This window comes from Planktothrix tepida PCC 9214, assembly GCF_900009145.1.
GTDB lineage: Bacteria > Cyanobacteriota > Cyanobacteriia > Cyanobacteriales > Microcoleaceae > Planktothrix > Planktothrix tepida.
On sequence record NZ_LN889782.1, the window covers coordinates 822,167 to 937,509 of the forward strand.

Consider the following 115,343-nt stretch of genomic DNA (forward strand, 5'->3'; position numbering starts at 1 on the left):
GGAGGCTATATTGCTGGATCTCAAGCATTAATTGAATATCTGAAATATACTGCGCCAGGATTTGTTTTTAGTGTGGGGATTTCTCCTCCAAATGCCGCTTCTGTAATTGCTGCTATTCGCTTGTTAAAAACCGAACCCCAACGAGTTGAACGATTACATCAACAAGCGCAATTGTTTTTAACGTTAGCCAAAGATAAAGGGTTAAATACAGGATTAAGTCAAGATTCTCCCGTAATTCCGATTATTGTCGGAGATTCTTGGAAATCCGTGCAACTGTCTCAAAATCTGTTTAAGCGGGGAATTAATGTTCCCTTTATGTTTTATCCCTCTGTGCCTAAAAATGCAGCCCGTTTGCGATTTTTTATTACTTGCAACCACACAGAAGAACAAATTCGTTATACTGTAGACACTCTTGCCGAAGAAGTGGCAAAATTACCAGAAAATCATTGATTTTTCCAGAATTTAGCCACCTTGGGCATTATCCTGTAAAGGGTTCATAATAATGCGTGTTCTTCTAATTTATCCCATTTTCCCCCAAAGTTTCTGGTCATTTGAAAAAGCCCTCGCCTTAGTAAACCGTAAAGCTTTACTTCCGCCGTTAGGTTTAATTACGGTAGCGGCAATTTTACCCCAATCTTGGGAGTTTAAATTAGTAGACCGAAACGTTCGAGAAATCACAGAAACAGAATGGAATTGGGCAGAATTGGTGATGATTTCCGCCATGATTGTCCAAAAAGATGATTTTTTAGCTCAAATTCGAGAAGCTAAACGACGGGGTAAAAAAGTTGCTGTGGGTGGCCCATACCCCACATCAACTCCCCAAGAAGCTGAACTTGCAGGGGCAGATTATTTAGTCTTAGATGAAGGGGAAATTACCTTACCCTTATTGGTGCAAGCCTTAGAACGTGGAGATTCTAAGGGCGTTTTTCGCATAGAAGGAGATAAACCCGATGTAACAGAATCCCCGACTCCTCGCTTTGATTTATTGGATAAGAATGCCTATGATATGATCTCACTACAATTTTCGCGAGGTTGCCCGTTTCAGTGTGAATTTTGCGATATTATTGTGTTATATGGGCGTAAACCTCGAACTAAAACCCCGGCTCAATTTATAGCAGAATTGGATCGATTACAGGAATTAGGATTTAAGCAGGGAATTTTCCTGGTTGATGATAACTTTATTGGCAATAAACGCAATGTCAAGTTATTACTGAGGGAATTAAAAGTATGGATGAAAGAAAATAACTATCCTTTCCGAATATCAACGGAAGCATCCATTGATTTAGCCCAAGATCAAGAATTAATGGATTTGATGGTTGAATGTAACTTTAGGGCGGTATTTTTAGGGATTGAAACCCCCGATGAAGATAGCCTGAATTTAACTAAAAAATATCAAAATACTCGTGATTCCTTAAGTGAATCCGTTGAAAAAATTATCCGGTCTGGATTACGGGTGATGGCAGGATTTATTATTGGGTTTGATGGAGAAAAACCTGGGGCGGGCGATCGCATTGTTCGGTTTGTAGAAAAAACTACAATTCCCATTGCTATGTTTAGTATGTTACAAGCTTTACCGAATACCGCCCTTTGGCATCGTTTAGAAAAAGAAGGACGATTAATTACCCAAACGGGAAATGTCAATCAAACCACCTTAATGAATTTTATTCCCACTCGACCCCTTGAAGAAATTGCCCATGAATATGTTAATGGATTTTGGGAATTATACGATCCACAACGCTATTTAGATCGAACCTATCGACATTTTATGATGATCGGTGAGCCTAAAACCAATTCCATTGGCAGTAAATTAGTGGATTTGACAACGCTGCGAGCGCTCTTTATTTTATGTTGGTATCAAGGAGTTGTACGCAAGACTCGTTGGACGTTTTGGCGCTATTTATGGAATATTTTAAAACACAAACCTCGCGTTTTAGATCATTATTTAGTCGTTTGTGCACAGGTCGAACATTTCTATGAATATCGCGCCATTGTCAAAGAAAAAATTGAGCGTCAACTAAAAGAGCTACCCGTAGAAACCCAACGTCAGCTAACGACTATTGCTCAATAGTTGACCGACACCGGGTTTTTGAACAGCAGAAACCCGGTTTCTTAAGTTGTGTGGGTTACTCCTGCTGTTTTCTGTATGTTGACCCTATCTTGTGGGAAAATTAATTCAATTATTTTGTTAATCAAACTTCCACTCAGAAAAAAACAGTGCCTCCGACTTATCTACACCAACATCGGAATATGAGGGTTGCTCAAACACGACGTCAGTTTTTGCAGACTTCCGTTGCAGCGATGGTGGCATCGTCCCTCTCAAGCTGTGGTTGGACATTAGCTGAGGTCAAAACAACCCCCAATACCCAGGTGTCCTCAGATACCTTGTATATCTATACTTGGGCAGGTTACACCGATCAAGATTTGTTAGATCGATTTCGAGAGGAAACCGGGTTAAAGGTTGTGGCGGATGTCTTCGACTCTAACGAAGCCATGTTAGCACGACTACAAGCGGGAGGAGCCGGAGCTTATAGTGTCATCTATCCTTCGGAATATATGGTTCAGAAAATGGCAACATTAGGGCTATTAACTGAATTGGATCGTTCCTTATTGGTGGGATTAGAAGATTTATTTCCGCAATTTCAAGACCCGGGTTATGACCCTGGGGGTCGTTATAGTGTACCGATTAGTTGGGGAACAACGGGGTTAATTTTTAATCCTAAAAATCTCCAAACTCCTCCGCAAGATTGGGATTACCTTTGGAAATATAAAGATCAATTATCAAAGCGGTTCACGTTACTCAATGATGTGCGAGAAGTAATGGGAGCTACCTTAAGAATGTTAGGCTATTCTTATAATTCCACTGATCCAAATCAAATTCGTCAAGCTTATGAAAAATTAGTGACATTACGTCCAGCGATCGCTTCTTTTTCAACGGATTCTTGGCGACCTCAAATGATTGTTGGGGATTTATTTGTTGCCATGTGTTATTCCTCCGATGCTGCCGAAATTATGGAGGAAAATGAGGATTTAAGATATATTACTCCTGATAGTGGATCATCGTTATGGACGGATACAATGGTGATTCCTAAAAGTGCTCCTAACCCCGATGCAGCCTATAAATGGATTAATTTTATGTTGCAACCGGATGTCGCAGCAACCTTAGTTAAACGATTAAAATTTGCCACGCCTTCAAGATTAGCCTATGAAAGATTACCAGAAATTTTAAGAAATGATCCGACCTTATTTCCGCCTGAATCTGTTATTGCTAGGAGTGAAGCAATTTCCCCCGTCGGTAAAGCCACTGAAATTTATGAACGCTATTGGACACAATTAACCAGTTAGGTGTTGACTGTTAACCGTTAACCAACAACCGACAACCGACAACAAAACTATGGCTATTTCCACAAAAACTCCGATGACTTCTCCTCCACAACCTGTTAAAAAGGGATGGCGACAACGAGCGTCTCAATGGCTTGGGCCTTTAGTGTTATTAGGGCCTTCTGGGTTGTGGTTATTACTCTTATTAGTATTCCCGACGTTATTAATTTTTGAACTCAGTTTAGTTAAGGATATTCGTCCGGGGGATTTGGTGATTCCCAATGGAATTGCTAATTATTTACGGGTATTTGAACCGATTAATTTATTAGTCATTTGGCGATCGCTATTTTTTGCCTTTGGAACAACAGTTCTGTGTTTACTCTTAGGATTTCCGGTTGCTTATTGGATTGCTCAATTAGCCCCTAAACGCTGGCGAAATGTAATCTTATTAGCCTTTGTTTTACCGTTATGGACATCTTCTTTATTAAGAACCTATGCCTGGATTACCATATTAAGACCAACGGGGGTTTTAAATTCAGTTTTAGCATTGATTGGATTACCTGCCTTAGAATTATTGAATCGAACTCCGGCGGTTTTAATTGGTATGGCTTATAGTTATTTACCTTATATGGTCACGGTTTTATATGCCTCTTTAGAAAAATTAGATCAGCGTTTATTAGAAGCGTCTGCGGATTTAGGCGCGAAACCCGTTGAAACCTTTTGGAAAGTCACAGTTCCCCAAACCTTACCCGGTATTGCCGCCGGATCATTACTGGTTTTTATTAGTTCCCTGGGGGATTTTGTAGACCCAGAATTATTGGGGGGAGCATCAAGTATGACCGTTTCCCGGTTAATTTATAATCAATTTTTAGGCTTAACTCAAAATTGGGGCTTTGGTTCAGCCTTGAGTATGGTGTTAATATTTGGGGTGAGTATTGCGATCGCACTTTTAATTAAATACGGGGATGCTAAACCTTCTCGCTAATAGGAATTAGGAAGAATTTATGCAAGACATTAAACAACAACCAGAGGAGATGCTTGATATGGCTTCTAAACCAAAGTTTAGAATTTCTTGGCAGGTGATTTTCGTCGGTTTAATGTTTTTTTATATGTACCTGCCGATTTTGGTTTTAACGTTTTATAGCTTTAATAAATCTCGATATAGTGCAGGCTGGGAGGGATTTACTTTAGAATGGTATATTAAATTATTTCAAGATAGCCGGATTTTAACCGCTTTAAAAAATAGTTTAACGGTGGGAATTTCTGCCGTCGCAATTGCGGCGGTTATTGGTACATTAATGGCCGTAGGATTAGCCCGTTATCGTTTTCCCGGAAAAGGACTTTATCAAGGAGTTTCCTATTTACCGTTAATTATTCCTGATATTGCCATGGCGGTGGCAACTTTGGTGTTTTTAGCCGCCGTTGCCATTCCCCTGAGTTTATGGACAATTGTAGCCGCCCATGTGGTGTTTTGTTTAGCTTATGTTGCCTTAGTGGTTTCAACGAGATTAGCAGATTTAGATCCCCATTTAGAAGAAGCTGCTTTAGATTTAGGAGCGACTCCCCTCGAAGCATTTATTCAAGTTTTATTACCTCAATTAATGCCGGGGATTATATCAGGTTGTTTACTGGCTTTTGTGTTAAGTATGGATGATTTTTTAATTGCTAGTTTTACGGCAGGAAGTGGGGCAAATACATTACCAATGGAAATTTTTAGTCGAATTAGAACAGGGGTAAAACCTGATATTAATGCCTTAAGTGTAATCTTAATTATCGCCTCTGGATTTTTAGCTATATTTGGGGAATACTTACGCAGTCAAGGGGAAGGAAAACGGATGAGAAATTAGTCCAGGGTTGTTTCATAATTTAATGTAGGGTGCGTAAGGCGAAACCGCACGCACTATCTGTGATAAAAATTGATTAGAAAAATTGATTAGATTGTAGCTATCTCTGAGACATTTTTGGTGCGTGCGTTGTGCTTACACACCCTACAGAAGAAAAAATCAAGCTGGAATTGTTAAAAAAAAATAAAATTATGTCAAAAAAACGTTGATTTATGTTATAATTTAATTTAATTTTTTATTTATTGATTTAATAATTGATTTAATTATTTTAATTAGAATTAAATTTAAAAAAAAATTTTTACGAACTAAACTCATTAACAACAATGGCTCGGACGGTTTTTAGGTAAACGGCTGAAACCTTTATTTTATGGTTTGCCAGCTTGCTATTCTGGAGTCCGAAACCCCCGCTACCCATCACAAAGTGCCCGAAATATTGTTACCAACAAAACTAAACTTGAAAACCTTGACCGATTGTTTTTAATCAGTCTACTGGTTTTTTCTCCATAAAAATTTTACGGAATCAGGATTGTAGGATTATGACACAACATCCTCAAGACCCTAGCGTTGAGCCATTTTTTGTGGTGGGAATCGGAGCATCAGCCGGAGGATTACACCCCTTAGAACTATTTTTTACTAACTTACCCAATAATCCGGGTGCGGCTTTTGTGGTGGTGCAACATCTTTCTCCCGATTTTCCGAGTTTCATGCCCGAATTAATCCAAAGACGCACTTCACTGGAAGTTAAACTCATCGAAGATAGAATGGAGTTACAGCCCAATTGCATCTATATATTACCGCCTCGTTATGATGTAAAAGTTGAACAAAATTGTTTACGACTGCAAGAATATACGGGTGATCAAATTCATTATCCCATCAATGTTTTTTTCCATTCCTTAGCAGAAGAATGGGGGGAAAAAGTCATCGGTATTTTGCTATCGGGAATTGGAAACGATGGTACAGAGGGATTACAAGTTATTAGTCAAAAAAGAGGTATTGCTCTGATTCAATCCCCAGAAACCGCCCAATTTACCAGTATGCCCAGTAGCGCCATTCCGAGTGACAGTTTGGATGAGATTTTATCGCCTCAAGATTTAGCCCAAACGGTTTATAATTTAGTTCACTATTCCCAAAACTATCCAATTGCTCAAGCTCAGCCTGGAGCGTTAATTCCCGTTGAACAATTGGAACAAATTCTCGCGCTTTTATCGCAATACGAACAAATCGACTTTTCTCACTATAAAATTAGTACCCTTAGCCGTCGAATTCTCAATCGTTGTGCGCTCACCGAATGTGCCGATTTAAGCCAGTATATTATCTTATTAACCGAGTCAGAAATTGAAAGAAAACTACTTCGTCAAGATTTATTAATTAGTGTTACTCAATTCTTTCGAGATCCTCCAGCTTGGACTTTTATAGAAAACCAAGTTTTACCTCAGTTAATCGAATCTTTAGCACCTAAACAACACCTGAGAGTCTGGATTCCCGGTTGTGCTACGGGAGAAGAAGCTTATTCTTTAGCCATTTTAATTGATGAAGCACTTGAGGCAGCAAACAAAGAGATTATTGTTAAAATATTTGCCACCGATCTTGATAGTAAAGCCTTGGAGGTTGCTTCGCGAGGAATTTATAGTGAAAGCATTAAAAATGATATTACTCCTGAGCGTTTAGAGAAATACTTTATCGATCAATCCGGTTCATACAAAGTTAAACGAGATTTACGCCAGATGTTAATCATTGCCCCCCATGATTTAACTAAAAATGCGGGTTTTTCTAAGATGAATTTCGTGAGTTGCCGGAATGTACTGATTTATATGCAGCCCCAACTTCAGCAACAAGTGTTAAGTTTACTGCATTTTGCCTTAGTATCCCAAGGGATTTTATTTTTGGGGAATGCGGAAACTTTAGGGGAATTGGAAACCGAATTTATCGAGATTGAGCAACGATGGAAAATCTTCCGCAAACGTCGAGAAATTCAATTGACGTTGATGCCATTATCGCAGCAACCCTTATTAGCATCCATCATCTCAGCAACTCCATCATCTAACCGCCCTATTTTTCAGTTTGAACGGATTTTAGATTCGGTTTTTGACCTTTGTTTTACAGAACAACGTTTAACTTGCGTATTAGTGAATCAAAACAGCAAATTAGTTCATATTTTTCATGATGGTGCTCATCTCCTTTCCCTTCCTACCGGACAGCCTAAATTAGAGATTACTGAACTGGTTCCTACTCCTTTACAATTACCCCTGAGAACGGCTCTACATCGAGCTAAACGAGATCAACAAAATGTTCTGTATACGGGCATTCATTTAACTCGAAATGGGATCAATGAGGTCGTTAATTTAAAAATAGCATTTCCGGGTAAAGACCTCGTTCTGAATGAATTAATGTTGATTTTATTAGAGGTAGAAACCGATTTAAAAGATGAATCTCACAAAATTGAGTTTGAGGTAGATATTGAACCCAGCAAACAAATTGCTGAGTTAGAATATGAACTCCAACAAACGCAAGAAAATTTACAAGCCACCATTGAAGAATTAAAAGCGACGAATGAAGAACAACAGGCAACCAATGAAGAATTACTGGCTTCTAATGAGGAATTGCAAAGTACCAATGAAGAATTACAGTCTGTGAATGAAGAACTGTATACCGTCAATGCCGAATATCAAATTAAAATTCAACAACTCACGGAACTGACCGCCGATGTTGATAATTTATTACGGAGTACCAATATCGGGGTAATCTTCCTTGATAATCATCTCAATATTAGAAAATTTACGCCAACAGCTAGTAATATTATTAATATCATTCCTTCAGACGTTAATCGCCCCTTAACCCATTTAACCCACAATTTAAACTGTCCTAATTTAGTCGAAATTTTATCAAATTTTGTGGTGCATCAAATTCCGATTGAACTAGAAGTGATCAATCAAATCACCGGGGAAAACCTGTTAATGCGAGTGAATAGTTATCGAGGGGAAAACCACAATAATAATGGATTAGTTGTTACTTTTGTCAATATTAATGAATTAAAAAGTATCCAAAATGAACTGCAAGCCAGTAAGAATTGGTTAGAAAATATTTATATTAGTAGTCCTGTGGGGTTATGTTTAGTCGATCAAGACCTCAAATTTGTAAAAATTAATGAAAACTTAGCCAAGATTAATGGCTTGTCTGTCGCAGAATCTTTGGGGAAAACCGGACAGGAATTATTTCCAGACTTAGCAAATATTTATGAACCTTTGGTGCGTCAAGTCTTAGAAACAGGTCAAGCCATTAGAAATATGGAACTTCAAGCTGTGACACCTGGATCTAAACAAAAAAGATATTGGATAGTAAACTATTATCCTGTTTTGTTAGAAAATCAACAACCCGGAGTCGGTGCGGTGATTACAGAAATCACGGAACAAAAACAAATTCAACAGGAACTCGAAAGATCACAAAATTGCCTAGAAGAAGCTCAAAGTATTGCCCATCTGGGGAATTGGCAATTAAATCTTCAGACCCGAAAAATTCGCTTGTCAAAGGAATTGTTTAACATTATTGGTTTTGATTTTAATCTGGAAGAACCCAGTTTAAATCAGTTAATTACCAAAATCCATATTGACGATCAAGCTGAATTTATACAAGCTTTAGAGCAACTCAAAACCCAAGGAATTAGCTATAATCTCGATTGTAGAATTATTCGTCATCAGGATAGGGTGATTCGTTATATTAATACCCTTGGTAAACCCATTTATAACGAACAGAATCAGATGACTGATATCTATGGAACAATTCTTGATATTAGCGATCGCAAACAAGCCGAAATCGCCCTATCCCAAGCCAAAGAAGCCGCCGAAGCCGGGACAAAAGCCAAAAGTGACTTTCTTGCTAATATGAGTCACGAAATCCGCACCCCCATGAATGCTTTGATTGGAATTACCGAACTTCTTTCGCGCACCAACCTTTCTGATGAACAAAAAAAATTAGTCAATATGATTCGAGAAAGCGGTGATCACCTCTTAAGAATTATTAATGATATTTTAGATTTTTCCAAAATTGAGTCGGGTCATATAGAGCTTGAAGAGCAACGTTTCATTTTAACAGATGTGATTCAATCGGTTTGTGATCTGCTCCAGGGAGAGGCGTTAAACAAAAAAATTGACCTGACCTATGAAATTGATTCTGATATTCCCACTGAGTTTTTAGGAGATAGTTTCCGGTTGAGCCAAATTCTCTTAAATCTAGTCGGAAATGCGGTTAAATTTACCGATCAAGGTATTGTTAAGATTACGGTCAATGGTCAACTGATTTCTGGAAATAAACAGCAACAACTAGCCTTAAATCAAGGAGAATACTATGAGTTAATGATTGCTATTCACGATCAAGGAATTGGCATTCAGGATAATCAATTAAATCAATTATTTCACCCCTTTACCCAAGCAGATACTTCTATGAGCCGCAAATATGGAGGTACAGGTTTAGGGTTAGTGATTAGTCAGAATTTAATTAATTTAATGGGTGGAACAATTTGGGTTGAAAGTCTTGGTAATATTGGGGGAAATCCGCCTCAAAATTGGGTTTATAATTCAGACAATTCTCAAACTCAAGGTGCAACTTTTTATTTTACCTTGGTACTCAAGATGATTTCCGAGACTAATATGAATCCACCAACGACTTCAGATTCAGAATTAGACGAACCGGAAATAATATTTGAGGACTTTCCCCTCAAAATTTTGATTGTTGATGATGATCTGATTAATCAACAATTTCTCCTATTGCTCCTCGACGAATTTTGTGGCTATACTGCCGATATTGTTAATAATGGATTAGAAGTATTAGAAAAGTTAAAAACGCAATCTTATGATGTGATTTTTATGGATATGCAGATGCCACAAATGGATGGTATAACCGCCACAAAAATGATTCGCCAATCTGCCCAAGCTCAACCCTGGATTATTGCTGTTACAGCTAATATTTTGGGTGAAAAGATCGAACAATGTTTACAAGCTGGGATGAATGATTATCTGAGTAAACCCATTCTGGTTGAAAATTTTCTCCGTGCTCTTTCTAAATATTTCAGGGAACAGGGAAGAGGGAATTATGAATTATGAATTATGAATTATGAATGGGGAATAGGAAAATAGATGCTTCCGTAAACTTCTGTAGAGACGTTGCATGCAACGTCTCTACAGGGGAACTAATTCATTAACTCAATTCTCGCCCTTAATCCATTGCTGGTTAACTGTTGTAACAGCCAATTTGCCCGATATTGATCTCGAAAAGCCCCCGCTTGAACAACTTGTCGCCCTGCAACCACCGTTGGAAAGGCTTCTGGCACAATTGAGCGAATCCGACGAAGCTCACTATCATTACTACTTTCGACCACCACTCGATACCTTAAGCCCAAAGCCATCGGACTTAAAGGAATTTCTTGACCGCCCCCACTAGCGGCCTCATTGGGAAGTAAACCACCACCCGACCCAATGGGAATATCTGGCCCCGGAACGGATAAAATCCCAATGGCTGCAATAGAGGTGGGTTGAGTCAGTTGAGGCGGTTGGGTAATCGGTTGTGTTTGTTGAGGTTGGGAACGGCTAGAGGGGGACTGGGGGGTGGGACGATTTAAGATTAAGCGGGAAAAGGTTGAGATTAATGACCCAGGTATAGAGTCCGCCGATGGCGTTGGTCTTGGGGGGGGAAGGGGAGGACGACGAGTATTCGGTAAGGGGGGTAAGTTTGGAGATTCAGGAGGAGGAACCGGAATGGGAATAGCGGTGGCGGTTTGAGTGGAAGTTGGGGCGGGAACGGGAATCGGAATCGGGTTTTGAGAAGTTGAATTCGATTCGGGAAGATAGACCGGAAGGGAAGAAGCGGTGTTAATCGGAGTCTGGGTAGCGGGATCGTTGGCAACAATGGCCACAGGCTGTTGAGAAGAGGCGGGAGAGTTTAAGATCTGGCTGACTAGGGGAGAGGGAGCGGCGGCGGGGGTATAGGTTCCTGACACTTCAATGGCCCCAAACACCTTAGCGGTGGATAATTGGTTTCCGTAGGCTTGAATTTGTTGGCCTTGGGTTCCGTTATTGAGATCATAACGGCCGTTATTGCGAATTACGTTGCGTCCGGGTTCCTGAGTATTACCCAAATCAGGTAAGGATTGAGCGATCGCAACGATACCATCCCGTTGATTTCGTTCAATGTGATTATCGCGTAAAATCGGTCGAGCGTTGGCTTGAATCACCACCCCATCTTTATTATCAAAAACACGATTTCCGATGACAAAAGGGGCTGCATTTTGAGCAATATTAATTCCAAATCCAGTATTTTGAAAATCGTTATTGCGGATTTCCGGGCGAGAATTCCCATAAATCGTCATTCCATTGGCACCATTTTGAGCAAAATAATTTTCTTGAATAATCGGCGCGCTCATTCCCACCACAGAAATGCCATCGTGGGTATTTCCAATAAAGGTATTTTGAGAAACAATTAAAGAACTTGATTCAATCCATAACCCATAGCCTCGGTCACTGGAATTAGTAATAGTTACTCCACTAATTTTTGAGCCATTTGCCCCTAATACAGCAATATTTTGGCGGGCAAATGTTCGGCTAGTGTAGAACCCGCCCCCGTTAATCACAACATCTTTGCCCTTTGTATTCGGATTGCCTTGCAGCGTAATATTATCATGTAAAATAATCGGAAATTGTTCTCCGGTTTCGCCACTATAGGTTCCGGGTGCTAAAATAATTGCAGTATTTCGTTGTGCTAAACTCAACGCTTTTGTAATCGTTCTTAAAGGGGATTGTTGTGTGCCTTGCCCTTGATCATTTCCCGTTGTTGAACTAACATAAATCACCGCCGTTGAACGATTGCTGGCTTGTGTAATGGGTTGATTTTGCACCGGAACCGCTAACCCAGAAACAGGTTGAAACAATCCTAACCCCAAAGTCACTAATAGTAATGGGGAAAAAGATTGCAATACCCTCAATAAAAATGGAGAAGAAAAGAGCATTGCAGTTTGGACAAACCATAAACGGGATTGAGGAATACCGAGTTGTCGAGTCATTGTAGGGGGGTAGGACTGAAGGTTCGGATTAGCAATTGATCATCTCCGTTGTTGCACTCAGAACCTGAATTTGTTGTTAGGCTTGGGCACCTCGATTGACAGTTACGGCTTAGGGATGCCCAAGCATAACAACAGGGGGTCAAAGTACAACAACGGATAGCCAAAATTCAGCGACTCTGACGGACTGAAATTAGTTTAAAATTTCAATGGCGTCAAACCAGCCTTAATTTTGCCTTAAATTTAACCTTTTGGCTATTAAGAATTTTGAACTTTGTTTCGACGCACCGAGGGTCAATTTGAAATTGACGAATATTATATCTTGGATTTGCACATTACGCACTCATTGAGGAAGATTGGATGGAGGAACAATTTAGTCCCTTGGCGCAACCGATTTTATATCGAATTTTAGATGCCAACTTAGATCGCACCCGTGAAGGGTTGAGAATTATTGAAGAATGGTGTCGGTTTGGACTCAATAGCGGAGAACTTGCAGAAGAATGTAAACATCTGCGCCAAGAAGTTGCCCGTTGGCATACGATGAACCTACGTTCCTATCGGAATACAATCGACGATCCGGGTACAGAATTAACCCATCCCCAAGAAGAACAACGTTCAGGAATTGAACAATTATTACAAGCCAATTTCTGTCGCGTTCAAGAAGCGTTACGAGTTCTGGAAGAATACGGGAAATTATATCATCCAGAAATGGGAAAAACCTTTAAACAAATGCGCTATCAAGTGTATACCTTAGAAACTCGTTTGCTGGCCCATGATCGCCATAAACTTTTACTAAATTCCTATCTTTATTTAGTCACTTCCCCAGGAGAACGGTTATTATCGATTGTGGAAGCGGCGTTACAAGGAGGATTAACTTTAGTTCAATATCGAGATAAAACCTCCGATGATGAAACACGACTTAAAACGGCTCAAAAATTATGTCAATTGTGTCATCGTTATAATGCCTTATTTTTAGTTAATGATCGGGTTGATATTGCCGTCGCTGTTGATGCTGATGGCGTTCATTTAGGACAAAATGATATTCCCATCGAATTAGCTCGACAAATCCTTGGCCCCCAACGATTAATCGGTCGGTCTACCCATAGTCCTGAAGATCTAAAACGGGCAATTCAAGAAGGAGCAGATTATATTGGAGTCGGGCCTGTTTATGAAACGCCAACGAAGGCAGGAAGAGCAGCAGCAGGCTTAGAATATGTTCGTCATGCGGTTAAAAATTCAATGATTCCTTGGTTTGCCATTGGAGGAATTGATATGAATAATTTGGATGATGTTATGGCGACGGGTTGCGATCGCATTGCAGTTGTTCGTTCAATTATGAATGCAGAACAACCGACTTTAGTAACTCAATATTTCCTCTCACAACTCAATCGTTTTAGAAACCTAAAGTCCTATAAAGTCTTACCCAAACAACCCTAAATCGACATCATGGCTGAAACCATTACCCTCAAAGTTAATGGAGAATTAAAAACCTGTTCTGCGGGTCTGACACTTCCCCAATTTTTAGAACAGCAAGGCTTAAATCCCCGGTTAATTGCTGTAGAATATAACGGTGAAATTCTCCATCGTCAATTTTGGGAGACAACTGAAATAAAATCAGGAGATGTCTTAGAAATTGTCACCATTGTTGGAGGCGGCGTTTAATTTGTTATCCTGAGTAGGGGCGGGATTATCCCACCCTTACCAAGGATGATTTATTATTATTATTTTGATTCAGTAACCCAACATAATTATTTACAGATTCCCCATTCCCTGTTCCCTATGCCAATAATAAGATAACCTCAAGCATGGATACAGCAATGGTGAAAGACAAGCGAGATTCCAAACCTAGGCATATTGTTCTAACCTCTCACCCCACCCCCTACGGAGCCAAACCGATCCCCATTCATTGGGGAAACGCCGATCCCCTCAAACGTGGCCCCCTGATTGGAACCTTAACCGATCCAACTCATCGTAACGTGATTGGCACCCATTCCGGTTCTTATGCCATTTATCGCGCCTTAGCGGTGGTTCAGGGAAGCCTGAAAACCGACCATCGCGCCGACTTAACCAATACTTCCCCCATTGTCAATATTGGCCCCTATCCCAGTTGGGCTGATCCTGATAAAATTGTCGCCCTCGATCCCTTTGGGGCTGTGGTTGGGGATGTATTTACCGACTATTTTGAAAAAGGCTATGATATTCGCCCCACCATTGCCATTACAAAAGCCCATATTAATATGCCGGAATTATACGAGGCAGCCGCTAAAGGACGGTTAAAATTAGATGGGGAAATCATGAAAGAAAATGGCGATTTAGTGGTTACAAAAGCCGCTATTGAACCTGTATGGTATTTACCCGGTGTTGCCCATCGTTTAAAGGTAACAGAAAGCGATTTACGTCATGCTTTATTTGAACAAACTGGGGGGATGTTTCCTGAGTTAATTACCCGTCCTGATTTACAAGTATTTTTACCGCCTATTGGTGGGGTTACGGTTTATATTTTGGGGGATATTGCAGCTATTACTGACCCTGATCGCCCAGTGGCGGTTCGAGTTCATGATGAATGTAATGGATCGGATGTTTTTGGGTCAGATATTTGTACCTGTCGCCCCTATTTAGTGCATGGGATTGAAGAATGTATTAGAACAGCCCAAGAAGGCGGTGCAGGGGTGATTGTCTATTATCGGAAAGAAGGTCGAGCGTTAGGAGAAGTAACGAAGTTTTTAGTTTATAATGCCCGTAAACGTCAAACCGGTGGCGATCGCGCAGACGCTTATTTTGAACGGACAGAATGTGTTGCTGGGGTTCAAGATATGCGCTTTCAAGAGTTAATGCCGGATGTGTTACATTGGTTAGGGATTACTCGGATTGATCGCTTAGTTTCGATGAGTAATATGAAATATAATGCCATTGTTAATTCAGGAATTGAAGTGGTGAAACGGGTTCCTATTCCAGATGATTTAATTCCGGCGGATGCCAAGGTAGAAATAGAAGCAAAAAAAGCCGCAGGCTATTATACGGAAGGGGAGATTTTAGATGTAGAAGGGTTAGTGAGTGTGAAGGGTCGAGAGTATTAAGGGTATAGAAATCGGGTTTTTTAGGGAAGTTTGAGAGAATAAAAACCTTTGAGAAAAACCCGGTTTCTACCCCACTCGTAGTCAGCCCTTCAGGGCTGCAAATCCTAAAAAACTTACTACAAGGGTTTGATTTTTTATAACAAAGAATAATTTTTATTAAATCTAATATTTTTTTGAATTTAAGATGAGATAATTCTCAAAGAAAGTCTGAGGGTTGTTTTTTATGACAATGCTAAACTTGAAACCCACCCATAAACCTGTTAAAGCTTATTATGATGCTTTACAACAGTTTGCGAAATTGGGGGTTTCCCATGAATTAGCGGTGAAAGATGCCTTTGCAGATCTCTTAAAAGCTTGTTGTCAACAATTTGATTTAACCTTAATTCCTGAAAAAGAAATTAAATTAACTACAGGGAAGCGCATTCGCGTAGATGGTGCTTTAGTTCGGGATGGAAGCATTCGATATGGCATTTGGGAAGCCAAAGATAGTCATGATAAATTAGACCGAGAAGTTAAACAAAAATTTGCCGTTGGATATCCTCAAGATAACATTATTTTTCAAGCTCCTGAACGCGCTATTTTATGGCAAGGAGGAAAACAAATCTGTGATGAGGATATTACAAAACCTCAAATTTTAGTCGATACCTTAAAGTTATTTTTTGAATATCGCACTCCTGAAATTGCCCAATGGGAAACAGCAGCATCAGAATTTCGTAGCCGAGTTAAAGATTTATCGGGTAAACTGATTAATTTAATTGAAACTCAACGCAAAACCAACCCGAAATTTATTCAAGCGTTTCGTGAATTTACGGAAATTTGCCGTCAAGCTATTAACCCGAATCTTTCCGAGGCTGCGGTGGAGGAAATGTTAATTCAACATTTGCTAACGGAACGAATTTTTAGACAAATTTTTAATAATCCTGATTTCACCCGTCGCAATATTATTGCGGTGGAAATTGAAAAGGTAATTCAAGCGTTAACGTCTAAATCCTTTAGTCGAGAGCATTTTTTAGGGGAAGTGGATTATTTTTATCGTGCGTTAGAAGATGCAGCCAAAACCATTAATGATTATAGCGATAAACAGCATTTTTTGAATACAGTTTATGAGAAGTTCTTTCAAGGGTTTGCGGTGAAAGTTGCCGATATTCATGGAATTGTTTACACACCTCAACCTATTGTTAATTTTATGGTGAAAAGTGTTGAGGATATTTTAAAAAAAGAGTTTGGCAAGTCGTTAAATGATAAAGGCGTGCATATTCTTGATCCATTTTTAGGGACGGGTAATTTTATTTTACGGGTGATGCAGGAAATTAGAAAAACAGCCCTTCCTTATAAATATGAACAGGAATTACACTGCAATGAGGTGATGTTATTACCTTATTATATTGCTTCGATGAATATTGAGCATCAATATTTTGAAGCAACGGGAGGTTATAAAGCTTTTGAAGGGATTTGTTTAGTTGATACGTTTTCCGATCAACAGGTTCAACAGTTATCGTTATTTACGCCAGAAAATACCGCCAGGGTTCAACGTCAAAGAAGTTCACCGATTTTCGTGATTATTGGAAATCCGCCTTATAATGCTTGGCAGGTTAATGAAAATGATAATAATAAAAATCTAAAATATGAAGAAGTTGATCGACAAATTCGAGAAACCTATGCTAAAGATTCAAAAGCAACCAATAAAAGTTCTCTTTCTGATCCTTATGTTAAAGCAATTCGCTGGGCATCTAATAGGATAGGAGATGAGGGAATTATTGCCTTAGTGACCAATAATAGTTTTATTGATGCTCTTGCTTTTGATGGTATGAGGAAACATTTAGAGAAAGATTTTAATTTAATTTATCTTGTTGATTTAGGAGGTAATATCAGAAAAACTACAGATCCTTCAAAAAGTATTCATAACGTTTTCGATATTAAAGTCGGAGTCAGTATTAATATCTTTATTAGAAAAAATAGATCCAATCAGTCTAAGGATACAAAAATTTATTATGCTAGTGTTGATGAGTTTTGGAGAAAGGAAGAAAAATTAGGATATTTAGAGCAGTCAAAAAGCTATAGTAATATTGAATGGTCACTGATTGAACCCGATCAAAAATCTACTTGGTTAACAGAAGGATTAAAAGATGATTTTGAAAATTTTCTACCAATAGGAAATAAAGAAACTAAAGATAAATCAACTCATGAATCAGCAATTTTTAGAAGTTATAGTATGGGTGTGCAGACAAATCGAGATGTGTGGGTTTATAACTTTGATAAAAATTTATTAATTGAAAACATAAAGTTAACGCTACAAAATTATAATCATCAGGTTGATCAATGGAAAACTAAAAGAACACCTAAAGATACAGTAGATTCATTTGTGATTTACGATGACACTAAAATTAAATGGAGTAGTCATTTAAAAGAGTGTTTAAATTCTGAGATTACAGCAGACTTTAACGATGATAAGATTAGATTGTCTATGTATCGTCCATTTTGTGTACAACTTTTATATTTTGACGAAATTTTTAATCATCGTAGAGGTCAATTTCCTTTAATATTCCCAACACCTGATACTGAAAAAGAAAATCGAGTTATTGCTGTAACTAATCATTCACAAATCCCTTTTTTAGTACAAATAACAAATTGTATTCCATCTCTTGATGTCGGTGGTCGTCCTGGTCAATGTTTCCCCTTCTACACCTACGACGAAGACGGAACAAACCGAAAAGACAATATCACCGACTGGTCACTTGAACAATTTAGAAATTATTACCAAGATCAGACTATTACAAAATGGGATATCTTCTATTATACCTATGGATTATTGCATCATCCCATCTACCGAGAACGCTACGCCGCTAACCTCAAACGAGAACTTCCTCGCATTCCCTACGCACCCGATTTTCGAGGGTTTGTCAATGCGGGACAACAATTAGCAGATTTGCATCTCAACTATGAAAAACAACCCGAATATCCGCTTAAATTTATTGAAAATGATGAATTTCCGTTAGATTTGCTGGTGGACAAAATGAAACTCAGTAAAAATAAAACCCAAATTATCTATAATGAATTTCTGACGTTAAGCGGGATACCACCAGAAGTGTTTGAATATCGCTTAGGAAATCGTTCGGCGTTAGATTGGATTATTAATCAATATCAAGTTAAAATTGATAAACGTAGTGGAATTGTTAATGATCCGAACCGTTTAGGCGATGAACAATATATTATGCGGTTAATAAGTCAAGTGATAACCGTTAGTTTAGAAACGGTTAAAATTGTTAATCATTTGCCCGATTTGGGATTATACTAAGAGAAGAAGCCCTGAAGGGCTTACTACGAGTAGGGATGATATGAAAAATTTAGAAGCTTATCAAGATGCGATCGCTTATTTTCGTTCTCCTCAAGCTATTCGAGAACGGTGTAATTTTATCTTTAATTTAGCGTTATCTGATCAGTTACAACATTTCTGTTATCACCCCGAAATGTTAGAAGGTGTCGCTGGTTTTGTTTTAGATAATATTAGACAAAATTATCCTAATCTTCAGGTTCCTTTCCATTCTCGATGGCGACATTTTGAAGTTGGGAATATTCCTCGCCTTGAAAAGTTACAAAAACAGCTAAATGATTTATCTTTAGTAGAACAAACTCAAGCGAAACTAGATTTAGCGATTATTAGTGTTTTATTAGATGCAGGTGCTGGGGAAAAATGGTACTATCAAGAATCTGAAACAGGGTTAGTTTGGCGACGTTCTGAAGGGTTAGCTATTGCAAGTTATGAAATGTTTGGTCAAGGGTTATTTTCAAGTGATCCTGAATTTCCTTTTCAAGTCGATGCTAAAGGATTAATGAATTTAACAGAATCTCAATTCATAAGCGGATTTCAAGTTAATAATAATAATCCTTTAATCGGAATTAAAGGGAGATTAGAACTGTTAAAAAAATTAGGGAAAACTTTATATGATTATCCTCATTTATTTGGAGAATATAACCCTAGACCCGGAAAATTAGTGGATTATTTTTTAACCCAAACCCAAGATAATCAACTGAGTGCGGTTACGGTTTTAACCGCTATTTTAGAAGGATTAGGAGAAATTTGGCCAGGACGATTAACTCTAAATCAGGTTAATTTGGGAGATGTTTGGTATTATCCAGGGTTAGAAGCCTTGGATTCCAAATATCCCTTTGTTCCCTTCCATAAATTATCCCAATGGTTAACTTATTCTTTACTTGAACCTTTGCAGGATTTAGGATTAGAAATTATTGATTTAGATCAATTAACCGGATTAGCAGAATATCGAAATGGAGGATTATGCTTAGATTTAGGATTATTAGAATTAAAAGATCCCAATTTATCTGAAATCTTCCATAAACCCGATTCTAGTGTTATTATAGAATGGCGATCGCTCACCATCATAATACTCGATAAAATTGCTGATATTATCTGCCACAAATTAAACTTCACTCCCCAAGAATTTCCCCTCGTTAAAGTCTTACAAGGGGGAACTTGGAACGCTGGACGTGAGATCGCTCAACAACACCGTTCTGATAGTTCTCCCCCTCTCAAATTAGAGAGTGATGGAACGGTATTTTAAGTTACTTTTGTTAATACAAATACACTACCTACATTTCCCCGTCCGATTCTTAAATCTTCATCTAAATAGGTAATATCTAACCAGCCTTGTTGATCCCGTGCTTGTAAATTAAAATCAATGGCTATAAATTTTTTACCTGTTTCAATATCCGTAATAAAAGGATTAGGGGATTGATAGCCGATAAATCGTTGAGAACCGATAATAAACCGATTAAATTTAACATTGACTCGTTTTTCTGAAACGGGCTCAAATTGGGCGGCGACACTGACTAATCCTTCTAATAACGGTAAACTTTGAACCTCGGCAATATTATAAACTTTTTGATCTGCTACCCGAATACATTGATAAATTTGTCCTAATCTCAACAATGGAAAACGACCGATTCCTAATAATTCATCGCTACTGGTATATAATAATCGCCAATTGCCGTCTAACAGTTGAGGAACGTCCAGGGGTCGAGGGTTGGGGTTGAAGTCCTCTAGTTGAGTAATGGCGGATAAAATAGCAACTTTATCGGTTTCAGTGGCGAGTAACCCTCGATTTTTACCCGCAATCAGTTCTAAGAGGGTGGCTTTTTTTTGATTAATCATAATAAAAAATTATATTATCAAAATAATGAGTTAGCTTTTTAAATCGATAAGACTCGATATAGATTTAACAATATGATACTGTCCATAATCAACTATTGTGTAAAATTACATTAAGTCTAACGTACTTCTATTTGACACCTGAAACTAAAAATGCTCAATCCATCATTGCGCGAAATCCCTGTCCATGAACCGGCGGATGTCATTCCTTCTAAGCAAGAAATTTCACTTCTGACTTGGTTGGAATCAACAGGACGTCTGATCGCGCGCGATACTCCCATTAGTGAAGTCACGGACTATTTGGATGATGAAGAGGAAATCTCGGAACTCATGTCCGTTGATGACTCTGTTTATGATGATGATGATGATGATGATATCGATGAGGACTTATTAGAAGGCTAGGAGTGCGATTCGTTTAGCTAAAAAATAGGCTGAAAAGCTTATGGGACAGCTAACTCAGTTGATGAAACTGGTGATAACTGATTACATTTGTAGGTGAGACGCTGTACGTCAAGTCCTACCCCTTAAGTGCTGAGGTGAAAGCATAACCCCTAATTTGCTTGGGTAGCAACCAACAGATTAAAGCGGGGTTAAAAGGTAGAACTACTGGTAGCCAAATCTGGTAACTATCGAGCAAGAAGTCCATGTGTAGCGAAAGCAAAGATGTGTCCAAACCATCGTAATTCTAAATGGTGCAATGGCTAAATCAGAGTAAAAACCTGATTAACACCAAGCCAAAAGGCAAGGATAGGGCATAAGCGGTTTTCTAGCCGACTCATTAGCACCGCCCAATAAACCCGGTGGATAGCATCACGCTAAAGACTTCAAACAAATGTGTAATCGGAACGAAGTAACCCCTAATTATCTCTGGTAAAAGATAGATAACCAGTAAGTAGCTAACGAATGATAGCTAGGGGAGGGATGGTATCAAAAGCGAATGCCTTGTTGTAATGACAAGGATATGCAGACAGATACTCGGTAATTCCAAAGAAATAGAACAAGTAGCAATGTAAATGTCTAAAACGCTGAATAAAAATCAGACGGTGGAATGGAAAGACATCAACTGGCGCAAGCTAGAACGGGTGACTTTTAAGTTGCAAAAGAGAATATTTCGAGCGAGTGAACGAGGCGATGTTAAAGCAGTTCGTAAACTTCAGAAGACCCTGATTAGGTCTTGGTCAGCAAAATGTATTGCGGTTCGTCGGGTAACACAAGATAATCAAGGTAAAAATACCGCAGGGGTGGATGGAATTAAATCTCTAACCCCAAAACAACGGAGGAGACTTGTAGGACGATTAAAGTTAACAGGTAAGGTAAAACCTACTCGTAGAGTAATGATTCCCAAACCCGGAACAACTGAAACCCGTCCATTAGGAATACCCACAATAGACGACCGTGCATTACAAGCGTTAGTCAAACTAGCGTTAGAACCAGAATGGGAGGCACTCTTCGAGCCAAACAGTTACGGTTTTAGACCAGGACGTTCCTGTCATGATGCAATCGGAGCAATATTCCTCAGCATTAGAAGCAAACCCAAATTCGTATTCGATGCTGATATCTCAAAATGCTTCGACCGCATCAACCATAAAGCGTTACTCTCCAAAATACACACATACCCCACTCTAAGCCGTTTAATTAAAGCATGGCTCAAAGCAGGGTATATGGACGGAAAAGAACTCTTTCCTACCCATGATGGTACACCACAAGGGGGAGTAATTTCACCCTTACTTGCGAACATTGCCCTACATGGTATGGAAGAAAGAGTTAAGCAATATGCAGAAACTCTGAAAGGGAGTAAACGGGATAACCGTTGCGCCCTTAGCCTAATCCGTTACGCGGATGACTTTGTGATAATCCATGAGGACTTGAACATTGTCAAAAATTGTCAAGAGATAATTGCTAACTGGTTAAGTGATTTGGGATTGGAATTAAAACCAAGCAAAACAAAAATAACTCATACCCTCAATGAAATTGATGGAAATGTTGGATTTGAGTTTTTAGGATTCCATATACAACAACACAAAGTAGGAAACTATCGAAGTGCAAGCAGTAGAAATGGAATACCGCTAGGTTTTACAACACTAATCACACCCTCAAAAGCCAAAATCAAAACTCATCTTGTCAAAATAACTGAAGTAATAGACAATCATAAAACCGCCCTACAAGCTGCTCTAATTAGTAAGCTAAATCCGATCATTAAAGGCTGGTCAAACTATTACTCAACAGTTGTTAGTAAAGAAATCTTTAAGAAGGTTGACTCTCTAACATACAACAAGTTGAGAGCATGGGCAAAAACGAGGGGAAAAGGGAACATCAATAAAGACAAATACTGGAGAACAGTAGGAGACAGAAACTGGTGTTTCAGTACAGAAGATGGATTAGAATTACTCACCCATAGCAGTACGCCAATCGTAAGGCATACAAAGGTTAAAGGCGAGGCTAGTCCATTTAATGGAGACTGGACTTATTGGAGCAAACGCCGAGGCGAATATCCTGAAACCCCTAACAGAGTTTCCAAACTAATCAAGAAACAAAAGGGTATTTGTCCTCACTGTGGTCTGTATTTCACAAGTACAGACATGGTAGAAGTTGATCATATTCAACCAATATCATTAGGTGGAAAAGATACCTATGATAACCTTCAACTTTTACACAAACATTGTCACGACACAAAAACGGCTAGTGATGGTTCTTTAACTAAAACAACAGTTGAGAATTATGACCACCAACCGTTTTGAATCGTACCTATAACAAAGGTGAAATTATCAAGGAGCCGTGTGAGGTGAAAATCTCACGCACGGTTCTGAAGGAGAGGTAGGAGTGGTAACGCTCCTATCGACTCTAACAGACCGACGAGGGCACTGTCACCGCTTGAGTGAAACCCTTTGTCCTATTTCCAGTCTTTTGACTTTGTGGTGTTGAGGATTAAATTTTTTTGTGGATACCAAATTTTCTTCGGTTAAATCATTCAACTTGTCTGGACAAACCTTACTATTGTTCCTGAGTTTGGGGTTGAGTGTATTCGCCTTGAGTTTAGATGGGGTGAACGGCCAATTATTCCAGATTCAAGGGTCGTTATTTCTGCCTTGGTTAGTGTGTACGGTTGCGGTTTCTGTTTTGGGATCTTGGGTGATTCCAATTTTAGTCCGAATTAAAGCCGGACAATTTATTCGAGAAGATGGCCCCCAAGCGCATTTACAAAAAGCTGGAACTCCAACGATGGGAGGGGTCTTTTTGATTCCTGCGGGTGTAGCGATCGCTGTTATTTTAACTCAATTTCACCCCCATGTAATAGCGGTTTCTGCCTTAACTTTAGCCTACGGATTGATTGGTTGGTTGGATGACTGGCAAATTTTAAGACGTAAATCGAATAAAGGCATTTCTCCTAAAATGAAATTGGCGTTGCAAGTCGGTTTTGCAACGCTATTTTGTTTGTGGTTATTAGCAACTCAATCTCCAACCTTAACCACCGTTGCGTTACCCTTGGGATTCGCAATTCCCTTGGGATTATTATTCTGGCCGTTGGCAATTTTTGTTCAAGTTGCTGAGAGTAATGCCACCAATTTAACCGATGGGGTTGATGGATTAATGGGGGGGTTAGGTGCGATCGCATTTTTGGGGTTAGGTGCGTATTTAGCCCCCACAGCACCGGAATTAACCACCTTTTGTGCTTGTATGAGTGGGAGTTGTTTAGGATTTGTTACCCATAACCGGAACCCAGCAAAAGTATTTATGGGGGATACGGGAGCCTTAGCATTAGGAGGAGCTTTTGCTACCGTTGCCTTATTAACCAATAGTTTGTGGGTGCTATTGATTATTAGTGGAATTTTCTTCGTTGAAACCCTGTCGGTGATTGCTCAAGTTAGCTATTATAAAGCGACCAAAAACTCCGATGGAGTCGGAAAGCGTCTGTTAAAAATGGCTCCTTTGCACCATCATTTAGAATTATCAGGATGGCAAGAAACCCAAGTTGTCGGAACTTTTTATTTGATTAATGCTATCTTAGTTTTAATCACCCTGATCCTAGGTTATTTATCAACCTAAATCTTGCTCTTCCCTCACATCTGGTTTTATTTCCATGACTAACCTTTCTGTTGTTATCCCCGTTTATAATGGTGAAACGGATTTGCCGGATTTAATTGATTGTTTGCGATCGCAAACCTATCCGGCAGATCAAGTAGAATACTTATTGGTTGATAATAATAGTCAGGATAATTCTGTTGCGATTGTCAAGGAATTAGCAGCGCATTCTTCAATTCAGATTCGGTCGTTGTCAGAAAATCAGATTCAAAGTTCATATGCTGCTCGTAATGCCGGAATTCGAGCCGCGACCGGGGAAATTATTGCCTTTACGGATATGGATTGCCGTCCAGAACCTCAATGGTTAGAGGAATTAATTAAACCCTTTTATAATCAAAATATCGGGTTAGTTGCAGGTGAAATCATTGCTTTACCCAGTGAAAATTTATTAGAAAAGTATGCCGATAAACAAGATACTTTATCTCAAAAACACACCTTAAATCATGGGTTTTTACCCTACGGTCAAACGGCTAATTTAGCCATTCGGCGTGTGATTTTTGAACAGGTGGGTTTGTTTCGTCCCTACCTGACTACTGGGGGGGATGCCGATATCTGTTGGCGGATTCAACAACAAACGAATTATCAATTAGAATTTGCACCTCTAGCAACGGTTAAACATCGTCATCGGTCTACGTTCAAAGCCTTACAAAGTCAGTGGCGACGCTACGGACAATCCAATCGTTATTTACACGAACTTCATGGTATTAATTTAATGGAAGGGTTAACCTTTTCTGATTATGTTTATCGCTTAGGACGTTGGGTTTTAAAAGAATTACCTCTCGGTAGCGTAAAACTTTTGATGGGAAAAGCGGAAATCGTGGATTTAGTCAGTACCCCCATCTCGTTATTAAATGGAACTGCTCGCTTTCAAGGACAACAACAATCGAAATTATCTGAACAAGCTGAATGGATTGAACATTTGTAATAAAAATAGAAACGTTATTCTCGGAATATCCTCAACTGAGCTTCATAAATCTACCCCTTTTGTAAAACTTATGATTTTAGGGAAAACTCTGATTATATAAAATTAAATTATATAACGAATGAATCAGCCCGGTTGACTAAAAGCCGAAGCAATACTAAAAACCTAAATTTCCGTTAGAATTCGGTTACTGTTCTGACTAGGTTTATATTTTGAATCAAAAATCTGTATTGAAAATTACAATTATTTAAAATAAAAACCATAAAACCATAAAAATATTTTATCTTAAAAAACAGTTGCTTTTAATGAATTTTTCTTAAGCTTTTGGCTAATTAGAAATAAACTTGGTATGTTTTTAACATCAAGTTAACATTGCTCATTTTCTCAGACTAAGCTCAACTTACAGATTGCACCGCACCAAGCTAAGGACGTCTTTCTCGTTTTAACTTAGAAACCCTAATTTCTCAAAAACCAGTTTTACTGAAATCACTAGCCTATCCTCATCCGATACGCTATTTGATTTGAGTAGTTTACTATTTTCAAGTAGTCCTAGATTAGCTTGGCTATTCTGTCATCACTTCCCCTCTGATTATGCCTCAGCAACCCCCAAAAGTTTATCATCCAGAACTGGGTTATTTTCCCATTCCGGTTTCAAAATCAAAACCTCCACCTAGAATTTGTTTTTTAGGTGGAGGTTTTGCTGGACTCTATTTAATTCCCCCCGAATTTAAACACAGGAAAATTTCCCCTTCATTCTAACTTAACTCCCAACAAGCTTTATAAACTCTTCAGTATTGCACTCAGTCATGTCTAAACTTAATTCAGATCAAGCTTTATTGTCAAATCAACAATTGGAGCGAATTCTCTTATGGAAATTATCAAGAAGAAAAACCATAAATTGCTGTCTAAAATCCCGGGTTCGTTAATAATTTTGTTGGTAATTTTCTTACACTTATTGACCGAAAATATGAGATTTTGCTCCCATCGAAATTCCAACTTTTTTCTGTTAAAAATTATTTGTTTTAGCATTCCCAACGATCCAGATTTATATCCATTTTTAGATTATCCTATATATCCTGGAGCTAGATATGAAGGCGTTAATATTAACCAATATTTTCTCATCGGAATTTTAGAAGATGGAACAGAAGTAACGATTACAAGCAACGATTTGAATAGTTCTCATGATAATTTTTTAAGAAATATATTACCTCAAATTGAAAAGCAGAATCTTAAACTGATCGAAAATTATGTTAAAATTTATGAACAAAAATCCAGTTTTAATCTAGTGAGGCTGCGTTTAGAAAACCATCCCTTAGTAATTACCCGTGAAGGAGTTAATTCCACAGAAAAAGAAGTCGTTGTCGATCTGAAGTTGTAAAGCCTATTGAATCAACATTATTAATTGTAGGGGGAATGAACACGACCGTTTTCACCCTTTTTAGGGGATAATTCAAAGTAGACCTGTTTGTTGACGAAATCGCCATGACTCGATTTAGACTGTCTCAACAACACTTAAATTTGTTGTCTCTGTGTCCCCGAAAGTTTCAATATACCTATTTAGATCAATTGGTTTCCCCCATCTCTCCAGAGGATGAGGAACGCATCACTTGGGGAAATCGATTTCACCTGTTGATGCAGCAACATGAGTTAGGATTACCGGTGGAAGCATTACTCACGGAAGACCTTGAATTAAAACGCTGTTATACTGAATTTTTAAGTGTTGCATCGGATATTTTTACGTTAAATTCTGATCAGCAAAATTTAAGATTTCGAGAAGCAGAACATTACCGAAGTTTAAATTTCAAGGATGATTTATTAGTTGCTATTTATGATTTAATTAAAGCCGAGGAACAACAAGCGCAAATATTTGATTGGAAAACCTATCCTCGTCCCCAAAATCGCCATCTTTTAGAACAAAATTGGCAAACTCGATTATATCTTTATCTTTTAGTCGAAACCAGTCAATATTTACCCGAACAAGTTTCGATGACCTATTGGTTTGTTAAGTCTCCTCAAAAACAACCTCCTCAATCTTTACACTTTCCCTATACTGAACAACAGCATCAAAAAAATCAACAAGATTTAACCCAACTGATTGATCAATTTCATCACTATTTAGAGGGTTATGAACAAGGTAAACCCTTTCCCCAGGTTGATATAACTCAAGGATATTGTAAATCTTGTCAATTCGGGATTCGTTGTCAACGAGTTCCTGAAGAATTAGCACTTGATCAACCTTTAAATTCTCTGAATCTTTATAATATTGATCAAATTCAAGAAGTTACAATCTAAAGGATTAATCTTTTTACCTATCACTGTTCCCTGTTCCCTACTATATGTGGCAAATTCAACCAACTTTAGATGTTCCTGAATGGGTAATTCCTATTATTCAAGAGTATGCACCTCAAAGTTCAGGAAAATATATTGCTCAATTATTGCTTCGCCGAAGAATACAAACCCCTCAACAATTAGTTGGATTTTTAAATCCTCAATGTTATCAATCTGCAAGTCCCTTTGAGTTTGGAATTGAGATGGAAAGGGCCGTTGAACGATTAGTTTTAGCGCGAAATAACCAAGAAATTGTAACCATTTGGGGAGATTTTGATGCTGATGGGATTACTGCAACTTCTGTGTTATGGGATGGATTAGGACAATTTTTTAATCGTGAAAACCAGCAACTATCTTATTATATCCCTAATCGATTAATAGAATCTCATGGATTAAATTATACCGGAATTGATCAATTATATCAACAAGGATGCCAGTTAATTGTTACCTGTGATACGGGAAGTACAAATTTAAAAGAAATTGAATATGCTCATCAATTAGGGATTGATATTATTGTTACGGATCATCATACTTTGCTCGAAGAAAGACCGCCTGTTATTGCGATTATTAATCCCCGTTATTTATCTCCAGATCATCCTTTATATCATTTATCAGGCGTTGCCGTTGCTTATAAATTAGTCGAGGCATTATATGAAATTTTACCCAATATTCCTCAACGTCCCTTAGAAGATTTATTAGATTTAGTTGCGATTGGTTTAATTGCTGACTTAGTTCAACTCAAAGGAGATTGTCGTTATTTAGCTCAATTAGGAATTGAAAAATTACAACAACAATTAAAAAATCCAACCCGTCCAGGGGTCGCTAAACTGTTAGAACTCTGTAAACGAACAGGCGATCGCCCGACGGATATTTCCTTCGGTCTTGGCCCTAGAATTAATGCCGTGAGTCGCATTTATGGCGATGCTAAATTCTGTGTTGAACTCCTCACCAGCCGAGATAAAAAACGCTGTCAACAACTCGCTTTAGAAACCGAATTAGCCAATACTCGCCGTAAAGCATTACAACAAGATGTGACCCGTGATGTTATGGCAAAATTAAGAAAAATAGATTTATCAACTACTCAAGTTATTGTGTTATCCGATGCTCAATGGCCGGGAGGAGTTTTAGGTTTAGTGGCGGGTCAAGTCGCTCAAAATTATGGACGACCGACGATTTTATTAACCACCGAAGGAACAATTAATTTATCCGGTTATGGAGATCAATTAAGTCAGAATTCAGAGTTTAAATTAGCTAGAGGTTCTGCTCGTTCAGTAAATCAAATTGATCTCTATGAATTAGTTAAAAGTCAATCCCATCTTTTACATCGATTTGGGGGTCATCCCTTAGCCGCTGGGTTAAGTTTACCCGTAGAAAATATACCTATTTTTACCGATGCTATTAATCGCCAAATGCGAGAACAAGTTGAATCGGATTTAGAAGAAATTGGACAACGGAATATTCAAGTTGATTTAGTTTGCACCGTTGCCGAATTAGGGGTTGATTTATTTCAAGAATTAAAACTATTAGAACCTTGTGGAATGGGAAACCCAGTTCCGAAACTTTTAATTCAAAATTGTTGGTTTACAAATGCTTGGCATTCTTTAGAACAAGATGTTAGAGGACGAAAAGTTCAATATATTAAAACCACTTTTGAACTGTGGGATGAGTCCACCACAACGGGATTTCCGGGGGTTTGGTGGGGACATTATAAAGATGAATTGCCAGAGGGACGTTCAGATGTTTTAGTTGAACTGGATTTTAATACCTTTAAAAAACAATATGAAATTCGCGTATTAGAATTATATTCTGCTGAAAATCAAGCTCTGATCTCATCGATTAATTTTGCTGATCACCCGATTTTAGATTATCGAAATCAACCCCTAGATGAACGTTTATCTAATTCGGAAGGAAGTCAAAATCCATTAATTCTCAAAGATTGTCCAACGTGTTGGGAAGACTTACAAGCTTGGTTTCGACGCGCCTATACTCAAAAAAAACCCTTAGCGATCGCTTATACCTTACCTGAATTATTACCTCCTGTCAAAATTTGGGAACAACTCATTGGAATTGCAAAATATCTTAGTCGTACCCATCAAGCCGTCACCCATCAACAACTGCGCCATCAATTAAACCTCGGAGGAATCCCCTTAAAAATAGGTTTTGAAGCCTTAAAACTCCTAGGATTTAAAATTGAATATCGGGATCATTCCTGTTATATAACTCGACAGGATTTATCACCCTTGAATGCTTCCCCAACTCTTCCCCAATTAATCCAAACCTTTTTAATTGCTGTTCAAGAAGAACAGTTTCGGCGCGAATATTTTTGTAATGTTCCTGTTTCAACCCTAGAATATTTTGCTATTCAAACCATGAAAAATATAGGAGTTTAAGCATAAAAAAACTCAAGTTTTACTGAACTTAGGGAGAATATTGAATCCGATAAATTCGACCATTACTTTCTTCCGTAAAAATCAAACTTCCATCGGGTAAGACTAATAATCCTACCGGACGACCCCAGGTTTCAGGGATAGAAGGATTAACTAAAAATCCAGTTAAAAACTCTTCATAATAATCTTGGGGACGACCTTGATTAAAGGGAATAAAAACTAATTTATATCCCGTTCCTGCATTCCGGTTCCAACTGCCTCGAAAGGCAACAAATGCCCCATTTTTATATTGATCAGGGAAGGTATTTCCATCATAAAATTGTAACCCTAAAGCAGCAGAATGGGCTTGAAACAGAACATCAGGTTTTAATGTTTTTTGAACTAAATCCGGCTGAATACTTTGACCATTTTCAACATGACGCGGATCAAGGTTATTGGGTGTAAAATAACTATAGGGCCATCCATAGAATTCTCCTGGTCGAATACGAGTAAAATAATCAGGAACTAAATCATCTCCTAAGCCATCTCGTTCATTAACAGTTGTATAGAGTTCTGTGGTTTGGGGATGGAAATCTAACCCAACAGGATTTCTAAGTCCAGACGCAAAAGTTTGTTGATTAGAGCCATCTAAATTCATGATTTGAACCGATGCTCTAGGAAGATTTTCTTCACTCACATTTGTTTCTGAACCTATAGAAACATAGAGTTTTTTATTATCGGGAGAAACAACAACATTTCGAGTCCAATGCTGGTTATATCCGCCTCCGGGTAACGTTGCTATTTTCTCACCAGTTCCGGTCAGTTGATCTTGATTATTATAAGCATAACGTCTGACTTCGTTTGTATTTCCTAAGAAAAAATAATTGGGAGAAAATGCCATTCCAAAGGGAATATTTAACCCATTTTTTCCGTCAGCAAAGGTTGTAATCTCATCCGTTACTCCATCTTTATTAGTATCTTTTAATAACCGAATTCGGTTTTGTTTGGTTTCAGTAACTAATACATTACCATTGGGGGTTAAGGCTAACCAACGGGGATTATCTAGGTTTTCAGCAAATATATTAACTTTAAATCCGGGGGGAACATTTAAAACGGGGTTATCTGGAATTGCAATAACTTGAGGCGGCTTAGAAGCACTATTACTATGAAAGGGTTGAGGTAAACTTTCTAAAGTAATCCGAATCGGTTGGGGGGATAAAGGCTTTATTGGAATCGGTTTTGGGGGTTCGGGAGTAGCAGAAATAGCTGTTGATTCAGAATTGGAAATGGGGGGAGTAATTAAGGAGCGATCGCTATTTTGTTGACAAGCGATTAACAGCCCTAAAAATAAGATTGGAAAATAACGCCAATTCAACATAAAAACTTTCCCCCTATTGATGAGTTATTTAATGTCTATCATCAATTATACAAAAAATCAAAAAAATGGGGGTTAGAAACTCGGTTTCTGTATTCACCTAAGTAACTGAAAGGAAAGTTAAGTTATAAACTAAGTTTCTGAGTCCTGGTGTCAATTTTGAGATAAACTATGATTTGTCGAGATTAAAATTTGAGTTACGCCATGAAAGTGATTGCTTTCGTGATTAAAACAGGGTTAATTCTGAGTTTCATATTAGGTTGGACAGTTCCCACTGAGGCGACCAACTTCAAAACGATAGAACAATTAGTTGAAACGAAAGCTTGTCCTTCATTCCTTTGGCAAAGTTGCAACTTAGAAGGCGCAAATTTAGAAGGATTTGATTTATCGAATGCTCAGTTGTCAGGAGCCAATTTAAAACAAGCAAATTTAAAAAATGCCAATTTAAGATATGCTAATTTATCAGGAGGTAATTTGCGAGCCGCTCATTTAGAAAATGCCAATTTATTAGGAGCAAATCTCAGCCATGCTTACCTATCAAAAGCCAATTTAACCCATGCCAGTTTATTAGAAGCGAATTTTACTTTAGCTAATTTAACTCATGCTAATTTAGAAAAATCAACCTTATTGGGAGCCAGATTATGGGGAACAAACTTAACGCAAGCGAATTTAACTTATGCCAGTTTACGAGGCACTAATTTACAATATGCCAACTTAGAAAAAAGTAATTTAAGCTTTGCCGAATTAAACAGCTTATTGTTTCGAGATTCCCCTCAATTTACGAATCTCAGTAATGCTAATTTAGAAGGAGCAAACCTAGAAGGCGTTAATTTAGAAACCGTGATTTTAGAAGGTGCTGTCATGCCGGATGGTTCAATTCATGAGTAATCATTGAAGGTTAAAATCCGTTATAATAGTCCAGGAAATGACTCGCTTAATTCATGTCATGCTAGAAACCCTACAAACAAAATTGTATGAACTGGCACAACTGGCAAATGATCTGGTTCAAACCCAACTAACTCATCTAACTGGGGTGAGTATTGCTGTTATTTTTATGGCGGGTTTGTTAACCAGTTTAACGCCTTGTATGCTGTCCATGTTACCGATTACCATTGGCTATATTGGTGGTTATGAAACCGAAAATCGACAACAAGCCGCCATTCAATCCATTTGGTTTGCATTAGGACTGGCTACCACCTTAGCTGGGTTAGGAATTCTGGCATCTTTTGTCGGACAAGTCTATGGTCAAATTGGCTTTGGTTTACCCATTATTGTAAGTGTGATTGCGATTTTAATGGGGTTAAATTTATTAGAAGCTTTGCCCCTACAAATGCCTGCTTTTGATACAATGGGATGGATACCTAAACAGTTTCCCCAAAGCTTGAAATCCTATTTATTAGGGTTAACCTTTGGGTTAGTCGCGTCTCCCTGTAGTACCCCTGTATTGGCAACATTATTAGCCTGGGTTTCTACAACAGGAGATATTATTTTAGGAGGAATTTTATTATTAGCTTATGCAGTTGGTTATGTTGCACCTTTGGTATTAGCAGGAACCTTTACAGCCACGATTAAAAAAATGCTAGAACTGCGAAAATGGTCTAACTGGATTACGCCGACAAGTGGCGTTTTATTAGTTGGGTTTGGTGTATTTTCGCTGGTGTTTAGATTGTTACCCGTTACTTAATCACAGAGGAACATAAAATGGAGACAGAACCGTCAGTATTTCAAAAACTAATAGCGGGAGAAACCTTAATCAAAAAAGTGTTTAGGAAAGAAATTTTACCGATTTTAGCCGATTTAAGACTCGCTATTTTACTGTTATTAATAATTGCTGTTTTTAGTATTTCAGGAACACTTCTCGAACAAGGTCAATCCCTAGAATATTATCAATCCAATTATCCTGAACATCCTGCTTTATTTGGCTTTTTAACCTGGAAAATTATTATTTTTATTGGGTTGGATCATGTTTATCGAACTTGGTGGTTTTTATCGCTTTTAGTGTTATTTGGGAGTAGCTTAACGGCTTGTACCTTTACCCGACAATTACCGACTTTAAAATCAGCCCGTCGCTGGACTTATTACGATAAACCCCAACAATTTCAAAGTATTGCTTTAAGTGCTGAATTAACCACAGGTTCTTTAACCGCTTTAGAACCTTTACTGAAAAAACGTCATTATTTAGTTTTTCAAGACGGGAATAAACTTTATGCTAGACGGGGAATTATCGGAAGAATAGGGCCGATTGTCGTTCATGGGAGTATGTTGATTATTTTAGCAGGTTCTATTATTGGTTCAATTACAGGATTTACAGCCCAAGAAATGGTTCCAGGGGGGAATATTTTTCAAGTTAAAAATATCCTAGATGCGGGACAATTTTCCCAAGCTCAAATTCCTAAAGATTGGGCGGTTAAGGTTAATCGTTTTTGGATTGATTATGATCCTGATGGCAGAATTGATCAATTTTATTCAGATTTATCAGTTATTAATAAACAAGGGGAGGAAGTTGAGCGTAAAACGATTCATGTTAACGAACCTTTTCGATATCAAGGCGTGACTTTTTATCAAGCAGATTGGGGTATTGGAGCCTTACGAGTGCGGGTGAATAAAAGCCCTGTATTTCGCTTACCAATGGCTCCCTTAGACACCGGAGGTCAAGGACGAATTTGGGGAACCTGGATTCCCATTAAACCGGATTTTAGTGCCGGGGTTTCTGTCTTAGCCAAAGATTTAAAAGGAACCGTATTAGTCTATAACGGAAAGGGTGAATTAGTGTCAACCGTCCGCGAGGGAATGTCAACCGAAGTGGATGGAGTAACGTTATTTATTGATGAAGTTGTCGGGAGTACGGGATTACAAATTAAAGCCGATCCGGGGATTCCCATTGTTTATTTAGGGTTTGGGTTGTTAATGATTAGCGTGATGATGAGTTATGTTTCCCATTCTCAAATTTGGGCATTAAAAGAAGGAGAACGTTTATATATTGCGGGTAAAACTAATCGAGCAAAAGTCACCTTTGAACGGGAAATTGTTGCTATTTTAGATGACTTAAATGATTTAGATCAAAATAATTTACTTTCGGTCGGTAATTTGTCAGAAAATTTACAAAATTGATCTGAATTCCCGTTCTGTTGTATTTAGTAAAACTCTCGTAAATGCGGGGGTTCTCCTAACATCACAACGGAACAGTTTAAACGATCTAACAATTGGTTTGTGATATCACTAACGGCTAATCCAGCAGCAGTACGATATCGAGTTGCGCGGAGAACAACTAAATCAGCCGACTCAGAAGCGGTCAGAATTTGTCGAACAATATCCTGTCCTCGTCTGACCTCAATTTCTATTCGGGCTGCGTTTTTTGCCGTTTTTTCTTCTGTTAATTTAGCCAGTTGAGATTGAATCCAAATCATCCCTTTTTCAGAAGTCGAGCGATCGCATAAATGCAAAATTTTAATGGATAATCCCGAATTCCCTAATGCTTCTGCAAATTTTAATAATCTAACCGTTTCTTCTCCTAAATTTTCCACAGGAACTAAAACTCGTTGAATTTGTTGGGGTTCAATTAATAAACGAGAAACGGCAACGGGACAATGAGTATCCCATAAGACACCATCAATCAAATTTCCGAATAAACGAGCTTGAAATCCTCTTCTGCGTCCCCATCCCATCACAATTAAATTTGCTTTTTGTTCTCGTGCTGCTCGTACAATACCTTGAGAAATACTATCATCAATTCTTAATAAAGATTGGCAAGATACTTGTAAAGTCGTTGCTAATTCTTTTGCCTTCTCTAGGAGCAATTCGCCTTTTTTTAAAGCCGTTTCTAATTCGGGAATATCCATATTACTCCCATGGGGAACTGTAATGACCAGAGGAATAATTTGACCGGAATGACCCTTAGCAAATAAAGCTGCCATTTCTATTAAATGACGTTCTGTGCTTGGATTATAAACCGGAACAACAACCGTAAAAGTTTGATCGAGTGAAAGGGTTTCCCCAACCTCAAAATCCGGTTCTGTATGGGGTTCTGCTGAGGAAGTTGGAAGTCCAACCGCAACTCGACTGGTAATAATAGGGCCTAAAGTTGCCGTAACTAATAATAAAACAATGACACTATTTAAAACTTCTTCATTAATTAATTGTGCTTTATAACCGACTAAAGCAGCCGCTAATGTGGCTCCCACTTGGGGAATGGATAATGACCACATGGTTAACATTTCTTGGTTAGTATACTTATAAATTAATTTAGTAAGAAAAGCAGCTAAAAATTTACTTCCCAGTAAAGCAAAAACAATGGTTGCGGGAAAGGCAAAGGACAATATACTTTTGAGGAATCCTTGTAAATCAATTAATAATCCTAAATCTACAAAAAATATAGGAATAAATAACACACTTCCTACAAAAACAACTTTTTCTTTAACAGCACCTTCTCCGACCACTTCATTAACCGCTAATCCTGCTAAAAATGCCCCAATAATTTTTTCAACTCCAATTAACTGAGCGCCTAGAGAAGCGAGAAAAACCACTAACAAGACAAATAAAAATTGATTTCCTTCTTCCTTACCAATTTTATTAAAGAATAGTCTTCCTAACCAATCAAAGCCAAACAAAACGACAGCCGTATAAATTGCTAAGGCTAAAATTAAAGCAATTAAATTAGTAATTGAAAAGTCTCCTGCATGAACGGCAATACAGACCGCTAAGACTAATAATGAGCCAATATCTGTAAAAATTGTCGCTCCAATGGTAACAACAACTGCTTCATTATTAACAACTCCTAATCTGCTAATAATGGGATAAGCTAATAAAGTATGGGACGCTAATAAAGAGCCAATTAAAATTGAGGCATTCCAATCCCAACCAAATAAACGACCAACTAAAATTCCAGCAGAAAGAGGAAAGGCAAAGGTTAAAAAACCAAACCCCATTGAGCGATTTTTCCGGCGTTTAAATTGCTTAATATCAACTTCCAAACCTGCCACAAACATGAGGTAAAGTAACCCGATGTCAGATAAAAGTTTCATCATCGGCAGTTCAGTTGATAAGATTTTCAACCCATAAGGCCCTAGGAGAACTCCCGCCACTAATAATCCTATTAATCCAGGGAGTTTAAAGCGTTCAAATAGAATAGGTACGGTCAAGATAACCAGAAGCAAAACTGCAAATGGAACAATGGGTTCTGCTAAAACTTCCGCCAAATTACCCATAATCAAAATAAAAATAGTTTAAATAAAACTGACTCTTTAGACTGTAAAGGATGAGTCAACTTTATGGCTATATTCCTCTGGAGATATTTTTTAAATATATTGAATTTGTGGGTATTATTGACTCTTGATTTAAACAATAAGTATACAAAAAAACATGGAAATGATGGGTGCAGATAGAAAATATTAGATCGCTCTTGTCAATCCTAATTGTGATTAGCGTTTTGAACAAGCTGAATTCATAGCTTTATTATGCCTAAAATCCAGAGATTAAAATTAACTGCTGAGATAACCGATTTTCCAAAATAGTAGTAAAATAGGACAGAGAAAAACTCCGAATTGAGGAGGATATCAACATTGGACGAACTAAGATCCGCATTGGAACTGGCAACAGAAGAGGAGTTACAGCAGCTAACAGAACTCTTGTTTAGTCGGGGTTTGAATCCTTTAGACTATGTGCAAACCCCCACCCCCATTGATGTTCAAAGTCGAAACCGGGAAGCGTGGTTAGATGCCTTAGAACAGCGTTTTCGCTATCTTGCCGCCGATGGGGTAACAGTGCTGCGAGGAAAAACGAAACAGGTCACTTACCGCCAAGCCTTAATTCAAGTTTGCCACTATTTGAAAATTTCTTATTCAAAAAACCTGTCAACTTCAGATTTAGAGGCGGAAGTTTTTTTACATCTTTTAGGTCAAGCTTGGAAACGTTTACCCCAGTCAGAACAAGCTGCATTAACTCAACGAGTTCAGAAAGCTTTAGCAGAAACTAGACCGTTAAAACCGTTACCAATTTCTGCTCAAAAAGACCCGTTAGGGTGGTTATTTAAAGCCGGAAGTGTGGTAGCCGTTAGTTCGGTGATTAGACCCATGATTTTAGGACAAATTGCCCGTCAATTTGCCTTACATTTTGCTAAATATCAAGTAGCAAAAGAAGCCTTAGTGGTGGGAAGTGCAACCGCAGCTACTCAATTTCAAAATTATGTTGCGATTCAAACTGCAAATCGAGGAATGGCTCTTACCGCAACACGATATGGGTTAACTCGCAGTGTATTTTCTTTTCTGGGGCCATTGTTATGGACGTGGTTAATTGCAGATTTAGGATGGCGGGCAATTTCTACTAATTATGCCCGAATTATTCCGACTATCTTTACGTTAGCACAAATTCGTTTAACCCGTTCAGATTGGGCTTATACTTAATGATGATTTGAGGTTTTATAACTGGCTTTAACCCATGAAATTTATCCTTTTTCCCCACCCAGAACAACGATTACAGTTACCTTGGAATTGTTTACAATGGGGGGTATTTTTATTTCCCCTTTTACCAACCTTTGGCGGAATTGCTATTATTTTGGGTAGTCTCCTTTGTTGGAAACGTCAGTTTAAATCCATTCAAAGAAATCCTATTAATCAAGGATTGGCTATTTTAAGTATTTTATTAATAATTATTTCTATTTTAGCAAATAATCTCCTTGAATCTTTTCTCGGTTTAAGTAATTTTATTCCTTATTTTATCGTATTTGCAGGGTTAAGTGAAATGATTCAAACTGCCAATCAACTGCGGTGGTTATCTGGGTTAATGATCATTTCTGCGGTTCCCGTTGGAATTTTAGGTTTAGGACAACAGTATTTAGGATGGTCAGGAATTGACCTTTTACAGGGGATTTTAGGCTGGAGTTTACATCTGAATGGAAATCCTCCGGGTCGAATGTCATCCGTCTTTATGTATGCTAATATTTTTGCAGCCTATTTAGTCATTATTTTTACATTAGCTTTAGGTTTAATCATTGAAGAATGGCAAAATAAAAATAAAAAATCAGATTTTAATTCTCATATTCTTCATTTTATCCCTAATAATAACGTTAGAATAATTATATTAAGCTTAACCCTATTATTAACCGGAATCGACTTAATTTTAACAAACTCTCGCAATGCTTGGGGATTAGCTGTTTTATCCAGTTTAGCTTATGCACTTTATTTAGGATGGTGGTGGTTAATTTTATTGGTTAGTACAGGAGTAACAGCCGTTTTAGGGTCAGCCTTTGCACCCTCTCCCCTGCGAGCAGGCTTGAGAATAATTATTCCTGCTTATTTTTGGCAAAGAATTACCGATCAAAATTTCGTCCGTCCCGTAGAAACCTTGAGAATTACCCAATGGAAATTTACCTTAAATTTAACTCAAACTCGACCATTTAGCGGATGGGGACTCAGAAATTTTACGCCTCTTTATGAAGCCAAAATGAACGTTTGGTTAGGTCATCCCCATAATTTATTTTTAATGATGTTTGCTGAAATGGGAATTCCTACAACCTTATTTTTTATGCTCATCGTCGGCGTGATCTTAACTCAAGGATTTTTAGTGTTAAAAAACACCTTAATTAATCCTTCAGATCGATTAATTTATTATAGCTATTTAATCACCTTTTTAGCGTTAATTTTATTTAACTGTTTTGATGTTTCCTTATTTGATTTTCGAGTCAATACCTACGGTTGGCTAATTTTATCAGGAATTTGGGGAGTAGCTTGTACAATTCCAAAAACCAACCCTTATAAAATTTTATCATAACACCGAATATCCGGCGGACTTGCAACTAAACCTTCAATTTGAGTTAACGCTGTTTGAATATGAACACTGGCTAAATGGTTTTGTAAATGTTGTAAACTTTCCCATTCTTCTACAAAGGTAAAATCGGTTAAATCCTCTTGATTTTGTAATAAATCATATTGTAAACAACCTGATTCTTGGCGAGTCGGTTCAACTAACGCCAGTAATACGGCTTTTAACGGTTCTATTTTATCCGGTAACGCCACAACACGGGCTATGACTTTCAAGGGTTGAGTCATTTTAAGTTCTCCTTAAATTCAGTTTATATTTTATCATTGATGTTAAATGATTTCAAAAAGAAAGACACAGAAATAATTACCGTTTTTCCGATTTCTTTTACCTCATCAAAGTCCTTATCTCCAGTTATCAAAAAATCCGCTTGACTCGCTATGGCTAAAGCCAAAAACTAAAACAGCAGAGATTAAAACGTTGGTATCAACAATGATTTTCATTCTCCTCCTCTATAGGCTTCTATTTCTGCGGCTATTTCCTCCTCGGTTATATCTCCAATCCCAGGGATAGATTGAGTTTTATCGAATAGCTCTTTTACTTCTTGACTCAATTTTTCTTGTTCAATGTTTAGGGGTTGGTTTTGATTGTTTTCTAGGTTATCCCTAAACTCTTTAATCTTTTCTTTCAGGAGCTTTTTAGCTGATGGGCTGCCTGGAATATTGGCAATAAATTCGGTTTCATCCTCTTTTTCTAGCAGCTTAAAAGCTTTAGAAATTACCTCTTGGGGGTTATTGTATTTTCCAGTTTTGAGTTGGGCTTGTAAAAATTGTTCCTGTTCGGGGGTTAAGGTAATTTGGAGCATAATTTATTCTCCTTATTAATCATTTTTTTTCATTGGTCAAATTTTCTAATAACCCAATTGTTACATTGATTTTTTACTCAGCCCTAAAATAATTAATTTTTAACTCCAATGTTTAGTCAAGGTAATATCAAAAATAAAGGATGAATCCCCAATTTTAAACATTTTGTTTCAAGAAGCGATCACCAATTAATATTTCCCCTACAAACTCCTCAATAATTCCACTGCAACCCGTCGATAATCCGAAGCTGCTTCTCTGGCATTATGACTTTTGGCTTGAATAATCGGAACCCCTTCTAACGGACACCGTTCATGGGCTTTATAGGCGCGAATAATATTTTTAAATACGGGAATACCCGCTTCTTGTAACGATTTTTGCGCCTCAAACGCATCTCCTAAACTGCGAGGATCAACCTTTGTCATTAACACCCGATGGGGAACCTTGGAGGGAATAATAGTCGATTTCACCGTTTCAATTAACGCCACTAAATCCATCGGTGCGGCTTGGGTCGGTAACACCAAATAATCGGCTACTTGCACAACGGCTAATAACGCATCGGATTTTAACGCCGGAGGGGTATCGACCACCACTAATTCATAATCCGTCACCTGCTTCAATCGAGACAATAAGCTGGGGTCAGTTTCAGAAGAATGCTCAAAGGGCATATCCCCCCCTTGACCTTGTTCAGCCCACCAACAGGCCGAACCCTGGGGGTCTGTATCCACCAAGAGCGTGGTAAAGTTATTGGCAAGAATTGCAGCCAGATTAATGGCGGTTGTGGTTTTGCCCACTCCTCCTTTGCCGTTGGCGATCACTAGAATTTTGGCCATAGTTGCAGATCCGGTCACAAGGGAACTTCAGTCTAGTTTATCAAGCAGTCAGCCTTAACCGTTAATCGTTAGCCGAAAAAGAGTTAATCTGAATCAGTTATCCCTTAAGCTAAAAATCAATATAGCGGAATGTAAGACTATGGATGCCACTGCACTCTGGCAACGCTACCAAGATTGGCTATACTATCATGACGGCTTAGGACTGTACCTAGATATCAGTCGAATGCGATTCGACGATGAGTTTGTTGCATCCTTATTGCCCAAATTTGATCAAGCTTTTAAAGCGATGGAGGCTTTGGAACAAGGGGCGATCGCTAACCCAGATGAAAACCGCATGGTCGGTCATTATTGGTTGCGCGACCCCGATCTAGCTCCGACCCCAGACCTGAAGCAAGAAATTGTCGAAACCTTAGAAAAAATCGAGGCGTTTACTCAAAAGGTTCATCAAGGGGAGGTTAAACCCCCTCATGCTGAAAAATTCACGGATATTTTATCTATTGGCATTGGGGGATCGGCTTTAGGCCCCCAATTTGTGGCAGAAGCCCTTGCCCCAGAACACCCGGCTCTGAATATCCATTTTATTGATAACAGTGATCCCACAGGCATTGATCGGGTTTTAGCTAGAATTGGCGATCGTCTCAACAGTACCCTGGTACTGGTGATTTCTAAATCTGGTGGCACTCCAGAACCCCGTAACGGCATGATTGAGGTACGAAACGCCTTTGCGACCCAAAATTTGGAGTTTGCCAAACAAGCCGTTGCTGTTACTGGAGTCGGCAGTAAATTGGATCAACAAGCCCACGCTGAAGGCTGGTTAACGACCTTTCCGATGGCAGATTGGGTGGGGGGACGGACTTCGGAATTATCAGCCGTTGGGCTATTACCTGCGGCTTTACAAGGCATAGATATTCGGGGGATGTTAGCTGGAGCGAAGGAAATGGACATCGCCACCCGCAAACCCGATGTTAAAACCAATCCAGCTGCCTTATTGGCTTTGGCTTGGTATTATGCCGGAAATGGAAAGGGTGAAAAAGATATGGTGGTTCTTCCCTATAAGGATAGTTTGCTGTTGTTTAGTCGCTATTTACAACAGTTAGTCATGGAATCTTTGGGGAAAGAAAAAGACCTGGATGGCAATCTTGTCTATCAAGGAATTGCGGTTTATGGCAATAAAGGATCGACGGATCAACACGCCTATGTTCAACAATTACGCGAAGGAGTTCCCAACTTTTTTGCGACGTTAATTGAGGTGTTAAAAGATCGATCCGCTACCTCAATTGAAATAGAACCGGGGGTAACCTCTGGGGATTATTTATCGGGATTTTTACAAGGAACCCGACAGGCATTGTATGAAAATCATCGAGATTCGATTACAATTACAGTCCCGGAAGTGAATCCCCAAATCGTAGGTGCTTTAATTGCTTTGTATGATCGGGCTGTAGGTTTATATGCCTCGTTAGTGAATATTAACGCTTACCATCAACCCGGTGTTGAGGCAGGTAAAAAAGCGGCTGCCGTCATTTTGGACTTACAACAACAAATTATTCAAGTCTTACGAGATGCAGGTCAACCTCTTTCCCTAAAAACCTTAGCACAACAGGCAGGAGTTCCTGATCAAACTGAAGCTATTTATAAAATTCTGCGACATTTAGCCGCCAATCAACGTGGAGTATTTTTAGAAGGAGATCTAGGAAAACCCACTAACTTAATGGCAAGCTATAAATAAGGGGATTTGGCAGGAAGAGGGGCTTGAGTGTTAACGATTGACAGTTGACGATTACTTCTCTTTCCTCCTCCCCATCTCCCCCTGTCCCCTAATCCCCTAATCCCCTAATCCCCTAATCCCCCCGTCCCCTTGTCCCCTTGTCCCCCTATCCCCCTATCCCCCTATCCCCCCATCTCTTCAGCGTCCCTATGCCTTTAACAATTTTAGTTGTTGATGATGATTTAGGGACTCGTCTCTCGATTAGTGATTACCTGGACATTTCCGGTTATTCAGTGATTGCCGCAGAGAATGGTCAGGAGGCACTGCGCCTGGTGGAGCAATATCAGCCCCACCTCATCGTCACAGATATTGCGATGCCTGAGATGGATGGCTATGAACTAATCAAGCGAGTCCGCGCTCGTCCTGTATTTCGTCTGCTTCCGGTGATTTTTTTAACCGCCCATACCAGCACGAAAGAACGTATCCGAGGGTATCAATTAGGATGTGATAATTATTTGCCCAAACCCTTTGAATTAGAGGAATTGGGGGTGGTGATTCGTTCTTTATTAGAGCGATCGCAATTAATTGAGTCAGAATGGCGAGTCCGTTTGGCAGATCCGGTTACTGATGTCTCAGAAACAGCTTCCAAACCCGTTGCGCTGAAGTCCCAACCAACCTTAGAGATTAGTCTGACACAACGAGAACGTGAAGTCTTGGATTTGTTAACGGAAGGACTTTCTAATATTGCCATTGGTGATCATTTACATCTCAGTCCCAGAACCGTTGAAAAGTATGTCAGTAGTTTATTAAGAAAGACGGATAGCAATAATCGGGCTGAGTTAATTCGGTTCGCTCTCAAGCATAATTTGATTTCTTGACATTTTATCGCTATAAGCGTTTCCTTAACTTTTAAATCAATTTGCCTTCAACACTCTCAGAGCAGCTTACCTTAAAATTATATTATCAACAAATGTTAAGAAATATTAAAAAATCTAAAGAGTAATGAAGAGTCTTCACAGTTTTTTATCATTCCTGGAGCAAACTCGTTGTACAATTACACTGTTCAACATAAAGCTTAAAAACACAGCAGGATCTATCCTAACTTCAGCTTCAATACCGGAAGGCTAATAAGCGAACTCAGGAAATCAGGGATAAACTAACTATTCATTTGTTTGGAACTCAATACTATGGAATGTCACAAATGTTCCGCCCACTGTTCAAGTCACTCTCCCCAGTTTTTTCCTAAATTCTTGAGAAAATATCTCAAGAATCAACCGGAAAAATTGACAGAACCCCACAAAATCCCCAAAATTGCCTTAGTTGGAATGCCCAATGTCGGTAAAAGCGTTGTCTTTAACGGCTTAACGGGAACTTATGTTACCGTTTCTAATTACCCAGGGACAACGGTAGAAGTTTCACGAGGGGAAATCAAATTGGGTAATACCCCGATTACGGTTGTGGATACCCCTGGAATGTATTCTTTAATTCCAATTACTGAAGAAGAAAAAGTATCCAGAGATTTATTAATGAACGAATGGTTTGATTTAGTCGTTCATGTTGTGGATGCTAAAAATTTAAGTCGAATGTTACCCCTAACCTTTCAACTGATGGAAACGGGTTTACCTATGTTACTCGCCATTAACATGATGGATGAAGCAAAACAATTAGGGTTAGAGATTCAAACTGAGGATTTAGAAACTCAATTAGGTATTCCTGTTGTCCCCATGGCGGCGGCTTTGAATCAAGGATTAGGTCAATTAAAAGCAAGGATCGTAGACTATGTTAACTCCCGTGATTTATCCCCAACCTATCGAGAAAGCAATCAACGAAATCGAGTTGCTATTCTCTGAAAATAATCTTCCAACTTGGGCTAAAAACTATGCAATTTCTCGTCGCAGTTTAGCTTTATTAATCTTACAGAAAGATCCCCATCTGTGGCAACTGATTCAAGCGGATGATTCGCGCTATCAAGACATAGAAATGATTGTCGCCACCACCCAAAACCAATTAAAACAATCTCCCTCAATAGTGATCGCCCATACCCGTCAACAACAAGCCGGGAACCTAGAAAGTAGGGTTCTTTCTGAACCTCTCCAGGAAAAAACGTTATTCACCGAAAAGCTTCATCAACTCACCGTTAATCCCCTAACGGGATTCCCCATTTTATTGATTATTTTGTATTATGGGGTCTATAAATTTGTGGGAGAATTTGGGGCAGGAACCTTAGTTGATGCCATTGAAACCTTTTTTGAACAGCAGATTAACCCCGTTGTTAATCACATAACAGTCTTGATTTTTCCTTGGCAACCCCTACAGGATTTAATTGGAAATGATTATGGGATTATTACTTTGGGAATTCGCTATGCGACAGCGATCGTTTTACCCGTTGTTGCTACGTTCTTTTTCATTTTTTCTCTCTTAGAAGATAGCGGTTATTTACCGCGATTATCGCTCATGTTAGACCGAATATTCAAATATATTGGATTATCAGGACGGTCTGTAATTCCTATTGTTTTAGGATTTGGATGCGATACGATGGCAACGATGGTAACGCGCACCTTAGAAACTAATCGAGAACGATTAATTGCGACTTTTTTACTGTCCTTAGCGATTCCTTGTGCGGCACAATGGGGGGTAATAGTGGGATTATTATCTCAAAAACCAATAGCATTAATCGCTTGGGCAGTATTTTTAACGGTTATTTTCTTAGTGATGGGATTTCTAACCTCAAAAATTTTACCGGGAAAACCGGCGGGATTTTATATGGAAATTCCCCCTTTGAGGCTTCCTAAATTCAGAAATATTTTGATTAAAACTTGGGTGCGGATGAAGTGGTATTTTTATGAAATTTTACCTTTGTTTATTTGGGCATCAGTATTAATTTGGTTGGGACGATTAACCGGGTTATTTGATATTCTAGTTCGAGGGTTAGAACCGATTAGCTTAAGTTTAGGACTTCCCCAAGAAGCCGCGCCAATTTTCCTCTATGGCTTTTTCCGAAGAGATTATGGGGCTGCGGGATTATTTGATATGCAGCAACAGGGGATTTTTAATGGAAATCAATTGTTTATTGCCGCAATTGTTCTCACGTTATTTTTACCTTGTATTGCTCAATTACAAATGATGTTGAAAGAACGAGGAACCCTAACAACAATATTAATGACTTCCTTTATCTTTCCCTTTGCTTTTTTTATTGGGTACTGTACCAACTTCGCTTTAAATGTATTAGGAGTGAATTTCTAAATGATGACATTATCAACTGCTAAAATAGGCAGAAAAGGAACTATTTTATACTTAAAAACAGAAGATGAAGCCTTAACTCACAAATTAATGGCTTTGGGAATTATGCCTGGAATTGATATCCAATTAGAGCAGAAATTTCCCTCCTATATTATTAAGATAGGTAGAACTCGTGCTACCCTAGATCAAGAGACAGCACAACGAATTTATATTCAGTAACAGAATCTTTCTCCGCCTTGATATAAGCCCTTCACCAGAAGGGTTAGGACAAAGACTCATGCAGCAAACCTAGGCGGTGAAATCTTTTAATCCTTCCTCTTGAATCACAAAGTCTAACAATCCCTCACAGGAATCCAATAATAAATCAATCACCTGATTAAATCCTTCTGCACCCCCATAATAGGGATCTGGAACTTCTTTTAGGGTGTGATGACGACAAAACTCACACATTAATTTAACTTTGTGGCGATATTTTCCTGATGGGTCAAGATAAAGAATATTTTGATAATTGTCTTGATCCATCGCTAAGATTAAATCAAACGCTTCAAAATCATTTTGTTTAAATTGACGGGCTTTTCCTACCATTGTAATTCCCCGTTGCTTTGCCGTTTGCGTCATACGTCGATCTGGGGAACTGCCAATATGATAACTTGAGGTTCCGGCGGAATCACAAATAATGCGATCGCTCAAATTTGCCTGATCAATTAAATGATTCATAATATTTTCCGCCGCCGGAGAACGGCAAATATTGCCAAGGCAAACAAAGAGGAGTTTGTAAGGCATAAGTCAAAAATAAAGTTAAAAAATTAGTTTAAAAATGAGGAGTTAGAAGCCGTAGAGAAGCCACCTTTGAGGGTTGTAGCTCAGAGTCAAAAGGTAGGTTTTCAACTTTTCTCCGCGTCTTCTCCTCCTCAATTCTTTATCCTTTACCCTTCAGACTTTAACCTAATCCAGGTAAATTCAAACCCCCTGTAAGTTCTTCCATCCGTTCACGCATGGTTGCCGTAGAATTCTTATACGCTTCTTGCATGGCGATGAGAACCAGATCAGAGACGACATCAGCACCTTCTCCTAAAACATCCGGTGAAATTTCGACCCGACGGGGTTCTTGGTTTCCGCTTAAGTAAACCTTAACTAAACCTCCCCCAGCTTCCCCAGGAATTTCCAACTGATCCAGGTCTTCTTGAAGCTTTTTCGCGCCTTCTTGAACCTGCTGCGCCTTCTTGAAGGCATCAGCGAGTTCTTTCATTTTGCCCAGACCAAAACCAAATCCTTTTTCTTGTGTCATAGTTTGTTCCTGTAGCGCCGAGAACGGCTTGAATATTGATTAAAGTGAACCGCAGACAGGTAAGCTATAGTAGCATTTTTTGGGGCTGATTAACTGCATCCAGGGGAAAGAAATCACCCCCAATGGTCTCAAACATAAAGATTAACAAACTTGAAATTCACCCATAATTTTAACCTCCGGTTCTAATAAAAACGACCAACGCCGTTCAACTTGTTCTTGTATATGACGAATTAACAAAAATATATCGTTTGCCGTTGCTCCCCCACAATTGAGAATAAAATTGGCGTGGCGTTCTGCTACCTGAGCTTGGCCAATAGTGTAGCCTTTTAAACCCGTTTGTTCAATCAGCCAGCCTGCCGCTTTCGGGCCAGGATTGCGGAAAACACTTCCACAACTCGGCAGATGATAAGGTTGATTATCGCGACGGTGATTAAAATGAGCCGTTGTATCTGCTAGAACCTTCTGGGGATCATGACCCGGTTCTAACTGGAAGGTCGCTTGAGTCACAAACCGATCACCCCCTTGTAAAACAGAGGTTCGATAACGATAGGCGAGATCTTTAGGGGTGAGGAGTTGTAATTCTCCAGCCCTCGATAGAACGTGAGTATTAACTAAAATATCTGCGGTACAGGATCTATGAGCACCTGCGTTCATAACCACCGCACCACCGATGGTTCCGGGGATACCCACAGCCCACTCCAATCCTCGCCATCCCAAACGAGCCGCTTTCCACGCCAAACGAGGAAGAGAACTTCCGGCCCCAGCAGTCACTAAGCCCGTTTCTACATCAAACTGAGTATGACGTAAATGACGAGTTGCAATGACTAATCCGGGCAATCCTTGATCACTAATCAGTAAATTTGATCCGGCGCCGAGTAGGGTGATGGGTAATCCTTCTGTATTAGCCCAACTCAGCGTTTCTTGAAGTTGTTCTACCCCTTTAGGTGCGACATACCACTCGGCTGGCCCTCCGACCCGAAAGGATGTCAAGGTGGTTAAAGGAACTAAAGATTGAATCAAACAGTCTGTTTCCGGTAAGGCTATGCAGCGTGACCGATGGCAATTCGTTTGACCGGGAGAGTCATAAGAAAGTGTCATGACCATATCGAAATGAATACCTTAGAACTTGGATGTAAATCACCGATTGACTATCAACTCAATCCAAAAGCGCCTGTTGGCACTCTGACTCTATCCCATCAGTATCTTGGGAAGTCTGATGAAATGCCATGACTTCTGGAATAATTTTGTTGAGGTTGCCCGCACCGAGAAATAGAACTAAATCACCCGGTTGCAATAGTTGTGCTAAACCGATCTTCAGGGCATCCATCGACGGTTGATATAACACTTGAGGATGATAATTGGCAATCAAGTCTGCTACGCTTTGCCCGTCAATTTCCCAAAGATTAGGTTCCCCAGCACTATAAATCTCGGTGAGAACAACAACATCAGCATCACTGAAACACTGAGCAAAATCTTGCAGAAAGGCATGAGTTCGACTATACCGATGGGGTTGAAAAATCGCAACAATTCGCTGAAGGTAAGGTTGAGTGTTTAAGGTGCTTTCTTGCATCCGAAGCCTGGCAGCGGCGAGGGTGACGCGGATTTCGCTGGGATGATGGGCGTAATCGTCTACAAACAGGATGTTATTGTGACAGCCTCGGTACTCAAAACGACGTTTGGCTCCTTCAAATTCCGCTAATGCCTTGGCTATGACGGAAAACTCCATTCCTAACTGGCGTCCTACCGCAATCGCAGCTAAGGCATTGCTGAGATTATGCTGCCCTAGCAATTTTAACTCTAGTTCTCCCAAGAAACTGCCTTTTTCCACAATTTGAGCATAGATACCATTGGGTCTATATTGGATTGCTTTGGCGGTGTAATCAGCTTCTGTGTGAGGATTCAGGCTGTAGGTAATACTGGGTTGAATTTGATCCCGTACTATTGCACAATCGATACAACCCACTAGGGTTTTACAGTTTGTATCAAAGACTTTAAAAGTATTGATAACTTGGTCTAGGGTTTCATAGTGATCGGGATGGTCTAACTCAATATTGGTAATTATGCCGATTTGAGCCGTAATTTTGACCAGGGAACCATCGGATTCATCAGCCTCAGCTACCATATAAGGCCCCTGACCCATACGAGCATTCCCTTCCCACGCATCCACTTCTCCCCCAACTAAAATAGTGGGATCAAGACCTGCGTTGAGCAACATGAAGGCAATCATACTGCTGGTGGTGGTTTTTCCATGGGTTCCAGCCACAGCAATACTTTGGTAATCTTGAATCAGCGCGGCTAGTAAATCGGAACGGTGAAAAATCGGACAACCTAACTCTAAAGCCGCTTGATATTCGGAGTTTCCCGAATGAATAGCCGTTGAACAAATGACTTGGGGTAATTCTGTCCCCTGTGTTGTCTGGCCATTAGAATTAAAAGCTTCCGCTTGAATGACGGAAGCAGACCGGGAGTTCAATCCATTTTCACAGACTGATAACTCCAGTTCCATTGGGGAACTTGGTTTGTGATTCCCTTCATCTAGAGATTTTTTAATGTACTCAAAGTTGCTTGCATCTTGACGACAAAAGATTTGAGCACCTAACGCTTGTAAGCGTTGAGTAATATGGCTACGTTGAATATCGGAGCCATAAATGGGTAGCTTTCGCTTCGCTAGGATGTAGGCGAGGGCTGACATTCCAATCCCACCAATCCCGATGAAGTGAAATGGCCTGCCAGTGAAATCAACAGAACTCGGCATCGATCACTCCTTATCACACCACACCACACCAATAACACGCGATATCATATCAAGAATTGTTTTTTACCGATACTCCTCAGCCAACATTTCTCAGATGGTCTTTGTAATCTAGCATCTTTAGATTTTAGGTTAATTGAGTTCTCTCAGTAGTTGTATACTATATACCCCCTGAGTTCAGAAATCACCGGAGTCCCACTAACTAAATTAATGAAGGCATTCAGGAGACGGAGCGGTGAATCTTGACCGGAAATTGTTCAACTCGATTTTAATCCCGACAAAAAAAGTCGGGTATGATTGACGGCTATTTGTAGACTGTGATACTTTGTTTTCAACATTCCAGTATCGGATTTTCAGTGGAGGACAGGTCATGACTCAGGCGACAACCAACAACTTAAACTTAACCGGGGCGACTTTTGACAAACTCAAATGTAAAGAGTGTGGCGAAGAATACGCCCCCGAAGCCAAGCACGTTTGTGAAGTGTGTTTTGGCCCCCTAGAAGTTCAATATAACTATGACCTGCTCCGCCAAACCGTGACTCGCGCTACCATTGAAGCTGGCCCTAACTCCATCTGGCGTTATCGTAAATTTCTTCCTGTCGCTACTGAGAATGTGATTGATGTTGGAACCGGAATGACCCCCCTCATTAAGTCAGAACGGTTAGCCCGTCGCCTGGGTTTGAAAAATCTTTATATTAAAAACGATGCTGTGAATATGCCCACCCTGAGCTTTAAAGACCGGGTGGTGTCCGTTGCTCTGAGTCGGGCTAGAGAATTAGGATTTTCGACGGTTTCCTGTGCCAGTACCGGAAATTTGGCTAACTCCACCGCCGCCATTGCTGCAAGAGCAGGTCTGGACTGTTGTGTGTTTGTCCCGGCGGATTTAGAAGCAGGTAAAATCTTAGGAACCTTAATCTACAATCCAATTTTAATGGCTGTTAAAGGCAATTACGATCAAGTTAATCGCCTGTGTTCAGAAGTGGCGAATACTCATGGTTGGGGTTTTGTGAATATTAACCTGCGTCCCTACTATTCTGAAGGATCAAAAACCCTTGGTTATGAAGTGATTGAACAACTGGGCTGGAAATTACCCGACCATGTTGTCGCCCCCATTGCTTCCGGTTCCCTATTTACCAAGATTCATAAAGGTTTTCAAGAATTCGTCAAAGTCGGTTTAGTGGATGACAAAGCTGTGCGTTTCAGTGGAGCACAAGCAGAAGGCTGTTCTCCCGTGGCTTCTGCCTTCAAAGAAGGACGAGATTTTATTACTCCCGTTAAACCCAATACCATTGCTAAATCCATTGCTATTGGCAATCCTGCTGATGGAGTTTATGCGGTTGAATTAGCGAACAAAACCAACGGAAATATTGAATGCGTCAACGATGAAGAAGTCATTCAAGGCATTAAATTATTAGCCGAAACTGAAGGAATTTTTACCGAAACCGCAGGCGGAACAACGATTGCCGTCTTGAAAAAATTGGTAGAAGCAGGTAAAATTGACCCTGAAGAAACCACCGTTGTTTATATTACAGGCAATGGCTTAAAAACCCAAGAAGCAGTGCAAGGGGATGTCGGTGAACCCTTAACCATTGAACCGAAATTAGAAAGTTTTGAACGGGCGATTGAACGGGCTCGCACCTTAGATCGTCTGGAATGGCAACAAGTGTTAGTTTAAATTTCTAGTTGTCAGACCCAAAATTAACCGAGAGTATTTTAACAGTAGAGGCGTTCTTGGAAATGTTTCTACTGACCTAAAACCCTTCATTTGTAGTTTTGTTGAACCTATGACTGTTAAAGTTTTAATTCCCACACCCCTGCAAAAATTTACTAACAATGAAGCCGTTATTGAGTGTGAAGCTTCTAATATTTCGGAATTAATTAATTCCTTGGAAACCCAATGTCCAGGGATTAAAAAAAGTCTCTGTGATGACGAAGGAAAACCCCGTAAATTTTTGAATTTTTATGTCAATAGTGAAGATATTCGCTTTTTACAAGGAGCAAATACTAAACTTCAGAAAGGAGATGAAGTTAGTATTGTTCCGGCAGTTGCGGGAGGTTAATTGCGTTTAATTTTAATAGAGATTTTTGAGGACATGATTCACACCATGTCCTTGTTTTATACTATAAAAATTGGGGATGAATATTATCATGCAGATTGATACTCCCCAAAGCCATTGTCGCTAGACTGCATTAACAAGCCTTGAGCAAACTGTTGAACATAATCATTAAATCGCTGAGAACTTAACACATCCGTCATCTGCATCGCCCATTGATTTAAACCCGCTACTAAATTGATCAGTTCAGACTTTTCGTTTACAGAATTGAGTTCACCTAGATACTTGAAATTTAAAAGCGTCTCTAAATCTAGTAAAATTTTTTGGCAAAAACAGATCATTTTATCTAAATATAACCGAATGCGGTTAAGAGCCAAACTATTAGAATTAGTTTGATTAATTGTTTCTATCACCCGATAACAATTGTTTTCTAAACAGTGAGCCGCATCTTGAATCAGCGTTACATATTCTACCGGGGACTTAGCAACTTTCTTTTCTTGGGTCAAAGCGACTTGGAGCAAATAGGAGGAGGAAGCAATAATAGAGGCGGAAGTTCTTAAATAATGATGAATTTCTGTTGTAATATCCTGAACTGTGGTAAAGTCCCTATCCAAATTTAACACTAGATTTAACGGTGGCATAAGTTGGGTTCTCCTGATTAACTGAATATCATCATCGGTGATGAACCAGAAAAACCCAGTGAAATAAATCTCTCAATTCCGATGATTTTGATCACAATGTACTGGGGGTATCAGTACATTTACTTAGGATTTAAGAAAAATTTCCCCTCGCCTTTGAGGAGAGGGGGTTAGGGGGAGAGGTCACAAACCCAGTTTCTGAAGAACCCCTAAGTCTAAGACGCGACTCGTGCGGTACTTCGAGGACGACGACGACCCGTTACTTTTGCTGAAGTTTCTTGTTCTCCTTCGGGGGTTTGTACTAATAACACTAACAAGGGGTTACTGGGAATTTCTCGACGCAAAACACGCTGGATAGAGCGTTCAATTTGAGTCTTTAACCCTTCCCAATCAATTTCCTTCGTTTCCGTTCCAAATGTGCGGGCGAATTCTGTCCAACGTTCCGTTAAAACATTCTCAATGGTTTGGCTTAATTGTTGTTGTATAGACGCTGGGTCAACGCTATTCACAACCCCTTTCAAATGAATTTCAGGTCTTGCTAATAACTTACCATCGGTTCCAACCGCCGCCGCTACGGTGACAACTCCTTCTTCGGCTAATTGACGTCGTTCTTTCATGGTTTCATCTTTAACAACGCCAGAGCGAGAGGAGTCTACGGGTTCAATTCCGGCTTGAACTTTATCGGCAATCCGAATCGATTCTTTCGTTAATTCTACCACAAAACCGTTATCAATTAACACCATATTTTCGGGGGGAATTCCCATACTTTGAGCCGTCTTTTGGTGTTGAACTAACATCCGGTGTTCTCCATGAACGGGAACAAAGAATTTCGGACGAGTTAAGGCTAACATTAATTTCTGATCTTCTTGGCATCCATGACCAGAAACATGAATTCCTTTTTCCCGACCATAAATCACATTTGCCCCCTGCATCATCAATTTATCAATGGTATTGACAACAGCAATCGTATTACCGGGAATGGGGTTAGCCGAAAAGACAACGGTATCCCCTTTCTTAATCCCAATTTGACGGTGGGCACCTTCAGCAATTCGGGTTAATGCCGATAACGGTTCCCCTTGAGATCCAGTTGTTAAAATCAGCAATTTATCATCGGGAATGCCATTAATTGAATTTAAAGGAACAAACAACCGATCTTCACATTTGACATAGCCTAACGTCCGAGCGTGAGCAATCACGTTTAACATAGATCGACCCACCACCGACACTAATCGACCTTGCTTTTGGGCAATATTTAAAATGATATTTAGACGGTGAACAGAAGAGGCAAAGGTAGTGACTAAAATTCGACCCTGAGCTTGGGCAAAAATGCGCTCTAAATTGGGATAAACGGAACTTTCAGAAGGCGTAAATCCTGGTATTTCAGCGTTTGTAGAGTCACTTAATAAACAGTGAACGCCTTTTTCCCCATATTCAGCTAACCGTTGAAAATCAAAAAATTCTCCATCTACCGGAGTATGATCAATTTTAAAATCTCCCGTATGAATCACCACACCGACAGGGGTGGTAATCGCAACGGTAAAACTATCAGCAATGGAGTGAGTATTACGAATATATTCGACTAAGAAATATTTACCAATTCGCACCATTTCACGGGGACGAACGGATCTTAATTCTGTGCGTTCTGCAACTCCGGCTTCTTCTAATTTTCCTTGTAACAATGCCATCGCTAAACGAGGGCCATAAATCACCGGAACTTCAAATTGTTTGAGGTGAAAGGGAATACCACCAATATGATCTTCATGTCCGTGAGTGACAATCATGCCTTTAATTTTTTCCCGGTTTTCCCGTAGATACGTCACATCCGGTAAAACAATATTAACGCCGTGCATTCCATCGGTTGGAAACGCTAACCCGGCATCTAAAATCACAATTTCATCTTCATACTCAAATACACAGGTGTTTTTTCCAATTTCATGTAATCCCCCTAAAGGAATAATTCTCAGAGCCCCAGAGTTAAAGACAGGAGCGGAAGGTTCTGAAGTCATAGCAGAGGTTCTTTTTCTAATAATTGGGGTGTTACCAGTTCTCATCATGCTGATTTTTTCCTTTTTTTGTTAATGGTTTACCAATGAAATAAGGGCTGAATTTAAGAATTTCCAAAATTTACAGGATCATCCTGATTATTTTATAAATTCTGTCAATCCTGTTCAGTATTTAGTTGTCAGAAACCTAGAAAACTTTGCCAGGATTTAAGGACGTTTAGGATTGGGACAAAACATCGCTGATCATCGTTATTCATTCTATAAATCCTGCTCATTTTTTGTAGGGGAGGGTTATGACCCAATGGGAATTGAAAATAAGAGCGATCAAGAATAGAAAATCGGAAATCCAAAATTCTGTGCTGCTCCTGCGGTCGGATCAGGGGACTGTTTTTCTATTCCTTCGGGTTCCCTGTTCCCTGTACAGACGTGCCATGGCGCGTCTCTATGTATCAAACGTTTCTACAGATTGATCTGGTTTTTTCAGCCGTAGATCGTTAAACCCTCCTTATAGAACCCATCGCTACAAACTGATCGAAACTATCAGATAAGATTTAACTGACTCAGCACGTTCTTTAATGTGTTGGTGACTTCAACGCTTGGATCATACAAAGGTAAACGGGTTGATCCCACGTTCCAGCCTTGCAAGTTGAGTGCTATTTTCACGGGGATCGGGTTTGCTGTTAGAAACAAGGCTTTAAACAACCCAAATAACCGGATATGGATCTCGGTTGCCACTTGCACTTGGCCCGCTTCAAAAGCCTGTATCATCTCTTGGAGTTGCCTTCCCACCAAATGACTGGCAACACTGACCACCCCCGAACCGCCAATGGCTAACATCGGTAAGGTTAAAGAATCATCCCCAGAGTAGATCTTAAATTCAGAAGGTGTCAACCGTCGCACCTGGCTCACTTGTTCTAAATTGCCACTCGCTTCCTTAATCGCCACAATATTCGGAATCTCCGCTAAACGTGCCACTGTTTCTGGCAGGAGATTCTGTCCAGTGCGTCCCGGTATATTGTAAAGCATTATCGGCAAATCGGGGCTTGATTGAGCGATCGCTTGAAAATGCCGATACAAACCTTCTTGGGGAGGTTTATTGTAATAGGGGACAACCTGTAAACTGCCATCTAATCCTAGTTTAGACGCTTTTTGAGTGGCATTAATTGCCTCTTGGGTGCAGTTTGATCCCGTTCCCGCGATCACCTTTGCTTTTCCCAACACTGCCTTCTGCACGACTTGAAACAACTCGTGTTCTTCATCCCAAGTCAAGGTCGGAGACTCCCCCGTCGTTCCGCACACAACAACAGCATCCGTGCCTTGCTCTACTAGATGGGCGGCTAACTGTTCTGCCACTGCGTAATTCACACTACCGTCTTCATGAAGCGGCGTAACCATCGCCGTTATAACTCTTCCAAAACTTACCATTTGTCTTCTATCAGTTATCTTGTATCCTACATGAGTCATCTCTCAGGTTTCAGGTTTTAGGTTTTAGGTTTTAGGGAAGAAGTGTCTGTCATGACCTTATCTCCTCCTCCTGCCTTGCTCAGGATTGCTCCCGGTTCACCCCCTACTCCCCCTGTACCCTTATCCTCTTCCTGACACCCGACTGATAACAGGCAAGATGCCTGTTCCAGACATCTGTTCTAAGACCGATGACCCAGGAGTTGTTTTTCCACTAATAATTCAGCAATTTGCACGGCGTTTAACGCTGCACCCTTGCGGATTTGGTCGCCACAAAGCCACAATTCTAAACCACAGGGATGAGACAAATCCTGACGAATGCGACCCACTAATACCGGATCACGTCCACTGGCATCAATGGGCATGGGGAAATAGTTTGCCTGTGGGTCTTCCAGCAGTTGCACTCCCGGCGCTGTGCTGAGGATATCCCGTGCTTTTTCCACACTAAAGGGGTGCTCAAATTCTAAGTTAACCGCTTCAGAATGGGCGCGTAATACGGGAACCCGCACACAAGTTGCCGAAATCCTTAGATCATTCACCCCAAAAATTTTCCGGGTTTCGTTGATCATTTTCATTTCCTCTTCACAATACCCTAACTCATTAATGGGGGTATTGTGGGGGAAGAGATTAAATGCTAACGGATAGGGAAAAATTTCCGTTTTCGGTGTTTCTCCGGCTAAAATAGCGGACGCTTGTTGCTTCACTTCCTCCATAGCTCTAGCTCCGGCCCCACTGGCAGATTGATAGGTGGAAATCACCATCCGACGAATCGGTTGTGCCTGATATAACGGCCAAATCGCTACCGTCATTAAAATCGTCGTGCAGTTGGGGTTAGCAATAATCCCTTTGTGGTTGTTAATCGCCTCTGGGTTAACTTCAGGGACGATTAACGGCACATCTGGGTTCATGCGGAAGGCACTGGAGTTATCAACCATCACCGCTCCGGCTGCCACTATCTTTGGAGCCCATACCTTAGAAGTTGACCCACCGGCGGAAGCTAACACAATATCAACATTGTGAAACGAGTTCTCCGATACAACTTCAACGGGTAAAGTTTCCCCTTTAAAAGGTAATGAGGTTCCTGCTGAACGAGGGGAAGCTAATAATTTTAACTCTGCTACTGGAAAATTCCGACTTTCCAGGAGTTCCATTAACTCAGTTCCCACAGCGCCCGTTGCCCCTAAAATGGCAACTCGATAAGAATTTGACAAAATTTTAACCTCCGTAATCAAAAACTCGCAATTTTAATAAATTGAAATTTTTATAGCCAACAAAATGTTTAGGGTATCGATTCCTGTATCGGGAGGCTTAAGCTCCCTTCTTCATTGTAGTTTAGCCGTTCTCATTCTCACCAAAACGGAACAGAATCTAACGAACGGGTACACAAGGGCGCATAATCAGTTACGATCACTCTTGATGTACACAACTGGATTTTTAGCAAGCTTAACTTGCTAACCCCAGATTTTAGTTCCCCCGCGAGTGAAATGTGTTGGGGGTATTTAATTCAGAATATCACGATTGTCAGCAACCCGCACTCTCTGTGACAAGGCTACGCGCGGAGCGAAAGTTACGCGAAGTAATGCCTCACTCCTAGCGTGATAGTTGACCAGCCTAAGTGCCTTGTGTACTAAGTTTTTTGAGTCATGACACCCTGTAGATGCGTAGCTAGTCTCCGGCTCTGTCGTTAGTGGTTAAACATCTTTATCGGGTTAAGGAAGTGCTGCTAACCTAACAAGCTCTTAAAACCTTGGCAAAGCTAACTTTACCCTAGAAATAGGTGTTAGGAGACAACCAGATCTCCACAGAGGGGCAACCATACCCCTCTACCCCGAAAGGGGAAATGTAAAGCCTAACTAGAAGTTAGGAGTTTCTACCCATTGTTCTGATGAAAGTAACCCAGGAAAAACTTCCCGCAAGTCAAATTGGATTGGACATTGAGATCACACCGGAAATGTCTAAAAACGCTTATGAACAAGTTGTTCAGCGTATGAGCCGTTCGGTGAATATTCCTGGGTTCCGCAAAGGCAAAGTGCCTCGCCATATTCTCATCCAGCGCTTAGGCCAGGAACGCATTAAGGCGGCTGCCTTGGATGATTTAATGAACCAGTATTTACCCAAAGCTGTTGAACAAGAGAACATTCAAGCGATTGGCAGCTTTGAACCTCGGGGCGAGATTGATAACCTGATTCAGCAATTTGAACCGGGAAAAACCCTGACGATTCAAGTGGCTGTGGATGTTGAACCCGAAGTCAAACTGGGTCAATACAAAGGCTTAAGCGTTCAAGCAGAAGAAGCTAAGTATGACCCCGAACAGGTGGAACAGGTATTAAAACGGGAACAGGAAAAAAGAGCAACGTTAATCCCGGTTGAAGGTAGACCTGCCCAAGAGGGAGATGTGGCGTTTGTCGATTTTCAAGGGTACTTTGCCCAAGAGTCTGAAGAAGCGGAACCCAAAGAAATCCCTGGTGCTAAAGGCGATAATTTTCAGGTGGAATTACAGGAAGGGCGGTTTATCCCGGGTTTTGTCGAGGGGATTTTTGGCATGAACCCTGGAGAAACCAAAACCTTAAACCTGAGATTTCCTGATGAATATGGAGATGAAGAGGTTGCTGGGAAAGATGCGACCTTTACCATTACGTTGAATGAACTCAAAGAAAGAGAACTACCCGAATTAGATGATGAGTTTGCTGAAGAAGTCAGCGAATTTTCGACTTTAGCGGAACTACGGGAATCTTTGGAAAAACGATTCCAAGGGGAAAAAGATGATCAAACCAAAGCCAATAAACGCAAAGCGTTAGTGGATGCGTTGGTGGAAACCTTGGAAGTTGATTTACCCGAAACCCTGATTCGTCAGGAAGTTGACCGACTGATTACTCAACAGGTGATGCAGTTGAGCAATATGGGGTTGGATGTGAAACGGTTATTCACTGGTGAAATGGTGCCTCGTCTGCGGGAACAAGCTCGTCCAGAAGCAATTGATGCGTTGAAGCGTTCCTTAGCTTTAAAAGCCATTGCTGAACAGGAATCTTTGACTGTTAAGGATGAAGAAATTCAAGCTGAAGAAGCTAAAGTTCTCAAAGAACTAGAAGGTCAAGATGTTGACCCCAAACGGTTACGCGCCTTTGTCACTGAAGATTTACTTCAGAACAAAACCTACACCTTGCTGGAAGAACACGCCACCATTGAGTTAGTTCCCGAAGGAACGTTAACACCTTTAGAAGACGAAGAGGAAGAAGACGAAGAACTCGACAGTACCGAGGAAGAATAGTATTGATCAGGGGGAGTAGGGGCTGGGTTTCCCTGCCCCTACTGACACCTGAAACCTCAAGTTAAGGCATAATAGATCTAAACGAGTATTCTTTTGATCCCCGAAAACAATTAAGGTTTAGAAAAAACAATGATATTTTCTGAGTCTTCCCAATACCGAATTCATAACTATTCCCATCACGGGGTCACAAGCGATACCCATTTGCAAACCCTGTCTCCGAGTAATATTGTCCCGATTGTGATTGAACAGTCTGGGATGGGAGAACGGGCTTTTGACCTTTATTCCCGTCTGTTGAGAGAACGGATTATTTTTCTGGGAACACCCATTGATGATGATGTGGCGAATGCCCTCACGGCTCAGATGTTGTTCTTGGAAGCCGAAGACCCAGAAAAAGATATCCAAATTTACATTAACTCTCCGGGGGGTTCTGTCACCGCAGGGATGGCAATTTTTGATACCATGCAGCAAATCCGCCCGGATATTGTCACCATCTGTTATGGACTCGCGGCAAGTATGGGGGCTTTTCTGTTAGCAGCAGGAACCCCTGGTAAACGGATGTCTCTGCCCAGTTCTCGAATTATGATTCACCAACCTTTAGGGGGAGCACAAGGGCAAGCGGTAGACATTGAAATTCAAGCCAAAGAAATTCTGTATCATAAGCGTATTCTCAATGAGTTACTGGCTCAACATACAGGTCAACCCATTGAACGCATTCAGGAAGATACCGAACGGGACTTCTATATGTCTGCCGAAGATGCGAAAGAATATGGTCTAATAGATAAGGTGATCTCCAGCACCCAAAGTCTTCCGATTCCCGGAGAGTCTGTTCCCGCAACCTAAGATGAGGCAACTATGTCTAAGTACGACTCCCATCTAAAATGTTCTTTCTGTGGCAAATCCCAGGAGCAAGTTCGCAAGTTAATTGCAGGGCCAGGTGTCTATATCTGCGATGAATGTGTTGAGCTCTGTAATGAAATTTTAGATGAGGAGTTATTTGACAGTAGTTCAGCAGCAGCACCTTCTCCTTCCCCTCGCCCCCAATCGGCTCCACCTCCCCAACGACGGCAACGGACGGGACGAGTGGCTTTAAATCAAATTCCTAAACCGAGAGAAATTAAATCCTATCTGGACTCACACGTTATTGGTCAAGATGAGGCAAAAAAAGTTCTCTCGGTTGCTGTTTATAACCACTATAAACGTCTGGGATTTGTGCAAACGAAAGCCGCCGGACGGCCAACAGAAGATAATGTGGAGTTACAAAAATCTAATATTCTCTTAATTGGCCCCACCGGATGTGGGAAAACCCTATTGGCGGAAACCTTGGCCAAAATGCTAGATGTACCGTTTGCAGTTGCTGATGCGACAACGTTAACGGAAGCGGGCTATGTGGGGGAAGATGTGGAAAATATTCTGTTGCGGTTGTTACAGGTTGCCGATTTTGATGTGGAAGAAGCGCAACGGGGAATTGTTTATATTGATGAAATTGATAAAATTGCCCGCAAGAGTGAAAATCCCTCGATTACACGGGATGTGTCTGGGGAAGGGGTACAACAAGCCCTGTTAAAAATGTTAGAGGGAACCATTGCCAATGTCCCCCCCCCAAGGCGGACGCAAACATCCTTATCAAGATTGTATTCAAATTGATACCAGTAATATCCTGTTTATCTGTGGTGGTGCTTTTGTAGGGTTAGATAAACTGGTAGATCAGAGAACGGGTAAAAAGTCAATGGGGTTTGTGCAGCCCGGAGAAGGGCAAGCGAAAGACAAACGCACTGTTGATGCCCTCAAGCGAATGGAACCGGATGATTTAGTCAAATTTGGGTTAATTCCTGAATTGATTGGTCGGATACCGATGGTAGCCGTCTTAGAACCCTTAGATGAAGCCGCGTTGGTGGCTATTTTAACGGAACCTCGCAGTGCATTAGTCAAACAATATCAAAAATTACTGCGGATGGATAATGTGCAGTTAGAATTTGATGAAGATGCCTTAAGAGCGATCGCTCAGGAAGCCTATCGTCGCAAAACCGGAGCACGAGCGTTACGCGGAATTGTAGAAGAATTAATGTTAGATGTGATGTATGAAATTCCCTCGCGTAAAGATTTAAAACGCTGTCGAGTTACACGGGAAATGGTAGAAAAACGATCAACCGCAGAGTTATTATTACATCCCTCTTCTTTACCTAAACCTGAATCGGCTTAATCAGTTATCAGTTATCAGTTATCAGTTATCAGTTAAGAGTTTTTAAGAAATAGTTTATCATGGCATTAAACCGATTAAATTCATTGCATCTCAGGATCAGAAAACCTCAATTCAAACTCAAAAAAATTATTCCGGTTTTTATTGGTCTATTGGCATTGTTCAGTGTTTTAGGGATAGGACAGTTTCAGGTTTTAGGACAACAACAAAATAATATTACGATTGATTTTGCAGCAGCAAGAACCGGAATGAGTTCCGCCAGTGGCTTTTTATATGGTAAAAATGCCACCCAACCCCCGGATAATATGATTAAGCCCTTACAACCTAAATTGTGGCGGACATCACAACTCGATTTGTATCCGCGAGTCATCGCATTGGGCGCTCAATTTCAATTAATTTTAAGTGATACCTGGGGCTATGGTGCACCGAGAGGATGGCCCTATGATAATTATGCTAAATGGGAAGAACACGTTCGACAAATTGCCCGACAACATAAAGATAAAGTTATATTATGGGACGTTTGGAACGAACCCGACTTAAGAGATCCCTTTTGGAAAGGTACAAGAGAACAATTTTTTGAAACCTATAAACGAGCTTATCAAGTATTACGTCAAGAGTTAGGCCCCAATGTCATGATTGGTGGCCCTAGTATTACTAAATATGATCAAAACTTTCTCACGGCTTTTTTAAATTATTGCAAAGATAATAATTTAGAAGTCAATTTTTTATCTTGGCATGAACTGAATGATCAAGATATTACTTCAATTGCTGCTCGAATCAATAATGCTCGTCGAAGTTTACAACAAAATCCCCAATACCAAGGTTTAAAAATTCAAAAAATTTATGTCAATGAAATTATTGGCCCCACAGCCCAATATCGACCTGCGGAAATTTTAGGATATCTTTATTATACAGAATTGGGACGAGCCGATGGGGCAGCAAAAGCCTGTTGGGATCCTGTGAATAAAGGCAGTGGAACAAACAATTGTTTTAATAATAGTTTAGATGGTTTGGTAACACCGGATCAGTCCTTACCCAGAGCCGCTTGGTGGGTGTATAAAGCCTATGCAGATGGCTTTAACTCACGGGTGTTGAGTCAGGCAGATAACCCTAAAATTGTTGCCTTAGCCAGTCGTTCCAATAGTGAACAAAAAGCTCAGATTGTATTCGGTTATTTTGAACAGGCATTTTCTGCACCGACGGCGGGAGTAACCTTAGTTCTGAAAAATTTACAACAATTAAATTTAGCGAACTCCAGTGGGAATTTAACGCTTAGAGTGCAACGAATTCCTGACTCTGGGGAACAAGTTATTAAAGAATTAAGCACACTCCGACAGGATAATATTGCAGTGAGTAATCAAGTGGTAAGGCTAACGATTCCTAATCTTCAACTTCACGAAGCCTACATACTCACCATTAGCTAACTCAGACCATGGGTTTAGGCGTAGCCCTTGCGCCCAAACCGTGAACTTTTTATTAACCCATCAGTCATTAACTGAAGAACCGACTACAATCAGATATACTTTTTCCAGGTAATTTTATGTTCCTCCGTCATCAAATTTCCCGTACTTTAGCCACAATCTTGGGGTTGTCAATGACTACTCTGTTCGCAGGTTCAACTCCTGGGATGGCTGGAACACAGGCCCAAGCTCAACCGAATCAACCCCCCATGAATCAGCGTTCAGACCAACTCATGAATGCACTGAATCCTACCCCTGAACAACAACGGCAACTCCAAGCTATTCGCCAAGAATATCAGGGGAAAATGCAGCAACATCAACAACAAATGCGTCAACTTCAGCAGGAATTGAATGGGTTAATGGCGGGGAATGCTTCAGAAAGTCAGCTTCGTCAGACCCATGATCAGTTGATGGTTTTAAGAGAACAAATGGGACAAATTCAGTTTGATATGATGTTGAAGATGCGAGAAGTTTTAACCCCCGAACAGCGAAATCAACTGGCAAATTTGATGCAAGAACGCCGTCAAAATCCACGTCATGATCGCTAAAATTTGGAAAAACGGGCTAAACTTCTAAGGGATAAAATCAGAAATCAAATCACTGATAGGGATGGAATGAAGATGGCAACTTACATCTATTTACATGGGTTTGCATCTAGCCCTTTTTCAACAAAAGCTCAATATTTGCGCGATCGCTTTGCATCCCTCCAGATTAATTTAAACATTCCTGATTTGAATCACGGGGATTTTTCCCATTTAACGTTAACTCGACAACTCCAACAGATTGAAGCTGAATTTTCCCCGGATACTTCTTCCTTTGTAGTTATGGGGTCAAGTTTTGGAGGATTAACAGCGGCTTGGTTGGCTGAAAAAAAGTTTCCCATTGATCGGTTAATTTTACTAGCTCCCGCTTTTAATTTTTCATCAGAATGGTTTCCAAAATTAGGCTCTGAAAAATTAAAACAATGGAAATCTGAAGGGTATTTATCTGTTTATCATTATGCAGAAAAACAGAATTTACCCTTGAGCTATCAATTTTTAGAAGATTTATCTCAATATCCTGATGAACAGTTACAGCGTAAAATTCCGACCTTAATCCTACATGGAATTCAGGATGAAGTTATCCCAATTCAAGCCAGCCGAAACTATGCAGCAACAAGACCTTGGGTAAAATTAATTGAACTAAATAGTGATCATAGTTTGGATAATGTTTTAGGTGAAATTTGGCAGGAAATCCAGGGTTTTTTATATTCCATTCTTTAATGTTTGCTACAAATACTTGTCGGGTAGCTAATAACTTTTTTCTATTCCCTCATGTTACCTGTTCCCTTACCATCTGTAGCACTAATTTAAGGATTTCATATTAGAAGAATGATTGAAATTGGTTTTTGAGTTTTTTAATAAATTTTTGAAAAGGATTTTGAACGGGTTGAGAGGGCGGGAAAATGTCGGGCTTTGGTTCATGTAAATATCGATAATATTCCCAAATATCCCAATAGGGACATCCGGGTTCAATGCGAATTCCTGCCCAATGGAGGTATTGCAGGGGTTGATTAACATTTATATCAATTAAACGATATCCATCCCGTTTAAAATTCTGGCTTCCTGCCCAATTTCCCGGCCCTTTATTTTCTCCTAAGACTAAATTAAATCGCCGTTTAATCCGCTTTAAAATCATATAATTAATGATAGGTTGATCTGACGTTTTTTGAGAAAAATCAAAATATTCTGGGTGGGCTGCACATTCGGCAAAGGTTTCATATAAATCCTGTTCTGAAATTAGGTTTTTCTTAGAAGCCCACCAGCCTCCATTAAACATATCTTTTAATTCTTCTGGGCTAAATACATTGTAAATTTCGGGGGTAAAAACGTTAGTTAATCCGCCAGCGTGTTGATAATCACAACAGAGAAAATCATAGTTTGAAAAATAATTAAGATTGTCAATTATTTTTTCAAAAACAACAATATCGGTATCAATATATAAGAATTCATCAAACGGCCCAAACCAGCAAGCTTGCTTGCGAAATTGATTCGGACGAGCAAAGAATTTTTCTCCGAAAATTTGTTGAAGTTTGATAGATAGTCGTTCAATAAAGTCTAAATCTTCATAGACTTGTACACCATAATCTTGTTGTAAACGTTCAGCAACTTGATGATAATTGTTATCATAGGGAATCAAAACAACGGGGGTTTCGTTATCGTAAGCGCGGATACTATTCAGTAAGGCGATCGCTTGATCTGTAAATTTATCATTAGCCGTAATATAAATCCCACGAGTCATAAAAATGTCCTCAATTTCGTAAAAAGGAATTAGAAAAAGATGCCTCTAATTGATAGTATGAGTAAGGAGGAGAATTATTAATCGCTTTTCCTTAACGACTTAAGTTTAATTTTCGCAAAATGCGCTTAACAAGACTCGGTTTGGAACTTGCATTATAGGGAACGCCTGAAGTGGTAAAGACGGGGCGTTTTTCAGGTTCATGTAAATAGCGATAATGTAAAAACACATCTCGGTAGGGAAAATCCACATTCTTACCTTTACAGACCGCTTCCATGACGCTTGGCATAATCCCAATGTAATGAAGATAAGTTAAGCGATTGCCTTTATCATACATAATATGATCTTTTTCTTCAAAATGGTTAGAGGTTACACTATTCCCTGTTCTGCTGGTTTTTGGTAACTGATAACCAAAGTTGTAAATGGGCATTCCAGAACGCATGAACATATAATTTAAAACGGTTTGATCGCCTTTTGGGTAAAGAAGTTCCCACTCTCCGTCCTCTTGCAAATGGGACAGTAACCATTTACATTTTTCTTGATCAAATAGCCCTCTTTTCGTTGCATAAAACCCCGAACAAAAGATTTGAGAATCAATGAACTCTTGATTAGGAAAAATTTCGGTTAATTTAGGGGATTGAAGGTTATAAATCCTTTGAGGAAAAAAATGCTGAAAATCATAAACAACACAATCATATTCATCTAATTTTTTAAAAACAAAATCAAGCGGACTCATCAATAATGTATCAGCATCCATGTAAACAAAACGCTCAAAGAGGCCATTAAAACCACAAAAGCGACGATGAAGGCCAGAAATTTTATATTTTTTATTGACGCTAGGGGGACGGACTCCAGCTATAAATTGATCCCAGTAATCAATAACCTCTTGATTATCATATAAACTGACATTCGGACGCCGTGCGATTTCCGCGCTTAATCGTTCTAGTCTGTCATCAAAGGGAAAGACACAAACGGGGATTTCTGAGCCTGAATTTGCATCAATACTGTTGAGTAGTGCTACGATTTGATCATAAACTACATCATTCCCAAGGGTATAAATTCCCTGCATACTGATTCCTCTGTTTTGTTTCTATAAATTGTTGACTTGATGGTAGCCGAGCATTAAAGATTGAGTAAATTAGAGATTAAACTCTTCACTAAACTCGGATAACCAATTCAATAAATTCAGTTTGTGTAAAATAATCTGTCGGGCTTCTGCGATCGCAGCTTGGGCTTCAAACCAAGCATCAGGGCTGCTAATCACCTCCTGAATATAGGATACTCCTTGTTCATCTAAACTGGGTAATCTTAAGAAACTACCTGGAGGTAGTAAGCGATCAGCTGCTGGCCCTCCATAATAAATTGGAAGACACCAAGCCAGTAAAGAATCCCACAGTTTTTCACTCACATACCAATCATTATCGGCATAATTTTCAATGGCTAAATTGTAATAATAAGGAGCCATTCCATACCATTTATTTTTTAATTCTCCTGATGCTTTTACCCAAGTGGGTAACCCCCGACCATAGAAATCGATTTCCCCATTTTTAGATTGTAAGTCTTTCAAAAAATCTAATCGTTTCCGATGATTTTCGGTGCGACTAACCCCTGATGTAATCCAACTACAAGGTCTCACTTTTTCAGGAGAATTCATTTCATTTAACTCGCGAAAGCCATTGCTATGATACCAAATCGCTGGCATATAATCCGGTGTTGGGGCTAAATCATCGGGGCCAGAAACGTAACCACAATACTGTTTCGCTATTTCATAATTTCTTTTATGATTTCCGACAACTTCATCTAAGGGAGGTTCTCTCAATAAATAAATTATCTGGTCTTTGGGAACACCTCTAAACTTTTCTCGAATATCGGGTTCAGGGGGTTTAGGTTTAAAGGTTTGTTTTAAGCGTCCTTTCCACGATAATTTCTTAACGGGTTTCCAAAAATCAAATTGATAAAGTAACAAAAAATCTGGCTGAGGATGATTGGCTTGAATCCTAATATTCCCCCACTTGCCAAAACTATAAGGTGTTTGTTGCCAAAGCCAATCACTTTGGTTTAAGCCGGGATAGCTGGTAATCATGCCAACAATTTTTTCAGTCATAGTTTATTATAATTGAATGATTTATACGGTAATTAAGAGGGATAGGCATCGTTTCTGAAATGTGAGCTAAAATTTTAGCAATCCGGTTTTCCTCAGACAACTAATGAGAAAATTCCAGATTTTCTGAATATCCCTTTGAACAGATAAAAATTTGGCTTTAGCATAACATAAATTCCTTCATTATAAGTTTAATTTAATTCAAAAGTTTGCTATTTAAGCGAATTTTTACACTTTGTTCAATAAATTCTAGGCTATCTAGAATAAACGTTGCTGAACGGTAGGATTCATTCAGAAGTTCTTGCCGTTCTTCTGGATCATCAACTAACTCATCGGCGAGTAATTGCAGGAAACCGATCATGGGGTTCAGGCGACTGCGTACCTCATAGGAACTGCGAATAATGGCGCGATCACGACTGGCTTCATCAGCAAATTGCAGGGTATACAATTGAGCATATTTTCCGCCTTTGGCGAGAAGTTGATCATGGGTTCCCACCTCCGCCAAACACCCTTGGTCTAAAACGGCGATTTGATTGGCTTTTTGAATGGTGGATAAACGGTGAGCAATGACAACCGTTGTGCGATCATGACTAAGTTTATCGATCGCTTCTTGAACTAAACGTTCAGAAACCGTATCTAAGGCACTGGTGGCTTCATCTAAAATTAGGATATCGGGATTTTGTAAGATGGCTCTGGCGATAGAAATTCGTTGACGTTGGCCACCGGAGAGTAAAACCCCGCGATCGCCAATGGGGGTCAGAAACCCTTGGGGTAACTTAGTAATAAATTCCTCCGCATTGGCTTGTTGAGCCGCAAAAATAATTTCTTCATCAGTGGCATCAGGTTTAGCGTAGGCGATATTATCTCGAACGGAGGCATTAAATAGGAAGGTATCTTGACTGACAATTCCCATTGATTTTCTTAGACTTTGTAAGTCAAAATCTCGTAAATTTTGACCATCAATTACTATAGAGCCTCCAGTTGGATCATAAAATCGGGGAAGAAGATCTGCCAAGGTGGATTTTCCCGCACCGGAACCCCCAACTAAAGCTAAAGTTGTACCACGCGGAAGATACAGGTCAATATTCTGAAGGGCAATTTTGTCATGACCAGGATAGGTAAAAGAAATATTATTAAAATGAATCCCTTCTTTAAGTCCTGTAAAGGAAATGGAACCGATTTTCATAATCGGTTTATTATCCCGTCTTAAAAACTCGCCAATAATGTTAATCGCTGCCACACGTTGAGCTAAGTTACTCCGAGCATTATTGAGTTGAGAAATCAGAGGTAAGGTACGAAATAGGATAAACAAATAGGTGAGTAAAATCGTGGATAATGCGGTGATTTGATCTTGGGATAAAAAGAATTTCCCAATCACAATTAGCACTAACAGAACGAGCATATTCACCACTTCATTGATGGGGGCAATCGCTGCTGAAGCCATTTGAGCTTTATAATCGGCTTTTTCTCGTTCCCGAATTAACTTTTTAAGCTGTTTATATTCTGGTTTTTCATTAGCAGTGGCTTTCACCAAGCGAATTCCATTCAGAACTTCCATCTGCTTAATTGAATAATTTCGGGAGGCTTCTGACAGAAGATTACCTGATTGTTTGGCTCTTCCAATAATATATTGATTTAAAATAGTGACAATAAATAGCAATAAACCTGTTGCTAAGGTGAGTTGCCAAGAAATCGAGAGAAGAATGAGTACAAAGACAAAAATCGTGATCGATGTGGTAAACATCCCAATATAAATCCCAATCGCACTGGAAGATCGGGCAATTTCTCCCCCTAATTGGTTAATTAAATCTCCGACTTTTGTTTTTGCATAGAAATCTAAATCCACATCTAACAGTAACTTTAATCCCGCTTCGCGCATATCACAAGTTAAGGCACGACCGAGGGAACTGGAAACTAAGCTACTCCAATAGGTGGTTAAATTTTTTAAAATTAACGCCAATAAAATGGCCCCTGCCATTAATCCCAAGCGATAAGGTTCTGGAACATCACCAAAAGGAGCCAGGATCTTTTGAATGAAAGGCGGAGCACCTTTCATTTCCATTTGTTGACCGAGGAGATTTAAGACAACCGGAACAATTAAGGTGGTACTAACGCCACTAAAAATAGCTCCAGAAAATCCTAATAAGATTGTCAAGATAATCCTAATCGGATATCGTCGTGCATATTCAACTAAATAGTTTTTATTAAGCATACTAAAGTTTTATAATTAATCCCATCCTAGCTAGGAAATTGATTGAACTGTGCCACACCTAGCTTCCAACTAAATTCTAATGCAGTTTATCAATAACCTCCTGTAAAATAACAGCCATTGCATCAATACTGTAGTTCTCAAGACATCGCTGCCGAGCTTTCCAACCTTTTGCTTGGGCTTCTTCAAAATGATCAAAAATCCTCGCTAGTGTTTGAGCAATTTGTTCGGGTGAACCTGACTTGACTAAATATCCAGTTTCCCCCAAAATTTCAGGAATATCTCCAACTTGGGTTGCTAGAATCGGTTTTGCCATGGCCATTCCATCGGTTAGCTTTAATGGAAATTGAGCTTGCGCTGCGGGAACATCTCGTTGAGGAACCACAACAACATGGGCAGCAGCAACCACTTCAGGCATCATTATAGCTGGAGTTTTTGGTAACTTAATGATCCACTGTCCCCATCGTTGCATTAATTGCTCGTCATACTCATCATAGGGGCTTCCTCCCACAATCACCAATTTAATATCTTTTTGATTGAGTTGTTCTAAGGCAATCAGAACATCTTCTAGTCCTTTATAGGGTCTGGGTGCTCCCGGAAACATTAAAATTCGATAGTCCTTCAATCCATACTGGAGGCGACTGGCTTCTGGATCATAACGCTGGGGATCAAATAAGGTGGTGTCTTTTCCATTGGGTAAATAAATGCCACCAAAGCGTTGCTTTAAAAATTCGGTATGAAGGGTGATACAATCGGCTTGAGAAACCAACCGTTCAATCCATTTTAAATAAAGAGGATAATCGGGTTGTCTTAAAGAACCATCAGGTTTAAGTAGATCTCTTCCCAGTTGTTTGAGGGAAGGTTTATATTGGTATTGTTCGCCCCCATACCAGCTTAATTCCCAATCATCAATATCTAAAATCACAGGACGATGGGTTTGCCATCTTTTGAATAAAGATAAACCAAAGCTGGTGGGTTTGAGTTTATAAGCATAGATGATGTTCCCGGTAATCTGCTGCAACAGTTGTTGAGCAGATTTAAAAAATTGAGGATAATAAGTTTCTTTGATGATAGAAACAATCGGAATATCCTCGCTCAGGGTTAACGTTTCATCTGTTGCTTGAGTGAAGCCGACAATTTCGATTTCACAGTTGATTTTTTTCAGGGCTTGAGCCAGTAAAAAGGGGCGAACGGCTCCTCCCCACCTTCCGGCTCCGCTACTGGATAAATCACCAACCACGATTGAAACTTTCATAGTAAAACGGGCTATCCTTGGTTAACTTTTTATGAAAGAAGGTAATAAATTAGGTTTTTTTTCCAAATCTTTATCCCTCGAAACTTTACTAATTGCAGCAATTGTCATTAGCATTTTTATTAGAGTTCTCAACTTAGGAACCCGTGAGTTTTGGTACGACGAAGTATTATCCCTCCTCTTATCGACCGGACAGAAAAGTGCTTATGTTCCTCCCAAGGATGTCCCTGTTGTTTTAGCTAATTATACTCTACTCCTGAATTTACCACCGGAGTCTAGTTTTGATGATATTTTAAGAACTCTAGTCAGTCTGCTCAAAGGAATTATTGCAGAACCTCATCCCTTCTTATTTTATCTCAGTCAGCATTTTTGGTTACGGTTATTTGGCAATAGCGAAATTGCCCAACGCAGTCTTAACACATTACTGAGTCTATTCAGTATTGGTTGTGGTTATGGTTTAGGACGAACTTTGTTCGGATATCGAGGCGGTTTATTATTTGCAGCCGCCTTAGCAACGAATCCTTTCTTTTTATTCCACTCCCTGAATGTCCGAATGTATGCTCCATTAGTGTTATGGACAATTTTAAGTGCTTGGGCTTTAATTCAGTTAATGGGTGTGGATAAGATTAATCCTCAAAGCTTTCCAATTAATACTAAAGCTTCCCTGCAATGGAAAGGACAACTGTTTTGGACTGGGGTATTAATCGCTTCTGTTGTGGCTGGATGTTTAACGTTTTATTTATTTGCTTATTGGGTCATCACTTTAGCCGCTTTAGTCTTATACTTAGATCGACATCACTGGTGGCAACACGCTTTACGTTTAGGAACTGGAGTATTAATTACAGTTCCTTGGGTGTTATGGGGAACTCGTCAACAATTACGGAATGCTGACTTAGGACGGTTTAGCACTCCTCCAGGTTTTTTTGCCACAATGGTACAGCATTTTCAAGATGTTGCTTATCTTTTAGGGGTGCAATTAGGGGTAGGAGATTGGATTACCAGTATTCCGGTTTGGGTTGCAGTAAGTACGGGTGTTTTCTGGATTATTGTTTTTACAATTGGCAGTATTCGCCTGTGGAAACTGGGAGAACATCGACGCTTAGGGACAATATTAATTTTAGGAATCTTCCCTCTATTCTTGGCGTTACTCGCTGATATTGTTGGTAAAAAATTTACAATTGGGTTTGGTTGGGGAAGAAGTTTGATGATTATTCTTCCGGGTTGCTTATTATTGATTACGTTATTGATTCAAGGCATCAAAAAAGAACCGTTATATCGTCTGACAGCAACGGGTTTAATTCTGGTTTATTTAACGATTAGTATTGCTGACTATAGTTTAAGATCTCGGCAAATGTTTCATCAAATTTCTGATATTATTGCCAGTGAACCTACTACTCCTACCTTAATTGTCATGAATTCTAAAGCGTGGGGTCATGTTAACCGTTTAGCTTATTATATTTCTCCTGCATATCCCGTATCTTTATTGGCTCAAGAGTCTGCTAAACTGGCTCCTGCTTTGAAAAAATTGTTAACGTCTCAAACCTTACCTTATGGAAGAATTATTGAGTTAGAAGTTGCTGAACCTGTTTGGTCTGAACCGACAACAGCAGCAGAACGAGAAACCCTTCAAAAGATTTTACAATCTCAATATCAGCTTAAAAATAATCAGTTACTTCAAGGAACGATGGATCTTGATGAATTTACTGTTAATGTTTATCAACGCTCTTAATGTTTTAAGTTAAATATGGGAAAAATTTACACTTCATTTTATAGAGCCTACCTACTTAGAAGGAGGTCTTAATTTCTTTTGTTTAATGGGAGAACAGGGGGTACATATTTTCCTAATTGCAAGTGGGTTTGGACTGGCGACCTCTTGGTGGAAAATTTACCAAAAAAATCAAAAAAATCCCAATATTATAGCATTAATACCCTTTTGGAAACGGCGATTATTCAGGATTTTTCCTCTGTATTGGATGGCTCATGGTTTAGCTTTATTGATCTATTGGATTAACCCTAAATGGGTTCCTTTTGGTCAAGAAGTTTGGACTCAAGGAGGATTAACTATTGCAGCAGCTATTTTCGCCAGTTTAACAACCTTGAGAAATTTTATTATGCCTTTTTATACCTTCTTAAATGGGGCTTGGTGGTATGTGGGATTAATCGTTCAACTTTATTTTATTTTTCCATTTTTAATTCGTTGGGGGAAACGCTGGGGATGGCAAAATCTCTTAATTAGTTCGATTATTATTTCTTTACTTTATCGCGGGTTAATCGTTTTTCTTCCCCTGAGTGATAGTGTGATAGATCGATTATTGCGGGGAGCATTTTTTCCGTCTCGGTTATTTGAATTTGTTTTAGGAATAGTTTTAGCGATCGCTTTATTAGAACGAAATTCTTTATCTGAGCCTTTATTGAACTGGAGTCGAAATCTACTGTTTCAACGCCGATGGTTGGGAATTTTGATCATTATTTGGGGGTTAGGATTAGCTGGTGATTGGGCATCGGAGGAAACGTTCATGGCTTTGAGAATTCATGCCGATTTTTTCCTAGGAATTGGAGAATTTTTTGCCTTATTTCAACTGCTCAATTATTTACCAGCCCTGAAACGATGGTTGAATCCCATTGGTGGTACATCCTATGGAATTTACCTAATTCACATGAACTTAGAAACCTTTTTATGGGTCGCAATGGGTTTTATCTCCTTTTATTGGTTACGGTTATTCGTGGTCATTGCGATCGCTTGTTTATTAGGAGGATTGTTTGATCTAGCTGGAAATTGGATGATTAAACAGGGGTTAAAAAATACCCCTTTATCTTCTTAAACAGAATTGCAAAACTAACCATCATTTCACTTCCGTTACCCGCCAACTCAATTTTAAATTCAGCCAGAAATTCCAAAATGTGACAATTGCGATCGCAATAAATTTAGAGACGTAGGCATTCATCCCAAATACATTAAACAGCAGATTAACAATTAAGACATTTAAAATTAACCCCGATAAACAAATTAAGTTAAACTTTACAAAGCGTTTAACCCGTTTTCCCATGCCTTTCTGATGGCTAGAAATATCTCCAAATGTCCAAATATCATTCCAAAGGAAATTATTCAAAATTGCCACTTCTGCGGATAAAATCGCACTGCGGGTTAATGCTAAACCGAGAACAGTATAAAGGAGATAAAACACTCCCATATCGACAAAAACACCACTAAACCCTACAATTCCAAATCGCAAAAACCGCATCACGGGCCATCGGGCAAACCGTAATTTCACTAAATGTTGTAAATATTCAATATATTGTTTCCAAGTGACTTTGCTTTCCCCTTCTAAGCGTTCTTGGAAAACATAACCGACTTCTCCCACCCAACGAATTTGACCCCGACCTAACACTTCAATCAGGATTTTATAGCCAATAGGATCAAGGGTTTTTCCAGCGATTGCTTCCCGTCTGACCATAAAATACCCACTCATTGGATCAGACACTCGACCAATGACACCGGGTAATATAATTAATCCTAAAACCTGTGCACCTCTCGATAAAAACCGCCGAATTACGCTCCAATCACTGACGCCTCCCCCTTCAACATGGCGGCTGGCAACGGCTAAATCTGCACCCTTTTCTATTTCTCCTAAAAGTTGTAATAAACTTTCGGGAGGATGTTGTAAATCTGCATCAATAACTCCTAAAATTTCCCCTCTTGCCACTTGCCAACCTCGGATAACGGCTGTTGATAATCCCCGTTCTTCTTGACGTCGCATTACCCGCAGTTGAGGAAATTCTGGCATTAACTCTGCTGCAACTTTCCATGTTAAATCCGGGCTATCATCATCCACAATAATTAACTCATATTGATTCGGAATTGTTGCTTCTAATAACTGAGTTAATTGTTGAACAATAGCCCGAACATTTTCGCTTTCCTTATAAGTAGGAATGACCAAGGATAATCGAATCGCAAACTCACCTAATTCCGTTGGAATAGTGGCTTGTGTCGGAATTTGTAACGGCCCTGTTGGAACAGGAAGAAGGGTATTCATTTCAGGCAAATTCATCGGGTCTTACCTCATTAATGTCTGATTGAATTGAATCGATAATTAATTGGCTTTAAGAAGAAAACTAAATGATCATTAAGCTCATCCCATAATTCTCCTGACAAACTGTTCCCCGCACCCTATTTTTCCCTTAACTAAAAATCACATATCATTAAATTTGAGCCGACCTGTTTGCACATAATCAAAAACTCGATTAATCTGGTTGCGTTCAGGCTCAGTAATATCTTTATCGGATAAAATAGCAGAGGTTAACCTCAAATAGTCAGAATGACTAAGTTGACCAGAATTGATAATTCGATCCGTCATTTGAGTAATTGAGATTTTAGAGCGAGTTTGAATTGTCCAGAGCATCTCAATTGTTACCTCTCTTAATTTAAGCCTTAACTCATTTTGCGAGGAGATTTGCTAAACTACTGACGCACACCCCACAGAAAATTAACTCTTCTAAACCCTGATCAAATCATCCCAGGAGATTGCTTTTTATGCAAATTGAACGAATTCCAGCCCTCTCTGATAATTATATATTTTTACTGCATGATCCCCATCGGAATATTGCCGCCGTTGTTGACCCAGCAGAAGCCTATCCTGTTTTACAACATTTGGAGACATTAGGAGCCGAATTAGTTGCAATTTTTAACACCCACCATCACAGTGATCACGTTGGCGGAAATACCCAACTGATCCAACACTATCCCAATCTTACAGTTTATGGGGGTGTAGAAGATCGAGGTAGAATTCCAGGCCAAAAGGTCTTTTTAAAACAAGGGGATCAGGTTCAATTTGGCGATCAAGTTGGGCATATCTTGTTTGTTCCGGGTCATACAAAAGCCCACATTGCCTATTATTTTCCGCCACAAAATGCCAATGAATTTGGGGAGTTATTTTGTGGGGATACTTTATTTGCTGGGGGATGTGGTCGTTTATTTGAAGGAACTCCTCAACAAATGGTGACTTCCCTAACTCAATTCCGTAATTTACCCGATATGACCAGAGTATGGTGTGCCCACGAATACACCCTCAATAATTTAAAATTTGCTTTAACGGTAGATGCTGACAACTTAGAATTACACAATCGTTTCCAAGATGTCAAGTTAGCTCGCAGTCAAAATCAACCGACCATTCCCTCAAATATGGGTTTAGAAAAACGCACTAACCCGTTTTTACGTTGGGATATTCCGAGTTTGCAAACCGCAGTCAAGAGTCATGATCCGATCCAAACCTTTGCTCGTTTGCGAGGAATGAAAGATCAATTTTAAAGAATATATTTTGTAGGGTGGGATAGGTCGAGTTAAGTGATCGGTTAATGCAAAAACGGATCATGGACTTGCGATCGCACCCTAATTTCGTTAATATAGAGTGTTTGGGTTAAAAAAAATATAGGAACTGATCATGGCGAAGCGTGTTCAAGTGGTTCTGACCAAAGATGTCAGTAAACTCGGAAAAAATGGGGATCTCGTAGAAGTGGCCCCTGGTTATGCTCGTAACTATTTACTACCTCAGAGTATTGCAGTTCGGGCGACCCCCGGCATTCTGAGACAGGTAGAACGTCGTCGGGAAGAAGAACGTCAACGGCAACTGGAACTTAAACAACAAGCGGAAGCTCAGAAAAAAGCCCTGGAAGCGGTGGGTGTATTCAAAATTGCCAAACAAGTTGGGGAAGAAAATGCAATTTTTGGAACCGTTACTGACCGTGAATTAGCAGAATTAATTCAACAAACTATCGGTCAAGAAGTTGATCGTCGGGAAATTACACTCCCGACTATCAGCAAATTAGGAACCTACAAAGCTCATATTAAGTTACATTCTGAAGTAACGGCTGATGTAGACGTTGAAGTTGTTTCTCTGTAAATTTTTATTGGAATCAATTTAACCGATTTTAACAGGTTTCCCCCATAAGCCCTAACTTCAATTCAGGGCTTATTTTCATTGTATAGTTAAAATTCAAACACGGATTGGGCTGTGAGCAATACAAAAATCTACTACGACCTGGCCAATTTTTTCCCATTCTGGCTTAATATCATTGTTAAATTCTTTAGCAATTTTATGAGGTTCTATTTTTTCCAAATATTTAATAGTATTATCAAGCGTATTTTTTCCAAATCCTAATGAAATTTGACATTGACAATTGCTTTTAGTCTTATTACATTTCCAATCAGCTAGACAATCATCATCTATACATTTTAAAATTCTATTGATTTCCAAAACATGACTTTCCCAAAATAATTTATCCTTGGGGTTCGTAGAATCAAATATTTTATACATTAACGTTCCTTCTTTTATATCTAAAAAATGTTTGATCTGATTTCCCCTAATTTGTTGAAGTTTCTCAATTCTTTTAAGTGCCTCTTCTCGTTGTTTATCACCTGAGCAAATTCCAAGTAAAATTGAATTAGGGATTAAATTCTCAATTTCGTGTACATCTAGGATCAAAACTTTTGTCCTGAAAAACTGTGAGCTTTGATTTTTATTTTGATCAATTTGTGCTGCGGTACTCCCTAGCTTTCCTTCAGGAGCAATTCGATCACTATCTAAAATACACAGACAGAAATACTTTGTTGTTTTTTGAATATTATCATATTCAGTATCAATTGTATTACCCCCACCACCTCTAGGTTCGTACTCTAACTTAATATTAGCGTTTTTCCATATTAGATAAACTCTAGCTATAGTTTGATAAAAAGAAGTATCACTGCTATTTTCACAAAGAAGTATTGTTTTCTGTATTGACTGGGTATTTTCAAAAAATTTTAAAGGAACTTGAATAACTTCTTGATCGGATAAAGAACTTAATGCTGGTTCTAAAAGATCAGTAATTTCAATGTATCTTGTTACAACAGAAAGATAGGATCTCAACTCAGAAAATTTATTGTAGAGCATAGTATAAATAGCTCGTGTCGTTTTAGATAAGTCTTGACATTGGGTAATTATTTTTAAAGTTTCCCTATCTGAAATTACTAAATGTTTACCTTCTCGAACCGCATTTGCTAAATTTTCTAAAGCTGGAATAGTTTCTGGTTCATCCCAAATATTATTGTTATCAAAAACAGATTTATGAATATTAATCAGCATCTATACAAGCTCCATTTCAAAGAAGCCTAATGGCCAATTCTCTAAATATCCTTCACTATCAAATTGAGAAGTCCTAACTTGTATTTCTCCAGATTCTTCGGAAGGTTCAAACAAAACAATATTAATATCATCAGGAGAGATTTTTTTCTCAGCTACTAAATGTCCCAGTCGATTGACTAATACTTCACTGTGGGTTTCAATCACTAAACGTAAATCAATATCATTGTTTTTCGCTGTGTTAATTGCTGTAACGAAGGCATCTGTTAAAGTTCCTTGTAGACGAGGATGAAGATGTAACTCAGGTTGTTCAATGGCATAAGTTACTATTTCTGTTACTTCATTAAGAGACTTAGGTATTAATTGAGTTTTAGATTTTGGAAATACGCTTAATAACCATAATTGAGTAATAATCGGAAGAACTTGTGAAAAACCAAACCCAGTATCAGCAATATTGAGATATTCATTAAAATCCTTATATTTGATCATCAAAGAAATGTTTCCAAGGCTAGTTTGAATTGAAGGTTCAAAACCAAAGTTTTCTAAAGTCCATTCTGAAAAAGTTTGTCTCTGTTTATCAGTTAGATTTCGTAAAAAAATTGCTAGATTTTTTCCTTGATGATCAACTTGATCATCTGCTAAATCTTGGTGTGGATAAGATCGTTCTGCTGTTGCCCGCACTGGCCCAATATAACTCATTTGCTCTGATAAGTTAGTTAAAGTTTCGTCACAATTTTTAAGAATTATAGGAAGGGCATTAGCAATGATTAGATCTCTTAATTGTTTAAAATCTTCAGTCTCAATTGTCCATTGTCTAGTTTCTTGTTTCCAATTTTTAGCAAACAAGTTATGGTTCTGAATATAATTTAATAAATTTTCTGAACTGTCTAAAGCAAAATATTGAAAAAATTGATATATAATAGTAGGTTCATTGGTTGGAAGAAGATATTTATTTATATGTTTAGCTAAAGCATTAAATAAACCTGTAAATGATACAGAATTTAAAAAAATTAAAAACAAATTGTTTGATTTATTGTATAGATTTTCATCAGTTTCTTCACTAATTATTGGCAATAATGAATGACTATAAATTTTTTGATCACTATATTTATAGCCAAAATCCAAAATATTCAGGGAATTCACATAAAACTTAGTAACATATTGATTTTCGTCAAACTCTAATTCAATTTGTGAATCTTCAAACTTTAAATCTATTTTGCTAGTTCTAGTTGTCTGTTTTTCTTTATATTCTGTTACCTGAATTGTTAAGTATATATTAATTAAATTATTACTGAGATTAATTAATCTAAACTTGAAAGAGAAAGCAATATTATTATCAGAATTCTTCTTGTGAGCATCATGAAAACTTCCAAAATCTACGAAATCACCTGACCACAATATAGGGCCAGTTGTTCTCGACTCTATACTTTGCTTTAAAAGAGGAAAAATACGCAAAAAGCTACTTTTCCCCGAACTGTTTTGTCCAAGAAGAACTGTTAAAGGCTTGATTTTGATATCACCAGTATCAGATAAACAGCGTAATCTTTCAACTCTAATAGAATCCATAAATCCTACCTAATCTAATTACTCTTTCAAAACCATTACCAGATGGACTATCTAACCATTGTTTAAAATCACTAACTATTCTATAATAGAGTTTAACACAAAATGGTCTAATCGGCTTATTAACTAACTCATCCGATGAATGAACCTCAATTTTCCAATATTAGCGATCGCATTCCCCCGCAAAATATAGAAGCAGAAGAAGCTATTTTAGGGGGAATTCTCCTCGATCCAGAAGCCATTAGTCGGGTAGCAGAATTATTACAACCTGAATCCTTTGCCCTCAAATCCCATCAAATTATTTATCGGGCAACATTAACCCTTCATTTCCAAGGAAAACCCACCGATTTAATGACCGTTACCACTTGGTTAGCGGATCAAAAGTTACTTGAACAAGTGGGAGGACAATTAAAATTAACTCAACTGGTTGATCGGACAGTTTCGGCTGTTAATATTGATCAATATGGTTTATTAGTCTTAGATAAAAAAATCCGTCGCAGTCTGATTACTGGCGGACATAATATTATTGAATTAGCTTATGATACTAGCCAAGATTTAGAAACGGTTCTCGATAAAGCCGAACAACAAATCTTTAATATTTCCCAAGTTAGACCCCAACAGGATTTAGTTTCAATTGGAGAAACCTTAATTGATACCTTCCAAGAAATTGAAGACCGCAATGAGGGGATTTCTTTACCCGGTATTCCCTGCGGATTTTATGATTTAGATGCGATGACAGGAGGTTTCCAACGGTCTGATTTAATTATTATTGCGGGTAGACCGTCAATGGGGAAATGTTTAAGTTTTGATAGTAAAATTGTTCTATCCGATGGCAGTGTTGTCACCATTCAAGAGATTTATAACCGTCAAAAAGCTCAAATTTTGACTTTAAAATCTGATTGGAAACTTAAAATTACTGAACCTTCGGATTTTATTGATGATGGAATTAAACCCGTCTTTAGAGTAACAACAAAATTAGGACGTTTTGTGGAATCAACCTTGACTCATCCGTTTTTAATGATTCAAGGATGGCGACCTTTAGCAGAACTTAAACCTGGAGATAAAATTGCTGTTCCTCGTCAATTTAATATTTGGGGATCTGAAAAATTACCCGAATATCAAGTTAAAATTTTAGGTTATTTGCTAGGAAATGGAGGGTTGAAGAATAAACACATTGTTTTAAATCATAATAATTACCAATGGTTAGAACAATTTGGACTATCAGCACAAGAACCTCATCAAAAAACGATTCCTAAAATTATTTTTAGATTAGAGCGATCGCAAATAGCTTTATTTCTTAATCGTCTGTTTGCAACAGATGGTTGGGCAACTCTTTTAGCTAGTGGTCAATGTCAACTGGGTTATGCCAGCGTTAGTGAGGAATTAGCCCGACAAGTTCAACATTTATTATTACGATTTGGTATTATTGCAACGTTGAAAAAGCGTTCTATTAAATATAAAGAAACCAGACGAACGGCTTGGAAACTGGATATTACCGATGCTTTATCTATCAAAACATTCATTTCAGAAATTGGGATTTTTAGTCAAGAAGAAACGCTATTAAAAATACAACAAGCGTTAATGAATAAACGCTATCAAACGAACCGAGATTTAATTCCTGTAGAAATTTGGCAAGAAATTGCAACAGTTAAAGGCGATGAATCTTGGCCAAGTTTAGCAAAACGAGCAGGAATTTCAGGATATAGTAATATTCATGTTGGTAAACAACAATTATCACGAGAAAGACTCTGGACTTTAGCAACTGTTTTAGAGGATTTACCTTTACAACAGTTAGCAACCAGCGATATTTATTGGGATGAAATTGTTTCAATTGAATTCGTCGGGGACAAACAGGTTTATGACTTAACGATTCCTGAAACCCATAATTTTGTTGCCAATGATATCTGCGTTCATAATACCAGTTTTGCCGTCGGTTTAGGACATAATATTGCCAAGGGTCACAAGTTACCGATTGCTATTTTTAGTTTAGAAATGTCGAAAGGACAATTAGTACAAAGACTGTTATCGAGTGAAGCCAAAATTGAAAGTAACCGCATTCGTTCAGGACGCATTAGTCAATCGGAATGGGAACCCTTAACAATGGCGATTAGTTCCTTAGCGGAATTACCGATTTTTATTGATGATACCCCAAATATTACTGTTACGGAAATGCGTTCTAAAACCCGAAGATTACAAGCGGAAAATGGAGGTGCGTTAGGGTTAGTTTTAATTGATTATTTACAATTAATGGAAGGAGGAAGCGATAATCGAGTACAGGAATTATCAAGAATTACTCGATCATTAAAAGGATTAGCGAGAGAATTAAGTGTACCTGTTATTGCGTTATCCCAGTTAAGTCGAAGCGTTGAATCTCGAACAAATAAACGCCCGATGTTATCGGATTTAAGGGAATCAGGATGTTTAACAGGTGATAGCTTAATCACATTAGCAGATACCGGATTACAAGTACCCATTAAAGAATTAGTAGGTCAATCTGGTTTTTCAGTTTGGGCTTTAAATGCAAAAACAATGAAGCTAGAAACAGCAATTGTTAGTCATGCTTTTTCTACAGGTATTAAACCTGTATTTACCTTAAAAACTAGACTAGGAAGAAAAATCAGGGCAACTGCTAATCACAAATTCCTAACAATTCAGGGTTGGAAAAGACTAGATGAGTTAAGTTCTAAACAACAGATATGTTTACCAAGACATCTATCTATTTCGGGTAAACAAACCATGACTTATTCTGAGGTGGCATTATTAGGACATTTAATAGGTGATGGTTGTACACTGCCACGTCATGCTATACAGTACACTACAAGGGAGATCGATTTAGCTGAGAATGTTGCATTTCTAGCAAAAGAATTGTTTGGAGATGCCATTGCGCCTAGAATTTCCCCTGAACGGGGTTGGTATCAGGTTTATTTACCAGCAACACAAGGCTTAACTCATAGTGTTAGAAATCCAATAGCCAAATGGCTAGACTCTCTAGGAGTTTTTGGTTTAAGGTCTTACGAAAAGTTTGTGCCGCAAGACTTATTTTCGCAGCCCCAAGAGTTAATAGCTTGCTTTCTACGGCATCTTTGGTGTACAGATGGTTCTATAAAATTGGTTGCAGGTAAAAGCCCAAGACCTATTGCATATTATGCAAGTAGCAGTGAAAAACTAGCTTTTGATGTTCAGACACTTTTATTAAGATTAGGTATTAATGCAAAACTTAAAATGATTCCTCAGCCTGGTAAGGGTAGAAATCAGTATCATGTCACAATTACTGGTAAGCCTGACCTTGAGTTATTTATTCAAAAGATTGGAGCAGTAGGAGAATACAAATCAGGCTCATTACAACAAATCTCTGAACATCTTGAAAATTCCATTCATAACCCTAACAGAGATGTAATCCCCAAAGAAGTTTGGAAAACTTATGTTCTACCTGCAATGCAAATTATTGGTATGACAACACGAGAAATACAATCTCGTCTGGGACAATCCTACTGTGGCTCTACGCTTTACAAAGCAAATTTAAGTCGAGAAAGAGCCTTAAAAGTTGCCAATATTGTTCAATCAAATGAGCTACTGACTCTTGCTAACAGTGATGTATATTGGGATGAAATTGTGGCAATCATACCTGATGGAGAAGAAGAAGTATTTGACTTAACAGTTCCGGGTCTGCATAATTTTGTCGCCAATAATATCATTGTTCATAATTCAATTGAACAAGATGCGGATTTAGTCATGATGATTTATCGAGATGACTATTATAATCCTGATACGCCAGACCGAGGAATTACAGAAATTATTATTGCTAAACATCGGAATGGCCCCACAGGAACCATTAAACTTTTATTTGACCCACAATTTACCAAATTCAGAAATTTAGCCAATCCTCGGTCTAGTTAATTTAACGTTAATTCCCCAAGTCTTAATATTAATTTTAAGTATAATAATTTGAGTATCAAAAAAGACGTACTGGTTAATCAAGATGGAATTCATGAGCGGGATTTATCTAATTTTAGGAATTGTGTTTGAAGTGATGGGGACAACCTGTATGAAGTTATCCCAAGGCTTTACTCGAATCTGGCCTTCTATAGGAATATTTATTTTCTATGGACTGAGTTTTACTTGCTTAACAATAGTCCTCAAAAAAATTGAAGTTAGCCTTGCTTACTCAGTTTGGTCTGGTGTAGGAACGACTCTAATTGCTCTGATTGGAATCGGGTTTTTTCGGGAGTCAATTACTCCGATTAAATTTATATCAATTGCATTGATTATCATCGGTGTAATCGGATTAAATTCAGGTAAATAGATCAAAAACCGGGTTGGTTCATAAAACCTGGATTTTAACCCAGAAATCATGCTTATAAACCCGGTTTATTGGGTAACTTTTGAGGCTCAAAGAATTACTTCACGCCCAATAGTTCCACATCAAAAACTAACGTTGCATTCGGAGGAATAACACCCCCAGCACCGCGAGCACCATAACCTAAATCCGGTGGGATAATTAACTTGCGACGTCCGCCTACTTTCATGCTCATAACGCCTTCATCCCAACCTTTAATCACCTGACCTACACCAATTTTAAATTGAAACGGTTGTCCGCGATCGCGAGAACTATCAAACTTTTTACCATTTGTTAAAGTTCCGGTATAATGAACTGTAACCGTTTGACCTTTGCTAGGAGATACACCGTCTCCCTCTTTCAAATCCTCATACTGTAAACCAGAGTCAGTTGTAATTACTTTTTCTTCTGAATTTGTCATGTTTTGAGCAATAATAGTTTGAGCATTGGACGCAATACCTTGTGCAAACAAAGGATTGCTAGATGGTTTTACTGTTGAAGTCGGGGAAACCGTTTGTTCTACTGCAATAGGAGTGTTTTGATTCGTCGCTTTCGCCTGTTGGACGGCTGTTGTAACTTGAGCAACAACTAACACAACCGTACAAACAATAATCACCCCTAAACTAATTAGAATTTCTCGCAAAATTCATCCTCCTGCGTATACTCATGTACCTTTAGGATTGTTTTCTTAGAGAAAACCCAATCTTTAAGTTTGACATTATTTGGGAACTGTTTAGCGCCAAAGACGATTTTCTAAATCTCTAACTTGACGTTCGAGGCGGTCGAGGCGTCCGCGTAACTCATCGAGTTCCGACTGACGGGGAACCCCCACATCCTGCATTAAATTTCGGAACTGTCGCTGCATCAGGTCTTCTAAACTGGTATGATCTAATCTCAGACCCTGCATCATATCGTCTACAAAGCGTTTAGCTTGCTCTGTATTCATCGTTCCGTCTTTGACCCACTGATCCGTTGCTTCCTGCAATTTTTCCGCTACTAACGATGTTGTTCCAATCCCAATCATCAGCAGTTGTCGAAGTAAGTTATTTTGATTATCCATTGTTTCTGCCCGTATAAGGCTGCTAAAGTGCAAATATAAAGCTAGGCTTTATTTTTAGACTGGCTCACATTTTCTATTTTGTGGCATTTTCCCCAAATTCGCAGATTCATTTTTTGAAGGTTTGAACCCTTAAAATGTCCCATTGTCCCCGTTGTCACCAACTCGTTGACTCTCAAGCGGTTAACTGTCCCCATTGTCAATATCAGCTAAAAGCGTTTGGACACCCCGGTATTCCCCTCTATCGTTCTAGCGGGAAAGAATCTCTCTGTGAAACTTGTCTCTATCATGAGGATGATACCTGTAATTTTCCACAACGTCCTTTTGCTCAGGAATGTACCCTCTATCAAAATCGTTCTGAACCATTAATTTCTACTCCGATTAAACCTCAGCAAGCTCTATCTGTGACTATCAAAATTTGGCTTCAACAGAATCTTGTTTGGGTCGTTGTTTTCGGGTTATTAATAGTTAGTTTTATTCTAACTCTTTTGTAACCCTTTTTTGATTAACTTAAAAATTTTGTTCACCACCAAACCCATTAAAATAATCAGGATTTGTACTCAAATCAGTGGGTAAATCTACAACACTTCCAATAACATCCAATTCTATGGCCAAATCATAACAACTTTTTTCAGGTATAAACTTCCGAATGTAACTTTCCAATGCTTCTATAATTAGTTCATGTTCTGATTTATCCTGTAATTCGGCTAAAGTTTTTAGTTGTTCACTTAAAGTTTCACTCACAGGAATTGTAATTGAATTAGTTGACATTGATTTTAAACTCCTAATTTTTTATGACTCTAAATTTTTGCCTCTAGGTTGGGAATTTCATCCCCAAATTCATAAGCAGTTTCTAGCCATAGGTGTTTTGCATCTTGCAAATTTGCCATAACTTCTTCCAGGGTTTCCCCTTGAGTCATACACCCTGGTAAATCTTTAATTTCAGCAACATAACCCCCGTCAGGTTCAGGATATAGTGTAATTGGATAAGGTAAATTTAAGTAATATTCTAAGGGTTTACTTTGTGTTTTTATATTTTGCATACCAAATCTCCAAATCTAATAAACGTATAATCTGCTTGATATAGGTTCTTTTTACCATTTTACCACCTGTTTTAATGTCATCCTGAGTGTAACGAAGTGAAGCGAAGGATCTCAAGAGTTATTTGCTGATAGCACAAATCTCTATGAGATGCTTCACTACGCTGCGCTTCGTTCAGCATGACAAGGGAAAATTTGTTAAGCTAATTTAGGAATAGGAATAATTTTATCAGGATCGCAAATGTTCCTAACATCCGAAACAGGAATCAATAATCCTTCCTCTCCATTATCCATCGTTTTCAATTTAAATTGATGTTTTCGTGTTAAGGCTGAAAGTTTTGAACGTTTAACTAATAGAATTTCTGAATCAGGAACAATAAATGCAAAATAATGAGCATTCGATTTATCACCCCAACCTGGATCACCTCGATGATTTGTAATTTGAAAGAATAGATTTCCCCACTTTAAGGCTGAAGGCTGTTTTTTTACCTCAACTGAAATCGGACATTTATCAGGATAATAATATAATAGTAAATCAATTTCTTGTTCCTGATAATCGGGTCGGTCAGAAACATCAACAATTAACGGATAACCTTGTCTGTCGAGTTGGTACTGATAGACATCTTCTGATTTAACTTGAGTAAAGCCTAACCAGATAAAAAATCTAATCATTTGCCATTCTCCTTGTTTACCGATTGCGAGATTTTGAGAAAATTGGTATAATTGAGACATAGAATCTCCTCTCCAACTTTGTTGGATAACATTTTTTGCCATATCAAATATGAGCCTTGAAATCAATTTCAGGCTAAAAGCTTAAATCCGTTAAAACGGGTTTAATTTAGAATCCCTTATTTAATTATTTGACCAGGTGATTCTCTTTAATATTAAACCTTGATGAGAAAAATGCGTCAAGGAAAGAATATACGAAAGAATATACTTTGTTTTTGGATTCTCTTTCATATTAAACCTTGATGAGAAAAATGACAAGTCGAGTTTGTGTTGGGTATAGGTCGTTTTTTAGCCAATCAAAAATATTTTTTTTGAAAAAAAAGTTTTTTTAGATCAATTAAAAAAAAAGAAGAAAAAAAGTTTTTTAGATCAATTAAGCAGCAAACGTGATTAGCCGACATCTGAGCAGTTAGATATTTTTGAAATTCCGAAATTTTTCGGAATCTACAAAACGCCGAACATCCAAAGACCGCCATACTTTTTCTATTGCGTTAGAAAATTGGCAATCATAAAATTGATGCGCTCCTCGTCACACACCTTAACAACCTTGACGTCCCTCCTTGCGGTAGGCTAGATCAAGTGACTTTATTTGCTTGTATTATTTCTTTAGTATGTCTGTATCTGCCCCGACTCGTACCGTCCGTATTGCTTCGCGCAAAAGCCAACTCGCCCTAGTACAAACCTATTGGGTACAAGGAGAACTTCAGAAACACTTCCCCGATATCACCTTTGAAGTGCAAACCATGTCCACCCAAGGCGATAAAATCCTCGATGTCGCCCTAGCTAAAATTGGCGATAAGGGACTGTTTACCAAAGAATTAGAAGTAGGAATGCTCAACGGGGATAGCGATATTGCGGTTCACTCCCTCAAAGACTTACCGACTCGACTCCCTGAAGGATTAATGTTAGGCTGTGTCTCGGAACGCGAAGATCCCGCAGATGCCTTAGTGGTTCATGAAAAACACAAAGATAAACAACTGGAAACCCTTCCGGCGGGTGCTATTATTGGTACATCTTCCCTGAGACGTCTCGCCCAACTCAGACACCATTATCCCCATTTAGAATTTAAAGATATACGCGGCAACCTGAATACTCGTCTGCAAAAATTAGACGATGGAGAGTATGATGCTATTATTCTAGCGGTTGCTGGGTTAACTCGTTTGAATATGAGCGATCGCATTCATCAAGTCATCCCCTCGGAAATTTCACTCCACGCCGTCGGACAAGGCGCATTAGGAATAGAATGTCGGGAAGGAGATGACGATATTCTTGAGATTATTAAAGTTCTTGAACACACTCCCACCGCCCAAAGATGTTATGCTGAACGGGCATTTTTGCGGGAATTGGAAGGGGGTTGTCAAGTTCCCATTGGCGTAAATACTGCTATTAATGGCGACCAACTGACCTTAACGGGAATGGTAGCAAGTCTGGATGGAAAACGCTTAATTAAAGATACCGTTACCGGAAATACAACGGATGCGGAAGAGTTAGGAATTCAACTCGCCCATAAACTCAAAGACCAAGGTGCTCAAGAGATATTAAACGAAATTTTTGCTGAAATTCAGCGTAGTTAATTGACAAATAGGTTAGATATTGATAAGCATTGATATTTTTTGATCAATATCTAACCCTTACCCCCAACCCAAACCATGCCAGAATATCCTGAAGCTTTTAAAACTGCCTTAAAATTTACGTTAAAATGGGAAGCTGGTGCTGGCGACCCTAGAGATTTAGCGGGTACAGTGAATTATGGGATTTCCCAAGCTACTTATGATACCTATTTGCGCGTTAAAAATTTAGCGTCTAAGTCGGTCTTACAAATTACCCAACCGGAAGTAGAAGCCGTTTATTATGAACAATATTGGAAACCTTGTTTAGCCGATTCAATGGTGTTACCCTTAGCGGTAGCCCATTTTGATACAGCCGTTAATTTTAGTGTTAAAGGCAGTTTAGAATTTTTACAAGAAGCTATTGGTGGGTTAACCGTTGATGGAAATTTCGGCGCAAAATCAAAAGCAGCATTAGAAAACGCCAATAATTTACAAACCGCCCAACGCTATTGTCAAAATCGAATTGATTATCGTTATCAACGAGTAAAAGCGAACCCCAGTCAAGAAGTTTTCTTAAATGGATGGTTACGACGAGATCAAGATTTATTGCTATATGTCAATGAATTAGGAGGTGTAACGACACCCAAACCAACGCCAACGCCAACACCAACACCTAAACCTGTTAGCCAAGCAGAAATTTTGAGTAAAATAGAACAGGCTATCCAGTTATTACAAGAAGCCGTTGATTTACTCAAAAAACAATAATTGTTATAGATTTTTTTAACGGTTAACTGTTAACAATTAAGGGTTAACCGTTAATCGTTAATATTCCATCCTTCAATATTTGCTACAAGTAATTATCGGATAGCTAACCCCTTTTTTCCATCTCCTGTTCCCTGTTCCCTGTTCCCTGTTCCCTATTTATCTACTTAAAATCAGCTTTACATTGACTTAAAATGCGAGTGTCGTTTTCACTGACCGTTGGAATTCGATGAAACCCTTCTAAAACAATATTGTTTTTCTCCGTTCCTTGACCTCCTGCCGCCGCAACAACAGCAGTATTGCTAAAACCAATATTATAAGAATAAGCTTCTTGACTGTAACTTTCAATGATGTTTAAATTAAGTTGATTTCCTTGGGGAACTCCGGTAAAACAGTCAAAAGACGAGCGAGGCATATAAAACGCTCCCGTCACCTGACCTTGCTTTACCTCAAACACCATATAAGCTTGTCCAATTTGTTCGGGTTGGGGAGACTGACCGTAGAGGTAAACCCCCTCTTCCAGAAAATGATGTTGAACAGTAGCCGTTTCTAAAGGAGTATTGTTAGGATTTTGTGAAATTAAAAGTGCCTGTGCTACGGGAATTTCCCCAAAACCCAGGAGTACACTCCAGGCTAAAGTGTTAACAAAAGGGGAAAGCCTGGTGAATGCCTTGTGAAACCGACCCCAGGATGCAATAGAATTGAGCAGTTGATCAAGCATTTTTTGAATCTCCTGCGAAAGGCATCGACAACCGAGTATTTAGCTACAGCATGACTTGACTCGATTTCGGTGAGATTTATTCCTAATTCCAACATACAATATTCTCGGTACAGTGGACATCGCCTTTGGGACTCACTTCGATAGCGAATTCAACGAACTCGAATAAAGCGTTTAATCGGACACCGAGACAGGTATGATAACGTTACGGAGCAACTAAGGGAACGCAAAATTAAAATGCGAATTCTATTTGTCGCCGCAGAAGCGGCACCTTTAGCGAAAGTTGGCGGGATGGGAGATGTGGTCGGTGCATTGCCGCAGGTATTGCGAGCAATGGGACACGATGTTCGCATCTTTATGCCCTATTATGGCTTCCTCCCTGATAAGATCAAAATCCCAAAAGATCCGATCTGGTGGGGAAATACCATGTACCAGCGTTTCGCGGTCTTTGAAACGGTATTTCCAAAAACTGATGTACCATTATATTTGTTTGGACATCCATCCTTTATGCCTCGTCGTGTGTACTACGGAGAGGATGAAGATTGGCGGTTCACCTTATTTTCCAGTGGCGCGGCTGAATTTGCGTGGAACTATTGGAAACCCCATATTATTCACTGCCACGACTGGCATACGGGCATGATTCCAGTCTGGATGCACGAAACGCCAGATATTGCTACAGTCTTCACTATTCATAATTTAGCTTATCAAGGGCCTTGGCGTTGGTATTTGGAACGGATTACTTGGTGTCCTTGGTATATGCAGGGTCACAATACCATGGCGGCGGCGGTACAAGCTGCTGATGTCGTGACGACCGTTTCTCCGACTTACGCTCAACAAATTCAAACCGCAGCCTATGGGGAAAATTTAGAAGGGTTGCTATCGTATATCAGTGGCAAAATGACAGGGATTTTAAATGGAATTGATACGAATTCCTATAACCCAGCCACTGACCCTTATATTCCTGAACGCTTTACGGCGGATAGCTTGGAAAATCGCCGCGTCAATAAAGTTGCAATTCAAGAAGAAGTGGGATTAGAAGTTAATTCTAATACGTTCTTAATGGGTATGGTAACGCGATTGGTAGAACAGAAAGGAATTGATCTGGTTATTCAAATTATGGATCAATTTTTATCTTATACCGATTGTCAATTGATTGTTTTGGGAACAGGCGATCGCTATTATGAAACCCAATTATGGCACATGGCTTCTCGTTATCCGGGTCGGATGACAACACAATTATTGTTTAATGATGCCTTATCGCGGCGGATTTATGCGGGTTGTGATGCCTTTGTGATGCCGAGTCGTTTTGAACCTTGTGGTATTAGTCAAATGTTGGCAATGCGTTACGGTTGTGTTCCCATTGTCCGACGCACTGGGGGTTTAGTGGATACGGTATCCTATAATGATCCGATTAATTATCAAGGAACAGGATACTGTTTTGATCGCTATGAACCCTTAGATTTTTATACCTCAATGGTTCGAGCTTCTGAAGCATTCCGGTTTAAAGATCAATGGCGCGAATTGCAACGTCGTGGCATGAGTCAAAACTTTAGTTGGGAAAATTCTGCTAGAGAATATATCCAACTCTATAGCAATTTGATGGATAACTATGGAGGTGTTCCGAATGAATCAGAACCTGCTCCCCCACCCCAACCTCAACCCAGTTCTAGCGTTGTTGTTTAAAGGTTGATGATTGAATAAACCGGGTTTCTGGCTGTTATCTTATCTAAAACATGACCTTAAGATGAATCCTTTAGAAACCCGGTTTTTTTAAGCAAATAAATCTAACGGAAAATGCCCGTATACTCCATTAATTCCATCTTCTTCCGTTGATTGAAATGAAATTAAAACCCCTCGATATTTGTCTAAATAAGAACTAAGATAAAATGTTTGATTGCGACCATTGAATTTTAAATAAACGGCTCCTTCCAGAGGTTCTAAAGGATTATCTTCAACATTTATAGAATATTCTAAAGCTTTTAAATACTGTTTTAATGTCGTTAATGCTTGTGCCATTGAATCCGCACAAATTCCCAGCATTTGATAGTCAGATTCATGGGTTAGTAATAATAATGCTTGTTGAATTTTAGCGTTTTCTTCCTCCGAGATCGGGGAAATAACATCGTTACAAATAAAGTCTTTTAAAAGGGCTTCAGCATCTTGCACCGTTAATGGCATTGGGCCTGGAGAAATCATAATCAGGTGTCAGGAGATAAAAAACAGGAAAAAAATTGTATCATTAGCAATTGAGACTATTATCTATTATATCAGAATATTGATAGAATAAATGCCGAGATCATCAAAACATTAATGGTGGCTGTTTTATCTCCTATGTCATGCTATAATTATACCCCTGAATTTTTAAAGAACTCAGAGGTCTGTCATGTGTTAATCGTTTTAGCTTCATCCGCACTCGTGTCCCACGACTGACCCGCTAGGGCAGCGTGGGATGAATTGCGGTCAGGGACTATCGGAACAATCAGGTTGATTTTGGTTCTCGATATACTGCCTTAGAGTCGAAATAGTTATTCCACCGCAACTTGCAACAAAGTAAGAACCATTCCAAAAAACATCTTTCCAATAAAAAGAGCTTAAATAATCAGAGAATTCTTGCCGGAGTTTTCTGGATGTCACAGATTTAAGATTGTTAACTAAATTACTCAAAGCAATATCTGGATGATATTGAAAAAGAAGGTGAACATGATCATCTTCACCATTAAATTCAATTAATTTACAATCCCACTTTTGAAGTAATTCTTCAAGAATTTCATGCAACCGATTCAACATTTCAAGGGTAAAAACCCTCCGCCTGTATTTGGTCGTCAAAACCAAGTGAACCTTGAGATCGCTAACAGATCTACCTTTGCTGACAAAATCATTTTTCATCGATAGCGTGCATATCGATCAAACGGTTGATTGTTTTTGGCAACAGCACGTTCAGGATCTAAACCCGGCGGAAATTGAGTATTCTCGTTGTAAGTGGCTTGATAAAAATTGACGACTAAATTAGATTCTCGTGAACGAGAAGATTCACATCTGAACTGGTATCTGTAGCTATTTTCGGGGTCTGTATAGCGGTCTGCGTAGGGATCTCTGTAACGATCTGCGTAGGGATCTCTGTAGCGATCTGCGTAGGGATCTGTGTTTATATTACAGACTATTAGCTCATCGCTATTTAAGTTAGCATCACTCAAGTTTGCCCCTTGAAAATTAATGAAATCATTTGTATAGTGGTATCCACTCAGATTAGCATTTGTTAGATTCGCACCACTAAAGTCGGTATCAGAAAGGGATGTATCAGTTAAGTCGGATCCAGTTAAATTAGCATTGTTTAACTTGACACTGATCAGATCGGCATCATGGAGGTTAGTACCCGCTAAATTTGCTCCACTCAGGTCAGAGAAACGCAAAAAAACATCGGTTAGGTCTAAGCCACTCAAGTCGGCTCCTGTTAAGTCAATATCCTCACTTGCGCCTTCATAAGTAAATTTCCAATTATTCCATTGCTCAACACCGCTTTTGAGACGGTCAAGGTGGTTTTGGTTATAAGCCCAAGCATTACTAGAAAAGCTTGTTAGCGAGAGTAAAGTCACTAAACAAGCTGCTAGTAATGACATTATGAGTTTCTTCATGGTTTGTCTGCTGTTTGAGGGTTAGGTGCAAGCTCAGGAGCCAGGAAACAGGAAAATATCTGCTTTGACTCTTGAGATTGCTTAAAATTCTAACTCAACTTACAGCGAGAACATCCTTTTGAGCCGAATGGTCGGATAATTTTAATATTTGCTTAACGCCCCACGATCGAGGTAAGGGGGAGTCACTACTTTCCTCAGTCTTCTGAATAGGGACTAACATCGAGTCCGTTGACCGGATGATCATTTCGCCCCGTCCTAGTGCCTCGCGCCATTGTCGTCCGATTTTCCAAGCATGGAACTTGATCGCATTCCATCGAGGGTTAACGGGGTATCCCGCATACCCAGACCGTAAAGCTGGAATGCACAGATCATCAAGAGGAGTATAGACAAATACTCCTTCAGCTAATTGCACTTTTTTGAGTTGATTTTGATTTTGCTTGAACATGGACGTCACCCCCTTTTATGTTTTACAGTCGTTTGCTTGTGCAAATAGTCTGATATTCCCCTTTACTGAAGTAAAGCGGTTTTGGGTTGATTAAAATCCCAGCAAAAGCACCCCTTTATTTTTGAGTGTTTCTACAAAATTTAATGATGCAAAAACATGACAAATAAAGGTAAGCAAAAGCTACCTAGAGGGTATGATCTCCCCAAGATTTACGGAGAATATTTGACTTAGAATTCGGGTATGTCTTACCCTACTTTTGGAGAGAGTCAAAAAAATTTGACGTTTTGAACGTTGCTACGTCTTCAATGGCCGTTGACGATGGGTTTAAGGTAATCGTCAGCGATATATTTTTGCTAACCCAAGTTAACAAGGGAGTCTGAAAGGTCATCCCCCATACAGGGTATATCTATCTTCATCGCGCCGATGATGGATTCAGCGCTAACCCTGATTTTGTATCCTTGTGCGATACTTTTGAGTTCGATTACTACCCTGATTTTTGGGTTTAATACAGCACTCTGGAAATTCAATTAGGGGTCGATGAGGGCTTTGCAACCTTTATCTCCCATTCAGAACCGTGCTTGCGACTTTCATCGCACACGGCTCCTAGTCTAGTTGCCTTCTGTCATCAGAACATCCGGTTTATGATTGAGTTGTAAGACCCATCAGTTGCCGTTTTAATATCGTGACAATGGCGATGCAATAGTTGTAGGTTCTTATATTCGTCTTTCCCGCCTAAAGTTGTGGGATGAATTGTGTCCCGATTTCTACAACATCCTCTGGGGTGAAATATTGGTTACAGAGATTGCATTTACCTTTTTGCTTTTTGAGCAATAATGCTACTCTTTTAGGGACATCATAGGATGTACCCATTCTTGTACTCCAGTACGTCCAGTTTCCGTCGTAGGGCGATGCTTCGGGTCTTACAGTTACATGACGGGTAATAGATGTTTCTGCATAGGTTAATAGTTTAAAACCATCTTGGGTTTCAAAATTCCACGCTCTATTACCGTTTTTCTTGAAATATTTACTCAATTTCTTGTAACTTGCCTTTCCGCATCTGTTAACTGTCCATGCTCTTAATCTTTGCCATGTTATGTAGTCTAAAAAGGAGAATACCTTTTTAGAGACAACCTTGGAATGGTAGTTACACCATCCTTTGATTATTGGATTCAGGCGTTTGATTAGTGCGTATTGGGGTGCAGTTTTGTGTTTTTTAATCACTTCCTTTACCTTGTCCGCGTGAGCTTTAACTGCCTTTTCACTAGGTTTTATTAGGAGTTTAAACCCTAATAGTTTGTTTCCTCCTCCTACTTTACTCGCGTGGTGTTTACCCATCGGGTATTGTCGGAAGTTCCAACCTAGAAAATCAAATCCTGGTTTAACCACTTCCCCATTTACTTCGATTTCTCTTAGTGTATGACAAATTCGGGTTTTTGAGGGTTTTAGCTCTAAACCTATAGGTTTTAACCATTCTTCTAGGGCAGTTTGGCACTGTTGAATGATTTTAAGTTGTGGACTGATTACAACAAAATCATCGGCATATCTTATGACTTGGGCTTGTACTGTATTCGTTTTCTTAGGAAAGAGGGTATTAATTAGCCTAATCATTCCATCCAGTGCAATGTTAGCAAGTAGAGGACTGATGACACCTCCTTGCGGTGTGCCTGTCACCGTTGTTTCAAATATGCCGTTATCCATCACTCCAGCTTTCAACCATTGCCTGATTTGGGCTTTTATTACTGATGGACAATCAATTTTTGACAGTAGGTATTCAGGGTTAATTTGGTCAAAACATTTTGAGATGTCAGCATCGAGAATATAGTATTCTTTTTTATTGATGCTTTGAAAGATTCTTGACATAGCATCATGGGCTGAACGTCCGGGTCTAAACCCGTAGCTTTCGCCCTCGAATCTGGCTTCCCATTGAGGTTCTAACGCCAATTTAACCAAGGCTTGCCTGACTCTATCGTTTATAGTTGGTATACCTAATGGGCGTTTTTCCCCGTTGGGTTTGGGTATCCATTTCCTTCGGAGTGGTTTGGCTTTTTGGTATTTACTCAGGTTTTGGGCTAGTTCTATCCGTTGTTTGGGTGTAATAGATTTGATTCCATCAACCCCGGCTGTTCTCTTGCCTTGATTATCCTGAGTTACCTTTCTAATTGCTAGAAGTCTGGCATAATATGACTTGACTAGAAGTTTCTGAAGCTTTCGAGCCTTTGCATTTTGTCCCGATAATGATGCCTGGTAAATTCGTTTTTGTATCTTAAATACTACCCGTTGGACTTTCGCCCAATTAATAGAATTCCATGTACCCGTAGTCTTGGTTATACTCGTTTTCACCGTTTTAAATACTAATCACAACCTTACCTAACAACTAAACCGGAGACTATCAGCGTATCCTAAACATTACATTTAGGTATTAGCTTCTGACTCCATCTCTCACCCTCATAACATAAGCTTTAGATTTGTAGCTACCTAACAGTATTCGACCTCTGTAGGAGTATATGAGGGATTTTAACGTTCCTTGAAAATGGGGTTATTGCCTTTAGAATCTCTCTTTCTGCCGGGGTACTTTTGGGAGTCTTAGTAAGTGTTCAGGTTAAAACCTTACCTTTTGTAGATGATGAATACAAGTCTCTACTTTTCCCCTTGTTCTTTTGAACGCAGCGTGTCAAATCATTTCGCTACTTAATAATAACGACAGTTCAAGACGAGTGTTCACTTTCGTTATTCATTGGCAATTGGCTAGAGAACTACTTAGACATTTGATTTATGTCCGATTTCCCGTTATTCCCAGCTTCAGTGTTTTGATAATCAGTCTAGCACTGTGGGAATTGCCGTATCTCTTTGGTTCTGGCTACCGTAGGTGATAGTTTGTACCATTGACTCCGAGATTGACCTTCCTTTAAGGCCACATTTTCAAAGTTAAGACAGGCTCGATTGGATTTATTGTGTACCAATTGTTTGTACCTATCTCCCTGTTTACGTTTTGGGTTTTAACCCTCGACTCTGACAGGAACGTCTCGCACAACCTACTTTATTATATCTTAAGCTGTTGCAAATTAATAGCACCAATGGGAACAAACTGTTAATCTCAGGATTAACAGTGACTTGCTTAAGGGAATATTCCGATTAGCGCTGGACTAGGCTGTAGCTTGGGTGAGTTCTTGCCACCGTTGATGCCACAGTTGCATGGCTGTTTCCCCTTCGGGTAAATCGGCAAATTCTTGGCTTTGTTGTTGAAGTTCAGGAGCTAATCGTTCTAAGGAGTCAAAGCTATTACAATAATGTAAAATTGTTTTCCAGCCTTCGTGCCATTGTTGACCAGCCTGTTCACGCTCACGAATGGGTTTGAGTCGTTCTTCTTCTTGGGCTTGTCGTTGAGCTTCGAGTTTAAAGTATTGAGATTTTTTCGCCCAAGCTGAACGCCATTCTTCTAAAACAACAGGGCTATACTGATTTTTATAGTGCTTGACTTCTAAACTGAGCATTTCTCCTAATTGCTCTAAGCTGGATCGCTCGCTACAATTTTGAATTGAATCTAACCCCGTTTCTTTCCACAGGGGTAAGCGACGATAACTGACGAAAACCGCTTTTTTCTGTTGAATTTTTACCCAAATTTGATGGGGCCAGAATTCTAGGCGCTCAATGTGTCGGGGCGCAATACTGAGTAAGGTGGCAACTTCTAACCAGACACGGGCTAGGGGCCATTGACTCGGCACAATAACTCCAGCCTTGATTAAATTTTGAGACATGGGCAAACACCTAGATTCTGGACGATCATTTTCCCAAATACTAGATATAGCGTTATTATTGGGATATCTCATCAATTATACCCTAAATCTAGTGTTTAGTCTAGGTGTTGAGTTAGAAAAACTGGTGTTAGAGGAGGACAAGAAGGCCAAAATTGTTGGCTGGGATACAGCACGGTGAGCAAAAGTCTTATTGAGAATAGATTCTATATAATAGCAGAAGTTGACACCGTTGACACAAAGTAATAATGGGACATTACAATTTCAGGTTTTAGAAGGAGAAATAATGAAAATCAATAAAATCCATCACATTGCAATTATTTGTTCTAATTATCAAAAATCAAAGAATTTTTATGTCAATCTTTTAGGGTTTGAAATTATTGAAGAAACCTTTAGAAAAGAACGAAATTCTTATAAATTAGATCTGCGAGTCGGAACTCAAGATCAGATTGAGTTATTTTCATTTCCTAATCCTCCCCAAAGACCGAATCAACCGGAAGCCTGTGGCTTAAGACATTTAGCCTTTGAAGTCGATAATATTGACCAAAGCGTTGCCGATTTATTAGGGAAGGGGATTTGTGTAGAACCGATTCGCCGAGATGAAATAACAGGAAAACGATATACATTTTTTAAAGATCCTGATAATTTGCCATTGGAAATTTATCAAAAAAATGTAGGTTAATCGGGAATGAGTAGGGGAGGGTGAGTTAAGACAAATCTTGAATATTATGACTGTGTTAACCCCCCTCAAATTAATCTCGAATCACGGAAGTATTGCCCGATGCTTGTTGCCAGAGGTGATAGAGTAATGATTCGGTGCGATCGCCTAAAACCGTGAGAAAAATTCCACTTTCACCCTCTGGATCAACAGTAATCCAAGTTCCAGTTAAACTGACTTCAATGGTTTCTGTATCCGCCACACATAAGGCAATTGCTTCTGAGCGTTGTTGACGAACAGCCGCCTCTAACATCGACAAGGTGGAGACATTGACAGGTAACAGAAACGAGGCAGAACTCGGTTCAACAACCATCGTTTGACCCATTCGCATGGCCAACTTCACCCGCAGTGCCACCAGTTGTTCTGGAGATTGACTAAGATGCTCAATATGAAACGCTGTTTCCGTATAAGTTAACTTCAGCATTGATTTTGAATCCCTTTTAAAAGCCAAGGGTTTGTTGACGGTGGACGGTTAGCTGTTCACCGATACCCTACAACCCTTGCCAGAAATATTCGGCGAAAGCAACAACTGGGTGGATGGGGGCTTTGGGTTTCGTGCGTAACGGCATTCGAGCTTCTTCAGGAGTGCGATTGCCTTTAGTGGTATTGCAACGTTCACAAGCCGTGACCACGTTATCCCAGGTATGAGTACCCCCACGAGAACGGGGAAAGACGTGATCGATGGTTAATCGTTTTGTACTCCCGCAATATTGGCAGCATTGGTGATCTCGTCGCAGAATTTCCCGACGGTTTACCGGGGGAACCTTCCAAATTCGTTCTTGACCAGCTATCGTTAAACGAATTTGCGCTGGAACGTGAAGTACCAAACTCGGAGAATGGACAAACCAACCGGAGTCATTGGAATTAAGATCCAGAGGTTCAGCTTTTCCGGTCACTAACAAACCAATTGCCCGTTTGATATTGACTCGGTTCATGGGCAAATAATTGGGGGAGAATACGACCACAGATTGCCTTAATACGTCAGTTGGGCTGGTCACGGCTTGACTCCATTTACACTTATTGATACAAACACAAACCCCCGCCTCTTTTTCTGATGAGGAAGCGGGGGTTCAACCGAGTTCGGTTTGGGTTTGGGTTTGGGTACAGTTCATCTCAATTTGTACCTCCCGCTTCGGTGATGAAAAAAGAATGGTGCAATCGTTAAGGGGTCAAAGTGGAATTGAGCGGATATGTTTGATGGATTGGGTTCTATTGGATCACTATAACCACTGCTAGACTGGCCCTCAACAATAGAGGTTCCGGTTTCATGATTCCAGGTAGCTCCATCAGATGAGCCTGAACCCTTGAAACGATTGGAATTTAGCCTGAATGTGGATAAGTTGATCACTTGAAAGCTGAACCTCGATATAGATAGTTTTAATCTTACGTTATTTATACTACACTAATATTACAGAGATGTCTACCTATTCATGGAGAAAAAATTATGTATACCCTTCCTCGGACTTCAACGACTGATATGGAAGTGACAAGCATTCGCCTAGAACGGGAACTCAAAGAAAGATTAAAAGGACTGGCTAAGAATAAAGGCTATCAAGCCCTGATTCGAGACATACTGTGGAATTATGTCCAACAAAAATCAGGAGATTATCGCCCGTCATTGACCAGAGAAGATATCCGTGCCCATATTTCCGCCATTGCAGAACAAGAAGAACGCTGTGTCTTAACAGGAAAAATTATTCGACCGAAAGAGGAAATGTTTTTAGGACTTACATTTCAAGGCGATATGGTTCCTCTGAGTGTGGAGAGTTTAGATGGTTAGTTNACAATGTTTATCATTGTGGATATCATGCTAAAGCCTCTTTTGCAGCAACCAGTTATTTTATTCAATATCCCCAGGGTAATATTTTAGTTGATTCTCCTCGATTTACCCCGGCTTTAGTCAAACGATTAGAAGAATTAGGGGGAATACGTTGGATGTATTTAACCCATCAAGATGATGTAGCTGATCATCAGAAATTTCATGATCATTTTGGATGCGATCGCATTTTACATCAAGATGAGATTCAGGAAGGAACAAAAGATGTAGAAGTCAAATTAATCGGAACAGATAACATTCAATTAAGCGATGATTTGCTGATCATTCCTGTTCCAGGTCATACCAAAGGACACACCGTTTTACTATATCAAAATAAATTTTTATTTACCGGAGATCATTTAGCTTGGTCAAACCCTCTGCAACAGTTATACGCCTTTCCAAACTATTGTTGGTATTCCTGGACAAGCTTAGTCAATTCGACGCAAAAATTACTAAATTATTCCTTTGAGTGGGTGCTTCCGGGTCATGGACGGCGCTATCATGCTGATGCATCTACGATGCAGCAACAACTCAAAATTTGTATAAGCTGGATGGAAACACAAAATGCTAGAAAATCGTGAAGGTCAACAAGTTCCAAACGTAACATTTAGAACTCGCAAAGATAATCAATGGGTTGATGTTAAAACAGATGATTTATTTTCAGGAAAAAATGTAATTGTATTTGCCCTACCTGGCGCATTTACCCCGACCTGTTCCAGTAGTCATGTCCCTGGTTATAACGATTTAGCAAAGGTATTTAAACAGAATGGAATAGATGAAATTGTTTGTATTTCTGTTAATGATGCTTTTGTCATGAATGAATGGGCAAAAGATCAACAAGCGGAAAATATCACTCTGATTCCTGATGGGAATGGAGAATTTACAGAACAGATGGGAATGTTAGTTGATAAAGCCGATTTAGGCTTTGGGAAACGGTCATGGCGTTATTCAATGTTAGTGAAAGATGGGGTGATCGAAAAAATGTTTATTGAACCGGATGTTCCTGGTGATCCTTTTGAAGTTTCTGATGCAGAAACGATGCTCAAATATATTAATCCTGATGCCGTTAAACCTTCTTTAGTCTCACTATTCACAAGAGTAGGGTGTCCCTATTGTACTCGTGCTAAAGCCTTCTTAAAAGAGCGAGGAATTGATTTTGAAGAGATTGTTTTAGGGCAAAATATAACAACAAAAACCTTGCAAGCCGTAACAGGAGCCACCAACGTTCCTCAAGTTTTTATTGATGGAAAATTAATCGGCGGTTCAGAAGATTTAGTGAAATATTTTGCAGTATCTTGATCAACCCTTAAGTTAAGGTTGTTAATGAGTAAATCTCCCCTCTTTTTTTACAAAGTTTAGGGGAGATTATCTGTAGTATTTCTCATAAAATTTTAGATTACTAGATGCTTAAATTCTAAACCTATGACATCAACAAAACCTAAAAATTCTCATCTTGAAAAAATAGCTGTTGTCCGAAAAATGCGACAATTAAGTAATATTTTAGATAATGCGATTCGGGTTCCGGGTACATCGATTGGGATTGGAATTGATCCGATTTTAGGATTAATTCCAGGAGGAGGAGATATATTAGGAGGAATTCTTTCTATTTATATTGTATTTCAAGCTTTTAAATTAGGTGTACCCCGTGAAACCTTAACCCGAATGGTCTCTAATATTGCTTTAGAAACCATTACGGGGACTGTTCCCGTATTTGGAGATATTTTTGATGTAGCTTGGAAAGCTAATGTTAAAAATGTGGAAATATTAGAAGCTCATCTTAATTCTCCAGTAGCAGGAAAAAAAGCAGATCAGTGGTTTATTATTTTACTATTAGGCGGATTATTATTATTAATTATATTAATTTCTGCCCTAGGTATTTTTGTTTTAACCTTAATTTGGCAGGCATTAATACCCTATTTTAATTCCTGAATAATTTTAAAATGGCGGTTTAAGTTGCACGAGGAAGTACCCAACAGGCGACTTTATGATTAGGTTCAATCTGTTCTAAGGGTGGATTTTCTTGAAAACAATGTTCAATGGCAAATTGACATCGAGGAGCAAAAGGACATCCTGGGGGATAATCAATTAAATTGGGGGGAGTTCCTTCAATAGTTGATAATGATTCTTGACGAATTTGATCGAGTCGCGGTAAACTTTTTAATAACCCAATAGTATAGGGATGACGTGGGGTTTTATAGAGTTGATGCACCGTTGCTTGTTCAACAATTTGCCCCGCATACATAACTAAAATTCGATCAGCTAATCCCGCTAATAAAGCTAAATCATGGGTAATCCAAATCACAGACATTCCCTGTTGATTTCGCAGTTGTTTAACTAATTCTACAACCTGGGCTTGCACCGTTACATCTAATGCCGTTGTCGGTTCATCTGCAATTAATAATTGAGGTTGACACCCTAATGCCATTGCAATCATAACCCGTTGACGCATTCCCCCGGAAAATTCATGGGGATAGTTTTTTAACCGTCGTTCTGGACTAGGAATTCCGACCTGCTGCAACAGTTGAATGGCACGATTTTGAGCTTGTTCTGAAGTGAATTTGAGATGAAGTTGTAGAGCTTCTGTAAGTTGTTTTCCAATGGTTAAAACCGGGTTTAAAGAAGTCATGGGGTCTTGAAAAATCATCGCAATATCACGACCCCGAATTTTTTGTAACTGTTGAGCATTCAGTTGCAGTAAATTTTTCCCCTGAAACCAGATTTCACCTTGGGTAATTTTTCCAGGGGGTGATGGAATTAACCTTAAAATTGATAACACACTCATACTTTTCCCTGACCCCGACTCCCCAACAATTCCCAGGGTTTCACCGGGATAAACCTGATAGGAAATTCCATTGACTGCTTGAACAATTCCATCCAGGGTAACAAACTGAATGGCTAAATTTTTAACCTCTAATAATGGAATCATAATGTTTAACATTAAATCAGAATTGCCGAAGAGTAGAGACAGAATTAACAATATCTCTACTCAGTTTCTAAAAATGACTTCAGTTTTGGCGTTTTTTAGAGCAAATTTTACACAGGTAAATTTATTTAACGACTCGTAACCGTTGTGTGACTAATGTTACTCCTCCTTGACGCATCAAAATGGCAGAAACCCAATTATCTCCTGATGTATTCGGTGCTTGACCGACTTTGAAAATCCCTCCAGAAGGCAAAAATTCTAGCTGTAAAAGTTCCTCTTGAGTATAAGCTTTTGCTGTTACGGGCTCTGTGATAGCAGTTCCAATCAGAATTTCCTCATTTAAGGGTTCTTGAACAATGGCATCCACCGTATATTCCTGACCGATTTTGACTTCCTTCGGTACATTAAAAACTACCGTTGGAGGTTGGTTTCCTAATGTTAATTTATTTTTCTCCGCTAGAATTTCCTGTTGTACAATTTTCCCGCCTTCAATCTGTTGTTGTGAAGTAATTGTTGAGGTTAAGGCAAATTCTCGATTATTAATTGTTCTGGTTCCCGTAATTTCTGTTACCGTTGTGGTGGTTAAAGCTTCCCCATTTTGTTGCCAAGATTGCAATTGGGTGCGATAATTCAGACGAGAATATTTATTCCAAAAATCTTTGAGAACTTGTTTGAGCGTTTGATGATTTAATCCATCGGAATTGGTAAAATTAGAACTATAAAAACCCATCACGGCTTCTACATCCTGACGATTAGACGCATCATCAATTTGAGTTAAAAGATTGGTCACGTTAGCGGGTGCTGTTTCTGGGGTTTCGGCATTAACGGGCTGAGAAATTGCTGTACCCGTTCCCCAAATTACCAATCCTAGAAGCACAGAAAATAACGGTGTTGTCAATATAGGCCGTGTCTGTACACAAGACCCATTCTGAAAAAATTGCCGTTGAACGATTGCGAAAAGTGTCATAAGAATATAAAGATGGGAGAGGGGAAACAAGCGTGTCTTCAGACCTGAAAGTAAATACGATTTTGTACAAATTTTATGGTAACTTAAAAATTCATAACACTAATATTGAACACAGAGTAGGGGAGAAAACTTGAGTCAAACACCCATTCGCTTACTGATTGCTGCTAGTGGTACAGGGGGACATTTATTTCCGGCGATCGCCACTGCCGAAAACCTGTCAGATTTTGAGATAGAATGGCTGGGTGTGCCTGATCGCTTAGAACGGGAATTAGTTCCCCCCGAATATCCCCTGCATACGATTTCCGTTGAAGGCTTCCAACAACGCTTCGGTTTCGGAACCTTAAGAATTTTAGCAAAATTCGCCCTTTCCCTCGTACAAGTCACCTCTCTCCTCAAAACAGGACAGTTCCGAGGGGTATTTACCACAGGGGGATATATTGCAGCACCTGCTATTATCGCGGCTCGTTTCCTGGGTCTACCTGTGATTTTACATGAGTCTAACGCCTTACCGGGTAAGGTGACTCGGAATTTCGGCCCTTGGTGTAATACCGTTGCTTTGGGGTTTGCGGCGGCTGTTCCTTACCTAGCCAATGCCAAGACCGTTGTGGTTGGAACCCCCGTGCGTTCGGCTTTTATGCAAGCGTCTGAACCCTTGTCTTTTTTCCTACCGGATGATGTTCCGGTTATTGTGGTGGTGGGAGGAAGTCAAGGTGCGGTGAGTGTGAATAACTGGGTGCGACAGGCGGCTCCTAGTTGGTTTGAAGCCGGGGCTTGGGTGGTACATTTAACCGGAGACAATGACCCGGATGTTGAAGCGTTAAACCATCCTCAATATATTAAAATGCCCTTCTACAATAATATGGCAGCCCTCTTAAAACGGGCAAATTTAGCAGTGAGTCGGGCAGGTTCAGGAACCTTAACCGAATTAGCCATTACCCACACTCCTTCGATTTTAATTCCCTATCCCTTTGCGGCTGAAGATCATCAAACTTATAACGCCAATGTTTTTGCTGAAGCGGGTGCATCCTTCGTCTTTCAACAAAAGGATTTAACCGCCGACTTGCTGGCAAGTAAAGTTTTGTATCTGCTGCAATCACCCCAACAGTTAAAACAAATGGCTAAAGCCACAGCGACCGTCGCCGTTACCAATAGCGCCCAACAATTAGGGGATTTAATCCGAAATTTAATAATTTAAGTGGGTCTGTATCAACACATACCGTTTTTCTCAGTGATTTCCGTCACACAGGGATCACTGCAATATCACATCCAACCGGGATTCTACTCATACCGCTATGCCCGATAATAAGAGATAGTACAGAACATAGAGTTTTCTGAGGGTGTGGGTATGAAATTCGCAGCAGTAACCACCACAGTAGTGATGATGATCTTGGGTTTAACTGTTCCCGCTCAAGCTGAGAACCCCGCCCATCTCAAGCAGCTATTGGAAACGAAAAACTGCCCTGGATGTGATCTCAGTGGCGCTCAATTAGTCGGTGTGAATCTTCAGGGTGCTAACCTCCGAGATGCCAACTTAAATGGAGCTAACTTACAAGGTGCTAATCTCAACGAAGTCAATTTTAATCGAGCAGGATTAACTGAAGCGAATTTAGAAAGTGCCAGTCTGATTGCTGCTAAATTACATGGTGCTAATTTAGAACGTGCTAATTTGAGCCATTCTAACTTGAGTTTAGCAGGTTTAGTGATTGCCAGTTTAAACCATGCTAATTTAAGTCATGCTAATTTAATTGGGGCAAATTTAGAGAGTGCAGATTTAACAGGTGCTAACCTAAGAAATGCTCAACAATCCGTTGCAACTTTAGGTGAAGTGAAGTTACAAGAAGGCAGTTTATATGGATTTGATATCAGTGGTGTGAATTTACGCGATGCTAATTTAACAGGGGCTAATCTCACAGGGGCTAATTTAACGGCTTCAGATTTAGCCGGAGCTACCTTAGAAAATACCACCATGATTAATGCAAATCTCATGAATATTCGTCGGTAATTATGACATCGATTTTTCTTCACCGTCCTTAACTTGAGTTGGGGATGGTGTTTTTCATTTCGGGATGGCTCTAATGTAATGCAATATTTTACATCTAAAAACCAAGATTTAAGCACAATGTGGAACAGGCATCTTGCCTGTTATCACCTTATCACGAACTATAAAATAAATTAATTTAAAATATTGTCATATTGGTTATGATTTCCAACCCAAAACCAATAATAATCATCGCCTTTTTTGATAGCTAAGGCTCTATCCCTCTTCTGTCACTCTCCGAAATCAACAAGTAATAAAAAGTAGAGTTATCCATTGGGAAAATAAGATTGAAATTGATTAATATTCTCAATTAATTTATGAAAACCCACTAATAAATGGCGGTCGGGAAAAATATCTAGCCACGGGACAATCAACCACAATATAATAGTAGGCTGAATTATTAAACGCAGATTATTTAAAACATTTTTCCATCCCTCTTTGTGATTCCATTGTTGATGAGTTGAGCAATCGGTGGTGTTTTTTTTGCTCTCAGATTCTCGGGGACTGCCTTGACTTAAAGACCGGAAAACTTCGGAGTTGAAACTAATCATTAAATACACACAGAAAATGATTTCCCACCATTTTTCTATATCGGGAAAATCCGTCAACCGATAATCAGTCCAACCCAGTTCTTGTTTACATTGTCGAAATCCATATTCCACCCATGTTCTTAACCCGTATAAATTACCTAATGTCTTTTTCATCTGGCTTCTCTTCTCTGTTAAATTTGTCATGACAAACGAAGTTGATGTTTCTGGCATCGTTTCTGGATCTGTGGTAATTTCCCAATAGGTTCTTGTACTTCTTTTCCCAAATATGATTTCTCTAATATATCTGGTTTCTGATTCTTGATTGCTAAAAATCCTCTCAAATTTACACCATTTGTTGGCTCTAACTTTCTGCTCGCTTGACATCCAGACTCCATGATTACTTCTTATTGCTAGTACCCAAGGAATTTGAAATTGATCTAATGTACTGATAAACGAACTACTTTCACCATAAAGGCTATCTGCTAATACCAATTCAATCTGAAATCCCCAATCAACCAATTCTGTTAGAATTTCTGATGCGATTTCAATCTTAGTTTTGTAGACATCTCCTTCTTTTAATGTTCCTTTGGGTTTAAATACTCTAAACACTAAAGGAAAGGTTATATTTTTATAAACACCGTAAGCATTAACTGATACTATTCCCCGATCTGTTTTGCCCACACTTCCCAAGTATTGTCTAGCTATATAGTCGGTTTTTTTTCCCTTTCTCCTATCTCCTGTCTCATCAATTATTACTATAATCTTCTCTCCTTTCAATGCTTTTAGAGTTCGGGCTAATCTTCTTTCCTTTAATTCCCTTGCTGACCAAGGCGAATTGGCTAAGAAATGATGCAGTGATTGTGGCGACCTAATTCCTACTATTTTAGCAATTTCCGGTAAAGATTTTCTCGGAATTGGTGAGATAATTCCTAGATGTAAGTATTTAAAACATTCGTAACTTCTCACTTCTGGGAATAGGTCTTTATAACCTTGACAATATTCATCAATCACTGAAACTGTTGGTTGTGCATCTCGGGCTAAATGTTTGATCATCTGTAATTCTACATCCATTACCCTATCCCCCTTCTAGCTACCCATCTGGTTTATTTTCTAATTTTACTCCTCGGAGACTGACAGAAGAGGGATATAACTCTATATCTAATGGTAAGCTTTTTTTGCCATCGTATAGATGGCTTGTTACTGCGACGATTCCATTATCTGTTTTTCCAATTTCTCCGATGTATTGCCGTCCCACTCCCTCAGTAAAGTTCCCACTTTTTCGATGTCCTGAATCATCAATAATTAGGGTAAATCCCCGACTAACCTGGGTTTGCTTACACTGATTCATCACCTCCAGCCGACGCTGATTCAGTTCCATTGCTGACCAAGGTGCTTCGGTTAAAAAGTGGTGTAATCGGTGGTAAGTTACTCCTAATACTCTCTTTAGAGCCTTATTTCTGTTTAAGTCCCGTTAATTGTTTAATCTCTCGGTGAAATTCCTCAATTTTCCATCGTAGTTTACATTCAGATATGACTTCATCTGAGGAAAATCTCTTGTCGAGTACCGTATTATCAAAAACCAGACAAGCTTCGGGATGGCTCTGAAGTTCTGAATGCACTTTTTCCCAAATCACTTCGGGTGTGATGTGTAACTGGTTATTCACAAAAGTAGTCTATATGGTATCATGGATTAGACTATCATAGATGAGTTACATCTCCAATATTTGGGAAAAAATATTCCAAATCAACAGAATTATTAAGTTTGTCAGAAAAAACCAAAAGATGTAACGATTCGTAAATACCGAGAGTACATGAACTGAGGTAATGAATGATATGGGCGATCGCAGCATAGGGGTCTTTGTGAATGATATACTTTTCTAGAAGGTTATTACGGCTAGGAATTGTTCTTAGTATATTTCTCATATTGTTATCGAATTGTCAGGGGATTCATCAAAAACAGGATAACGTCATTCATTTAAGCCTTTGGCAATCCGTCAATCCTCCTCCAAACCGGGATGTGTTTGAAAGATTAGTGAATAAATTTAATCAAACCCATCCTGATATTCAGATAGAATCTATCTTTATTGGTCAGCCTCAATTGCCAAAAATATTAACAGCCGTTGTCGGGAATTCCCCACCGGATTTGTTAGTATATGACCCCCAAACCACCGGTCAATTTGCGGAATTAGGGGCAATTCAACCCTTAGATGAATGGGTGGAAAATTTACCCTTTAAATCTGATATTGTTCCCGGTTTATTTGAGCAATTGAGCTTAGAGGGTCATATTTGGTCAAGTCCCTTATACACGGCTAATCTTGGTATTTTTTACCGACCGAAGTTGTTTCAATTGGCAGGAATTACAGAACTTCCTAAAACTTGGGAAGAATTCAGACAAGTGGCGAAAAAGCTGACGATTGACCGCAATGGAGATAGAAGACCTGAACAATATGGACTGTTATTGCCATTAGGAAAAGGAGAATGGACGGTCTTTAGTTGGTTCCCATTTTTATTAAGTGCTGGAGGCGAAATCTTAACGAATAATCAACCCAATTTTATCAATCCAGGGGCTATTCATGCCTTACAGTTCTGGCAGGATTTGATCAAAGAAGGTTCAGCGACTCTTTCTCAGCCAGAACGGGGTTATGAAGAGGCGGATTTTATATCAGGTCGAGTAGCCATGCAAATTACTGGGCCTTGGACTTATATCACCAAGTCTAACGTTGATTATCAGGTGTTTCCCATACCGACTGATATTAAACCCTCTACGGTTACAGCAACGGGCAATATTTTTGTGATGAAAACCACCTCAGAACGAGAAAAAGCCGCTTTAAAATTCTTAGAATTTGTTTTAAGTGAGGAATTTCAAACCGAATGGGCAATGGGAACGGATTTTTTACCAGTCAATCTCAAATCTGTGCAAAGTCAAGACTACCAAGAATACCTCAAATCAAGATCTTGGTTAAAAGTATTTGTAGAGCAAATGTCCGTAGCGGGTTCTCGTCCCATTATAGCCGGATATACTCGAATTTCTGATACTTTAGGTAGCGCAATTGAGGCAACTTTATTAGGTCAATCTTCGGCTGAATCTGCATTAAAAGAAGCACAGAAACGATTAGAAGTGATTTTTGGGGGAAAGTGACCGGAAATCAACAAACCACTAGCCACTCAATTCATTGATAAGGATCAGTCCAACTCAGAATCGATTCCCCTTGCCTACCGCTTTTGATGGGGTGTGATAAGATGGAATTCATAACGATAACTCAGTGAGTGCGACCGACTAGGGTAACTCTTTTGACTGTCCCTTTTAGGTCTATCCTAAAGAATCTCCGTCCCTTGAGCGCGGAGAATGTCAAACAACTTCAAGCTGGTGGAGAACTGTAAGACTTGTTAGCAATTTTGCTAAACAGCGAGTTTCCGTCAATCAAGACTCTCTGGCGACACCGTGTTTGTGAGCGCAGGAGTCTCAAAGATAGCATAAGCCTGACATAGAGACGCACATCATGGTTTTTAACCCTGACTTTCTCAAATCTGATGTTCAAGAGACCGCCGAAAACCCGTTGTTGACCTACCTGCAAAGTCAGCATCCTGATGTTTTGGCAACGGTTGCTCAGTCTGCCAGTTCAGAAATTAAAGAAATTATTAGTAAAAACGTTCAAGGATTAGTCGGGGTATTACCCTCCGATCACTTCGACGTGCAGATTACAACCAACCGGGAAAACTTGGCAGGTCTGTTAGCATCAGCAATGATGACGGGTTACTTTTTACGTCAGATGGAACAACGGATGCACTTAGAAGAAAACCTCTCTCGAACGAATTCGATTGACTCCAAGTAATCCGGTTCACACCCTAATTATTAAATTCCCCGGCTAAAGCAAATTCGGGGAACACCCCGGTTTTAAGGATTAGGGTTTTTTGTTGACCCTGGCGATTAATTTCAATCGGAAGTTCCTCTCCGACGGCTTTGGTTTCAATTTGCTCTTGAACTTGAGACGGAGTGTTGACCGCAACGCCATCCACTTTCACCAAAATATCTCCCTTGAGAATTCCGCCTTGAGCCGCCGGAGACTCTTCTACCACCCGTACCACAATCACCCCGGTATCTTGGGTGAGACTCACTTCCAGTTGTTGATCCATTTCCGCTTTGACCGTCGGACTCAGTTCCACCATTTGCACCCCTATATAAGGATGATCGGCTTTACCCTTGGTAAACAGTTGACTGGCAATCCGAATCGCTGTTTCAATGGGAATGGCAAATCCTAACCCTTGAGCATTCGCTCGAATTGCTGTATTAATCCCAATTACATGACCTTGATCGTTTAACAAGGGCCCCCCAGAATTTCCAGGGTTAATGGCGGCATCGGTTTGAATGAAGCGAACTCGTTTATCAGGAATGCCAACCTGGGTAGCCGAACGACCTGTGGCGCTAATAATGCCAATGGTAACGGTATTATCTAATCCTAAAGGATTGCCAATGGCGATGGCCCACTGTCCCGGAACTAAATTCTCCGAGAACCCAATGGGGGCTGTGGGTAACTCCTTACTCTCAATTTTGACCGCCGCTACATCCGTTATGGGATCAACCCCTTTAACTTTCCCTTCAAAAACGCGACCATCATTTAACGTGACTTGAACGCTATCGGCCCCATCCACAACATGAGCATTGGTAATAATTCGGCCATCGGAATGCAGTATAAATCCTGAACCGGTACCTCGACGAACTCGTTCTTCTGGGGTGGGGATTTGAGCGCCAAAGAAGCGTTTAAACAGAGGATTTTTAAACGCATCCGGGACATCTTGTTCTGTTTTGCGAGTGGCATCAATGCGAACCACCGTCGGGCCTACAATTTCTGCGGCTTCGGCAATAAAATTCGGACTACTACGGTCAATGACCTGTTGTTCTAAAACCGTTGGAGGAGCAACAGTTGGTAAGGGTTTGACGACGGCGACGGTCGCCGATAATTGGGTGGGGTTGTTAGTTTGGACATAGCGACTGCCTAACCATCCTGCCCCTCCTCCGAGGGAGAGTAAAGCCAGATATACCGTAAACTGTTTGAAAGATAAATCCATCTGTGTTGCCGTCTGGAAATACAATTCTGTTGGGGGTCTAGCGGAACAGGTTCTGTGTCCTCTAATCTTAAGAGTAAGAGTATTGAATAACGACTCTTTAACTTTAATTAGCACATCTTGAACCTTCAGTTTGTGATCTGTGCGCCACGATGTTGATACAGCGACTCGCCCAAACCAGAGTGCTGATCACTCACTGGGGGAGCCAAAGGTGATCCGCTCATTTTAAGTTAAGTTTAATGAATCCATGATCATGAGGTTTGAACGCTTAGGAATAGTATTGTTGGGATTGATCGCAAATCTGATGGGGATATTCGCGAGTCCTGTACCCTCGGTGAAGTCACAAGAAGCTCAACAAGAAGCTCAAGCAGTTTGTCCATCCCCGGTCTTATCTCGTTTAAAACGTCATCGTCTGGCTGCTGGGGAAACGGTGGACAGTATCGCCCGCCAATATAATTTAATTCCCGCAACGTTACTGGGGATGAATCCGATTTTACAACGGGGGTCAGCGCCTCTGGGAGCAGAAATTCTGATTCCACCTTACAATGGCATTCAAGTGGAAATTCCCCCAGGTCGGTCTTGGCAAGAAGTCGTTCAAGCTTATAATGCTCGTCCTGATGTGGTTTTTGAAGTCAATGGTTGTCAAACTCAACCCATAGCGTTGTTTCTTCCCGGTGTGAATTGGTCGCCCAAAGGCCCCCCTGTTCCTGCTTTCTCCGTCCTATCGGGCTATCCTCTCCCCCAACCGACCAGCATACAAATGGGTTATGGTTGGCAATTAAACCCGGTTTTGGGTCGCGTGGTGTTCCACAGTGGTTTAGATTTAACCGCAACGGTGGGAACTCCGGTGTTATCTGTTGGAGCAGGAAAAATTGCTTTTGCAGGCGAACGGGAAGGTTATGGAAAATTAGTAGTTGTTAATCATGGGTCGGGAAAACAAACCCGTTATGCTCATCTGGATACAATTAATGTAAAAGTCGGTCAACCCGTTAATTTAGGGGATGTATTAGGGACAGTGGGAACCACCGGACAACCGGATAGTGACCCATCCCATTTGCATTTTGAAATTCGTTATAACTCCGATTTAGGATGGATTTCAGAAGATCCCAATCCTTATTTTAGGGGGAGATGATCATGATCCTGAATTATCTGAATCCCTTGGGTAAAGTTCGACTGACTTTGGCCGGACAGCAAATTCTATCGCCATCTCGATATCCCACAAAACGAACATAAACGCTTTCTCCCGGCTGAATATCGGTAACATCCGGTTGATGAAATTGGGGATTATATTCTACTTGTTGCCAAGGAGTACCAATCCGTTTATAACCCCAATTTTCTAATAAACCATCAATAGAACTTACGAAAGAAATTATATTTCTATTCAGTAAATTAGGGCTTGATTGTATCATTTTTTCACAGTATAGTTTCCTATTTATAATTACGATAACAAGTTAAAAGGATGAGAATGGTTATAAGATTTTGTGAGCTTTCCTCCTAGTTTCTTCCATCTGGGATTACTTAATATTGTAGTTGCCGTATCATCAATTAAAGGAGAAATAAATAGGATTACCCGAAAATTTTATAAAATCTTTAAAAATTACTGAGAAAATCGAAGAATAGCTTTATAATAGTTCACATTTGTTTACATCAATCTTCAAGTCCCTAGAACCCTAACCTACTAACTTTAAATCCTACAACCAATCTGATAGCAACAGCCCAAACACAGTGCTTGACTGATAATCAGACAACAAACCCAGGAGGATGAAGTCTTTTCCTCCCGGTTTCCCGTTAAGCTGTTCCCTACTATAACAGTCAATTTTTAGATGTTTTTCAGCCAAAAGTTTAAAGCCACCCCCCCCCTATTCTTGAATTGAGGGGGTGGCTTTAAGTTCAGGGAAGGATTAAATAAAGACATATTGATTACTATCAAAGGTCGATGCAATATCTCCTTGAACAAGGGCTAATAATTGTTTTGAACCATCTATATTCTGTTTGAAAATAGCAACCCCTTCCGGTACATTTCGAGGAGAACTATCAATCGTATATAATTCAGGAACACCTGCTAAGAGTAATTTATCTTCATCTCCATTAAAATCAGTAATTAAAGTATATCCTAAACTATCACTAGAAATACCTAAAAGCGTATCATTACCGCGATCGCCTAATAGTAAATCGTTTCCTGTCCCCCCAATCAAACTATCATTTCCTTGACCTCCATAAATACTATCGTCTCCACCATCTGCAAACAGAGTATCTTCATCATTATTCCCAAACACAAGATCTGGGTCTGGCCCCCCATAAACCGTATCAACTCCGACATCACCAAATAGGGTATCAATTCCTGAATTTCCGATGACTAAATCATTCCCTCGACCTGAAAATAGAATATCATCTCCATTTTGTCCTTCAATAAAATCATCTCCTAGGAAACTGGAAATCATATCATTTCCATCTCGACCTGCAATCACATCACGATTAATTGTTCCAACTAAAGTATCATCTTTGCTCGTACCAATGAGTGATGTAGCAGGGCTTAAGGGGGAAATTTGATCTCCATTTCGACGCAAAAAGAACGAATCTGCACCAGCACCTCCAATGAGAGTATCTACTTCACTATCAAATACAGTTACGATGGGGTTAGAGGTTATTGTTTCTCTAGCAACTGGGTTAGACACGGGCTCAAAACTTAGCATTGTACTTCAGGGTAAACAACAAAAGGGTTACAGAGGAAGAAAACATTATTAATATCGATTTACCAGATTTCAGGAAGTACAAACACATCCCTGAAATCTCATCTTGTTTTCTGGCCTCTGCCTCTGGAATAGTAGACTCTTGTTAGCTTACAGAATCAGGATGATTTTTAACAATCTTTTAGAGATAATTCGTAAAATATAGGTAAAATTTTGGTAAGATTTTAATAGATATGTTAAATTATGATAAATTCAAACTATAGCACTACTTGAACAGGGAACAGGGAACAGGGAACAGGGAACAGGGAACAGTAAGAAGTGAAAGGGTTTCAGGATGATTTTTATTAGATTTTTTTTTGACGTGTTAAAAAAGATTACTATAGATTTGAATTAAATTTTCTACAGTTGTTGTTTCAAAGACCCATTCTAATCCTTGGGAATTAATAGCTTTAATTAAAATAATAGATTGTTGAGAATTTTTACCCAGAGGAACTTGGCAAGACCAAGACCATTGAGACTCAGTTTCTGAGGGGTGAATAGAGAGTAAACAATTTTGGATTAACGTTCCATTGACGAAAACTAAAATTTCTTCTAATTGGCTATGGGGATTAATTTCTGATACCCATCCTTTTAATAAAAGGTTTCCCTCTGAGGTTAATTCACACTGTTCTATTTTTCCTTGGGGGTTGTGACTAAATTTTAGGGAAGATAAGGGTTTTTGAGGATGGCGGGTGACTAGATATAAATCTTGATACCGACAAATTCCTTGGGGAATTCGAGAATAAATTGCTTCTCCTTTACTAATGGTATTTAAGCAATTAGCCACGAAGGTTTCACCGACATAGGCTGTGCCATATTGATTAACATCTAAGCTGCGACTTTCACTATTGGGAATAAATAAAATATCGGTTGGTGAAATGGCTAAATGAGAAGGTAATAAAAGTCGATCATGAACGCTAAACATTAATATTCCTTGGGGAGAAAGCAAAGAATAAAGTTTTTGTAACCACGAGAAAAACGTAGCTTCAG

General features: G+C 39.3%; 98 protein-coding genes and 5 pseudogenes (2 of these 103 running past the window's edge). 56 read left to right on the plus strand and 47 right to left on the minus strand.

The genetic code is table 11. From position 1 onward, the window contains the following. From PL9214_RS06530 to PL9214_RS06555, 6 genes are all read left to right on the plus strand, one after another. On the plus strand, positions 1-450 hold the end of the coding sequence (locus PL9214_RS06530; protein WP_072717996.1) for an aminotransferase class I/II-fold pyridoxal phosphate-dependent enzyme. It extends 876 nt beyond the left edge of the window; the window shows 450 of its 1,326 coding nt (coding positions 877-1,326); its start codon lies off the left edge, out of view; it ends in the stop codon at positions 448-450. Between the two features lie 52 nt (positions 451-502). After that, positions 503-2,068: a B12-binding domain-containing radical SAM protein gene (locus PL9214_RS06535; RefSeq protein WP_072717997.1), complete on the plus strand. Its 1,566-nt coding sequence runs from the start codon at positions 503-505 to the stop codon at positions 2,066-2,068. A gap of 179 nt (positions 2,069-2,247) precedes the next feature. Further along, the gene (locus PL9214_RS06540; protein WP_072717998.1) at positions 2,248-3,342 is read left to right on the plus strand and encodes an ABC transporter substrate-binding protein; all 1,095 of its coding nucleotides are present in this window, start codon (positions 2,248-2,250) and stop codon (positions 3,340-3,342) included. Positions 3,343-3,391: 49 nt separating this feature from the next. Then, positions 3,392-4,303, plus strand: coding sequence for an ABC transporter permease (locus PL9214_RS06545; RefSeq protein WP_072717999.1), 912 nt, complete (start codon positions 3,392-3,394; stop codon positions 4,301-4,303). A gap of 19 nt (positions 4,304-4,322) precedes the next feature. Continuing rightward, positions 4,323-5,165: an ABC transporter permease gene (locus PL9214_RS06550; protein WP_072718000.1), complete on the plus strand. Its 843-nt coding sequence runs from the start codon at positions 4,323-4,325 to the stop codon at positions 5,163-5,165. 533 nt (positions 5,166-5,698) lie between these two features. Next, entirely contained in the window at positions 5,699-10,258 is a 4,560-nt protein-coding gene (locus PL9214_RS06555) for a chemotaxis protein CheB (protein ID WP_072718001.1), read from the plus strand. Positions 10,259-10,344: 86 nt separating this feature from the next. On the opposite strand, the gene PL9214_RS06560 is transcribed toward PL9214_RS06555, so the two are convergent. Beyond that, on the minus strand, positions 10,345-12,210 hold the full coding sequence (locus tag PL9214_RS06560; protein WP_139294980.1) for a DUF1565 domain-containing protein: 1,866 nt from the start codon (positions 12,208-12,210) through the stop codon (positions 10,345-10,347). Between the two features lie 357 nt (positions 12,211-12,567). Here PL9214_RS06560 and PL9214_RS06565 point away from each other — a divergent pair, with 357 nt between their 5' ends. From PL9214_RS06565 to PL9214_RS06585, 5 genes are all read left to right on the plus strand, one after another. Continuing rightward, a complete protein-coding gene (locus PL9214_RS06565; protein ID WP_072718002.1) occupies positions 12,568-13,644 on the plus strand; it encodes a thiamine phosphate synthase in 1,077 nt (358 codons plus the stop codon). 9 nt (positions 13,645-13,653) lie between these two features. After that, entirely contained in the window at positions 13,654-13,869 is a 216-nt protein-coding gene (thiS, locus tag PL9214_RS06570; RefSeq protein ID WP_072718003.1) for a sulfur carrier protein ThiS, read from the plus strand. Positions 13,870-14,012: 143 nt separating this feature from the next. After that, positions 14,013-15,284 (plus strand): GTP cyclohydrolase II, encoded by a 1,272-nt coding sequence (locus PL9214_RS06575; RefSeq protein ID WP_245824185.1) that lies wholly within the window; start codon positions 14,013-14,015, stop codon positions 15,282-15,284. 223 nt (positions 15,285-15,507) lie between these two features. After that, on the plus strand, positions 15,508-18,579 hold the full coding sequence (locus tag PL9214_RS06580) for a type ISP restriction/modification enzyme (protein ID WP_072718004.1): 3,072 nt from the start codon (positions 15,508-15,510) through the stop codon (positions 18,577-18,579). A 40-nt stretch (positions 18,580-18,619) separates the two neighbouring features. Then, positions 18,620-19,861 (plus strand): URC4/urg3 family protein, encoded by a 1,242-nt coding sequence (locus tag PL9214_RS06585; protein WP_072718005.1) that lies wholly within the window; start codon positions 18,620-18,622, stop codon positions 19,859-19,861. On the opposite strand, the gene PL9214_RS06590 is transcribed toward PL9214_RS06585, so the two are convergent. Further along, a complete protein-coding gene (locus tag PL9214_RS06590) occupies positions 19,858-20,451 on the minus strand; it encodes a PAP/fibrillin family protein (RefSeq protein WP_072718006.1) in 594 nt (197 codons plus the stop codon). The two genes, PL9214_RS06585 and PL9214_RS06590, sit on opposite strands and share 4 nt — an antisense overlap. A 150-nt stretch (positions 20,452-20,601) precedes the next feature. Between PL9214_RS06590 and PL9214_RS06595 the strand changes: the two genes are divergently transcribed. From PL9214_RS06595 to recJ, 7 genes and pseudogenes are all read left to right on the plus strand, one after another. Continuing rightward, entirely contained in the window at positions 20,602-20,850 is a 249-nt protein-coding gene (locus tag PL9214_RS06595) for a DUF3134 domain-containing protein (RefSeq protein WP_072718007.1), read from the plus strand. A gap of 611 nt (positions 20,851-21,461) precedes the next feature. Beyond that, positions 21,462-23,266 (plus strand): annotated as a pseudogene (gene ltrA / locus PL9214_RS06600) (group II intron reverse transcriptase/maturase). A 119-nt stretch (positions 23,267-23,385) separates the two neighbouring features. After that, positions 23,386-24,492 carry a phospho-N-acetylmuramoyl-pentapeptide-transferase gene (gene mraY / locus PL9214_RS06605; protein ID WP_072718008.1) on the plus strand — a complete coding sequence of 369 codons (1,107 nt, stop codon included), beginning with the start codon at positions 23,386-23,388 and terminating at the stop codon, positions 24,490-24,492. A gap of 34 nt (positions 24,493-24,526) precedes the next feature. After that, positions 24,527-25,453, plus strand: a complete 927-nt coding sequence (locus PL9214_RS06610; protein WP_072718009.1) for a glycosyltransferase family 2 protein — start codon at positions 24,527-24,529, stop codon at positions 25,451-25,453. Between the two features lie 964 nt (positions 25,454-26,417). Next, positions 26,418-26,828, plus strand: coding sequence for a hypothetical protein (locus PL9214_RS06615; RefSeq protein ID WP_139294981.1), 411 nt, complete (start codon positions 26,418-26,420; stop codon positions 26,826-26,828). A 104-nt stretch (positions 26,829-26,932) separates the two neighbouring features. Next, the gene (locus PL9214_RS06620) at positions 26,933-27,742 is read left to right on the plus strand and encodes a PD-(D/E)XK nuclease family protein (RefSeq protein ID WP_072718011.1); all 810 of its coding nucleotides are present in this window, start codon (positions 26,933-26,935) and stop codon (positions 27,740-27,742) included. 44 nt (positions 27,743-27,786) lie between these two features. Further along, positions 27,787-30,168: a single-stranded-DNA-specific exonuclease RecJ gene (gene recJ / locus PL9214_RS06625; RefSeq protein ID WP_072718012.1), complete on the plus strand. Its 2,382-nt coding sequence runs from the start codon at positions 27,787-27,789 to the stop codon at positions 30,166-30,168. Positions 30,169-30,196: 28 nt separating this feature from the next. Here the strand turns inward: recJ and PL9214_RS06630 are convergent, their stop codons facing one another. Next, positions 30,197-31,522: a PQQ-dependent sugar dehydrogenase gene (locus PL9214_RS06630; protein ID WP_072718013.1), complete on the minus strand. Its 1,326-nt coding sequence runs from the start codon at positions 31,520-31,522 to the stop codon at positions 30,197-30,199. Positions 31,523-31,723: 201 nt separating this feature from the next. Between PL9214_RS06630 and PL9214_RS06635 the strand changes: the two genes are divergently transcribed. From PL9214_RS06635 to PL9214_RS06645, 3 genes are read left to right on the plus strand one after another with little or no spacing between them, the layout of a single operon-like run. Next, positions 31,724-32,407 (plus strand): pentapeptide repeat-containing protein, encoded by a 684-nt coding sequence (locus PL9214_RS06635; RefSeq protein WP_072718014.1) that lies wholly within the window; start codon positions 31,724-31,726, stop codon positions 32,405-32,407. A gap of 58 nt (positions 32,408-32,465) precedes the next feature. Further along, a complete protein-coding gene (locus tag PL9214_RS06640; RefSeq protein ID WP_072718693.1) occupies positions 32,466-33,203 on the plus strand; it encodes a cytochrome c biogenesis protein CcdA in 738 nt (245 codons plus the stop codon). A gap of 17 nt (positions 33,204-33,220) precedes the next feature. After that, positions 33,221-34,630, plus strand: a complete 1,410-nt coding sequence (locus PL9214_RS06645) for a cytochrome c biogenesis protein (RefSeq protein ID WP_072718015.1) — start codon at positions 33,221-33,223, stop codon at positions 34,628-34,630. 23 nt (positions 34,631-34,653) lie between these two features. Here PL9214_RS06645 and PL9214_RS06650 read toward each other — a convergent pair whose 3' ends face one another. After that, the gene (locus tag PL9214_RS06650; protein WP_072718016.1) at positions 34,654-36,723 is read right to left on the minus strand and encodes a cation:proton antiporter domain-containing protein; all 2,070 of its coding nucleotides are present in this window, start codon (positions 36,721-36,723) and stop codon (positions 34,654-34,656) included. A gap of 354 nt (positions 36,724-37,077) precedes the next feature. Here PL9214_RS06650 and PL9214_RS06655 point away from each other — a divergent pair, with 354 nt between their 5' ends. Beyond that, on the plus strand, positions 37,078-37,917 hold the full coding sequence (locus PL9214_RS06655) for a YaaW family protein (RefSeq protein WP_072718017.1): 840 nt from the start codon (positions 37,078-37,080) through the stop codon (positions 37,915-37,917). Between the two features lie 34 nt (positions 37,918-37,951). Continuing rightward, positions 37,952-39,283: an O-antigen ligase family protein gene (locus tag PL9214_RS06660; protein WP_072718018.1), complete on the plus strand. Its 1,332-nt coding sequence runs from the start codon at positions 37,952-37,954 to the stop codon at positions 39,281-39,283. Here the strand turns inward: PL9214_RS06660 and PL9214_RS06665 are convergent. From PL9214_RS06665 to PL9214_RS06680, 3 genes are all read right to left on the minus strand, one after another. Next, positions 39,265-39,561, minus strand: a complete 297-nt coding sequence (locus tag PL9214_RS06665; protein WP_072718019.1) for a putative quinol monooxygenase — start codon at positions 39,559-39,561, stop codon at positions 39,265-39,267. The genes PL9214_RS06660 and PL9214_RS06665 overlap by 19 nt on opposite strands. 209 nt (positions 39,562-39,770) lie before the next feature. Further along, complete coding sequence (locus PL9214_RS30010) at positions 39,771-40,136, minus strand: ribbon-helix-helix domain-containing protein (protein WP_083579903.1); 366 nt, start codon at positions 40,134-40,136, stop codon at positions 39,771-39,773. A 198-nt stretch (positions 40,137-40,334) separates the two neighbouring features. Next, positions 40,335-40,964, minus strand: coding sequence for a ParA family protein (locus PL9214_RS06680; protein ID WP_072718020.1), 630 nt, complete (start codon positions 40,962-40,964; stop codon positions 40,335-40,337). A 139-nt stretch (positions 40,965-41,103) separates the two neighbouring features. On the opposite strand from PL9214_RS06680, the gene PL9214_RS06685 reads away from it, so the two are divergent. The 5 genes from PL9214_RS06685 (at position 41,104) to PL9214_RS06705 (ending at position 46,128) form a co-directional block, all read left to right on the plus strand. Further along, positions 41,104-42,690, plus strand: a complete 1,587-nt coding sequence (locus tag PL9214_RS06685; RefSeq protein WP_072718021.1) for a glucose-6-phosphate isomerase — start codon at positions 41,104-41,106, stop codon at positions 42,688-42,690. Between the two features lie 188 nt (positions 42,691-42,878). Continuing rightward, the gene (locus tag PL9214_RS06690; RefSeq protein ID WP_072718022.1) at positions 42,879-43,547 is read left to right on the plus strand and encodes a response regulator transcription factor; all 669 of its coding nucleotides are present in this window, start codon (positions 42,879-42,881) and stop codon (positions 43,545-43,547) included. Between the two features lie 309 nt (positions 43,548-43,856). Next, positions 43,857-44,519, plus strand: a complete 663-nt coding sequence (locus tag PL9214_RS06695; RefSeq protein ID WP_072718023.1) for a FeoB small GTPase domain-containing protein — start codon at positions 43,857-43,859, stop codon at positions 44,517-44,519. After that, entirely contained in the window at positions 44,449-45,912 is a 1,464-nt protein-coding gene (locus PL9214_RS06700; protein ID WP_072718024.1) for a ferrous iron transporter B, read from the plus strand. The genes PL9214_RS06695 and PL9214_RS06700 overlap by 71 nt, the downstream gene beginning before the upstream one ends. Then, positions 45,913-46,128, plus strand: coding sequence for a FeoA family protein (locus PL9214_RS06705; RefSeq protein ID WP_072718025.1), 216 nt, complete (start codon positions 45,913-45,915; stop codon positions 46,126-46,128). 69 nt (positions 46,129-46,197) lie between these two features. On the opposite strand, the gene PL9214_RS06710 is transcribed toward PL9214_RS06705, so the two are convergent. From PL9214_RS06710 to murC, 4 genes are all read right to left on the minus strand, one after another. Then, a complete protein-coding gene (locus PL9214_RS06710; protein ID WP_072718026.1) occupies positions 46,198-46,692 on the minus strand; it encodes a low molecular weight protein-tyrosine-phosphatase in 495 nt (164 codons plus the stop codon). A gap of 157 nt (positions 46,693-46,849) precedes the next feature. Beyond that, a complete protein-coding gene (locus PL9214_RS06715) occupies positions 46,850-47,197 on the minus strand; it encodes a YbaB/EbfC family nucleoid-associated protein (protein ID WP_072718027.1) in 348 nt (115 codons plus the stop codon). 141 nt (positions 47,198-47,338) lie between these two features. Then, positions 47,339-48,301: a UDP-N-acetylmuramate dehydrogenase gene (gene murB / locus PL9214_RS06720; RefSeq protein ID WP_072718028.1), complete on the minus strand. Its 963-nt coding sequence runs from the start codon at positions 48,299-48,301 to the stop codon at positions 47,339-47,341. A gap of 52 nt (positions 48,302-48,353) precedes the next feature. Next, a complete protein-coding gene (gene murC, locus PL9214_RS06725) occupies positions 48,354-49,952 on the minus strand; it encodes a UDP-N-acetylmuramate--L-alanine ligase (RefSeq protein WP_072718029.1) in 1,599 nt (532 codons plus the stop codon). Positions 49,953-50,319: 367 nt separating this feature from the next. Between murC and thrC the strand changes: the two genes are divergently transcribed. Both thrC and PL9214_RS06735 read left to right on the plus strand, forming a co-directional pair. After that, positions 50,320-51,624, plus strand: a complete 1,305-nt coding sequence (gene thrC, locus PL9214_RS06730) for a threonine synthase (RefSeq protein WP_072718030.1) — start codon at positions 50,320-50,322, stop codon at positions 51,622-51,624. 109 nt (positions 51,625-51,733) lie between these two features. Beyond that, positions 51,734-52,009 carry a MoaD/ThiS family protein gene (locus PL9214_RS06735; protein WP_072718031.1) on the plus strand — a complete coding sequence of 92 codons (276 nt, stop codon included), beginning with the start codon at positions 51,734-51,736 and terminating at the stop codon, positions 52,007-52,009. An 86-nt stretch (positions 52,010-52,095) separates the two neighbouring features. On the opposite strand, the gene PL9214_RS06740 is transcribed toward PL9214_RS06735, so the two are convergent. From PL9214_RS06740 to PL9214_RS06755, 4 genes are all read right to left on the minus strand, one after another. After that, the gene (locus PL9214_RS06740; RefSeq protein WP_072718032.1) at positions 52,096-52,644 is read right to left on the minus strand and encodes a hypothetical protein; all 549 of its coding nucleotides are present in this window, start codon (positions 52,642-52,644) and stop codon (positions 52,096-52,098) included. A gap of 212 nt (positions 52,645-52,856) precedes the next feature. After that, entirely contained in the window at positions 52,857-54,647 is a 1,791-nt protein-coding gene (locus PL9214_RS06745) for a ribonuclease J (protein WP_072718695.1), read from the minus strand. 537 nt (positions 54,648-55,184) lie between these two features. Then, entirely contained in the window at positions 55,185-56,069 is an 885-nt protein-coding gene (gene dapA, locus PL9214_RS06750) for a 4-hydroxy-tetrahydrodipicolinate synthase (RefSeq protein WP_072718033.1), read from the minus strand. A 218-nt stretch (positions 56,070-56,287) separates the two neighbouring features. Continuing rightward, the gene (locus PL9214_RS06755) at positions 56,288-57,316 is read right to left on the minus strand and encodes an aspartate-semialdehyde dehydrogenase (protein ID WP_072718034.1); all 1,029 of its coding nucleotides are present in this window, start codon (positions 57,314-57,316) and stop codon (positions 56,288-56,290) included. Between the two features lie 674 nt (positions 57,317-57,990). Between PL9214_RS06755 and tig the strand changes: the two genes are divergently transcribed. The 6 genes and pseudogenes from tig (at position 57,991) to PL9214_RS06785 (ending at position 64,292) form a co-directional block, all read left to right on the plus strand. After that, positions 57,991-59,373, plus strand: a complete 1,383-nt coding sequence (gene tig, locus PL9214_RS06760) for a trigger factor (protein ID WP_072718035.1) — start codon at positions 57,991-57,993, stop codon at positions 59,371-59,373. Positions 59,374-59,598: 225 nt separating this feature from the next. Continuing rightward, positions 59,599-60,213 carry an ATP-dependent Clp endopeptidase proteolytic subunit ClpP gene (clpP, locus tag PL9214_RS06765; RefSeq protein WP_496196697.1) on the plus strand — a complete coding sequence of 205 codons (615 nt, stop codon included), beginning with the start codon at positions 59,599-59,601 and terminating at the stop codon, positions 60,211-60,213. A gap of 12 nt (positions 60,214-60,225) precedes the next feature. Beyond that, positions 60,226-61,573 (plus strand): annotated as a pseudogene (gene clpX, locus PL9214_RS06770) (ATP-dependent protease ATP-binding subunit ClpX). Between the two features lie 59 nt (positions 61,574-61,632). Next, on the plus strand, positions 61,633-62,994 hold the full coding sequence (locus tag PL9214_RS06775) for a GH39 family glycosyl hydrolase (RefSeq protein WP_072718037.1): 1,362 nt from the start codon (positions 61,633-61,635) through the stop codon (positions 62,992-62,994). Between the two features lie 170 nt (positions 62,995-63,164). After that, positions 63,165-63,578, plus strand: coding sequence for a Spy/CpxP family protein refolding chaperone (locus tag PL9214_RS06780; RefSeq protein WP_186440300.1), 414 nt, complete (start codon positions 63,165-63,167; stop codon positions 63,576-63,578). 72 nt (positions 63,579-63,650) lie between these two features. After that, complete coding sequence (locus tag PL9214_RS06785) at positions 63,651-64,292, plus strand: YqiA/YcfP family alpha/beta fold hydrolase (RefSeq protein ID WP_367400266.1); 642 nt, start codon at positions 63,651-63,653, stop codon at positions 64,290-64,292. A gap of 100 nt (positions 64,293-64,392) precedes the next feature. Here the strand turns inward: PL9214_RS06785 and PL9214_RS06790 are convergent, their stop codons facing one another. The 5 genes from PL9214_RS06790 to PL9214_RS06810 form a co-directional block, all read right to left on the minus strand. Beyond that, on the minus strand, positions 64,393-65,310 hold the full coding sequence (locus PL9214_RS06790; RefSeq protein WP_072718040.1) for an Npun_R2821/Npun_R2822 family protein: 918 nt from the start codon (positions 65,308-65,310) through the stop codon (positions 64,393-64,395). 91 nt (positions 65,311-65,401) lie between these two features. Beyond that, the gene (locus PL9214_RS06795) at positions 65,402-66,376 is read right to left on the minus strand and encodes an Npun_R2821/Npun_R2822 family protein (RefSeq protein ID WP_072718041.1); all 975 of its coding nucleotides are present in this window, start codon (positions 66,374-66,376) and stop codon (positions 65,402-65,404) included. 69 nt (positions 66,377-66,445) lie between these two features. Further along, positions 66,446-67,411, minus strand: a complete 966-nt coding sequence (locus PL9214_RS06800; RefSeq protein WP_072718042.1) for a glycosyltransferase family 10 domain-containing protein — start codon at positions 67,409-67,411, stop codon at positions 66,446-66,448. 193 nt (positions 67,412-67,604) lie between these two features. Then, on the minus strand, positions 67,605-69,620 hold the full coding sequence (locus PL9214_RS06805) for an ABC transporter ATP-binding protein (RefSeq protein WP_072718043.1): 2,016 nt from the start codon (positions 69,618-69,620) through the stop codon (positions 67,605-67,607). Positions 69,621-69,696: 76 nt separating this feature from the next. After that, complete coding sequence (locus PL9214_RS06810) at positions 69,697-70,872, minus strand: glycosyltransferase family 4 protein (protein WP_072718044.1); 1,176 nt, start codon at positions 70,870-70,872, stop codon at positions 69,697-69,699. A gap of 31 nt (positions 70,873-70,903) precedes the next feature. Between PL9214_RS06810 and PL9214_RS06815 the strand changes: the two genes are divergently transcribed. Both PL9214_RS06815 and PL9214_RS06820 read left to right on the plus strand, forming a co-directional pair. Further along, a complete protein-coding gene (locus PL9214_RS06815) occupies positions 70,904-72,598 on the plus strand; it encodes a glycosyltransferase family 39 protein (RefSeq protein WP_072718045.1) in 1,695 nt (564 codons plus the stop codon). A 40-nt stretch (positions 72,599-72,638) separates the two neighbouring features. Further along, a complete protein-coding gene (locus tag PL9214_RS06820) occupies positions 72,639-73,691 on the plus strand; it encodes an acyltransferase family protein (RefSeq protein WP_367400314.1) in 1,053 nt (350 codons plus the stop codon). Between the two features lie 21 nt (positions 73,692-73,712). Here the strand turns inward: PL9214_RS06820 and PL9214_RS06825 are convergent, their stop codons facing one another. Together PL9214_RS06825 and PL9214_RS06830 are read right to left on the minus strand one after the other, a co-directional pair. Beyond that, on the minus strand, positions 73,713-74,918 hold the full coding sequence (locus PL9214_RS06825) for a glycosyltransferase (RefSeq protein WP_072718047.1): 1,206 nt from the start codon (positions 74,916-74,918) through the stop codon (positions 73,713-73,715). A gap of 141 nt (positions 74,919-75,059) precedes the next feature. After that, positions 75,060-75,269 carry a hypothetical protein gene (locus tag PL9214_RS06830; RefSeq protein ID WP_072718048.1) on the minus strand — a complete coding sequence of 70 codons (210 nt, stop codon included), beginning with the start codon at positions 75,267-75,269 and terminating at the stop codon, positions 75,060-75,062. Between the two features lie 131 nt (positions 75,270-75,400). Here PL9214_RS06830 and gloB point away from each other — a divergent pair, with 131 nt between their 5' ends. Continuing rightward, the gene (gene gloB, locus PL9214_RS06835) at positions 75,401-76,174 is read left to right on the plus strand and encodes a hydroxyacylglutathione hydrolase (protein ID WP_072718049.1); all 774 of its coding nucleotides are present in this window, start codon (positions 75,401-75,403) and stop codon (positions 76,172-76,174) included. A gap of 133 nt (positions 76,175-76,307) precedes the next feature. Beyond that, a complete protein-coding gene (gene rplI / locus PL9214_RS06840; RefSeq protein WP_072718050.1) occupies positions 76,308-76,766 on the plus strand; it encodes a 50S ribosomal protein L9 in 459 nt (152 codons plus the stop codon). A 93-nt stretch (positions 76,767-76,859) separates the two neighbouring features. Here the strand turns inward: rplI and PL9214_RS06845 are convergent, their stop codons facing one another. Together PL9214_RS06845 and PL9214_RS06850 are read right to left on the minus strand one after the other, a co-directional pair. Further along, the gene (locus PL9214_RS06845) at positions 76,860-77,987 is read right to left on the minus strand and encodes a hypothetical protein (protein WP_072718051.1); all 1,128 of its coding nucleotides are present in this window, start codon (positions 77,985-77,987) and stop codon (positions 76,860-76,862) included. Continuing rightward, positions 77,988-79,550 (minus strand): AAA family ATPase, encoded by a 1,563-nt coding sequence (locus PL9214_RS06850; RefSeq protein WP_072718052.1) that lies wholly within the window; start codon positions 79,548-79,550, stop codon positions 77,988-77,990. 135 nt (positions 79,551-79,685) lie between these two features. Between PL9214_RS06850 and PL9214_RS06855 the strand changes: the two genes are divergently transcribed. Both PL9214_RS06855 and PL9214_RS06860 read left to right on the plus strand, forming a co-directional pair. Continuing rightward, positions 79,686-83,444 carry a replicative DNA helicase gene (locus PL9214_RS06855; protein ID WP_072718053.1) on the plus strand — a complete coding sequence of 1,253 codons (3,759 nt, stop codon included), beginning with the start codon at positions 79,686-79,688 and terminating at the stop codon, positions 83,442-83,444. 82 nt (positions 83,445-83,526) lie between these two features. After that, a complete protein-coding gene (locus PL9214_RS06860) occupies positions 83,527-83,850 on the plus strand; it encodes a DMT family transporter (protein ID WP_228041543.1) in 324 nt (107 codons plus the stop codon). A gap of 94 nt (positions 83,851-83,944) precedes the next feature. Here PL9214_RS06860 and PL9214_RS06865 read toward each other — a convergent pair whose 3' ends face one another. Both PL9214_RS06865 and PL9214_RS06870 read right to left on the minus strand, forming a co-directional pair. Further along, positions 83,945-84,526 carry an FKBP-type peptidyl-prolyl cis-trans isomerase gene (locus PL9214_RS06865; RefSeq protein WP_072718054.1) on the minus strand — a complete coding sequence of 194 codons (582 nt, stop codon included), beginning with the start codon at positions 84,524-84,526 and terminating at the stop codon, positions 83,945-83,947. A gap of 90 nt (positions 84,527-84,616) precedes the next feature. Beyond that, the gene (locus PL9214_RS06870) at positions 84,617-84,943 is read right to left on the minus strand and encodes a phasin family protein (protein WP_072718055.1); all 327 of its coding nucleotides are present in this window, start codon (positions 84,941-84,943) and stop codon (positions 84,617-84,619) included. Between the two features lie 134 nt (positions 84,944-85,077). Between PL9214_RS06870 and PL9214_RS06875 the strand changes: the two genes are divergently transcribed. After that, a complete protein-coding gene (locus PL9214_RS06875; RefSeq protein ID WP_072718056.1) occupies positions 85,078-85,434 on the plus strand; it encodes a zinc ribbon domain-containing protein in 357 nt (118 codons plus the stop codon). A 16-nt stretch (positions 85,435-85,450) separates the two neighbouring features. On the opposite strand, the gene PL9214_RS06880 is transcribed toward PL9214_RS06875, so the two are convergent. From PL9214_RS06880 to PL9214_RS06890, 3 genes are all read right to left on the minus strand, one after another. Then, the gene (locus tag PL9214_RS06880; protein WP_072718057.1) at positions 85,451-85,711 is read right to left on the minus strand and encodes a CopG family ribbon-helix-helix protein; all 261 of its coding nucleotides are present in this window, start codon (positions 85,709-85,711) and stop codon (positions 85,451-85,453) included. Between the two features lie 29 nt (positions 85,712-85,740). After that, on the minus strand, positions 85,741-85,983 hold the full coding sequence (locus tag PL9214_RS06885) for a type II toxin-antitoxin system HicB family antitoxin (RefSeq protein ID WP_072718058.1): 243 nt from the start codon (positions 85,981-85,983) through the stop codon (positions 85,741-85,743). A 195-nt stretch (positions 85,984-86,178) separates the two neighbouring features. Beyond that, on the minus strand, positions 86,179-86,712 hold the full coding sequence (locus tag PL9214_RS06890; RefSeq protein ID WP_139294983.1) for a hypothetical protein: 534 nt from the start codon (positions 86,710-86,712) through the stop codon (positions 86,179-86,181). Between the two features lie 608 nt (positions 86,713-87,320). Here PL9214_RS06890 and hemC point away from each other — a divergent pair. After that, positions 87,321-88,283, plus strand: coding sequence for a hydroxymethylbilane synthase (hemC, locus tag PL9214_RS06895; protein WP_072718060.1), 963 nt, complete (start codon positions 87,321-87,323; stop codon positions 88,281-88,283). Between the two features lie 75 nt (positions 88,284-88,358). Then, on the plus strand, positions 88,359-89,024 hold the full coding sequence (locus PL9214_RS06900; RefSeq protein WP_072718061.1) for a glycoside hydrolase family 108 protein: 666 nt from the start codon (positions 88,359-88,361) through the stop codon (positions 89,022-89,024). Positions 89,025-89,184: 160 nt separating this feature from the next. On the opposite strand, the gene PL9214_RS06905 is transcribed toward PL9214_RS06900, so the two are convergent. Continuing rightward, positions 89,185-89,742, minus strand: coding sequence for a hypothetical protein (locus tag PL9214_RS06905; protein ID WP_072718062.1), 558 nt, complete (start codon positions 89,740-89,742; stop codon positions 89,185-89,187). 234 nt (positions 89,743-89,976) lie between these two features. On the opposite strand from PL9214_RS06905, the gene glgA reads away from it, so the two are divergent. Further along, entirely contained in the window at positions 89,977-91,422 is a 1,446-nt protein-coding gene (gene glgA, locus PL9214_RS06910; protein ID WP_072718063.1) for a glycogen synthase GlgA, read from the plus strand. Between the two features lie 87 nt (positions 91,423-91,509). Here glgA and PL9214_RS06915 read toward each other — a convergent pair whose 3' ends face one another. The 6 genes and pseudogenes from PL9214_RS06915 to PL9214_RS06940 all read right to left on the minus strand — a co-directional run bounded on the left by PL9214_RS06915 (position 91,510) and on the right by PL9214_RS06940 (position 97,571). Next, positions 91,510-91,935, minus strand: coding sequence for a DUF1824 family protein (locus PL9214_RS06915; RefSeq protein WP_072718064.1), 426 nt, complete (start codon positions 91,933-91,935; stop codon positions 91,510-91,512). 264 nt (positions 91,936-92,199) lie between these two features. Then, entirely contained in the window at positions 92,200-92,625 is a 426-nt protein-coding gene (tnpA, locus tag PL9214_RS06920; RefSeq protein ID WP_072718065.1) for an IS200/IS605 family transposase, read from the minus strand. Then, the gene (locus PL9214_RS06925; RefSeq protein WP_072718066.1) at positions 92,622-93,356 is read right to left on the minus strand and encodes a pentapeptide repeat-containing protein; all 735 of its coding nucleotides are present in this window, start codon (positions 93,354-93,356) and stop codon (positions 92,622-92,624) included. Before PL9214_RS06925 ends, tnpA begins: the two co-directional genes overlap by 4 nt. 109 nt (positions 93,357-93,465) lie before the next feature. Then, complete coding sequence (locus PL9214_RS06930; protein WP_072718067.1) at positions 93,466-93,816, minus strand: hypothetical protein; 351 nt, start codon at positions 93,814-93,816, stop codon at positions 93,466-93,468. A 603-nt stretch (positions 93,817-94,419) separates the two neighbouring features. After that, positions 94,420-96,156, minus strand: a pseudogene (gene ltrA, locus PL9214_RS06935) (group II intron reverse transcriptase/maturase). Positions 96,157-96,959: 803 nt separating this feature from the next. Then, on the minus strand, positions 96,960-97,571 hold the full coding sequence (locus tag PL9214_RS06940) for a hypothetical protein (protein ID WP_072718068.1): 612 nt from the start codon (positions 97,569-97,571) through the stop codon (positions 96,960-96,962). A 283-nt stretch (positions 97,572-97,854) separates the two neighbouring features. On the opposite strand from PL9214_RS06940, the gene gloA2 reads away from it, so the two are divergent. Beyond that, entirely contained in the window at positions 97,855-98,250 is a 396-nt protein-coding gene (gene gloA2, locus PL9214_RS06950) for an SMU1112c/YaeR family gloxylase I-like metalloprotein (RefSeq protein WP_072718697.1), read from the plus strand. A gap of 70 nt (positions 98,251-98,320) precedes the next feature. Here gloA2 and PL9214_RS06955 read toward each other — a convergent pair whose 3' ends face one another. Both PL9214_RS06955 and PL9214_RS06960 read right to left on the minus strand, forming a co-directional pair. Next, positions 98,321-98,710: an alr0857 family protein gene (locus PL9214_RS06955; protein WP_072718070.1), complete on the minus strand. Its 390-nt coding sequence runs from the start codon at positions 98,708-98,710 to the stop codon at positions 98,321-98,323. A 67-nt stretch (positions 98,711-98,777) separates the two neighbouring features. Next, the gene (locus PL9214_RS06960; protein WP_072718071.1) at positions 98,778-99,284 is read right to left on the minus strand and encodes an HNH endonuclease; all 507 of its coding nucleotides are present in this window, start codon (positions 99,282-99,284) and stop codon (positions 98,778-98,780) included. Between the two features lie 446 nt (positions 99,285-99,730). On the opposite strand from PL9214_RS06960, the gene PL9214_RS06965 reads away from it, so the two are divergent. The 4 genes from PL9214_RS06965 to PL9214_RS06980 all read left to right on the plus strand — a co-directional run bounded on the left by PL9214_RS06965 (position 99,731) and on the right by PL9214_RS06980 (position 102,031). Next, positions 99,731-100,066: a ribbon-helix-helix domain-containing protein gene (locus tag PL9214_RS06965; protein ID WP_072718072.1), complete on the plus strand. Its 336-nt coding sequence runs from the start codon at positions 99,731-99,733 to the stop codon at positions 100,064-100,066. Further along, on the plus strand, positions 100,018-100,683 hold the full coding sequence (locus PL9214_RS06970; RefSeq protein WP_439331531.1) for an MBL fold metallo-hydrolase: 666 nt from the start codon (positions 100,018-100,020) through the stop codon (positions 100,681-100,683). Before PL9214_RS06965 ends, PL9214_RS06970 begins: the two co-directional genes overlap by 49 nt. Continuing rightward, a complete protein-coding gene (locus PL9214_RS06975) occupies positions 100,667-101,401 on the plus strand; it encodes a glutathione peroxidase (RefSeq protein WP_072718073.1) in 735 nt (244 codons plus the stop codon). Before PL9214_RS06970 ends, PL9214_RS06975 begins: the two co-directional genes overlap by 17 nt. Positions 101,402-101,524: 123 nt before the next feature. Further along, positions 101,525-102,031 (plus strand): DUF4112 domain-containing protein, encoded by a 507-nt coding sequence (locus tag PL9214_RS06980; protein ID WP_072718074.1) that lies wholly within the window; start codon positions 101,525-101,527, stop codon positions 102,029-102,031. Positions 102,032-102,050: 19 nt separating this feature from the next. Here the strand turns inward: PL9214_RS06980 and PL9214_RS06985 are convergent, their stop codons facing one another. Both PL9214_RS06985 and PL9214_RS06990 read right to left on the minus strand, forming a co-directional pair. Continuing rightward, a complete protein-coding gene (locus PL9214_RS06985; RefSeq protein ID WP_072718698.1) occupies positions 102,051-103,028 on the minus strand; it encodes an ABC transporter ATP-binding protein in 978 nt (325 codons plus the stop codon). Between the two features lie 121 nt (positions 103,029-103,149). Next, entirely contained in the window at positions 103,150-103,992 is an 843-nt protein-coding gene (locus PL9214_RS06990) for a DUF8623 domain-containing protein (protein WP_245824186.1), read from the minus strand. Between the two features lie 130 nt (positions 103,993-104,122). Here PL9214_RS06990 and murG point away from each other — a divergent pair, with 130 nt between their 5' ends. After that, complete coding sequence (gene murG, locus PL9214_RS06995; RefSeq protein WP_072718075.1) at positions 104,123-105,187, plus strand: undecaprenyldiphospho-muramoylpentapeptide beta-N-acetylglucosaminyltransferase; 1,065 nt, start codon at positions 104,123-104,125, stop codon at positions 105,185-105,187. Positions 105,188-105,337: 150 nt separating this feature from the next. After that, positions 105,338-105,994 (plus strand): pentapeptide repeat-containing protein, encoded by a 657-nt coding sequence (locus tag PL9214_RS07000; protein ID WP_072718076.1) that lies wholly within the window; start codon positions 105,338-105,340, stop codon positions 105,992-105,994. A gap of 302 nt (positions 105,995-106,296) precedes the next feature. Here the strand turns inward: PL9214_RS07000 and PL9214_RS07005 are convergent, their stop codons facing one another. From PL9214_RS07005 to PL9214_RS33220, 3 genes and pseudogenes are all read right to left on the minus strand, one after another. Then, the gene (locus PL9214_RS07005; RefSeq protein ID WP_072718077.1) at positions 106,297-107,631 is read right to left on the minus strand and encodes an IS701 family transposase; all 1,335 of its coding nucleotides are present in this window, start codon (positions 107,629-107,631) and stop codon (positions 106,297-106,299) included. Between the two features lie 55 nt (positions 107,632-107,686). Next, positions 107,687-107,992: pseudogene (locus PL9214_RS07010) on the minus strand (transposase); the annotation flags it as partial. Positions 107,993-108,101: 109 nt separating this feature from the next. Further along, positions 108,102-108,218: pseudogene (locus tag PL9214_RS33220) on the minus strand (IS701 family transposase); the annotation flags it as partial. 206 nt (positions 108,219-108,424) lie between these two features. On the opposite strand from PL9214_RS33220, the gene PL9214_RS07020 reads away from it, so the two are divergent. Continuing rightward, positions 108,425-109,699: an ABC transporter substrate-binding protein gene (locus tag PL9214_RS07020; protein WP_072718079.1), complete on the plus strand. Its 1,275-nt coding sequence runs from the start codon at positions 108,425-108,427 to the stop codon at positions 109,697-109,699. A 361-nt stretch (positions 109,700-110,060) separates the two neighbouring features. Then, entirely contained in the window at positions 110,061-110,393 is a 333-nt protein-coding gene (locus tag PL9214_RS07025) for a DUF760 domain-containing protein (protein ID WP_072718080.1), read from the plus strand. A 13-nt stretch (positions 110,394-110,406) separates the two neighbouring features. Here PL9214_RS07025 and PL9214_RS07030 read toward each other — a convergent pair whose 3' ends face one another. Further along, a complete protein-coding gene (locus PL9214_RS07030) occupies positions 110,407-111,627 on the minus strand; it encodes an HhoA/HhoB/HtrA family serine endopeptidase (RefSeq protein WP_072718081.1) in 1,221 nt (406 codons plus the stop codon). 250 nt (positions 111,628-111,877) lie between these two features. Between PL9214_RS07030 and PL9214_RS07035 the strand changes: the two genes are divergently transcribed. Then, positions 111,878-112,756, plus strand: coding sequence for a LysM peptidoglycan-binding domain-containing M23 family metallopeptidase (locus tag PL9214_RS07035; RefSeq protein ID WP_072718082.1), 879 nt, complete (start codon positions 111,878-111,880; stop codon positions 112,754-112,756). A gap of 13 nt (positions 112,757-112,769) precedes the next feature. On the opposite strand, the gene PL9214_RS07040 is transcribed toward PL9214_RS07035, so the two are convergent. The 3 genes from PL9214_RS07040 to PL9214_RS07050 all read right to left on the minus strand — a co-directional run. Continuing rightward, positions 112,770-113,033 (minus strand): hypothetical protein, encoded by a 264-nt coding sequence (locus tag PL9214_RS07040; RefSeq protein WP_072718083.1) that lies wholly within the window; start codon positions 113,031-113,033, stop codon positions 112,770-112,772. Between the two features lie 492 nt (positions 113,034-113,525). Next, positions 113,526-114,317, minus strand: a complete 792-nt coding sequence (locus PL9214_RS07045) for a calcium-binding protein (protein WP_139294984.1) — start codon at positions 114,315-114,317, stop codon at positions 113,526-113,528. 361 nt (positions 114,318-114,678) lie between these two features. Next, a protein-coding gene (locus PL9214_RS07050; RefSeq protein ID WP_072718084.1) for a class I SAM-dependent methyltransferase crosses the window boundary here: on the minus strand, positions 114,679-115,343 show its 3' portion. Its footprint extends 466 nt past the window's final position; 665 of the gene's 1,131 nt are visible here — the last part of the coding sequence; its start codon lies beyond the right edge, outside the window; its stop codon occupies positions 114,679-114,681.

What these genes read in the sequence shown, in the direction of transcription:
- PL9214_RS06535 (WP_072717997.1), top strand. Translation starts at nt 503, where the DNA reads ATGCGTGTTCTTCTAATTTATCCCATTTTCCCCCAAAGTTTCTGGTCA.
- PL9214_RS06540 (WP_072717998.1), top strand. Translation starts at nt 2,248, where the DNA reads ATGAGGGTTGCTCAAACACGACGTCAGTTTTTGCAGACTTCCGTTGCA.
- PL9214_RS06545 (WP_072717999.1), top strand. Translation starts at nt 3,392, where the DNA reads ATGGCTATTTCCACAAAAACTCCGATGACTTCTCCTCCACAACCTGTT.
- PL9214_RS06550 (WP_072718000.1), top strand. Translation starts at nt 4,323, where the DNA reads ATGCAAGACATTAAACAACAACCAGAGGAGATGCTTGATATGGCTTCT.
- PL9214_RS06555 (WP_072718001.1), top strand. Translation starts at nt 5,699, where the DNA reads ATGACACAACATCCTCAAGACCCTAGCGTTGAGCCATTTTTTGTGGTG.
- PL9214_RS06560 (WP_139294980.1), bottom strand. Translation starts at nt 12,210, where the DNA reads ATGACTCGACAACTCGGTATTCCTCAATCCCGTTTATGGTTTGTCCAA.
- PL9214_RS06565 (WP_072718002.1), top strand. Translation starts at nt 12,568, where the DNA reads ATGGAGGAACAATTTAGTCCCTTGGCGCAACCGATTTTATATCGAATT.
- thiS (WP_072718003.1), top strand. Translation starts at nt 13,654, where the DNA reads ATGGCTGAAACCATTACCCTCAAAGTTAATGGAGAATTAAAAACCTGT.
- PL9214_RS06575 (WP_245824185.1), top strand. Translation starts at nt 14,013, where the DNA reads ATGGATACAGCAATGGTGAAAGACAAGCGAGATTCCAAACCTAGGCAT.
- PL9214_RS06580 (WP_072718004.1), top strand. Translation starts at nt 15,508, where the DNA reads ATGACAATGCTAAACTTGAAACCCACCCATAAACCTGTTAAAGCTTAT.
- PL9214_RS06585 (WP_072718005.1), top strand. Translation starts at nt 18,620, where the DNA reads ATGAAAAATTTAGAAGCTTATCAAGATGCGATCGCTTATTTTCGTTCT.
- PL9214_RS06590 (WP_072718006.1), bottom strand. Translation starts at nt 20,451, where the DNA reads ATGATTAATCAAAAAAAAGCCACCCTCTTAGAACTGATTGCGGGTAAA.
- PL9214_RS06595 (WP_072718007.1), top strand. Translation starts at nt 20,602, where the DNA reads ATGCTCAATCCATCATTGCGCGAAATCCCTGTCCATGAACCGGCGGAT.
- PL9214_RS06610 (WP_072718009.1), top strand. Translation starts at nt 24,527, where the DNA reads ATGACTAACCTTTCTGTTGTTATCCCCGTTTATAATGGTGAAACGGAT.
- PL9214_RS06615 (WP_139294981.1), top strand. Translation starts at nt 26,418, where the DNA reads ATGAGATTTTGCTCCCATCGAAATTCCAACTTTTTTCTGTTAAAAATT.
- PL9214_RS06620 (WP_072718011.1), top strand. Translation starts at nt 26,933, where the DNA reads ATGACTCGATTTAGACTGTCTCAACAACACTTAAATTTGTTGTCTCTG.
- recJ (WP_072718012.1), top strand. Translation starts at nt 27,787, where the DNA reads ATGTGGCAAATTCAACCAACTTTAGATGTTCCTGAATGGGTAATTCCT.
- PL9214_RS06630 (WP_072718013.1), bottom strand. Translation starts at nt 31,522, where the DNA reads ATGTTGAATTGGCGTTATTTTCCAATCTTATTTTTAGGGCTGTTAATC.
- PL9214_RS06635 (WP_072718014.1), top strand. Translation starts at nt 31,724, where the DNA reads ATGAAAGTGATTGCTTTCGTGATTAAAACAGGGTTAATTCTGAGTTTC.
- PL9214_RS06640 (WP_072718693.1), top strand. Translation starts at nt 32,466, where the DNA reads ATGCTAGAAACCCTACAAACAAAATTGTATGAACTGGCACAACTGGCA.
- PL9214_RS06645 (WP_072718015.1), top strand. Translation starts at nt 33,221, where the DNA reads ATGGAGACAGAACCGTCAGTATTTCAAAAACTAATAGCGGGAGAAACC.
- PL9214_RS06650 (WP_072718016.1), bottom strand. Translation starts at nt 36,723, where the DNA reads ATGGGTAATTTGGCGGAAGTTTTAGCAGAACCCATTGTTCCATTTGCA.
- PL9214_RS06660 (WP_072718018.1), top strand. Translation starts at nt 37,952, where the DNA reads ATGAAATTTATCCTTTTTCCCCACCCAGAACAACGATTACAGTTACCT.
- PL9214_RS06665 (WP_072718019.1), bottom strand. Translation starts at nt 39,561, where the DNA reads ATGACTCAACCCTTGAAAGTCATAGCCCGTGTTGTGGCGTTACCGGAT.
- PL9214_RS30010 (WP_083579903.1), bottom strand. Translation starts at nt 40,136, where the DNA reads ATGCTCCAAATTACCTTAACCCCCGAACAGGAACAATTTTTACAAGCC.
- PL9214_RS06680 (WP_072718020.1), bottom strand. Translation starts at nt 40,964, where the DNA reads ATGGCCAAAATTCTAGTGATCGCCAACGGCAAAGGAGGAGTGGGCAAA.
- PL9214_RS06685 (WP_072718021.1), top strand. Translation starts at nt 41,104, where the DNA reads ATGGATGCCACTGCACTCTGGCAACGCTACCAAGATTGGCTATACTAT.
- PL9214_RS06690 (WP_072718022.1), top strand. Translation starts at nt 42,879, where the DNA reads ATGCCTTTAACAATTTTAGTTGTTGATGATGATTTAGGGACTCGTCTC.
- PL9214_RS06695 (WP_072718023.1), top strand. Translation starts at nt 43,857, where the DNA reads ATGGAATGTCACAAATGTTCCGCCCACTGTTCAAGTCACTCTCCCCAG.
- PL9214_RS06700 (WP_072718024.1), top strand. Translation starts at nt 44,449, where the DNA reads ATGTTAACTCCCGTGATTTATCCCCAACCTATCGAGAAAGCAATCAAC.
- PL9214_RS06705 (WP_072718025.1), top strand. Translation starts at nt 45,913, where the DNA reads ATGATGACATTATCAACTGCTAAAATAGGCAGAAAAGGAACTATTTTA.
- PL9214_RS06710 (WP_072718026.1), bottom strand. Translation starts at nt 46,692, where the DNA reads ATGCCTTACAAACTCCTCTTTGTTTGCCTTGGCAATATTTGCCGTTCT.
- PL9214_RS06715 (WP_072718027.1), bottom strand. Translation starts at nt 47,197, where the DNA reads ATGACACAAGAAAAAGGATTTGGTTTTGGTCTGGGCAAAATGAAAGAA.
- murB (WP_072718028.1), bottom strand. Translation starts at nt 48,301, where the DNA reads ATGGTCATGACACTTTCTTATGACTCTCCCGGTCAAACGAATTGCCAT.
- murC (WP_072718029.1), bottom strand. Translation starts at nt 49,952, where the DNA reads ATGCCGAGTTCTGTTGATTTCACTGGCAGGCCATTTCACTTCATCGGG.
- thrC (WP_072718030.1), top strand. Translation starts at nt 50,320, where the DNA reads ATGACTCAGGCGACAACCAACAACTTAAACTTAACCGGGGCGACTTTT.
- PL9214_RS06735 (WP_072718031.1), top strand. Translation starts at nt 51,734, where the DNA reads ATGACTGTTAAAGTTTTAATTCCCACACCCCTGCAAAAATTTACTAAC.
- PL9214_RS06740 (WP_072718032.1), bottom strand. Translation starts at nt 52,644, where the DNA reads ATGCCACCGTTAAATCTAGTGTTAAATTTGGATAGGGACTTTACCACA.
- PL9214_RS06745 (WP_072718695.1), bottom strand. Translation starts at nt 54,647, where the DNA reads ATGACTTCAGAACCTTCCGCTCCTGTCTTTAACTCTGGGGCTCTGAGA.
- dapA (WP_072718033.1), bottom strand. Translation starts at nt 56,069, where the DNA reads ATGGTAAGTTTTGGAAGAGTTATAACGGCGATGGTTACGCCGCTTCAT.
- tig (WP_072718035.1), top strand. Translation starts at nt 57,991, where the DNA reads ATGAAAGTAACCCAGGAAAAACTTCCCGCAAGTCAAATTGGATTGGAC.
- PL9214_RS06775 (WP_072718037.1), top strand. Translation starts at nt 61,633, where the DNA reads ATGGCATTAAACCGATTAAATTCATTGCATCTCAGGATCAGAAAACCT.
- PL9214_RS06780 (WP_186440300.1), top strand. Translation starts at nt 63,165, where the DNA reads ATGACTACTCTGTTCGCAGGTTCAACTCCTGGGATGGCTGGAACACAG.
- PL9214_RS06785 (WP_367400266.1), top strand. Translation starts at nt 63,651, where the DNA reads ATGGCAACTTACATCTATTTACATGGGTTTGCATCTAGCCCTTTTTCA.
- PL9214_RS06790 (WP_072718040.1), bottom strand. Translation starts at nt 65,310, where the DNA reads ATGACTCGTGGGATTTATATTACGGCTAATGATAAATTTACAGATCAA.
- PL9214_RS06795 (WP_072718041.1), bottom strand. Translation starts at nt 66,376, where the DNA reads ATGCAGGGAATTTATACCCTTGGGAATGATGTAGTTTATGATCAAATC.
- PL9214_RS06800 (WP_072718042.1), bottom strand. Translation starts at nt 67,411, where the DNA reads ATGACTGAAAAAATTGTTGGCATGATTACCAGCTATCCCGGCTTAAAC.
- PL9214_RS06805 (WP_072718043.1), bottom strand. Translation starts at nt 69,620, where the DNA reads ATGCTTAATAAAAACTATTTAGTTGAATATGCACGACGATATCCGATT.
- PL9214_RS06810 (WP_072718044.1), bottom strand. Translation starts at nt 70,872, where the DNA reads ATGAAAGTTTCAATCGTGGTTGGTGATTTATCCAGTAGCGGAGCCGGA.
- PL9214_RS06815 (WP_072718045.1), top strand. Translation starts at nt 70,904, where the DNA reads ATGAAAGAAGGTAATAAATTAGGTTTTTTTTCCAAATCTTTATCCCTC.
- PL9214_RS06825 (WP_072718047.1), bottom strand. Translation starts at nt 74,918, where the DNA reads ATGAATTTGCCTGAAATGAATACCCTTCTTCCTGTTCCAACAGGGCCG.
- PL9214_RS06830 (WP_072718048.1), bottom strand. Translation starts at nt 75,269, where the DNA reads ATGCTCTGGACAATTCAAACTCGCTCTAAAATCTCAATTACTCAAATG.
- gloB (WP_072718049.1), top strand. Translation starts at nt 75,401, where the DNA reads ATGCAAATTGAACGAATTCCAGCCCTCTCTGATAATTATATATTTTTA.
- rplI (WP_072718050.1), top strand. Translation starts at nt 76,308, where the DNA reads ATGGCGAAGCGTGTTCAAGTGGTTCTGACCAAAGATGTCAGTAAACTC.
- PL9214_RS06845 (WP_072718051.1), bottom strand. Translation starts at nt 77,987, where the DNA reads ATGCTGATTAATATTCATAAATCTGTTTTTGATAACAATAATATTTGG.
- PL9214_RS06850 (WP_072718052.1), bottom strand. Translation starts at nt 79,550, where the DNA reads ATGGATTCTATTAGAGTTGAAAGATTACGCTGTTTATCTGATACTGGT.
- PL9214_RS06855 (WP_072718053.1), top strand. Translation starts at nt 79,686, where the DNA reads ATGAATGAACCTCAATTTTCCAATATTAGCGATCGCATTCCCCCGCAA.
- PL9214_RS06860 (WP_228041543.1), top strand. Translation starts at nt 83,527, where the DNA reads ATGGAATTCATGAGCGGGATTTATCTAATTTTAGGAATTGTGTTTGAA.
- PL9214_RS06870 (WP_072718055.1), bottom strand. Translation starts at nt 84,943, where the DNA reads ATGGATAATCAAAATAACTTACTTCGACAACTGCTGATGATTGGGATT.
- PL9214_RS06875 (WP_072718056.1), top strand. Translation starts at nt 85,078, where the DNA reads ATGTCCCATTGTCCCCGTTGTCACCAACTCGTTGACTCTCAAGCGGTT.
- PL9214_RS06880 (WP_072718057.1), bottom strand. Translation starts at nt 85,711, where the DNA reads ATGTCAACTAATTCAATTACAATTCCTGTGAGTGAAACTTTAAGTGAA.
- PL9214_RS06885 (WP_072718058.1), bottom strand. Translation starts at nt 85,983, where the DNA reads ATGCAAAATATAAAAACACAAAGTAAACCCTTAGAATATTACTTAAAT.
- PL9214_RS06890 (WP_139294983.1), bottom strand. Translation starts at nt 86,712, where the DNA reads ATGTCTCAATTATACCAATTTTCTCAAAATCTCGCAATCGGTAAACAA.
- hemC (WP_072718060.1), top strand. Translation starts at nt 87,321, where the DNA reads ATGTCTGTATCTGCCCCGACTCGTACCGTCCGTATTGCTTCGCGCAAA.
- PL9214_RS06900 (WP_072718061.1), top strand. Translation starts at nt 88,359, where the DNA reads ATGCCAGAATATCCTGAAGCTTTTAAAACTGCCTTAAAATTTACGTTA.
- PL9214_RS06905 (WP_072718062.1), bottom strand. Translation starts at nt 89,742, where the DNA reads ATGCTTGATCAACTGCTCAATTCTATTGCATCCTGGGGTCGGTTTCAC.
- glgA (WP_072718063.1), top strand. Translation starts at nt 89,977, where the DNA reads ATGCGAATTCTATTTGTCGCCGCAGAAGCGGCACCTTTAGCGAAAGTT.
- PL9214_RS06915 (WP_072718064.1), bottom strand. Translation starts at nt 91,935, where the DNA reads ATGATTTCTCCAGGCCCAATGCCATTAACGGTGCAAGATGCTGAAGCC.
- tnpA (WP_072718065.1), bottom strand. Translation starts at nt 92,625, where the DNA reads ATGAAAAATGATTTTGTCAGCAAAGGTAGATCTGTTAGCGATCTCAAG.
- PL9214_RS06925 (WP_072718066.1), bottom strand. Translation starts at nt 93,356, where the DNA reads ATGTCATTACTAGCAGCTTGTTTAGTGACTTTACTCTCGCTAACAAGC.
- PL9214_RS06930 (WP_072718067.1), bottom strand. Translation starts at nt 93,816, where the DNA reads ATGTTCAAGCAAAATCAAAATCAACTCAAAAAAGTGCAATTAGCTGAA.
- PL9214_RS06940 (WP_072718068.1), bottom strand. Translation starts at nt 97,571, where the DNA reads ATGTCTCAAAATTTAATCAAGGCTGGAGTTATTGTGCCGAGTCAATGG.
- gloA2 (WP_072718697.1), top strand. Translation starts at nt 97,855, where the DNA reads ATGAAAATCAATAAAATCCATCACATTGCAATTATTTGTTCTAATTAT.
- PL9214_RS06955 (WP_072718070.1), bottom strand. Translation starts at nt 98,710, where the DNA reads ATGCTGAAGTTAACTTATACGGAAACAGCGTTTCATATTGAGCATCTT.
- PL9214_RS06965 (WP_072718072.1), top strand. Translation starts at nt 99,731, where the DNA reads ATGTATACCCTTCCTCGGACTTCAACGACTGATATGGAAGTGACAAGC.
- PL9214_RS06975 (WP_072718073.1), top strand. Translation starts at nt 100,667, where the DNA reads ATGCTAGAAAATCGTGAAGGTCAACAAGTTCCAAACGTAACATTTAGA.
- PL9214_RS06980 (WP_072718074.1), top strand. Translation starts at nt 101,525, where the DNA reads ATGACATCAACAAAACCTAAAAATTCTCATCTTGAAAAAATAGCTGTT.
- PL9214_RS06985 (WP_072718698.1), bottom strand. Translation starts at nt 103,028, where the DNA reads ATGATTCCATTATTAGAGGTTAAAAATTTAGCCATTCAGTTTGTTACC.
- PL9214_RS06990 (WP_245824186.1), bottom strand. Translation starts at nt 103,992, where the DNA reads ATGACACTTTTCGCAATCGTTCAACGGCAATTTTTTCAGAATGGGTCT.
- PL9214_RS07000 (WP_072718076.1), top strand. Translation starts at nt 105,338, where the DNA reads ATGAAATTCGCAGCAGTAACCACCACAGTAGTGATGATGATCTTGGGT.
- PL9214_RS07005 (WP_072718077.1), bottom strand. Translation starts at nt 107,631, where the DNA reads ATGGATGTAGAATTACAGATGATCAAACATTTAGCCCGAGATGCACAA.
- PL9214_RS07020 (WP_072718079.1), top strand. Translation starts at nt 108,425, where the DNA reads ATGATATACTTTTCTAGAAGGTTATTACGGCTAGGAATTGTTCTTAGT.
- PL9214_RS07025 (WP_072718080.1), top strand. Translation starts at nt 110,061, where the DNA reads ATGGTTTTTAACCCTGACTTTCTCAAATCTGATGTTCAAGAGACCGCC.
- PL9214_RS07030 (WP_072718081.1), bottom strand. Translation starts at nt 111,627, where the DNA reads ATGGATTTATCTTTCAAACAGTTTACGGTATATCTGGCTTTACTCTCC.
- PL9214_RS07035 (WP_072718082.1), top strand. Translation starts at nt 111,878, where the DNA reads ATGAGGTTTGAACGCTTAGGAATAGTATTGTTGGGATTGATCGCAAAT.
- PL9214_RS07040 (WP_072718083.1), bottom strand. Translation starts at nt 113,033, where the DNA reads ATGATACAATCAAGCCCTAATTTACTGAATAGAAATATAATTTCTTTC.
- PL9214_RS07045 (WP_139294984.1), bottom strand. Translation starts at nt 114,317, where the DNA reads ATGCTAAGTTTTGAGCCCGTGTCTAACCCAGTTGCTAGAGAAACAATA.